The sequence below is a fragment of the Paraburkholderia sp. TE9906 genome (assembly GCF_056279605.1).
The window spans coordinates 284,075-399,417 of sequence record NZ_JBWCCT010000003.1; the positions used below are offsets into that span (position 1 = coordinate 284,075).

Genomic DNA, 115,343 nt, shown 5'->3' on the forward strand with positions numbered 1-115,343 from the left:
CGGCATTACGGATCCGGTCGGGATGGGCGTGCCCGTCGAAGCTCGCAGCACGCGCGGCATGGGCGAAGCCATTCGCGCGCTGCTCGACGCCGGCGTGCGGCGCTTTTTCGTCGCGCTCGGCGGGAGCAGCACGAACGACGGCGGCGCCGGCCTGCTAACAGGCCTCGGCCTGAGGCTATTCGATGCGCAAGGCAACGAGCTCGAGGGCACACCCGAACAGTTGGCGCGCGTTGCGCGCCTCGACGTCTCGCAACTCGACGCCCGGCTCGCGGACACGCAGTTCGTGGGCATGTCGGACGTGGATAACCCGCTCACCGGCGAGCACGGCGCGACAGCCGTGTTCGGTCCGCAAAAAGGCGTCAAGCACGACCAGATTGCGCCGATCGACGCCGGCCTCACCCGCTTTGCCGACCTGCTCGAGGCCGCGCTCGGACGCGTGGCGCGCGATCAGCCCGGTGCGGGCGCGGCCGGCGGCCTCGGCTTCGCGCTGCATATGCTCGGCGCGCAGTTCGAGCCGGGCGCGGAAACGGTCGCGCGGCAGATCGGCCTCGATGCGGCGCTCGAAGGCGCGAACTGGCTGATCACCGGCGAAGGCCGTTCGGACGTGCAGACGCTACACGGCAAAGCGCCTTTTATCGCGTGCGGTCATGCGCGCGCGGCCGGCGTGCCCGCCACGCTGCTCTCCGGAGGGGTCGACTCCGCCGCGTTGCCGCGTCTCGCCGAATACTTCAGCGGCTGCTTCTCTCCGGCACCCGGGCCGATTACGCTCGACGTCGCGATTCGCGATGCGGCACGCCTGCTCGCCGACGAGGCCGAACAACTGACGCGCCTCAAATACGGCTCGCGTTGACCGGCGGAACGGTTGCGGCAACAATCACAGCGCCGCGACCGCTCCACTCACCACGGGATCACCATGAAGGACTCCGCCAAAGCCGGGCTCGAACAGTTCCTCACGTATCGTCTCCACGTGCTGAACAAACTCGCGGAGCGTGGCATCAGCGAGCGCTATCAGGCGAAGCTCGGCGTGACCTTGCCGGAAGCGCGGGTGATTGCATCGGTGGGTTCGTTCGGACCATTCTCCATCATGGAGCTGGCGAGGCATGCCAATCTCGACAAAAGCCAGGCGAGCCGCGCGGCCGAAGCGATGATCCGGCAAGGACTCGTGCAGCGCCGGCCGAGCGCCGAAGACGGCCGCGTGGTGCTGGTGTCGCTGACACCGGAGGGCCGCGCGCTGTACAGGAAGGTGATGCCGATCGCGCGCAAATGGAACGACGATATGTTCGATTGTCTCGACGAGCGGGAAAAGGCCGCGTTCGGCGACGCGCTCGACAAGATCATCGAGACGATGATAGAGCGCGTGGCGTAAGCGGTGGAGCGTGAATGGACGGCACGTGCCCTGCGATGATCTGCCTTGCATACGGCTCGCTCTGCGCGGGTTGATTCGCCGCAGCGCTCAACTCTGCTCCATTCGCTTGACTGCGTGGCGGCCACCCTCATCCACCCGCCCAATCACCTTTTCTCCCCGTCCGGCCCTTCGAGATTCGCATTGCGAACGATTCCCGCATCATCCACCGCGGAGCTTGTCACGCCGGGCGCGGCGGGCACATCAGCCGCCACTTTCCGCTCGCGTGACTGCGCGACGCGCGCGAGCCACCACACGATCATTCCGAGCGAACTCACGGCCAGCACTAAAGCCAGCCACGACAGATAGCGGCGCCGCACATCCGGATCGCTGACCACCGACGAGCCCGCACTCGTGCCTTGCGCAACGGGCAGCAGTACATCACCCAGACGCGCCCTCGCCACTGTCGACGACGCGCCCGCCAGCAACTCGTCCCGCCCCACCGCCGCCGATGACGCAGCCGCGCTTCCCACCATGAGCACGAACGGTGCGGCCCCGCGCGCGGCAAAACTCAGTGTCGCCGGCTGCCAGCCTGCAGCAACGGTCAAACTGCCGCCGCCCAGTCCGCCATTGCGCGCATCGACCACCACCCGCCATTGACGATCTGTGTCCGGCTTCAATTCGAGCGATGGATTGTTCTGTTCCACCGCGCCGTTATGCAAGCGGAACAGCATCGCACGGGAGACCTCGCGCCAAGGCGCGTCCAGTCCGGCTCGCGAGTACACGACGGCAGGCGCCACCATATTGGGCTGCGGCAGGATCACGCGCAAACGGTCTACCGGATATGGGCCGCCTGTCGTGAAGAAATACTCGCCGGCTCTCGGACCCGCGTGAGCGACGATGCCTTCGCGCCATTCGCGCTGCGCGTCGCCCCGTCGCGCCGGTCCGGCGATGCCCGTCTGCACTTCCGCGTCCATCGACTCGACATACGGCGCGCCATCGAGCCAGCGCAGTCGCAGGTAACGCGCGTGGGCGCCGTCCAGTTCGATGCGGTCCTGACTCAGCAGGCTGCCGTTGTAGTTGACCTTCAGCAGCTGTTCATCGCCCGCGGGTTGCCAGTGACGCAAATCGTCGCTCGACTCGATGCTCACGCGGCCCTGGTAGTTGTCGTCACGCAGATGCACGCGCAGCGCGACGACTTGCCCAGATCGCGGCGCGCGCCCGGTATCGATCAGATCTACGTCATGCTGGGCGCGCGGCGGTGGCGCCGAGGTCGCGCGCAACGAGCCATCGGCCGCCATCGCTACCCCGACCGGTGCGCCGTTGCCGCCTGCCGCGGCCCGCGGCACGGGAAACCAGCTCACGGCACGCAGAGCCGGCGCAGGGCGCGCGGGTTCGCGCGGCGCGTCGAGCGAGTACGGCACCGCTTCGCCGGCGCCGTTGAATACGCGCACGTCACCGAGGTCGTTGCGCTGGCTGGCCGCATAGACCGCCGCCGGCAGCGTCACGCTGTAGGACGCGGCGCCGTCTTCGAGCTGGAGCGCAAAACGTTGCGCGAAATGGTCGGCCGCGGCTGCGGGCGGCGGCAGCCACGCAGCGGCGATTGCAAAGCACCAGCCGGTCAGTCTCAAAGCATGCGTCATTGTTCAGTTTCCAGGACCACTGCTCGGGAGTGAAACGGGTAGATAACCAGACAGGTCAGACAGCGAAAGGAAGACGACGATTGCCGTCTGAGCGCACCGCCAGCGAGGCAGAACGTCCGGCTCATCCTCCACGTGATCGACGTAATACACAGACCATCGAGAATACCTAAACTGACGCCTGCGTGCGTCGAGGTGACATCCGCCGGCCGCGAACCGGCGCCCCCATGCCGCGATACTGCACAACCCGCGCGGCCATCCCGCCGAATTCGCGACACCCCGGCAACCATGTCAAAATTCGGCACCGGCCACCGAGCCTTCACCCCCCACTTTTCATCCAAGGAAGTTTCAGTGGACATCAACAAACAGGTCGCAGCCCTCACCGCTTCGGAACTCCAGACCGCCGGCGCGAGCCAGGCGACGGCGATCGCGGTCAGCGTACTGCTGCATCATCTTCGCTCGCCCGAATTGGTAAAACTGTTGTCGTCGGCATTCGAAAACCATCAGGCGGTCATGCTGCAGACGCCGTGGCCGGATCAGATGCTGCAGGCTTTCGAATCGACCCGCCGTTTCCTCGAAGGCGCAGCGCAGGCGGAACTGCCGGGCGCACCGGCGCAATCAGACACGCCGGGCGCCTGAAGCGATGTCGGGCAGACTCTGTCCGAGCTGCGCGCCAGAGCCGGACCAGAAACAAAAAACCCCGTCAGTCCAACGACTTAACGGGGTTTTTCGCTACAGATAAATGGTGCGAGGGAGGGGACTCGAACCCCTACACCCTTGCGGGCGTCAGGACCTAAACCTGGTGCGTCTACCAATTTCGCCACCCTCGCAGCCGGGCACGCCGCCAAGCGCCCTGCCCGATGTCCTGCCTGCTTTCGGCCGCGCCAGAAACACGCGCCCGAAAGCGTAAGCGCGAGATTCTAACCGATTGATTCGCGCTTGTCTGCATCTGTCCGGTGTCTGTAGAAGCGGCGCCGATGCTAGAATTTCCGGCTTGACGCAGGCACGCCGTGCCCTTCTTCGCCTGCCCTTGCCCACATTTCCAATCCAGTGAATTTCGACGAATATTGCCAGCAGAAAGCGGCGCCGCCCGGATCGAGCACTTACTATGCGCTTCGGCAGGCGCCCACAGCAAGTCAGCCATTGTTGACGGCGCTGTTCGCATTGCGCCGCGAGTTCGAGGAAACGGTCAAGGAAACCAGCGACCCGACCATCGGCCGCACGAAGCTCGCATGGTGGCAAAACGAGATCGCCGCGCTGTCTTCGGGTTCGCCCTCGCATCCGGTTTCCAAGGCGCTGGCCGCCTATCTGCCCGACGTGAAGGTGGCATATCCGGCGCTGCAGGCATTGCTCGCCGGTTTCGAAATCGATCTCGACCAGGCGCGTTACCTCGACTATCCGAATCTGCGGCGTTATATGCAAAGCGTGGGGGGCACCTTTGCGTCGCTGGTGGCACGCACGACGGCGAAGGACGCCACGCAGGCACCGGCCTGGTCGGCGCCGCTAGGCGAGGCGCTGACGCTCGCGCAGTTCGTCGCCGAAACCGGCAACGACGCGCGGCACGGCCGCATCTATATTCCGATCGACGAAATGCAGCGCTTCAACGTCACCGCAGCCGATCTGATCAACCGGAAATACAGTGACGCGTTCACCGAGCTGATGCGCTTCGAAACCGGCCGCGCGCGCGCCGCGCTGCAAACCGCGCTCGCCGCGGTGCCCGCGCACGAGCGCCGCGCGCAGCGCACGCTGCTTGCATTGGCGGCGCTCGCGTTGGCCCTGCTGGATGAAATCGAACGCGACGGTTATCACGTTCTGCATCAACGCATCGCATTGACGCCGATCCGCAAACTCTGGATTGCGTGGCGCGCGAAATAGAAGCGACCGGCCGACGCGGCACGGTACGCCGCCCGGTACTGTTTGGCTCCACTTCGCGCAGCTGGACGCTCAGGCGATCAATCGTCGAAAGCATCGCCATCGCGCTCGATTCACCATCAAACGTTCAATAGCGGCAAGGGCTCGAACCGCTGTTGCAATATCGCCGATGCATCGAGCCCCCACCAGGAGCCCAGCACGGTTGCATAGAGTTGCCGAAAATCGACGCCGAGCGGCAAATTGCCGTTGCCGTCGAGCCGTGCGAGGGCGGGCGGCATGCCGTACAAGCCGCCCCGCACACGTCCGCCCATCACGAAATGCGGTGCGACGGTGCCGTGCTCGGTGCCCCTGCTCTCGTTCTCTCGCGGACAACGCCCGAACTCGGCATAAGTCATCACCAGCGTGCTCTCCCAGCGGCCGAGCTCGACGAGCGCCGACTTCATCGCGGACAGCCCTTCCCCGAGTTGCCTGAGCAAGGCGGCCTGCTGAGCCGGCTGGTTCTGGTGCGTATCGAAACCACTCAGCGTCAGGCGGATGACTGCGACACCCTGCCCGCTTTTCGTCGAGTCGCGCGCGGTGTTCGCAAAGGGGAGTTCCTTCGGCGCATCGCGAGTGGCGAACATTTGCATCGCCGTTCTGATCGAACTACCGAATGCGCCGTCGGGAAACTTCGTCTTCAATTGCGCATGACCCTGCGTGGGACGCAGGCGATAGGCGGCTTTCGGGATACTGTTCCCGACGTTGTTGTGAAGACGCGTCTGCGGCGACCCCAGCGTCGCGGGCCACGTCACGTCGACGAACTGTGCCGGATTGGGCAGAGAGAGAACACGTGCACCGTGCGCGAGCGGGCCCTGTTCGGCGCTGCCGATCACCACACCATCTGCGGCAAAGCCGGCGGGCACCGGCATTTGGGCGAACGCGCGTGTCAACCAGCCTTCGCGCAGATACTGGTCGGAGCGCGACGCGGTGTCCCAGATTTCGGTCGATCGGAAATGCGAGACGTTCGGCTGCGCATAGCCGACGCCCTGCACGATTGCCAGCTGCCGGCCGCGCCAAAGCGGGAGCAGCGGCCGCAACGAAGGATGCAGCGCGGTATGCTCATCGAGTTGAATCGCCTGCTCGCGCTTGATGCCGATGTTCCTGCGCAGCGTGTAGTAAGTGGGATCGGCAAACGGAATTACGGTATTCAAACCGTCGTTGCCGCCTTTCAACTCGATGAGGATCAGGAGATTGTCGTACCCACGGCTTTGGGATATGCCAGCCGCCATCGTCTGCGCGCCGAACGAACGCGGCAACCAGAGCGTCGCGCCGGAAGCTGCGCCGATCGACAGAAAGCTGCGTCGTTTCATTATTACCCTCGTTCTATTGGTATGGCGCGGGTCGTGTCTGCGTCGATACGTCCAGCGAGGCGCACGCAGTCGAACGGGTCGTCATCACGACGACTGTCGGGAGCGGCAACACCATGCGCTGCAACGACTGATTAATCTGCGACCCCCAGTTCGCCATCGGCGTAGTGTTGCAAGGCGGGAGTGAGGCTCGCGACATCGAAGCGTACGCCACCTTGGCCGGCTCGCGCTCTGTGCGTTCCAACGACGGCCGCTTCTCCATCCTGGACGATGCGTTGTTCGCCCGCGAACTTCGAGTATCGACAATCCGATGAGCTTGAATGCTACGGGAGAAGTTCTCACGTGAGCTTGCTCTTGCGATGGGCGGAGTCATCGAGCCGCCTCGGCATCCCGGCACAATGGCTTGCGCCGTCATGCAGACTGGCTTTCCCAAACCTCAGCGTGAAACGGCTATTTGAGAGCCGCATCGACGGCGTGTTCGTCGGCTTTCGCACACAGGCCGAGCGTAATGTTTCGTAACGCTGCGCACGCGCAGGCTGCCATTCGACATGCTGCTCATCGGCACCCGCGACGGCCCCACCCCGGCAAGCCCCAGCAATCATCCTGATTGACGGCGCAGGAAAAAAGTCTCCGCACAGGCGCACGCAGATCACTCCTCGCTGCTCAAAAGCAGAGGAGACGCAAATTGCTCAATGGGATGGGAGGGACAACGAGATTTTTTCTTCACGCGGCGAGGCTGCGCGACCTGTGTGCCACGAGCGGGCACGAAAAAAGCTACCGCTTATACAGTTCACGCACAGCATCTTCGATGTGCTGCCGCAGCAGGCGCCGTTCGTCGGGCGTCATATGGCCATCACGACGACGCTGATCAAGATCGGGGGGAACTGCAGTGCGCAACATGATGTCTGACGCGGGGCGATCGGCATTCGGGCTACTGCGGCGATTGGTCCGCGCGTTCCCGGGCCTGGGCGCGTGTTCACTCGCAGCTCTGCCGGCGGAAGGCTGGGCATGGGCGGGCGTTGGGCCCAGTGAGCCTGCAAGCGTACCGGCAACCGCCAGTGCAATGACGCTCAGGCGCACATTCGGCCAAACCCCTCCTTTCATGTTGTTCCCTTCGTGGCGCGGCAACCGGCTACCTCAAATGCGTATACAAACCCCGGTAACGAGCCGGGTGCGAGAGTTGTGGTCGGGTGAAGTATCCACCGAACAGCCGCATTCAGTAAAGGAGTCTACCTGCCCGCGCTTTACGTCGTGCCACAGTGCGGGTAAATTTTGTAACTGACTGTAACCCCGTAAACGATGCAACCGCGCACCACTTTCTAATCGCGCTAAGATGCCGACCATGGAAACCAAAAACCCTTCGAAAATCCTCGTCGTCGATGACGATCCACGTCTGCGCGATCTGCTGCGCCGCTATCTCGGCGAACAGGGCTTCAACGTCTACGTCGCCGAGAACGCGCCGTCGATGAACAAGCTCTGGGTACGTGAGCGCTTCGATCTGCTGGTGCTCGATCTGATGCTGCCCGGCGAGGACGGCCTGTCGATCTGCCGCCGCCTGCGCGGCAGCAACGACCGTACGCCGATCATCATGCTGACGGCCAAGGGTGAAGACGTCGATCGTATCGTCGGCCTCGAAATGGGCGCTGACGACTATCTGCCCAAGCCGTTCAATCCGCGCGAGCTGGTCGCGCGCATTCACGCGGTGCTGCGCCGCCAGTCGCCCTCGGAATTGCCGGGCGCGCCGTCCGAAACGACCGAAGTGTTCGAGTTCGGCGAGTTCGCGCTGAATCTCGCCACCCGCACGCTCACCAAGGCCGGCCAGGAAATTCCGCTGACCACGGGTGAGTTCTCGGTGCTCAAGGTGTTCGCGCGTCATCCGCGCCAGCCGCTGTCGCGTGAAAAGCTGATGGAACTCGCGCGCGGCCGTGAATACGAAGTCTTCGACCGCAGTCTCGACGTGCAGATCTCGCGTCTGCGCAAGCTGATCGAACCCGATCCGGGCAGCCCACGTTTCATTCAGACCGTGTGGGGTCTGGGCTACGTCTTCATCCCCGACGGTGCGGCCTGAGTTTGTTTCAGTTTCCTGTCTCTGATTTCAGATAAGAAGGGCCCATGCGGATCGACCGGCGCCTCCTGACGCTCGCGTTCGGCGGCCTTTTCTGGCGGACCTTCCTGTTGATCGCGCTGTTGATCGCAGTCAGTCTCGCCGCGTGGTTCCAGAGCTTCCGCGTGATCGAACGCGAGCCGCGCGCACAGCGCGTGGCGTTGCAGCTCGTCGCGATCGTCAAGCTCACGCGCACCGCACTCCTCTATTCCGATCCCGACCTGCGGCGCGCGCTGCTGCAGGATCTGGAAAGCAATGAAGGGGTGCGCGTGTATCCGCGCGAAGCGACCGACAAATACAAACTCCAGCCCGACGAATCGCTGAACCGCCTGATCGAACACGACATCCGCGGGCGCCTCGGCGACGACACCGTCATCGCGCAAAGCGTGAACGACATCAACGGCGTGTGGATCAGCTTCAAGATCGACGACGACGACTACTGGGTCGCGCTCGACCGTGATCAGCTCGACAACGCGACCGGTCTGCAATGGGCCGGCTGGGGCGTGTTCGCGCTGGCGCTGTCGCTGTTCGGCGCGGCCTTCATCACGAGTCTCGTGAACCGGCCATTCGCCCGGCTCGCGATGGCCGCGCGTAAAGTCGGCTCGGGCCAGTCGCCCGAGCCGCTGCCTGAGCGCGGCATGGGCGTGGCCGCTGAAACCAACCGCAGTTTCAACCAGATGGTGCAGGACCTCGAACAGCTCGAGGCCGACCGCGCGCTGATGCTCGCGGGCATCTCGCACGATCTGCGCACGCCGCTCGCGCGGTTGCGGCTCGAAACCGAAATGAGCCCGTCGGACCAGAACACGAAAGACGCGATGGTCGACGACATCGAGCAGATGGATATGATCATCGGCCGCTTCCTCGATTACGCGCGCCCGGTGCAGCGCGTGCCGGAGCCGGTTGACCTGTCCGTGATCGCCAGCGAACTGGCTGCGCGCATGCAGAGCGAGGACAGCATGCGCCTGATCACGCGGCTCGCGCCGTCGGCGGTGATCGAGGCCGACGAAACCGATATGCGGCGCGTCGTCGGCAATCTGCTGGAGAACGCGCGCAAATACGGCCTGAGCGACGGCGACGGCGTCCCGCACGTCATTCTGGAAACGCGGGTGTCGCATTCGCGGGTCGAACTGTCAGTGGTCGACGAAGGTCCCGGCATTCCTGAAGATCAGTTGGCGCTTGTCACCCGGCCGTTCTACCGGGTGAATTCGGCGCGCACCCAGGCCAACGGCACGGGCCTCGGCATGGCGATCGTTCAGCGCCTCGTGGGCCGCTATCGCGGTGCGCTGCGCTTACGCAATCGCACGCCAGGGCCCGGCCTCGAAGTCACGATCGAGTTTCCGCTCGCCAAAGGCGTCTGAACAAAACGGGCGCCCCCCTTCTCTGCAACGCTGTTGACGCGTTGAATAATAACTATCCAGATCGGTAGAAAAAACTATTAGGCCCATATTTTTATAGAAATATAGTGGGACGGTGTAACGCGCTCGTTGCAACGAGTTGCTAGCCTCAACATGCTGTTTTTTCCAACCCACGAAGGAGCACTCGCATGAAAACCGTTGGCGATAAAGTCGAAGCGTTCACCGTCACCGCTGCCAAGCCGGGCTTCAACCACCATGAAGAAAACGGCGCGTCGGCGTTCGAAGAAATCACGGAGCAGTCGTTCCCGGGCAAGTGGAAAATCATCTATTTCTACCCGAAGGATTTCACGTTCGTGTGTCCGACAGAGATCGTCGAGTTCGGCAAGTTTGCCGGCGATTTCGAAGAGCGCGACGCTGTGTTGATGGGCGGCAGCGTCGACAACGAATTCGTGAAACTGGCCTGGCGCCGCGAACACAAGGACCTGAGCAAGCTGAATCACTATTCGTTCGGCGACGTGAAGGGCGAACTGATCGACCAGCTCGGCGTGCGCGACAAGGAAGCGGGCGTCGCGCTGCGCGCCACCTTCATCGTCGATCCGGACAATACGATCCAGCACGTGTCGGTGAACAACCTGAACGTCGGCCGTAATCCGGAAGAAGTACTGCGTCTTCTCGACGGCCTGCAAACGGATGAACTGTGTCCTTGCAACCGCGCAGTCGGCGGTGCAACGCTTTAAGCCGTGCCGTCAAAAACCCGCCGGGCTTGAACAGGCAACGGGTTTTTTATCGACAGTTCGACAGGAGATGCCATGGAATTCCTGGCTTCGATCAAGGCACGCGTGCCCGACTACGCGAAAGACATCCGGCTGAATCTCGACGGGACGATTGCCCGCTCGTCGCTCGAAGGCAACGATGCGGTCGGCGTTGCGCTGGCGGCGGCGTTTGCCGCCAAAAGCACGCTGATCGTCGACGCGATCCGCCATGCCGGCGTGTTGTCGCCGGAAGAAACCTAGGGCGCGCTGACGGCCGCTGCGCTGATGGGCATGAACAACGTCTGGTACCCGTACGTCGAGATGACGCAGAGCGCGGATATTAAATCGCAACCGGCGCAGTTACGGATGAACGCTTATGCGTCGCACGGCGGCGTGGACAAGCGGCGTTTCGAGATGTATGCGTTGGCGGCTTCGATTATCGGCAAATGCCATTTTTGCGTGAAGTCGCACTTCGATACGCTGGTCGCCGAGGGCATGAGTTCCACGCAATTGCGCGACGTGGGCCGTATTGCGGCGGTGATCAACGCGGCTGCGCAGTGCATTGCCGCCGAGGGCGCAGAGGGCAAATAGCGGGTTGACCGCGCGGTGCGCGGCTAGGGTCGCCACGCGCGCGTCATGTGACCGGATGATGTGGGTAGCCTTCGTTCGCCCGCAAGCGCGCTCGCGCGAAGGCCGTTCACCCGGATCAGTTCTTGACCAGCAGCGCCACGGCTTGCGCTTCAATCCCCTCGCTTCTGCCGAGGTAGCCGAGCTTCTCGTTGGTCTTCGCCTTGACATTGACCCGCTCGACCGGCAGACCGAGATCGGCGGCGATGTTCGCGCGCATGCCTTCGATATGAGGCGCCAGCTTCGGCGCCTGAGCAACCACGCTGCTGTCCACGTTGGCAATCGCAAAACCCGCCGCCTTCACGCGGGCGACGCACTCGCGCAACAGCACGCGGCTGTCCGCGCCGGCGAACTTCGCGTCAGTGTCGGAGAAATGGCGGCCGATATCGCCCAGCGCGGCAGCACCGAACAGCGCGTCGGTAATCGCATGCAGCAGCACGTCCGCGTCCGAATGGCCGAGCAGGCCGCGCTCATAAGGGATCGTCACGCCGCCGATAATCAACGGACGCCCCGGCACCAGCGCATGCACGTCGTACCCTTGCCCAATTCTCAAATCCATATGCGTCAAGTCCTCAAAGTCCGCCAGCAAAAATTGAAATCACTCACGAAGCCGCAGGCCGGCTCAGAATCGCCTCGGCCAGGTCGAAATCTTCCGGATAGGTCACCTTGAAGTTTCGCAAGCTGCCTTGTACCAGCTTCGGCGCATGCCCGAGCCATTCGATCGCGCTCGCTTCGTCGGTGAGATCGTGACCGTCGGCCTGCGCGCGCAGGATCGCTTCACGCAACATACCGATGCGGAACATCTGCGGCGTCTGCGCCTGCCACAAGCCGTCGCGCGGCTCGGTGCGGCCGATGCGGCCATCGGCGGACGCGGTGTCGATCCGCTTCAGCGTATCGGCCACCGGCAACGCCATGATGCCGCCCACCGGGTCGTCCTTCAGCGAGCCGATCAGCGTGCGGATCAGCGCGGGCGTGATGCCCGGGCGCGCCGCATCGTGCACCAGCACCCAGTCGTCGTCGCGCGCGCCGAACTCGGCGAGCGCATGCAGGCCGTTCAGCACCGACGCCTGGCGCGACGCACCGCCCGAGCGGCGCACCGCGAAGCGCAAGCCGCCGAAGCGGCGGGCGTCGAAGTGCTGGTCGTCGGGCGCGATCACGACCAGGGTTTGCGCAAACTCGCTGCACGCGTCGAACGCGGCGAGCGAGTAATGCAACATGTCGCGACCGGCGACAGTGCGATATTGTTTGGGCATCGCGGCGCCGGAACGGCTGCCGGTGCCTGCGCACGGAATCAGGGCAAATAGACGGGAAGTCACGAGTGCGGATGCCGCGAGGTTAAAGTAAAGGACGGATTTTATAATAGGTGCTTCGCATCCACGCCCCGAGGCGCGTAAACTTGGCCGTCCGTGTGAGCCCGAGGCCGCTTTTTCTCTTCTATGCCAGACATCGCCGCATCATTGCAGTCCTCCCCGCCCGTCGCGCTCGTCAAGGCCGGCCAGCGTTTCGTCTTCGACGGCACGCACGGCTCGTCCGACGCGCTGCTGATCGCCCGCTACCATCTCGCCTGGCGCGAGAAGGTGCCACTGCTGGCGGTCGTGTGCGAAAGCGCTGTCGATGCGCAGCGTCTGTCGCAGGAAATCGGCTTTTTCGCGCCCGAGGCGCGGGTGCGTCTGCTGCCCGATTGGGAAACGCTGCCTTACGATACCTTTTCGCCGCACCAGGACCTCGTCTCCGAGCGCCTCGCCACGCTGCACGATCTCGGCGAAGGCCGCTGCGACATCCTGCTGGTGCCCGCCACCACGGCGCTGTACCGGATGCCGCCCGCCTCGTTCCTCGCGGCCTATACGTTCTCCTTCTCGCAAGGCGAGCGTCTCGACGAAGCGAAACTCAAGGCGCAACTGACGCTCGCCGGCTACGAGCACGTGAGCCAGGTCGTGCGGCCCGGCGAGTATTGCGTGCGCGGCTCGCTGCTCGACCTCTATCCGATGGGCTCGCCGCTGCCTTACCGGATCGACCTGTTCGACGATCAGGTCGACTCGATTCGCGCGTTCGATCCGGACACGCAGCGCAGCCTCTATCCGGTGAAGGACGTGCGCTTGCTGCCAGGCCGCGAATTCCCGTTCGACGAAGCCGCGCGCACCGCTTTCCGCAGCCGCTGGCGCGAGACCTTCGAGGGCGATCCGAGCCGCGCGTCGATCTATAAGGACATCGGCAACGGCGTGCCGTCGGCGGGCATCGAATACTATCTGCCGCTCTTCTTCGACGAGACGGCGACACTGTTCCACTACCTGCCGCAAGGCGCGCAACTGGCGTTCGTCGGCGATCTCGACGCCGCCATCCGGCGCTTCACGAACGACACGAAGCAGCGCTACAACTTCCTGTCGCATGACCGCGACCGGCCGATCCTCGAGCCGGAGCGGCTGTTCCTGTCGGACGAAGATTTCTTCGCGTTCGCCAAGCCGTTCGCGCGGCTCGCGCTGCCCGCCAACGCGGGCGGCGGCTGGTCCACCCCGTTGCCGAATCTCGCGATCGACCGTCATGCGGACGATCCGGTGCTGGCCTTACGCGCGTATCTCGACACCACGCCGAATCGCGTGCTGTTCGCGGCGGAGTCGGCGGGCCGGCGCGAAACGCTGCTGCAGTTGCTGGCCGACAACCATCTGAAGCCCGCCTCGAGCGACAGCTTCCAGGACTGGCTGCTCGGCGACGCGCATTTTTCGTTAGGCGTCGCGCCGCTCGCCAACGGCTTCGCCGTGCCGGCCGACGGCATTGCGATCATCACCGAGACCGAGTTGTACGGGCCGCTCGCGCGGCGCTCGGGGCGCCGCCGCCAGGAACAGGCGAGCAACGTCGATTCGATGGTGCGCGATCTGTCCGAGCTGAAAGTGGGCGACCCCGTCGTGCATTCGCAGCACGGTATCGGCCGCTATATGGGTCTCGTCACGATGGACCTCGGCGAAGGCGAGACCGAGTTCCTGCACCTCGAATACTCGGGTGACAGCAAGCTCTACGTGCCGGTCGCGCAATTGCACGTGATCTCGCGCTACAGCGGCGCCGATCCGGAAAGCGCCCCGCTGCACGCGCTCGGCTCGGGCCAGTGGGAAAAGGCCAAACGCAAGGCCGCGCAGCAGATTCGCGACACCGCGGCCGAGCTGCTCAATCTGTACGCGCGCCGCGCCGCGCGTTCGGGCCATGCGTTCCCGCTCGAACCGAAGGACTACGTGAAGTTCGCCGAGAGCTTCGGCTTCGAGGAAACGCCTGACCAGGCCGCCGCGATCGCTGCCGTGATCGGCGACATGACGAGCGGCAAGCCGATGGATCGCCTCGTCTGCGGCGACGTCGGCTTCGGCAAGACCGAAGTGGCCTTGCGCGCGGCGTTCATCGCGGTGATGGGCGGCAAGCAGGTGGCGCTGCTCTCGCCTACCACGCTGCTCGCCGAACAGCATACGCAGACCTTCACCGACCGCTTCTCCGACTGGCCGGTGCGCATCGCGGAGTTGTCGCGCTTCAAGTCGACCAAGGAAGTCAACGCCGCGATCCAGCAGATCAACGAAGGCACGGTCGACATCGTGATCGGCACGCACAAGCTGCTGTCCTCGGACGTGCAGTTCAAGCGGCTCGGGCTCGTGATCATCGACGAGGAACACCGTTTCGGCGTGCGCCAGAAAGAGGCGCTCAAGGCGCTGCGCGCGGAAGTGGACGTGCTCACGCTGACCGCCACGCCGATCCCGCGTACCCTCGGCATGGCGCTCGAAGGGCTGCGCGATTTTTCGGTCATCGCGACCGCGCCGCAAAAGCGTCTCGCGATCAAAACCTTCGTGCGTCGCGAGGAAGACAGCGTGATTCGCGAAGCGATGCTGCGCGAGCTGAAGCGCGGCGGCCAGGTCTACTTCCTGCACAACGAGGTCGAAACCATCGAGAACCGCCGGCACATGCTCGAAGCGCTCGTGCCCGAAGCGCGCATCGCGGTCGCGCACGGTCAGATGCATGAACGCGAACTCGAACGCGTGATGCGCGACTTCGTCGCCCAGCGCGCGAACGTGCTGCTGTGTACGACGATCATCGAAACCGGCATCGACGTGCCGAGCGCCAACACGATCCTGATTCATCGCTCCGACAAGTTCGGCCTCGCGCAGTTGCACCAGTTGCGTGGGCGCGTGGGCCGCTCGCATCACCAGGCGTATTCGTATCTGCTCGTGCATGATCCGCAAGGGCTCACCAAGCAGGCGCAGCGCCGGCTCGAAGCGATCCAGCAGATGGAGGAACTCGGTTCGGGCTTCTATCTGGCGATGCACGACCTCGAAATTCGCGGCACCGGCGAAGTGCTCGGCGACAAGCAGTCGGGCGAGATTCACGAGATCGGTTTCCAGCTCTACACCGACATGTTGAACGACGCGGTGAAGGCGCTCAAGGAAGGCAAGGAGCCCGACCTCACCGCGCCGCTCGCCGCGACCACCGAGATCAATCTGCACGCGCCGGCCATTCTGCCGGCCGACTATTGCGGCGATGTGCAGGAACGTCTATCGCTTTACAAGCGCCTTGCCAACTGCGAACTCAGCGACTCGATCGACGGCATCCAGGAAGAGCTGATCGACCGCTTCGGCAAGTTGCCGCCGCAAGCGCATGCGCTCGTGGAGACGCATCGTCTTCGGCTCGCCGCGAAGCCGCTCGGCATTTCGAAGATCGATGCGGGCGAAGCGGTGATCGGCTTGCAGTTCATCCCGAATCCGCCGATCGACGCGATGCGGATCATCGAGATGGTTCAGAAGCACAAGCACATCAAGCTCGCAGGGCAGGACAAGCTGCGTATCGAAACGCGCAGCCCCGATCTCGCGGTGCGGGTCGCGACGGTCAAGGAGACCCTGCGCGCGCTCGGCGCGCCGAGCCGCGGCACGGCGCCCGCTGCCGCCGCGCGTTGAGTCGGCCACGCGGCTCCCGCACACCTCCCCGTTAGCGTCGCGCGTCAGAAAACGGGGGGGCGTGCTGCGCTTTTATGCTCATGCTGCGGTGCGCCAATGGCCGCCGCAGCATACGGGCGCATTTTTTTTGGGTATGATCGAAAGACTCAAATGCTGGAGTCTTGTCATGTCTCATGTCGCTGAATCGGCGCAGTCCTCGCAATCGCCCACCTCCGCTTCAGATTCCTCTCCCGTTTCGCTGCCCTGGGTCACCCGTCTCGTGTCGATGGACACGGTCAGCCGCAATCCGAATTTCGGCCTGATCGAAACCGTGCGCGACGAACTGCGCGCCGCCGGTATCGAAGCCACGCTCACGCACGACGAACGCGGCGGCAAATGGGCGAACCTGTTCGCCACGATCCCCGCGCATGATGGCGAAACGAATGGCGGCGTGGTGCTATCGGGTCATACCGACGTCGTGCCGGTGGACGGCCAGCAATGGGACAGCGATCCGTTCAAGCCGGAAATTCGCGGCGACAAGCTGTATGGCCGCGGCACTTGCGACATGAAGGGCTTCATCGGCGCGGCGCTCGCGCTCGTACCGGAGATGCAGCGCGCGAAGCTCGCCAAACCGATTCACTTCGCGCTGTCGTTCGACGAGGAAGTGGGCTGCGCAGGCGCCCCGCTCCTGATCGCCGACCTGATGAAGCGCGGCGTGAAGCCGGACGGCTGCATCGTCGGCGAGCCGACCAGCATGCGCCCGATCGTGGCGCACAAGGGCATCAACGCGTACCAGTGCTGCGTGCGCGGCCAGGCGGCGCATTCGTCGCTGACGCCGAAGGGCTTGAACGCGATCGAGTACGCCGCCCGTCTGATCTGCTACATCCGCGACATGGCCGATCAGTTCCGCGAGCAAGGTCCGTTCGACGAACTGTACGACGTGCCCTTCACCACCGCGCAAACCAGCACGATCAGCGGCGGCAACGCGATCAACACGGTGCCGGCCGAATGCAAGTTCCAGTTCGAATTCCGTAATCTGCCCACGCTCGATCCCGAACCGATCTTCGCGCGCATCGATCAATACGCCCGTGAAACGCTGTTGCCGAAGATGCTGCGCGAACATCCGTCGGCGGCCATCGAGATCACGAAGATCGCCGCGGCGCCCGGCCTCGATTCATCTGAACAAGCGGCGATCACGCAGCTCGTGCGCGCGCTGACCGCCGATCAGGACAAGCGCAAAGTCGCTTACGGCACCGAAGCGGGGTTGTTTTCGCTGGCGGGCATTCCGAGCATCGTGTGCGGCCCCGGCGACATCCAGCAGGCGCACAAGGCCAACGAATTCGTCGCGCTGGACCAGCTGGTGGCCTGCGAGCGCTTCCTGCAGAAATTCGTCCGCAGCATGTCGGTCGACGCTCACTGAAACGGCGCGCGGCGGAACGGTTACTGCATCAAACCGGTCTTACTCTCATCGAGGACAACACGCTCCCGCCATGTCAACCGCCACGCCGCAGCACACCGACCACACGATCGACGGCGAGCCGATCCCTACGCTCGACGACATCGCCACACAGCATTTTGCGTTGACGCCGTGGGTCATGCGAACGCCGGTGTTCGACCGGCTCGACTTTTCATCGCTGGAACGCACGGTGGTGAATTTCAAGTTCGAACTGCTGCAGGCGGGTGGCAGCTTCAAGGCGCGCGGCGCGTTCACGAACCTGCTCGCGCTCGACGAAACCCAACGCAGCGCGGGCGTCACGTGCGTGTCGGGCGGCAATCACGCGGTAGCGCTCGCGTATGCGGCCATGCGTCTGGGCATCAGCGCCAAGGTCGTGCTGTTTCGCGCGGCCAATCCGGCGCGTATTGCGTTGTGCCGGCAATATCGCGCCGACATCGTGTTCGCGGAAGATATTGCCGAGGCGTTCGAACTGGTGCGCCGTATCGAAGCCGAAGAGGGCCGCTATTTCGTGCATCCGTTCAACGGTTATCGCACGGTGCTGGGCTCGGCCACGCTCGGCTACGAATGGGCCACGCAAACGCCCGACCTCGAAGCGGTGATCGTGCCGGTCGGCGGCGGCGGTCTTGCCGCCGGCGTCTCCACCGCCATGCGGCTCGCCAATCCCAATGTGCATGTGTACGGTGTCGAACCCGAAGGCTCGGATGTGATGAGCAAGAGTTTTGCCGCCAATCACACGGTCAAGATGGGCCACATGCACAGCATTGCCGATTCGCTGATGTCGCCGCATACCGAGGAATACAGCTACGAGTTGTGCCGCCGTCACATCGACCAGTTGGTGACCGTTTCCGACGACCAGTTGCGCGCGGCCATGCTGATCCTCTTCGAACAACTGAAGCTGGCGGTGGAACCGGCGTGCGCGGCGGCGACCGCAGCGTTGCTCGGGCCGCTGCGCGAGCAGTTGCAGGGCAAACGCGTGGGCGTGCTGCTGTGCGGCACCAATACCGACCCGGTCAGTTTCGCCGCGCATCTCGAACGTGCGCGCCATAGCGAGTCGCAGTTTCCTCAATAGAAACATTCGCCGGCGCAGGCCGGCCCAAAACACTGGCCTATCCTTCTCAGGTTGGTATCATGCGGCTATTGATATCCGGGAGGAACCTCTATGAGCATGATCAAGGAATTCAAGGAATTCGCCCTCAAGGGCAACGTAATGGATCTCGCGGTCGGCGTGATTATCGGCGGCGCTTTTTCCACCATCGTTAATTCAATTGTCAAAGACCTGATCATGCCGATCGTCGGGATTGCCACGGGCGGTCTCGATTTCTCCAATATGTTCATTCGCCTCGGCGAGATTCCGCCCACTTATCACGGCAATCCCACTTCGTATAAAGACCTGCAGACGGCGGGTGTCGCGGTGATCGGTTATGGCTCGTTCATCACCGTGCTCATCAACTTCATCATTCTCGCCTTCATCATTTTCCTGATGGTCAAGTTCATCAACAATCTGCGCAAGCCGGCTGCGGCCGCACCGGCAGAGCCGCCGCCGACGCCGGAAGATGTGCTGCTGCTGCGCGAAATCCGCGATTCGTTGAAGAATTCACCACGTTGAGCCTTAATGATCCGGCGCATTCAGTGCGCCGGATCAAGGCAGAAGAAAGGCCTGTTGCGACAACAGTCGCAACAGGCCTTTCTCTTTTGCATGAGCGAGAAACAACGCGCTCATGCGGCATACGCGTCACGCCTGCTTTTGCGCCTTCAGATTCACCGCGCTGTCGATCATCGTTTCGAGCTGGCCGAAATTGACAGGCTTGGTCAGATGCGACGTGAAGCCCGCGCTCAGACAGCGGCGCACGTCTTCATCGGTGCCGAAGCCGGTCAACGCGACGGCGGGCGCATCCGAGTGCTCGCGAAACGCCTTGATGAAATCGAGACCCGTGCCGTCCGGCAAGCCGACGTCGCTGACGATCAGATCGAAAGCCTGCTGCTGGGTGGCGGCCAGCGCATCGTCGACCCGGCCCACCACGGTCACGTCGTGACCCAGGCCACGGATCAGCTGCGCCATCACCTCGGCGGTATCGACGTGATCCTCGATCAGCAGGATGGTCAGCAATCCGCCCGAATGCACCGCAGCGGGGGCCGCGACCGGTTGCACCTCCGATGGCGGTGCCGCGGTCGGCAGCGTGATCGTGAAGGTCGCGCCGCAGTGCGCACCGGGGCTCTGTGCGGTGACGGTGCCGCCGTGCACGTCGGTCAACGCCTTCGTGATCGCGAGGCCCAGACCCAGCCCGCCGAATTGCCGCGTCATGTTCTGGCTGCCCTGCTCGAACGCGTTGAACAGCTTGCCGATCTGTTCCGGCTCGATGCCGATGCCGGTATCTTCGACGCAGATCTGCACGTGCATGCGTTCGTCGCGTGTGCGCACGTAGATATGGCCGCCGTCCGGCGTGAACTTCGCGGCGTTGCGAATCAGGTTCCACAGCATCTGTTGCAGGCGCGCGCGATCGGCCAGCACGTAATGATGGGTCGCGTGCTTGTCGACGTGCACGTCCTGCTGCTTGATCTGAATCTCGCTGCGAAAGAGTTCGAGCACGCTGTCCATCACTTCATGCACATCGACCGTTTCGAGCGACAGCCGCAGCTTGCCGTTCGCCACGCGCGTCAGATCGAGCAGGTCGTCGATCAGCCGCGCTTCCAGTTCGACGTTGCGGCGGATCATGCGCACGCTGTTGCGCGCCTGGTCGGGCAGATCGGGAATCATCTCCAGCACGCGGGCGCCGGCCAGCACCGGCGTGAGCGGCGTGCGCAATTCATGCGACAGCATCGCCAGGAAGCGGTCTTTCGCGCGGTTTGCTTCTTCGGCGGTCTGACGGGCCGCCTGCTCCGATGCGAGCAGCCGCTCGCGTTCCTCGATCGCCTCGCGCTGCGAATGAATGTCCGTGCAACTGCCGAACCACTTGACGACGTTGCGTTCGGCGTCACGCACCGCCACCACGCGCGTGTCGAACCAGCGGTATTCGCCGTCGTGGCGGCGAATCCGCATCTCGCGCCGATAGTCGCCGGTCGGGCTCGCCACCGCCTTGAGCCAACTGCGGCGGATCGCGTCGCGATCCTCGGGGTGTACCGCGTCCAGCCATGCGAGACCATACGAACTCTGGTCGGAAAGCCCCGTGTAGTCGCACCACTGCTTCGAGAGAAAATCGCAGTCGCCCGCCGCGTTGCAGGTCAGCACGAGGTGCGGCAACGCTTCCGACAACGTGCGGTAATGCTGCTCGCGATCGCGCAGCAGCAAGGCCTCGTCCGACGCTCTTTGCATGCGCACTTGCGACAGCACGCGCTCGACGGCTTCCGGCAGGTAATCGAGGTAATCGCCGGCCTTCGGCACCACGTCGGAGACGCCCGCGCGCAATGCTTCGATCACGCGCGATTCGTCGGTAAAGCCGGTCACGAGGATCGCGGGAATCCGCACGCCTTCCGCGCGCAGGCGGCGAAAGAAGTCGAGTCCGGTTTCCGGTCCGCTCAACTGGTAGTCCAGCACCAGCAGATCGGGGCCGCCGTCGGCGAGCCGCGCGCGGGCGGCATCGGCGCCCGCGCAGATCGCGACGCGGCAGCCGGCGCGTTCGAGCGACTTGCGCGCGAGCCGCAGAATGCCTTCGTCGTCATCGACGACGAGCACATAGGCGGCGTGCGGCGTGGACACTTCTTCGGTCATGCGGACTGTTCTCTGGCTGATCGGCTGGTCTATCGGTGGCTCTATCTTGTCATGAGCGGCTTTTGGGCAGCTTTGGACTGCGCCGGGCACGCCCGCGCGCAAGCCCGCGATCAAGGCGCGCCGAGCCGATGGCCGGGCGGCAGCTTGACCACTTGCAGGAAGAAGCCCAGACGGCGCACCGCTTCGATGAACGCATCGTATTCGACCGGTTTGCAGATGTAGACGTTGCAGCCGAGTTCGTAGCAGCGGGCGATTTCGCGCGGATCGTCGGTCGTGGTCAGCACGATCACCGGCACCGAGGCGGTCCGCGGCGATTCCTTCAGACGCCGCAGCACTTCGAAGCCGTCCACCCGCGGCATTTTCAGATCGAGCAGCACGACGAAATGAGTCAGATCTCCGCACGGCGGATGGACGTCCGCGACGGGGCTCGGCATCGAACCGCCCGCGCCTTCGGGCGGCGCCGGGCCAAAGAAGTAATCGAGAGCCTGCTGCCCGTCACGAAAACGTATGAAACCGTTCGATATGCCGGCGCGGCGCAGATTGCGCTCGACCAGCGTGGCGTGGCCGTCGTCATCCTCAATCAGCACGATGCTGACCGTTTCCCCGTGACTCATATGCGCTCCGTGCTAATCATTCGTCCAGCCATGCGGCCTTTCATGTCCGCCATGTCTGTCACGCCCGTCATGTCCGCACCGCTGCCGTGCGTCCCCCGTGCCGCGTCAGAGGCGTATCGGCTGTTCGGGCAACGCGACGAAGAAGGTCGATCCCGCACCTTCGGCCGACTCGACCCACACCCGCCCGCCATGCCGCTCCACCGTGCGCCGCACCACCGCGAGCCCGATGCCGTCGCCGCGCGCGACCTCGCCATGCAGACGCTGGAACGCGCGGAACACCTTCGACATATACGCTGCCGGTATCCCAAGGCCGTTATCGCGGACGTAATACGTGCGCATGCGCACCGCACGCGGGTCGGTTTCATCGACCGGTTCGGGCTCCAGTGCGCCGACCTCGATACGTCCGTTACGCGCCGGGTCGAGAAAATTCAGCGCGTTGCCGATCAGGTTGCTGAAGATCTGCTCGACCGCGGCGGGGTCGCCCCACGCGGGCGGCAACTCACGCACCGTCACGACCGCCTGGCGCTCGCTGATGGCGCCCCGCAGCGCGTCGACCACCCGGCCCACCACGCGCCCCACACTGACCCGCTGCCATTGATATTCGAGCCGCCCCACGCGCGAAATCCGCAACAGCGCGTCGATGATCGACGCCGCCCGTGTCACCGCGGTGCGCAAATAGTGCAACGACTCGCGCACGTCGCCGTCGAGAATATGCGCCATGCGCCGACGCTCCGCCTCCGGCAATCCGGCCTGCGCCACGATGGTATCCAGTTCGTCGCACGACACCTGCAATTCCTTCGAAAAGCCTTGCAGATTCACCAGCGGCGAGCGCAAATCATGCGACACGCTGTAGATGAACATTTCGTTGTCTTGTGTTTCCTGACGCAGTTCCTCGTTGACGCTCGCAAGCTCCAGCGCGCGCGCTTCGAGCCGCGTCTTGAGCGTGGCCTGCTCCTTGTCCGCTTCGCGCAGACGCGCACCGGTCTGATGCAGCACGGCGTCGAGCGTCGAGATTTCGTCGTTGCCCGACAGCGGTACTGCGAGCGGCCGACCGTTGCCAAGGCGCTCGGCGTTGTCGGTCAACACTTCCAGGCGCCGCCCGATGCTACGCGCGAACACTACCGCCGTGGCCGCCCAGATCAGCATCGAGCCTAGCACCGCTGCGATCAGCGCGTTTTGCTGACGCTCACGGCGCCGTGCGAGCGCGGCCGAACGGTCGGCATCGAGCCGCGTAGCCTCGTTGCCGAACGCGGTGAGTTCGTCGCGAAACAGCACGATCTGCCGCGGCAATGCGCCGGTCTCCCGTGCGATGAACGGCGCGAGGCCGCGCCCCTCGTGCAGCGCCTGCGAAATGGCGAGCGTGTGCGCGCGATAGGCATCGACCACGCGCTGCATGTTGCGCACGCGCTCGACCTGCTGCGGCGTGCCGGCGACCAGCGCGTCGAGTTTCGACAGACGGTCGCCGAGGTCGACCCACACCGTATGACGCTCGAGCAGCGAGGCGTCGCGGGTCGCCATGGCCGTGCGCACGCGCGCGGCCTGACGCAGCAGCGGATCGACGAGGGCCGATGACTGATAGAGGATCTGCTTGCTGTTGTCGACCCACTGCGCGGCCTGCGCTGTCTGCTCCTGGGTATCGAAGACGACGCCAAGAAGCGCCAGCTCGACCACGCTCGGCACTGCAATCAGCAGCAGACCCTTCGTGAATAATTTCATGGTCACCCGAAGGGTCGTTCGAGCCGAGGCGGCTCGCGAGCACCGGTTGCGCGCGCCCCGCTCACGCGCCAGAGGCAAGCGCCTCGCGCGCTGCGCAATGCAGCCGGCCGGGCCATTATCGACGTGAACGCGAGATATTTCAACGCAACCACAAGATGCGCTCGCCCACATAAAAATGACTTTTTTATTGATATCGGATGTTTTTTCGGCGGCTCGTGCGTCTATGATGGAGACAGATGTGATGGGATGCGAAAGCGCGCGGCGAGGCGGTTCGGCATGATTCGTGCGGGAGGCGATGAGGCGGCGAAGTCGTCGATTCATCGTGAATCCGACCTTGTCGTATGCTATAAAAGATCGACGTGCGGCGCGCGAAGCCGGGAGTTGTCGCATGAGGACGCAGCGTTTCTTGCAATTCTTTTTCAGGCGAATTTTTATGTCCTTCCCGAAAAAGCGTAGACGCGCGAAGGTGGACGGCGATGAGTCGTTCCTCGCGGTACTGCGGCATTTCAAGCCGTTCGGTCAGCTCGACACCAAGATTGCGCGTGCTCGTGCACAAGACGAGCCGGTGTTGTATGCCCACGTGTTGCCCGGGCTCGACGTGCTCCTGTGCAGCGTACGCGGCGCGCAACCACCCTATCCGGCGCCCGCAGAGTTGAGGCGGCGCTGCATCGAATCCATCACCAATGCGTTGGAACAGCCGCTCGACGGGCTCGAGAACGGCGGGTACTGGTACGAGGCGGACGGCTTCGGCTTCCTTGTCTTCGCCAGCCGTGCGCGCGGCAAGATTCTCACGGAATTCGGCGCCACGCGCGTGGGTACGCGTCGGGGCGTGCGTCGCCAGGATGCGGCAGGCGATGCCACACCGCGCTCGCTCAGGTAGATATGTCGCGTTAGCTCCGGCAGTTCATTCCTGCACTTGCTTTGCTGCGCCCGGCAGCGCCGCCGGTTTGATCCAGGCGGCGCTGTATCCCTTCTCTTCAGTTGAACTTGCCATGTCCGGCGCTGCATGGGTATGCGCGCGCCCCACAGGCGGCGTGATGCTGTCCGTTACTCCGTGATCGATTCGTCGGCGTGGCCGCCCACGGGCGGCATGCTGATCAGCCACAGGAAGATGAACGACAGGCAGCCGCCGAAGCTCCAGCTCGGCCAGTCCGCGGGCAGCACCGGTAGCACGGAAAACATCAGCTCCCCTTATATTCGGCCGCGCTCGCCGGCGACATGACAGCGGGCTTTCGATTCGCCGCGGCAGGCGACGACGCACCTCCCCCAGACTTGTTGACCGGTGCGCCTTCGAGCGACAGTGGCGCCTTGGGCTTCTGCTTGACGCCTGGCGGCGGCGCCGTCGGCGCCTGACGAACCTGCGACAGCAATTGCGCACACGGCAGCGGCTTGTTGTTGCTAGGCGCGAGCAATGGAATCAGCGCCGCGAACGGATTGATCAGGCCGAGCCCGATTACCGCGCCGCCTCGCAACGCGAGCGCCGCCACGTTCACGCCCACATGCGGGTCCTTGAAGGTGCCCTTCACGTAGAGCGGCGAGCGCAGCGAAAACACGCGGAAGCCCTTGGTATGAGGATGCACGCCAAGATTGAGCGTCTCGTCGCGCAGATTGACGGTGCCGTCGATGTTGATCACCGCATCGTCGGTATCGAGTGCGAATATGCGCGACTCGAGCACGCCGTTGGTCGCGACGAAATCGGCGGCCGCGCAATTGATCTTCACGTCGCGATTGCCGAACAGTTTTTCATACACGACGTTCGCCACGTTCAGCCCCGCCGCTTCCATCAGCAGACGGCTCACGGTGCCGTCCGTCACCAGTGCCTTCAACTCGCCGTTTGAGGTGGCCGCGAGCGCCGCCGGCGAATTGCCGGTCGCGGTCAAGGCGGCATCGCCGTTGATCTCGCCGAGGGCGTTTTGCATCGTCTTGAAGTTTGGGAACAACTGCTTGAGCTTCAGATGACGCGCCGAGGTTGCAAAGCGCCCCTTCAGCGGCACCGCGCTGCCGTCCAGATGAATGTCCGATGCGAGCGAGCCGCCCGCTACGCCAAATTTCAGCGGCTCCAGCGACAAGACCCCATCGGTCATGACGACATGCGTGTACAGGTCCGTGATCGGCAGATCGGTGGTCTTGACGATGCGCCGGCCGGTGAACCTGACGTCGGCGTCGATCGCCTTCCAGCGGTCGGTACGGAATTCCTCGACCGGCAGCACGCGGCCGCTCGGCTGCGCCGTCGCATCGCCGCGTTTGGCCTTGCTCGCGTTCGAGTCCGCGCCGATCACCGGCGCCAGATCCGAGAACTGCAGCAGATGCGACACCAGTTCGCCCTGCAGCAGCGGACGCGGCTCACGCGCCGTATAGGTCAACGACCCGTTCAGATCGCTGCCGCCGACCCGGCCTGTAAAATTTTCATACTTGAAGACATTGCCGCTCGACTTGAACTGACCGATCAGCCGGCCTTCGGTCGCATACGGCGGGGTGTCGGGCAAGGTCACGCCCGTCAGCGAATAGAGACGCGCCAGGCTGTTGCCTTGCAGCCAGAGGCGCAGATCGACCGCAGCAAGATGCGCGGGATCGGTGATCGTGCCGACGAGACCCACGTGCAAGTCGCCCGCCTTCACGTCGGCCTGCACGGGGAACGGCCGGTTCGCGTCCTGGAGCGCCAGCACGCCGCCGACCTTGCCGCTGCCCGCCACCGGTGTCTTGTTATAGGTGCCCTTGATGGTCCAGCCGATCGCATACGGCGGGATCTCCCGCTTCGCCCCAGCCGAGGCGCTCGCCTGCGCCTTCGTTTCGCTCGTGCCCGATGTCGCTGCCGCGCCGCTCGCGCCCTCGCCGGCCGCGCGGGAACCGCCGGCCATCAGCGCGCCCGATGCACCCGACGCCGCGGTTGCGCCTGACGCATCGATATCGGTCGCCGAGGCGCCCGACGCGGCCGCCGCCGATGCCGCCGCAGCCTCCGATGCCGCCTGCGCATTCGCCTGCGCCGTCAGCTTGCTCGCACCCGCCTTGCCGATCGCCTGCGCCGACGCGCTGCGCGAGGCCTCTTCCTGCTGCTTCATCGCCTCGCCGATCGGAATCGGCTGGCCGAGCGTGTCGATGACCATCTGCACGTCGACTTTCTTCTGCTGGTCGGACAGCGCGATATTGCCCTTCGCAAACGCGATGTCGTGCAGATCGAGCTTCCATTCGGATGGCCCGCTCGATGCAGGCAATTTGAAAGTCCAGTTGTTGCGCCCGTCGAGCAGACGTTCGAGATCGACGGACGGATTCACGAGGTTGATCGCCGGAATCACGATGTCGTGCGCAAGCAGCGGCAGCACCTTGACCTGGAAATCGATTTCATCGAGCGTGGCGAAGTTCGGCTGCTTGGTCCAGTCGGGATTGCCCACCGTGATGTTCGCCGCCGAGAAGCGCGGCCAGGGCACCCAGCCGCGCCATCCGGTCTCGCCGACCGGATGCCGCCAGCCCACCTTCAGATCCCCATTGATCGCGAACGGCCGGCCGATGGCTTGCGTGACCTTGTCGTTGACATAAGGCCGGGCACGATTCCAGTCGAAGGTCAGAATAAAAATGGTCAGCGCGATAATCAGAAGGACGATAGCCGCCAGCAGCCATGCGATGATTTTTCCGATCCGCCGTCCGATGGTGCTCGACCCTGCCATTGTGAAGCTCCGTCATTGTTCTACGTTATCGACCGGCCAGCAGATATCGTGCCCGGCGCCTGGCGACGCAGCGCGTTGTCGTTCGCGCTGCCGTTCGTGTTGTCGTTCGCGTTGTCGTTTTATCATGCTGCACGCCTCGACGGCGAATCGGCGGCACAGAGTGCCGCCTCGCACGTCATCCCGGCCATGACACAACCCCCACTGCGATCCAACTCATGACCGATGTTCCTTTCGTCCTCGCCGACGGTATCGTCCGGCGCGATGCGCTGCGCGGCCAGACGCTGTTGCTGCCGACGACCTTCGCGCTGCACGCCGGCGAGCGTGTCGCGATCACCGGCGCGTCCGGCTCGGGCAAGAGCGTGTTGCTGCGCGCGCTCGCCTTGCTCGATCCACTCGATGCTGGACGCATCCTGTGGCACGGTGCGACGGTCGAGCGCGGCGCGATTCCGCGTTACCGGCGCAGCGTCGCCTATATCCGGCAGCGTCCCGCGCTGCTCGACGGCAGTGTCGAAGACAACCTGCGCTATCCGTTCGAATTGCGCGCCTATCGCGACGTGCGCTTCGATCGCACGCGGGCGGCTAGTCTCGCCACTCAGGCGGGACGTGCCGGCGACTTTCTCGACAAACGCGCGAGCGAACTGTCCGGCGGCGAAGCGCAGATCACCGCGCTGATCCGCGTGCTGCAACTCGCGCCCGAGGTGCTGCTGCTCGACGAACCTACCGCATCGCTCGACCCGGAGTCGTCGCTCGCGATCGAGGCGCTGGTGCGCGCGTGGTTCGACGCCGATCCCGGCCATCATGCGTCGATCTGGGTGTCGCACGATCCGGCGCAAGCCGCGCGCATGAGCGAGCGCCATCTGACAATGCGCGCCGGCACGCTCGACGAAATCGCCGCGCCGATGTCCGTGCATCAGGAGCCCGCCCCATGACATTGCAGAACCTGAGTTTGTGGGACGTCGCGATCGCCGCGCTGCTGATCGTCGTGAACGGCGCGGTGTCGGTGGCGCTGAAGCTCGATCTCGAACGCAAGCTCGCGTGGGCCGCGCTACGCACCGTGGTGCAGTTGCTCGCGATCGGCTATGTGCTCGGCTGGGTGTTCAGTTACGACCGCTGGTACGTCGTGCTGCCGCTGATGATCGTGATGACGCTGATCGCCGGCTTCGCGGGCGCGGGGCGCGGCACCCGCACCTATGCCGGGCAGCGCGCCGACAGCGTGCTGTCGATCTGGGTCAGTTCGTGGCTGGTGGCCGCGGTCGGCCTGTTCGTCGTAATCCGCATTCATCCCTGGTACGAGCCGCAGTATGCGATTCCGATCCTCGGGATGATCCTCGGCAATACGCTAACCGGCGTGTCGCTCGGCATCGAACGGATGACCGAGGAATTGACGGCGCGGCGCGACCGCGTCGACATGGCGCTCGCGCTCGGCGCGACACGCTGGGAAGCGGCGCAGGCGCCGGCGCGGCAAGCCGTGCGTGCGGGCATGATGCCGACATTGAACCAGATGGCGGTGGTCGGCGTGGTGAGCCTGCCCGGCATGATGACCGGCCAGGTGCTGGCCGGGCAGTCGCCATTGCAGGCAGTGCGCTATCAGATCGTCATTATGTTTCTGATCGCGGCGTCATCGACGCTGGGGACCGTGGGTGCGGTGCTGCTGACGTACCGGCGGCTGTTCTCGGCGGAGCACCGCTTCTTGTCGGCGCGGCTGATGGAGCGGGCGGTGAAGCGTCGCTGAGGGGTGTGCAGGCGGGCCGTGCCTGGAGACTGAGGCAGATGTCGCGGCAAGCCTCGCTCGCAAACACAACACGGTGACAAGACATGCTCAGTCAGTGCTAAAGACATCGTGACAAACGTCGCGCGAAGACGCAGCGGCAGACATGCTCAGGCTTGCTCGATGCGCCGCCGCATACCCTGCTCGACGACGCAGCGGCGTGCCAGGTTCACGGGCCGCGGAAGGCATCGCGCCAAGGCCTGTGCTCACCTGTCCAGCGGCAGGCCGCGCCCAGCAGCACGCATGCGGCGCGCCGCCGACGCCCCCTCTTCAACCGGCTTCAGCGCTTGGCGCTGACCGCCACTTCAGTGCCGTCGCTGAGCGTGAGCGTTTTCGTGCTGCCGTTGACCGGCATCGTAAAGCGCAGAATCTGACTCACGCGCACATCGTTCGGACACTTGATCGTTTTTCCGCCGCTCGTCACGGTCTTCACCCCATGCGGCGCCTGCGCCTGGAAGCTCATCTGCACGCTCGCCGTGCCGTCGCTGCCGACGACCGGTGCAAAGCGGATCTGTGTCTGCCGGATCATCGCGCCGTTGGTATCGACCGGCAGCGACGCATAGTTCGGACACGCATCCGTGCCGGTCACCGGGCCGCCCGGCGGCACGGTCTTCCATGTGAAGTCGTCGGTCTCGCCCGAGCGGATCGTGCGGGTTTCCTGTGAGTTGCCGAACTGCTTCGACGTGACGCGAACCGTGTAGCGGATCGGACCGTCGAGCGCGGACTGGGTCGTCACCGTGATCGGCGTGGCTGCGTGAGCCGCCGGCACGAGCATGACGGGCGCGAGCGCGCAAGCGAGAGAAGCGACAACTGAAACGGCGGAGAGTTTGAAGCTGGAGCTCATACTGTCACCTCGTTGTTGTGCCGCTGCGCGCCCCGCTTCAACGCTACTGTCTATGATGCACCGCCCGAGCCGGGCGGTTGGCCCGGCGAACCGGTGCGCGAGACACGCAACTGTTTTCGCATGATGCACCGCCAGTCTAACGCCAAGCGCGGCACCGCGCGTGCCGCCTGGGCTCGGGTGTTAACCCGCTTGCGGGGACGCGTTTTCTGCGTGTGCAATCGCCAAAACGCTGCGATTGCGGGAGGCTCTGGCCGCCGCTTCGATCGCCCCACCTCGCGGCACACCGCATTGCGTTGTCTCGGATGGTGCGCGGCAACTGAACATGGCCGGCGCGTATGACTGCGGCACCAGCCATATCGAATCATGCATCCGCGCACGGTGCGGCTTAGAAGCCCGTCAAGACCAGCTTGCCGATCGCGCGCCCTTCTTCGAGCAGCCGATGCGCACGGCGCAGATTCGCCGCGTTGATCGTCCCGAGTTCTTCTCCGACGGTCGTGCGCAGCGTGCCCGCGTCGAAGAGGCGCGCCACTTCGGTCAGCAGCTTGTGCTGTTCGATCATGTCGGGCGTGCCGAACATCGAGCGGGTGAACATGAACTCCCAATGCAACGCGGCGCTTTTCGCCTTCAGCAGTTCGACCGGCACAGGCTCGCTGTTCTCGACGATCGTGCAAATGCCGCCTTGCGGCTTGATGATTTGCGCGGCCACCGGAAAATTCTTGTCGGTGTCGTTGAACATCAGCACGTAATCGACCTGCTCGATGCCGAGCTTTTTCAACTGCGCGGGAATGTCGCCGAAGTGATCGACGGTATGGTCCGCGCCCAGTTCGGTCGCCCATTTCGCCGATTCGGGACGCGACGCGGTCGCGATCACTTTCAGCTTCGCCAACTGCTTCGCCAGTTGAATGCCGATCGAGCCGACGCCGCCCGCGCCGCCGAAAATCAGCACCGTGCGGCCTGCGTCCGCGCCTTGCGGCGACACGCCGAGGCGGTCGAACAATGCTTCCCACGCGGTGATCGCGGTCAGCGGCAGCGCGGCCGCGTGCGTGAAATCGAGCGACGCCGGCTTGCGCCCGACGATCCGCTCGTCGACCAGATGGAACTCGCTGTTCGCGCCCGGCCGCGTGATGCTGCCCGCATAGAACACCGGATCGCCGACCTTGAACAGCGTGACGTCCGGGCCGACAGCGGCCACCGTGCCGGCGGCATCCCAGCCCAGCACGCGCGGCGTCTTTTCGACGGTGTCTTTCGGCGCGCGCACCTTGGTGTCGACCGGATTGACGGAGATCGCCTCGACCTTCACCAGCAGGTCGCGCCCCGTGGCTTCGGGTTTCGGAATGTCGACGTCGACCAGCGCTTCGGTTTGATCGATCGGCAAGTAGCGGTAGAGACCGACGGCTTTCATGGAGGCTCCTGTTCTGTCCGTTTCAATGAGATGAAGGGTCGGCGAGCCTTGCCGCCGATCCATGCGTGTGATCCTACGGCGATTCTTACTCTTATAAAACCGGCATAATGACTGAAACATCTTTTTGTATTTCAGAATAATGAATCTTCCCGATCCCACCGCGCGATCCTCGTCCAGCGAACGGGAGCGGCTCGATCTGCTCGACGTCGCCCTGTTCGTGCGCGCCGCGCTGCTCGCGAACGTGTCGGCGGCCGGGCGCGAGTTCGGCTTGTCGGCGGCGGTCGCGAGCTCGCGCATCGCGCAACTGGAACGGCTCCTCGGCGCGCGCCTGCTGCACCGGACGACCCGCCGCATCAGTCTCACTCAGGACGGCGAAGTGTTCATGACACGCGCCGAAGCGCTGCTCGACGCGGCAGCCGCCGCGCGCGCGTCGGTGGGCCGCGCGCAAGCCGAGCCGCAGGGTCGCTTGCGGGTGTCGATGCCGTCGTCGTTCGGGCGGCAGCACGTGTCGCCGGTGATCAGCGAATTTCTGCGCCGCCATCCCGGCGTCAGCGTCGATTTGCGGCTGACCGATCAAGTGATCGATCTGGTCGATGCGGGGATCGACGTGGCGATCCGCGTCGGCGTGCTGAAGGATTCGTCGCTGGTCGCGCGGCGCCTCGCGGTGAACCGGCGGGTGCTGTGCGCCGCGCCCGCCTATCTCGCCGCACACGGCCTACCGCATCATCCGTCAGATCTCGCTCGCCACGAATGCATGATTCTGTCGGACCAGCGGGACTGGGCCTTCGTCACGCCCGCCGGGCCGCTCGACGTGCGCGTGAGCGGGCGGCTCGTCACCGACAACGGCGAGGTGATCCGCGATGCGCTGCTCGCGGGCTTCGGCATCGCGCTGAAATCGACGTGGGACGTGGCGCCCTATTTGCGCAGCGGCGCACTGGTCCGCGTGCTCGACGCCTATCCCCTGGCCGAGGAGGTGGCGATCTGGGCGGTGTATCCAAGCCGCGCGTTCGTGCCGCCGAAGACGCTCGCGTTCATCGCGTTTTTGGCGGCGCATTTTGGTGATCCGCCTTATTGGGATGGTGTGGCTGGGTTAGGTTAGGTTTGGATCGGTTTCGAGCGGAGTTTGGGCGGGCTTTGGATTGCTTTGAGCCCGGCTCGCTTTGAGTCGACTTTGAGTCGGCGCTGAATCGGCTTCGGGGAGGTTTCTGGCTGACGTCGAGTCGGCTTGAGCCGAACCGGCGGCAACGCCGCGCCCGACTCAGCCTGCCCCGTCCATCAGCGCTCGAGGCCCCCTCCGTCAGCGCTTGCCCGGCCGCCCCGCATCATCCTGTTTGCCGTCCGAATTTACATCGGTATGCGTATCGTTCTGCGTCTGCTGCTGATACTCGTCGCCGCCACGGCGGTCGGTATCTTTCAACCCGCGTTCGAGATCCCGATGCGCCTGCTTGCCGACATGGCGCGGCTCATCCTCGTGCTGCGATTCGGGATCCTGATCGATTTCATGCGGTAACGGCGCGGCGGCATCCTGCAACGAACGCGGCTGTTTCTGCCCATGCGGATCGGCCTGCTTGTCGCCGTCCGACGATTGCGGTGAGGTCTTCATAATGTGCTCCTTCCCGTATTGAGTGAGATCGACTGGCAAACGCTCATCGCGCTTCGTCCAGGCGTTTTTTCATCGCGGCGGTAATGCGCTGGCGCGTCTTCGCATAGTCCGCCCAAGGATCGCGTGCGAGATCGGCGAGGCGTTCGTGCAGGTTCGCGATGGTCCACTGATCGCCGCCCGTGGTGGCTGCGACTTCGTCCCATGACAGCGGCACCGACACACCCAGCCCCGGCCGCGCGCGTGCCGAGAATGCGGCCACCGTGCTGGAGCCGCGGTTGTTGCGCAGGTAATCGACGAAGATCTTCTGCTTGCGATTCTGTGCGCCCATCTTCGCGCTGAATTGCTTGGGCAGCGTCGTCGCCATATGTTGCGCGACGGCTTGAGAGAAGTCTTTCACCTCGTCCCAGCCGGCCTGCTTCGCGAGCGGCACGACGACATGCAAGCCCTTGCCGCCGCTCGTCTTGCAGAACGACTTGAGGCCGAGTTCGTCGAGCAGCGAACGCGTGAGTTGCGCGGCTTCGATCATGCGCTCCCAACCGAGCGCGGCGTCGGGATCGAGATCGAACACCATGCGATCGGGCTTTTCGATATTGGCGGCAAGCGCATTCCACGTGTGAAATTCGACCGTACCCATTTGCGCGGCGCCGACCAGCGCCTCGATCGTCTCGACGGTGATCAGCGGCGGATGGCCGGGGTCGAGACCGGGATGCTGCGTGACGTTCGGAATCGACAGCTTCTGGCTGTGCTTCTGAAAGAACAACTCGCCGCCGATGTCCTCGGGCGCGCGCACCAGCGACACCGGCCGGTCCTGCAGATGCGGCAGCATCCAGTCGGCGATGGACTCGTAGTACCGCACGAGGTCGATCTTGCGCGTGCCGGTGCTTTTGTCGATGACGCGGTCGGGGTGGGAGATGCGCACGCTTGCGACCTCGCTGGGGGTGGTTGTTCTGGTAGTGGTCTTTGCGGCTGTGGTCTTTGCGGTTGTGGTCTTTGCGGTTGTGGTCTTCGAGGCGGTGGTCTTCGAAGCGGTAGTCTTCGAGGCGGCGGTCTTTGAAGCGGCGGTCTTTGACCCACCCGCCTTCGACACCGCCCGCTTCTTCGGCGCGGCATCGGACCCGTTATCGGTTAGCTGTTGCACGTCGGCTCCTTGGCGGGATGTTTCCTTGACGATCTGACGCGGCGGCTTGTCGTCGCGCAGACTCACGAACGACGCCTGGCGCACGATGCCGTCGCTCGTCCACTCGGCGAAGTTGCATTCGGCGACGAGTACCGGTTCGACCCAGTGCACCGGTGTGCGGCTGCGCTCGCGCGGCGCGGCGGCGAACGGCATGCGCTTCGTCTCGTGCGCGTCGAGTGCTTTCTTGACCGAGCGCAGCAACGCGGCGTCGAAGCCCGTGCCGACCCGCCCGGCGTAGCGCAGCCGCCCGTCGCCGTCGTAGACGCCGAGCAGCAGCGCACCGAACGCCGCGCGGCTGCCGCCCGGTTCCGAATATCCGCCGATCACGAACTCCTGGCGCCGCCGGCACTTCAGTTTGATCCACGTCTGCGAGCGCCCCGACAGATAGCCGCTATCGCGCCGCTTGCCGATGATGCCTTCGAGCGCCATGTCGCACGCACTCCTGAGCAGTTCGTCGGCACTGAAGGCGAAGTCGTTCGAGAAGCGCAGCACGCTGTCGTCGACCTCCTCCAGCAGGGCGTGCAGAATCGCGCGGCGCTGTTCGAGGGGCACGCCGCGCAAGTCGTAGCCGTTCAGAAACGGCACGTCGAACAGATAGATGACGATGTCCTGCGGACGGTTCGAGTCGAACGCGTTTTGCAGCGCCTGAAAACTCGGCACGCCCTGTTCGTCGAGCACGACCGCTTCGCCATCGAGCCATGCGCTTTCGAGGCCGAGTCGGTCGAGCGCCTGAACCTGCTTGCCGAACTTCGCGGTCCAGTCGTTGCCCGCGCGCGTGAACACCTTGACTGCACTCCCTTTGGCGGACCGCTCGATGCGCGCCAGTACGCGATAGCCGTCGAATTTGATTTCGTAGGTCCAGTCGTCGCCGGGTGGAGCGGCGTCGACGAGTGTCGCCAGTTGCGGCTTGAACGTGGCGGGCAAGCGAGCCTTGAGCGCCCCTTCGATCGACGGCGACGCGGCGAGCTCGCGCAGAGATTCCCCGGTACGGGTGGAAACGATGTCGGGCCGCTTCGGGTCCGCACGGCTCGATGGCGCGGATTTTGTGTTGCGTCGGGCGGTGGCTTGTACAGCGGCCGGGAAAGTCCTGTTGGGAGGCGAATTCGTTGTCGAAGCCGTGGCAGGCTCTCTTGCGATGCTGCTTGCGCCCTTCCGTGTTTTGCCTTCGCCAGGGGTCTCGTTTGCAATTTCGTCTTCGCTGCCGGGTGCAGTTTTACCCGCACGCCCGCTTGCGGCTTTCCCTTTCCCTTTGCTCGCAGTTTTGCCGGCGGCACCTTTCGAGTTCGCCCCACTCCCCGCTGCCGACCCGCCACCGAGCACACTCCCGGGACGCTTCTGCAGAACGTCATACTCGCTCTCGTCGCGCGCTTCATCGTCGCGCTCCTTGATCAACAGCCACTGTTCCTTGTCGCCGCTGCCGCGCATGTGACTGCGCACCAGTGTCCAGCCGCCGCGCAGCTTCTCGCCGTGAAGCTGGAATTTGAGCTTGCCGGCCGCATAGGCGCGCGCCGCCTCCGCCGCGCCGCCGACCGGTTCCCACGAACCGCGATCCCACACGAGCACGCTGCCCGCCCCGTAGTTGCCGGCGGGGATCTCTCCCTCGAACGAGCCGTATTCGACCGGGTGATCTTCGACGTGCACCGCCAGCCGCTTCACCGACGGATCGAGACTCGGCCCCTTCGGCACCGCCCATGACAACAACGTGCCATTGAGTTCGAGCCGGAAGTCGTAATGCAGCCGCCGTGCGTCATGCTCCTGAATCACGTACGCGAGCGTCGGGTCCTTCGAGCGGGACGCCGTTTTGCGGCCGGTGGAACGCTTCGATCCTGTCCGGGCGCCGGCGGGCTCCGGCGTTTCGTCGAAGCGACGCTTGCGGTGGTAGAGGTCGAGTCTGTCGTTCATGGCGATGACGTCGTCCAAAGTGATTGGGGTGTGGCTTACCCGTTAGCGCAACGCTCAGGTGGCCGGGGCGTTCATGCGGCCGCGCGGCGCTTACGGGCCGCTGGCGCCGCGGCGGTTTTGCCCGCCGTCGCGCGGCCGCCGGCAGTACCGCCGCCGCTACTGCGACCGCGCGACGTGCTCGCCGCACGCGTCGTACGAGGCTTCTTGCGGGCCGGTTCCGAGGCCTTGCCGTCAGCATCGGCGTCGTCCTGATCGTCGTCATCGTCTGCCGCGCGCTTGCGAGCGCCTGCCGCCGGTTTGCCTTTGCCTCGGCCCAGGCTCCGTTTGAGCAGATCGGACAGATCGAGAATATCGGCCGATTGACGCGACTCGTGCGGCGCCTCGACCTCGGTGATTTCCTCGGTCTTGCCCGCGCGAATCTTGCGATCGACCAGCGCCATGATGTCGTCGCGGAACGTGTCGTGATACTGCGAGGGATCCCACGCATCGCTCATGTCGTCGATCAGTTTCTTCGCCATGTCGAGTTCCCGCGCCGACACGCCCGCGGCCTTCATCCCTTCGGGCGGCAGCTTGAATTCGTCGAAGCCGCGCACCTCGGCGGCCCAGCGCAGCGTGTTCAGCGCCAGCACCGGGCCGACCGGAATCAGCGCTGCCAGATGCTGCTTGTTGTGCAGCACGACGCTCGCGACGCCGACCTTGCCCGACGCCTTCATCGCTTCGCGCAGCAATGCGTACACCTTCTCACCCTTGCGGTCGGGCGTCAGGAAATACGGCGTGTCGAGGTAGAGGAACGAGATATCGGGTGCGTCGACGAAGGCGAGGATGTCGACCGTCTGCGTCGACTCGGGATTCGCCGCGCGGATCTCGTCGTCCGACAGGACGACGTACTTATCCTTTTCGTACTCGAAGCCGCGCACGATGTTTTCGCGGCTCACGTCCTTGCCTGTGCGCTTGTTGATCTGCTTGTAGCCGACCGGATCGATCGTGCGCTTATCGAGCAGATTGAAGCCGACCTTTTCCGACTGCGTCGCCGGATACAACTGCACCGGCACGTGGACGAGCCCGAAACTGATTGCGCCTTTCCAGATCATGTGTGCCATCGTGCGCTCCCGTATGCCGAAGACTAGAAACGAAGCAGCAAGCGTGCCACGGTTTGGCGGCCGGAGCCGGGCGCGGCGCGGGCGTGGCGCCCGGCTCCGGCGAGCGCAGCGGGCCCTGCTACACAGGCGGTAAGTCTTGCGTCAGGACGGCAAAAGCTACGGTGCGCGGCGCTATGCGGGCCCAGCCTCGGGCGCGACATCGACCGGCACGGCCGCGAAGCCGCGAAAGCGTACGCGTCCGCCACGCGTCGGCTCGCCAGCGAGGCGATACGTCGGAAAACGCTGCACGAAACGTCCGATTGCGATGCGCGCCTCAAGTCGCGCCAACGATAGCCCGGCGCATTGATGGATGCCGAAGCCGAACGCGAGATGCCGGTTCGGATCGCGGCGAATGTCGAAGCGGTCCGGCTCCGCAAACTGTTCCGGATCGCGATTGGCCGCGCCGATGCACAGCGTGACCGGCGTGCCGCGCGCGACCGCGGCGCCGCCGATCTCGGTGTCGACGGTCGCCATCCGGTTGCCGAGCTGGTTCGAACTCTCGTACCGCAGGCATTCCTCGACCGCCGTCTCGATCAGCGACGGCTCGCGCAGCAGCGCGGCGAGCTGGTCGGGCCATTCGGTGAGCGTGACGAGACCGTTGCCGATCAGGTTGGTGGTGGTCTCGTGCCCGGCATTCAGAATGAAAATGCAGTTCTGCAGCAACTCCGCTTCCGACAATTGCTCGCCACCGGCTTCGCCCTGGATGAGCCGTGTCAGCACGTCGTGCTGCGGGTCGCCCGGTTCGCGCCGGCGCCGCGCGACCAGTTCGCGCAGATAGTCGACGAACTCGCTCACCGCGCGATTGCCGCGTTCGAGCTGCGCGTCGCTAAGCGACGGTTCGAGCGCGCCGAGAATCGCGAGCGACCAGTCGCGCAGGGGCTCGCGCTCCTCGTGCGGAACGTCCAGCAGATTACCGATGATCTCGACCGGAATCGCTGATGCGAACTCGCCGATCAGATCGATGCGGCCACGCCGGGCCGCCGCATCGAGCAAGCCATCGACGAGGCGGATCAGGCCCGGCTCCATCGCCGCGATCGCGCGCGCCGTGAGCGCACCGGCGATCAGCTTGCGCACACGCGTGTGACGCGGCGGGTCGTTGAAGACGAGGCTGGTGGTGTGATGCGTATAGAGCGGCGAGTCGCCGTATTTCGGCTTGAACTCGACGGTCTTGTCGGAGCTGAAGGTTTTCGGGTCGCGGTAGACCGCTTGCACGTCGCGAAAGCGCGTCAGAAACAGCGAACCGTCCGGCATGCGCCGGATCGGCTCGTGGCTGCGCAGCGCGTGGTAGACCGGATAGGGATTGGCGTAGAACGCGGGACTCAGGTGGCGAAGATCGAAGTCGCGTGCAAGGGAGGATGCGTCGCTGGCGGTCGCCGGGGTCATGCGGTTGTCTCCGTAGGGGTGCGCCTTGTTGCTTGTGCCAGTGCGTTGGTTCTGACCTGCGCTGGCGGTGTCGGGCGCGCGAGGTCGGGACAGGCACGGGCTGGTGGGCGTCGTTGGAAGCGACAGTATGAACCGGGCGTGGAGGGATTGCACGATAGAAGCGCAACGGGATTCGCATGCGGACTGGCCCGGGTTGATTGGGCCTCGTCGTGGTAGTGCGACGCGTATGTCTCTCTCGGCGCGTTTGCACGCTCCGCACGCGCGGCACGGTGGCGCTGCTGAGAAACGGCGGCAGGTCCCGTCGCGTTTAGCGGTGACGTTTGACAGACGAGCCTGATGGACGCGTCCAACGGCGCAACGCATTCAACCGCCCCGCCTTTCGTTCCTGTTCTCGCAACCCGTCCCCGTGCCGCCTCCTGGGCGCTCACGATGGCACGTCCCACGGAACCGATACAATAGAGGGATTTTCCGCGCGCGCCGCGCGCCCTCTTTCCTGCGTCACTGCGTCGTCCATGAACCTCGTCATTCAAAGCCCCGCGCCTCTTTCGGCCGACCACCACACCACGCTCATCGCGCTCGCACGCGGCTCGCACGCCACCGTCATCGACGCGAACGCGCTTCGCATCGCCGACGCGAGCGTCGCGCAGCGCGGCGATGTCGAGGTCTATTGCGCGACCCATCAACTGGACTACGCGTTTGTCGAGGCTGGCCGCCAGTTGCGCGATTTCGGGCTGGTCGCGATGGACATGGATTCGACGCTGATCACGATCGAATGCATCGACGAGATCGCCGACTTCTGCGGGCTGAAAGCCGAAGTGGCGGCGATTACCGAGGCTTCGATGCGCGGCGAGATCAAGGACTTCAACGAAAGCCTGACGCGCCGCGTCGCGCTGCTCAAGGGTCTCGACGCGAGCGCGCTCGAACGCGTTTATGAAGAGCGCCTGCAACTGTCACCAGGCGCGGAGCGGATGCTGGCCGGTGCGAAAGAAGCGGGATTGAAAACACTGCTGGTGTCGGGCGGATTCACGTTCTTCACCGAGAAACTGAAAGCACGCCTGGGTCTCGATTTCACGCACGCAAACACGCTCGAAATCATGGACGGCAAGCTGACCGGCAAGGTGATCGGCGAGATCGTGAACGCCGATGTGAAGGCACGCACGCTGTGCGAAACATGCGCCACGCTCGGCATCGAACCGACCCGCGCGATTGCGATGGGCGACGGTTCGAACGATCTGAAAATGATGGCCGCCGCGGGTCTGTCTGTCGCTTTCCGCGCGAAGCCGGTGGTACGTGAAGCGGCCAGCGTGGCGTTCAACCAGGTTGGACTGGACGGCTTACTGCGGTTGTTCTGACGCATTGAGGGAAACACCGCGCGGTGCAGCGCAGCGAGCGCTGCACCGTGTCGGTCTATCCGGACCGACACGCTTTCGCATCACAATGGCTGGCAGGAGCAGCGCCATATCACTGACGAAAGCGATGATCTTGACGATAGTCGCCCCGTCAAAATGCGCGCATGATTTTTTCCGATCCCAGCCAAATGAGTAGCTTCTTCATGCGTTCCTCCACGAGCGAACCGGTATAAGTGCAGCATTGTCTAAAAATTAGAATTCAGGCATACGTGTAGGATTGCCAACATAATCGCCACCGCAACGGCAAGAAGGATCGACAGCCCTAACGCATTTTCAGACAAATGCTTAGGCTTACTAGCTACTGGGGCAAAAAAAAGCCCACCGGGAAGGTGTCCCGATGGGCTTACATATGGCATCACCGTGGGGGTATCCCCGCAGCGAACGCACTCAGCCGTCTAGTTCAGCGCAGCGAGGCACTGCTCGATGTCCGCGCGCAAATCGGCCTCTTCTTCGAGGCCGATGTAGAACCGCACCAAGGTCCCGCGATGCGGCCACTGCCCGGCGGTGCGCATCGACGCGACGTCGTACGGCATGGCGAGGCTGTGCGCACCGCCCCAGCTCCAGCCGAGCGAGAAGAGTTCGAGCGACTCGCAGAACGTATCGATTTGCGCCGCGCTGTAACGCTCGTCGAATACGACCGAAAACAGCCCGCCCGCGCCCGTGAAATCGCGCTTGTAAAACTCGTGGCCAGGACAGTCGGCGATGGCCGGATGCAACACCGCGGAAATTTCCGGGCGGCTCTTCAGCCATGTCGCAAGACCGAGCGCCGCGCGGTCATGCTGCGCGAAGCGCAACTGCATGGACGGCAGACTGCGCAGTATCAGCGAGCAGTCGTCCGAGGAGACGCCGATCCCCATGCGCATGCGCGCCGCCTTCAGCTTCAGATGCAATTCGCGGTCGACCGTGATCGTCGCGCCCATCAGCACGTCGCCGCCGCCCGACTGATACTTGGTCAGCGCCTGCACCGAGATGTCGACGCCGTGCTCGAACGGCCGGAACGCGAGCCCTGCGGACCACGTGTTGTCGATGGCCGTGACGACGTTGCGCGCGCGCGCCGCCGCCGTGATCGCGGGCACGTCGGCCACTTCCATCGTCACCGAGCCCGGCGCTTCGATCCAGATGAGGCGAGTATTCGGCTGGATCAGATCAGCGATGCCCGCGCCGATCAGCGGATCGTAATAACGCACGCTGACGCCGAAATCGCGCGCCAGCCAGTCGCCATGATCGCGATTCGGCGAGTAGACGTTATCGGGAATCAGCACGTCGTCGCCGGCTTTCACGAGGCCGAAGTACACATTCGAAATCGACGACAGCCCCGACGGCTGCAGCAGCGCATGCTTGCCGCCTTCGATCGCGGCGAGGCGCTGCGCGAGTGCGAGGGAAGTCGGCGTCGCATGCAGGCCGTAGCGCCATTGCGCGTCGTTTTTCCAGTCGAGCGCACGCATGGTCGCGAGATCGGGGAACACGACCGTCGACGCTCGCGTGACCGGTATCGAGAACGACTCGAAGCCCGGCGTCAACTGGTCCTCGGCGCGCACGGTGCGGGTTTGCAGACCGCGTTTGAGTTTGGATTGGGTCATGGCGAAGTTCGATGAAAGCTGAGAGAAACGGATAAAAGCGGACAGAAGCGAGACGGAAGTGGCGAGCGCGTGGTTTCGGCACACGCGCCGCCTATGCAAGCGTAGACGAGCCAGCGAAATTGCGTCGGATCGACCGACGGCGCGCGTGGCAGCGGTTTCACTCGCCGGTTTGCAGATTGCTGACGCCGCCCACCGGCTGGCCGCCGGTCCTGGCGGCTGGAGCGGGTGCCGCAGCGGACCCGGCGGCGCGGCCGCTGGCCGAAGGTTGCTGCGCCGCTCCCGCTGCGGGCGTGACCCTGCCCGCCGCAGCGGGCACCGCCTGCCCCGCCGCGAGCGGCTTCAGATTGAACGGCTGCGGATCGGAATCGTCGACGTTCATCCGATCGCCCTCCACCGAGCCGTCCGCGGCGAACGTGCCGACCCAGTTACCGGTGATATGGGTGCCGTCGTTCGATTCCTCGACTTCGAGCGTATCCCCATTACGGTCGCCGGCGATCAGGATCACCTCGCCGGTATCGGTGTACTGATACTCGCCGTGCACGCCGGACGGATCGTCGGTTTTCGCACCGAGCCGCAGCACGATCTGACGCGAGCCCAGCGTGCCGGCGTAACGCGGGAATTTTGCGAACTCGGGGCTCGGCTTGAGCGGCAACTGGATCGCCGGAGGCGCCGCCAGTTGCTTGACCGCATCGCTTTCCGCCCAGGCCTGCGCGGGTGTCAACGCCACCGTGCCGGCGCACAGCAACGCGGCCGCGCTCATGATCGCCCAACCGCGCCGCGCCGTCGCGCCCTTCAGCGCATCCCTCATCGCGCCCTTCATCGCGCCCTTCATCGCTTTCGATTCCCGCATCCGTTCCTTCCTCATTACCTTGATACCTGCTTGCTACCGGTTCACCACGCGCGTCAAATCCGCTCGAAGATCGCCGCAATACCCTGCCCGCCGCCGATGCACATCGTGACCAGCGCATAGCGCCCGCCGATCCGCTGCAATTCGTACAGCGCCTTGACGGCGATCAGCGCGCCGGTCGCGCCGATCGGATGGCCCAGCGAAATGCCCGAGCCGTTCGGATTCACCTTCGCCGGATCGAAGCCGAGTTCCTTGCTGACCGCGCAGGCCTGCGCGGCGAACGCTTCGTTCGCCTCGATCACGTCGAGATCGGCGACCGTCAGGCCGGCGCGTTCGAGCGCCTTGCGGGAGGCCGGCACCGGACCGATGCCCATGTACGCCGGATCGACACCGGCGTGCGCATACGACACCAGCCGCGCGAGCGGCTTCACGCCGCGCTGTTCGGCGACACCGCGCTCCATCAGCACGAGCGCCGCGGCGGCGTCGTTGATGCCCGACGCGTTACCGGCCGTCACCGTGCCGTTTTCCTTCGCGAACACCGGCTTCAGCTTCGAGAAGTCTTCCGCCGACGCGTTCATGCGCGTGTGTTCGTCCGTGTCGAACACGGTGTCGCCTTTCTTCGACGCCAGCGTGATTGGCAGGATCTGTTCCTTGAAGTAGCCGCTCGTGATCGCGTGAGCCGCGCGGCGGTGCGATTCGAGCGCGAGCGCATCCTGGGCTTCGCGCGAAATGTCGTATTTGCGCGCGACGTTTTCGGCGGTCACGCCCATGTGGATCGACTGGAACGGGTCATTCAGCGCGCCCACCATCATGTCGACGAGGCGCGCGTCGCCCATGCGCTGACCGAAGCGCGCGGCGGGCATCGAATAAGGCGCGCGGCTCATGTTTTCCGCGCCGCCGCCGATCGCGATGTCGGCGTCGCCGAGCAGGATGCTCTGTGCGGCCGAGACGATCGCCTGCAGGCCCGAGCCGCACAGGCGGTTCACGGTCAACGCGGGCGTGTGCTGCGCGACGCCGCCGTTGATCGCGGCGACGCGCGCCAGATACATGTCTTTCGGTTCGGTGTGCACGACGTTGCCGAACACCACGTGGCCGACTTCGTCGCCCGATACGCCGGCGCGCGTCAGCACTTCACGCACCACCCGCGCGCCGAGATCGGTCGGCGAAAAATCCTTCAGACTGCCGCCAAAGCCGCCAATTGCCGTACGCACACCGCTTACCACCACCACGTCCCGTTGCATCGCTCGCTCCTCTCTAGTCTATGAAAGTCTCATATAGATGATCTTGACTTGGCGGGCCGCGCGTCGCGGCGCATGGTTTTGCGTTCAGCCCGCCAGAATTCGTTCGACGCTGGCACGCGAAGGAATCGGCGCCACCGCGCCGTAGCCTTGCGTGGACAGCGCCGCGGCGACGTTCGCGTAGCGCGCCGCCGCAAAAGGATCGTCGCCCTCGACAATGCGCGCGATGAACGCGCCGCCGAAACAGTCGCCCGCGCCGGTCGCATCGACCGCGTTGACGACGTGGCCCGGCACGACGCGCCGCTCGTCGGGCGTCGCGATATACGAGCCTTCCTTGCCGAGCTTCAGCGCAACCACACGCGGACCCTGTGCGAGCAGGAAATCGACGATCTCGTCACGCCCCGTCAAACCGGTGAGGTCGGTGACGTCGTCCCAGCTCGGCAGACAGATGTCGGTCTGGCGGATCGCTTCGAGCATCACCGCGCGGGCCCGCGCGAGCGGCCACAGCTTCAGGCGCAGGTTGGTGTCGAAGCTCACGCGCACACCGCTGGCGCGCGCATGCGCGATCGCTTCCAGCGCGGCATCGCAGGCGCTCAGGCTGATCGCGAGGCTGATGCCGGACAGATGCACGACCTTGGCCGCGGCGATCGCGTCGCGCGGCAAATCGTGCGGCGCGTAGCGGCTCGCCGCCGAACCGGCGCGCAGGTAATCGAACGCGTGGCCGTTCGGGCCATGCGACACGAAATAGACGCCGGTGGGCGCGTGCGGATCGACGCGCACGAGCGACGTATCCACCTGCTCGCGCTCCCACAGATCGACCAGCAGACGCCCGAAATGATCCGCGCCGACCGCCGACACGAAACCGGTGCGCGCGCCCTGGCGCGCCGCCGCGATGCAGAAGTTCGACGTGTCGCCGCCGAAGCCCTGCAAATAGTTCGGCTGGTCTTTCGCCGACTGGTTGAATTCGATCATCGCCTCGCCGAGGGCGAGGATCGCTGCGGGTTGGCTTTCCGGCGTTGCGGCAATGCTGACGGTCATCGCTTAGACCTCGCCCCACAGGTCGTGGCCGTCGGCGCCGGTGATCTTCACCGACACGAAATCGCCAACCTTATAGCGTTTGGACGCCTTGGTAGCCGGCGCGATATACACGACGCCGTCGATCTCCGGCGCATCCGCCGCGGTGCGGCCAATGCCGCCGTCGGCGTTGATCTCGTCGACCAGCACCTTCAGCGTCTTGCCAACCTTCTTCGCGATCCGTTTCGCCGACACTTCCTCCGCCACTTCCATGAAACGCGCGCGACGTTCTTCTCGCACTTCGTCGGGCAACGCGCCGTCGAGTTCATTGGCGCTCGCGCCCTCGACCGGCGAATACGCAAAGCAGCCGACGCGGTCCAGTTCCGCCTCACGGATGAAGTCGAGCAGCGTCTCGAACTGCTCCTCGGTCTCGCCCGGGAAGCCGGCGATGAAGGTACTGCGAATCGTCAGATCCGGGCACATCTCACGCCATGCCTTGACGCGCTCCATCACCTTCTCGGCGTTGGCCGGGCGCTTCATGCGCTTGAGCACTTCGGGATGCGCGTGCTGGAACGGCACGTCGAGATACGGCAGCACGTGGCCCTTGTACGGGCCTTCGGCCATCATCGGAATCACTTCGTCGACGCTCGGGTACGGATACACGTAATGCAGACGCACCCACGCACCGTATTGCGCGGCGAGTTCGCCGAGCGCGCCGACCAGATCGGTCATGCGCGTCTTGATCGGCTTGCCGTTCCAGAAACCGGTGCGATATTTGACGTCGACGCCGTAGGCGCTCGTGTCCTGCGAAATCACCAGCAATTCCTTCACGCCGGATTTGAACAGGTTTTCCGCTTCGAGCATCACTTCGGCGACGGGGCGCGACACGAGGTCGCCGCGCATCGACGGGATGATGCAGAACGTGCAGCGGTGGTTGCAGCCTTCGGAAATCTTCAGATACGCGTAGTGACGCGGCGTGAGCTTGATGCCCGCCGCGGGCACCAGGTCGACGAACGGGTCGTGCGGCTTCGGCAGATGCGTGTGCACGTGCTGCATCACTTCGCCGACCGCGTGCGGGCCGGTCACGGCCAGCACCTTCGGATGCACCTCTTCGATCAGCCCCGAGCCGCTGCCGCTCTTCTTCGCGCCGAGGCAGCCGGTGACGATCACCTTGCCGTTCTCGTTGAGCGCTTCACCAATTGCGTCGAGGCTTTCCTGCACCGCTTCGTCGATGAAGCCGCAGGTGTTGACGACCACGAGGTCCGCGCCGTCGTACGTACCGGAAATTTCGTAACCTTCGGCGCGCAGCTGGGTGATGATCTGCTCGGAGTCGACTAGCGCTTTCGGGCAGCCGAGCGAGACAAAACCGACTTTAGGTGCGGCCGCGGGCGCGGCGGTCGAGGCAATCGTGGGGGTGGCAGACATGGGGGACCGCATGAAGACGTTAAACCTTGAATTGTAGCGGTTCGGCACGGTCACCGCTCGTAAGTCTTTGAATTTTAGCGCTCAACCGGCCACGGCCTCGGCCGGATCGAACTGCTCGGCGTATTCGGGTCGAGCTGCGCGGAGCGCCGCACCGGAAGCCAGCGCCTGCTCGATCACGCCGAGAATTTCGTGCGAATCCTGCACCCGCCGGATCGCCGCGTGCAGTTCGGCCGCCTGCGGCCAGGTCCGCTGCAGGTAGCTGAGCCACTTCTTGACGCGGCCATGCTCGTGGCTGTGCGTCGCGCGGGCCTGCAACTTCTTCAGATATCCGGCGATATCGCGAAGCACACGCCGCCATTCCACATCGGACGGGAACGGATCCATCTGTCCGCGGATTCGCAGCGCGAGGAACGGGTCCGACACGGCGCCACGACCGAGCATCACGTCCGCGCAGCCGCTAACGGCCCGGCACCGCTCCCAGTCCGCCACGCTCCAGACTTCGCCGTTCGCGATGACCGGTACGCGGACGGCCGCGTCGATGCGCGCGATCCATTCCCAGTGGGCCGGCGGCCGGTAGGCCTGATCGCGCGTGCGCGCATGGACGACGAGCGAGGCCGCGCCGCCCTCCGCAAGCGCGACTGCGCAATCGATCGCCCGCGCAGTGTCGGACACACCGAGGCGCATTTTCGCCGTCACGGCGACGCTGGCCGGCACCGCCGCGCGAACGGCCGAGACGATCCGGTGCAATTGCTCGGGGTCGGCCAGCAGCATGGCGCCGCCGCCGTGCTGATTAACCAGCTTGGCGGGACAGCCGAAGTTCAGGTCGACGCCGTACGGCGACAAGGTGGCCGCTTGCGCCGCGTTGCGGGCCATCCACCCGGGATCGCTGCCGAGCAGCTGAATCACCATCGGCGTGCCGCTCGCGGTGCGGCTTCCGTGGAGGACTTCGGGCGCCTCTCTCTCGTAGACGCGGGGGGGCAGCAACGACCCCGTCACGCGAACGAACTCCGACACGCAGCCGTCGAAGCCGCCCGTGCCGGTCAGCACGTCGCGCAATACGTAGTCCGCGAGCCCCTCCATCGGGGCGAGAAACAGCCGGCTCATGCGGGGGCCTGCGTAAGCGGTCCGCCGGTCAAACGAGGCTGACCGGTCCGGCCTTCAGAGTCGAAGGGCTCGGTGCGGTGGGGAAAGTGATCTGCGACGTAAAGCAAAGCGGGCCCGGCTGGAGCGGTGACGATGGCGATGACGAGAATGGGGGAGCGGTGAAGCAAGGGGTCAAGGGTTATGAAAACCCCATCCTATGGAAGAGCACCTACACGCTCAACCCGTAATTGTACCGCGCCGGCGGCTATGCGCCTGTGCGATGCATGGGCACAAGCGCGGAGGCAGTGCAGGCGGCGCCGCAAACAGCGGCATGCCAAATGTCGCCGCTGCCCCCTTGAAGGCGTCACGTCAGAAAGACGCGCACACCCTACGCCGTTACTTCTTCTCCGGCTCCGGATCGGTTTGCGGCGTACCCGGTGCGTTGCCGACATTGCCGGCATTGACCGCGCCGCCAGGCGTAAACGGGAAGGTGGCGAACATCGACTTCGCCTGGTTCTGCATCTGCTCCTGCATCTGCACGAACATGTTCTTCGACTGCTCGATATAGCTGGTCATCATGCCCTGCATCATCGGGGCCTGCATGTTCATGAACTGCGACCAGACTTCCGGATTCATCGCCTTGCCTTCATACAGATTCTTCGACTGGTCGGCGAGCTTCGCCTGAATGTCGATGAAGGCCTGGATGTTCTTTTCCAGATACGTGCCCATCATGCCCTGCATCGCATGACCGTAAAAACGGATGATCTGCGACAGCATCGACGACGAGAACATCGGCAAGCCGCCGCTCTCCTCCTCGAGGATGATCTGCAACAGGATGGCGCGCGTCAGGTCCTCGTTGCTCTTCGCATCGATGACCTTGAAATCTTCCTGATCGAGCACGAGCTGCTTGACATCCGTGAGCGTGATGTACGTGCTTGTCTCGGTATCGTAGAGCCGACGATTCGGATATTTCTTGATCAGTCGATCGGCTGTTTTCTTTGTAGTAGTGGTCATGTAACGCCTTTGAGCGCGAGTTGAGCGCGGAAACGGCGTCAGCCGGCTGCGCAATCGGGCATTGCGCAGCCGGGACGCCGCCGGAACCATCTGAGCCGGAGCGTGCCGCCTTGTGAGCGGCACGCCGGTGACTCAGCCCATATGCAAACCGCCGTTCAGCGAAAAATCAGCGCCCGTGGAGAAGCCCGACTCATCCGACGCGAGCCACGCCACGATCGAGCCGATTTCGTCCGGCTGACCCAGGCGGCGCACCGGAATCGTCGCCACGATCTTTTCCAGCACGTCCGGACGGATCGACTTGACCATGTCGGTGCCGATGTAGCCCGGCGACACGGTGTTGACCGTCACGCCTTTGGTGGCCACTTCCTGCGCGAGCGACATCGTGAAGCCGTGAATACCGGCCTTCGCGGTCGAGTAGTTGGTCTGTCCGAACTGGCCTTTCTGGCCGTTCACCGACGAGATGTTGATGACACGGCCCCAGCCACGCTCGACCATGCCGTCGATCACCTGCTTCGTGACGTTGAAGAGGCTGGTCAGGTTGGTGTCGATCACCGCCGTCCAGTCTTCGTGCGTCATTTTACGGAACACGACGTCGCGCGTAATGCCGGCGTTGTTCACCAGCACGTCGATCTCGCCGACTTCGGCCTTGACCTTCTCGAACGCGGCCTTGGTCGACTCCCAGTCGCCGACGTTGCCTTCCGACGCCACGAAATCGAACCCCAGCGCCTTCTGCTCTTCGAGCCACTTCACGCGGCGCGGCGAATTCGGGCCGCAGCCCGCGATCACCTTGAAGCCCTCTTTGTGCAGTCGCTGGCAAATGCTCGTGCCGATACCGCCCATCCCGCCCGTTACGTACGCAATTCGCTGTGTCATAAACTACACTCCGTTATCGTTTTTTCGAGGCGCCGACCGGCAACCTCTCCCCTCGTCTGGTGCTTCATCTCCAATGCCGCCGGGCGACCGGCCGACGAGGCCACTGCTGACACCACGCGCCATCTGCTTCGCCGTGACGCGCGGCAACCTTGCCTGATGCCTTGCCGGCCGGCGCTTCGCTGCGCCGGTCAGCGCGGCGTACTCAGGCGCGCTCGAGCGCCAGCGCCACACCCATGCCGCCGCCGATACACAGCGACGCCAAACCCTTCTTCGCATCGCGCTTCTGCATTTCGTGCAGCAGCGTGACGAGAATCCGGCAGCCCGACGCGCCGATCGGGTGGCCGATCGCGATCGCGCCGCCGTTCACGTTGATCTTCGACGTGTCCCAGCCCATCTGCTGATTCACGGCGCACGCCTGGGCGGCGAACGCTTCGTTGATTTCCATCAGGTCCAGGTCGGCCGGCGTCCAGCCAGCGCGTTCCAGACAGCGGCGCGAAGCCGGCACCGGGCCCATGCCCATCACCTTCGGATCCAGACCGGAGGTCGCGTAAGCCTTGATGCGCGCAAGCGGCGTGAGGCCGAGCGCCTCGGCCTTCTTCGCCGACATCACCAGCACCGCCGCCGCACCGTCGTTCAGACCGGACGCGTTGGCCGCCGTGACCGAGCCTTCTTTCGAGAACGCCGGCTTCAGGCCCGCCAGCGATTCCGCCGTCACGCCGTGACGCACGAATTCATCGGTAGCGAAACGCAGCGGCTCGCCCTTGCGTTGCGGGATCTCGACCGGCACGATTTCGTCGTCGAAACGGCCCGACTTCTGCGCGGCTTCCGCCTTGTTCTGCGAGAGCGCCGCGAACGCGTCCTGCTGTTCGCGCGTGATACCGTATTCCTTCGCGACGTTTTCCGCCGTCACGCCCATGTGGTACTGGTTGTAGACGTCCCACAGACCGTCGACGATCATCGAGTCGATCAGCTTCGCGTCGCCCATGCGGAAACCGTCGCGCGAACCCGGCAGCACGTGCGGCGCCGCGCTCATGTTTTCCTGACCGCCCGCGACGACGATGTCCGCGTCACCCGCGATGATGGCATTAGCCGCGAGCATGACCGACTTCAGACCCGAGCCGCATACCACGTTGATCGTCATGGCCGGCACTGCCGCGGGCAGGCCCGCCTTGATCAGCGACTGACGCGCCGGGTTCTGGCCGGAGCCGGCCGTCAGCACCTGCCCCAGGATCACTTCGCTCACCTGCTCGGGCTTCATACCGGCCCGTTCGAGCACGGCGCGGATCACCACCGCGCCGAGATCGGGCGCAGCGATCTTCGCCAGCGATCCACCGAATTTGCCTACTGCCGTACGGGCGGCCGATACGATCACAACATCAGTCATTTCCATATCCTCCGGGCACGCCGGCCAACTGCGCCGCAGCCCGTCAAGTTAAAAATTCGTTGCTCTTACGCCCTTGCTCAATCAGACGCTCATTCACACCGCCAAACACCGCACCGTGAAGCGCGTTTAACTTTACTCCCGTTGCCGCACGTAGCGTCCGGGCGCAGGCTCGATCACCGGAAATTCGGCCGAACCGGCCGTGGCGCGCGGCTTGACCTTCTTGCCGCCGTACTGATCGAGCCACGTGGTCCATTCCGGCCACCAGCTGCCCGGCACTTCCGACGCGGCGTCGAGCCATTCGTCGGCGCTCTGCGGCAATGTTTTGGCGTCGCCTTCGAGGGTCCAGTAGTTGCGCTTTTTCTTCGCGGGCGGATTGATCACGCCGGCGATGTGCCCCGACGCGCCGAGGACGAATTTCAGCGGCCCGGCGAGCAGCGGCACCGACGCGTAGGCGGATTGCCACGGCACGATATGGTCTTCGCGTGACCCATAGATGAAGGTGGGCACGTCGATCTTCGACAGGTCGATCGGCTCACCGCAGGTGGTCAGCGCGCCCGGCTCGCGCAGCCGGTTTTCCAGGTACGTGTTGCGCAGATACCAGACGTACATCGGACCCGGCAGGCTGGTCGAGTCGCTATTCCAGTACAGCAGATCGAACGGCACCGGCGTGCGTCCCTTCAGGTAATTGTCGACGACGTAGTTCCACACCAGGTCGTTCGGCCGCAGGAACGAGAACGTGTTGGCGAACTCGATGCCGCGCATCAATCCCGGCGCGCCGTTCTTGCCGCCGATGGTCTGCTCGCGCATCTGCACGTGCGCCTCGTCGACGAACACGTCGAGCACGCCCGTGTCGGAGAAGTCGAGCATCGCGGTGAGCAACGTCATCGACGCGGCCGGGTGTTCGCCGCGCGCCGCGGCGACCGCCAGCGCGGTGGCGAGCATCGTGCCGCCGACACAGAAGCCGAGTGTGTTGATCTGCTCGCGCCCGCTGATCTGGCTGACCGTCTTGATGGCGGTGAGCACGCCCTCGTCGATGTAATCGTCCCAGCTTTTATGCGCGATGGATTGATCGGCGTTGCGCCATGAAATCAGGAACACCTGGTGTCCCGAATCGAGACCGTGCGCGACCAGCGAGTTCTCCGGCTGCAGATCGAGAATGTAGAACTTGTTGATGCACGGCGGCACGATCAGCAGCGGCCGCTCGCGCACGGTAGCCGTGCGCGGCTTGTACTGGATCAATTGCAGCAGGTCGTTCTCGAACACCACCGAGCCTTCGGTGTTCGCAAGATTCTCGCCGACCACGAAACGCGATTCGTCGGTCTGCGAAATCTTGCCGCGCTGCATGTCGCCGAGCAGGTTCATCACGCCCTGGCGCAGGCTCTCACCCTTGCTTTCCAGCAAGGTCTTTTGCGCTTCGGGATTCAACGCGAAGAAGTTGCTCGGTGAGGCCGCCGCGGTCCACTGCTGGACCGCGAAACGGATGCGCTCGCGCACCTTCGGCTCGATGTCGAGCGCGTCGACCATTTCCTGCAGATAGCGCGCGTTCAGCAGATACCAGGCGGCGGTGAATGCATAAGCGGGGGTCGCACTCCATGCTTCGGCACTGAAGCGGCGGTCCTTGAGTTCGGGCGCTTTGGCCGCCGACGAAGCGGCCTGCTGGATCAACTCCATCGCCTCGCGCGAATAGTCGGCTTGCAGTTTCTGCAGACGTTCAGACGGAATCGCCGCGCTCGGGATATTCAGCCCGGCGAACGACGGCATGGACGGCATCGCGCCCGCGGCCAACTTGCTGAAATCGGGCATGCCGGGAAACGACGGAATCTGGGGAAAGCCCATTTGCGCGACGCTGGGCACCTGCGGCATCTGGGGTATGGAGAACGGTACGCCGCCCGCGCCAGGTGGCGTACCGAGCGAGCGCCACGCGTTCATCCACGTGTCGAATAACTGTTGCATGCCGGCGGCGGGCGTTGCGCCGCTCGTACCGGCCTGCTGCGTCTGCTCCTTCGAGGAGTCCGTGCTAGGGGAAGCTGAGGAATGAGAAGCTGCCATACCTGCTTTTGACCGGTAAGTCCTTACGGACGGGTTGAGAGGCAGGTTCGTGCGCACGTGAGCCATTGCTCGCGACCTCGTCACGCCCTGTCCCATGTACGAGGAGCTCGTGAGGAACATTCTTGCTCCCCATCGCAAGGCATGTCAATGCTTGTTCCCGATTTTGACGCAGTGCGATAGTTTTTTAATTATCGTTTTCCCTGTGTAGCAGATCGCGCTTTTTGAAGTCTGGTGATTGGAGCGGGCCGTGAACGAAAAAAGCTCCCGTAACGCTTGGGTTTATGTGTGTTTATCCGTTCGCGCGCAGACACTTTATGCGGCAGATCTACGCCAGCCCCGCGAATTCCGGCAACGCAGCAAAAATGCACCGCGCCGCTCGGCACAAACCCGCATACGCGAGTCCGCGAAACGCGTGGCTCAGGCCATCCGCGCCCGCCAATGCAGCACGCCCGCATGATGACGGATCAGTGTACGAAGCGTCGTCATGCGGGCGTGGTTTTGTCTGAATCGGGAGCGGCGCAGGCCGCGTTAGTCCGCGAGGGTCTGCGCCTGATCGTCCAGCCAGATCAGCGCGGCCATGCGGCCGGTCTCCCGATCGCGGCGATATGAATAGAAACGCTCACGTTCGGTCACCGTGCAGAGATCGCCGCCGACGACGCGCGTCACGCCCAGCGTCTGCAGACGCAAGCGCGCCAGCGCCGGGAGATCCGCGAGATATTTGCCGGGATTGCGCGGATGCTCGACGAATGCGTTCGCCGTGGCCTCCCGTTGTGCGCCGTCGACACCGTTCATGAAGGCGTCACGCACGTCGGGGCCGACTTCGAACGCGGCGGGACCGATCGACGGCCCGAGATAAGCATGCAGTGCGCGCGTCTCGACACCGGCGAGCTGCGCGACACGCTGCGCGGTCTGCTCGACGATGCCCGCCGCCAGCCCGCGCCAACCCGCATGCGCCGCACCGACCGCGCGGCCCGCTTCGTCGCACAGCAGCACCGGCATGCAGTCGGCCACCATCACCACGCACACGGTGCCGGGGCGATCGGTGACGCTCGCGTCGGCGCGCGTCGGCGTGCCGTCCGCGCGCGCCTGCGCGAGCACATCTTCAGCTCGCACGATGCTCGCGCCGTGAATCTGTTCGAGCCACGCGGCCTCGCTCACGCCCGCGAGATCGAGCAGCCGCTTGCGGTTCAGCGCGACCGCGGCCGGATCGTCACCGGCTTTCATGCCGAGATTGAGGCCGCCGGGCTGGTCCGCGTCATTGCGCCAGCGGCCGAACGGCGGCTGACTCACGCCGCCGTCGCGCGTCGTGACGAGCGCGCGCACGCGCGGCGACACGTTCCATGCGGGTTGCACGACATCGGCAAAGCTCAACTCCGACAGATTCGGGCTCATGCGTGATCGTCCTTGTCGTGATCGTCTGCGTCTTCGGCATCGTCGTCGTGATCGAGCGCGCCGTCTTCGTCATCATCGAGCGACGCGTCGTAGTCGTCCTCCTCATAGTACGTCTCGTCGAACTCGCCCGCGTCGTCGCGCCCCAGACCGAGCGCCGCCGACAGCACCTCCATGTCTTCCGGCACGTCGGCGCGCCATTGCATCGTGCGACCGGTTTGCGGATGAATCAGCCCGAGCCGCCACGCATGCAGCGCCTGGCGCGCGAAGCCGTCGGGTAGCGGCGTGACCGAGCGCTTGCCGCGCGCGCGCCCATACACCGGGTCGCCGAGCAGCGGATGGCCGATGTGCGCGCAATGCACGCGAATCTGATGGGTCCGGCCGGTTTCGAGATCGCAGTGAATCGCGGTGACCGGCTGACGCTGCCAGATCGCCGAATCGACCCGGCGGAAATGCGTGCGCGCGGGCTTGCCCGACGCGCTCGTCACCACCGCCATGCGCGTGCGTTCGCGCGGATCGCGGCCGATCGGCGCGTCGATCGTGCCCTCTTCCGGCATGTTGCCCCACACCAGCGCGAGATAGCGGCGCTTCACCGTGCGCGCCTGCAACTGGCGCACGAGGTCGGTCTGCGCTTCGAGCGTGCGCGCCACCACCATCAGCCCGGAGGTCTCCTTGTCGAGGCGGTGCACGATGCCCGCGCGCGGCAGGCCCGCCGCGGCGTCGCCGTAGCGGTACAGCAGACCGTTCAGCACCGTGCCGCTCCAGTTGCCCGCCGCCGGATGTACGACCATGCCGGCCGGCTTGTTGATCACCACCAGCGTGTCGTCTTCGTAGACGATGTCGAGCGGCACCGGCTCGGGCGTGAAGGCAAGCTGCTCGGGCAGCAGATCGGGCACGAGCTCGATGGTCGCGCCGAGCGGCACCGGCTGGCGGATTTTCGCCGGCTTGCCGTCGATGCGCACCCGCTCCGCTTCGATCCAGCTTTGCAGCCGGTTGCGGGAGAATTCGGGAAACACCCGCGCAAGCACCTTGTCGAGGCGCTCGCCGGCCAGTTCGTCGGGCACGACGACGCTGCGCGGGCTTTCGTCGGCGACGCGGCTCGCCACGGTCGGCACCACGGCCGGCGCGCCCGCGGCGGCGAGCGCGTCGCTGCCGAGATCGTCGTCGAGGGAATCGACGCCCAACACGTCGGAGGGGTCAGCGCTTACGCTATAATCTTTGTTGCTATTCCCGGCGCCGGTTGCGGCACCTGGAGTATTTGAGCGGGTCATTGAGTCTGGGTCACCTGGACGTAAAGCTAGACTGGAAAATGCGAGCCTTGAACACCATCACTGAAGCGGCGATCAATTTAGCGGCCATCAAGAAGGCGGCCCGGAAAGTGGCCGGATACATTGCGTGTGCCGCAGCCGTCGTCGCCGTTGCGGCTTGCCACGGCCTGCCGGAAAAGACCGACGAAACGGCAACGTGGAACAACAACAAATTATATACGGAGGCGAACGACGCCTTGTCCGGTGGTGATTTCGGCAAGTGCGCGAAATACTTCGAAATGCTCGAAGGCCGTGACCCGTTCGGCCATTTCGCCCAGCAGGCGCAGATCAACGTCGCGTACTGCAACTGGAAAGACAACGAAAACGCCGCCGCCGACACGGCGATCGACCGCTTCATCCAGCTTCACCCGGATCACCCGGACATCGCTTACGCGTACTACCTGAAGGGCATGATCCACTTCAACGACGACCTCGGTCTGTTCGGCCGCTTCTCCGGCCAGGACATGAGCGAGCGCGATCCGAAGTCGCTGCGCGAGTCGTATGACGCGTTCAAGGTGGTGGTCGACCGGTTCCCGAACAGCAAGTATGCGCCGGATGCCGCGCAACGCATGCGCTACATCGTGAACGCGCTGGCCTCGCACGAGGTCCACGCGGCGGATTACTACTATCGCCGCGGCGCGTATGTCGCGGCGATCAACCGCGCGCAACTGGCGCTGCGGGAGTACAAGAACGCACCGGCTATCGAAGACGCGCTGCACATCATGATGCTGTCGTACCAGAAACTGAACCAGCCGCAACTTGCCGACGATACCAAGCGTGTGCTGGCCGGCACCTTCCCCGACAGCCCATACATCACGGGCCACGCACGGCCGGGTACGCAGAAGTCGTGGTGGCAGTTCTAACGCGCGCCACGCACTGAAACCCAGCTGGAAATAAAAACGCCACGACTTCCGGTCGTGGCGTTTTTATTTGTGCGAACCGCCTGCATCGTTCCGCTACAGGCGGCCAATAAGGCCGTCAGCGGCGCTCAGTCCCGCTCGAACAACGCGATCGATTCCACGTGCGACGTGTGCGGGAACATGTTCACCACGCCCGCGCCGACCAGCCGGTAACCGGCCTCATGCACGAGCAGGCCCGCATCGCGTGCGAGCGTCGCCGGCGCGCACGACACGTAGACGATGCGCTTCGGCAGCGGCCCGTTGCCGCTCTGCGCGATCTCCGCCAGCGCCTTCGCGACGGCCAGCGCGCCTTCGCGCGGCGGGTCGATGAGGAACTTGTCGAAATGGCCAAGCGTGCGCAGGTCGTCGGCGGTGACTTCGAACAGATTGCGGCATGCGAACGACGTATGCCCCGCCACGCCATTCAGTTCGGCATTGGCGAGCGCCCGCGTGGTCAAGACTTCGCTGCCTTCGATGCCCACCACTTCCTTCGCGATCCGCGCGAGCGGCAGCGTGAAGTTGCCGATCCCGCAGAACAGGTCGAGCACACGATCGGTGCGCGCCGGCGCCAGCAGGCGCAACGCCCGGCTGACCAGCACGCGGTTGATCGCGTGATTTACCTGGGTGAAGTCGGTCGGCTTGAACGGCATGCGAATGTCGTATTCCGGCAGCGTGTAGTCGAGCTGCACGTCGAGCGGATAGAGCGGCGCGACCGTGTCCGGGCCGCCGGGCTGAAGCCAGAACTGCACCTTGTGCTCGTCGGCGAAATCGCGCAGCACCTGTTCGTCGGCGGCGGTGATCGGTTCGAGGTTGCGCACTACCAGCGCCGTGACCGACGAGCCGACCGCCAGTTCAAGCTGCGGCATGCAGTCGTAGATCGACAGCTTGCGAACCATGAAACGCAGCGGCATCAGCATCGCCGAGACATGCGGCGGCAGCACTTCGCAGGTCTTCATGTCGGCGATGTAGCTGCTCTTCTTCTCGTGAAAGCCGATGCGCATGCCGCCCTTCTCCGGCAGAAAGCGCACCGCGAGGCGCGCGCGATAGCGATACCCCCAGGCCGGCCCGTGAATCGGCCGGAACACCGTTTCGGGGCGCAGCTTCGCCAGATGCTGCAGGTTGTCTTCGAGCACGCGCTGCTTGACGGCGACCTGCGCGCGGATATCGACGTGCTGCATCGAACAGCCGCCGCAGATATCGAAGTAGGTGCACTTCGGCTTGGTGCGGATCACGCTCTCGCGGAACACCTGAACGACTTCGGCTTGCTCGAACTTCGGCTTGCTGCGATGCGTCGAGTAGCTGACGCGCTCTCCGGGCAATGCGCCTTCGACGAAAATCACCTTGCCGGGCGTGCCGTCTTCGCTCTCGGTGCGGCCGACGCCGCGCGCTTCCATATCGAGCGAATCGATTTCGATGACCGGTTCATTGCCGGTGATGACGGGCGCGGGCGCCGGCGCCTTCTGGTATTTCGCGGGGCGCTTCGGCGAGCGACGATGGGGGGCAGTTCGGGACACCTGCGACTTCCTGACAGACTTGGGGGAAAGGCGAGATTGTAGACGAAGCGCTGCGGTAGCCGGCCGCGCGTGCGATTCGCTGTTGTGTCGTCAACCGCCGCGGCGGCCGGCGATCCGGCGCGGCGCCTCGTCAGCCGGCTCTGGCGCCGGCCAGCGCAACACTACTGCTCGAACGCCGCCAGATACTCGGCCCATTGCGGCGCGACTTCCAGCGCCAGCGCATTCTTGACCAGGTTGATCTCATCAGCATACTCCGCCGCCGAAAAGGCGCCGCGAATCAGCTGAAACCGGCAATACAGCAGATACGTATTGACGACGTCGGTCTCGCAGTAATTACGGATTTCCTCGATGCGGCCTTCCTGATAGGCATGCCACACCTGGCTGCCGTCCATGCCCATCTTGCCGGGAAAGCCGCACATCTTGGCGAGCGCGTCGAGCGGCGCGTTGGCGCGCGCCTGATACATCGCGAGCACGTCCATCAGATCCGTATGGCGCGCGTGATAGCGGCTGATGTAGTTGTTCCACTTGAACTCGCGGTCGTCCTCGCCGAGATCCCAGAAGCGGCTGGCGGGAATACCGTGGACCAATGCCCGATAGTTCAGCACCGGCAGGTCGAATCCGCCACCGTTCCACGACACGAGCTGTGGCGTGTACTTTTCGATCACGCGATAGAACGACTGGATCAGCGCGGCCTCGCCGTCTTCCAGCGTGCCGAGCGAGCGCACGCGGAAACCGTTGTTGTCGCGGAACACGCAGGAGATCGCGGCGATCCGTTGCAGATGATGCGGCAGAAAATCGCTACCGGTCTTTTCACGGCGAGCGGCGAACGCGTGCTCGGCGACTTCGGCGTCGCTCAGCGTGGCAGGCAAATCTTCGAGGCGGCGAACGCCGGCGACATCGGGAATCGTCTCGATGTCGAAAACAAGAATCGGAGTCATCAGGTTATAGAACGGCGTCCTTCCGAACACCGTTGGAGGCGAAGAAGCGCTTCAGACGCACAAGCGCTTCCTGTTGGATCTGGCGCACACGCTCGCGCGTGAGGCCCATTTCGTCGGCCAGTTCTTCGAGCGTGGCGGGTTCGATGTGATTGAGCCCGAAGCGGCGCTCGATCACATGACGATGCTTGTCCGACAGGCGCGCGAGCCACGCCCGCGTGAGCGTTTCCAGCTCGCGATGCTGCACTTCGGCATCCGGCGACTGGCTCTGGTCGTCGGACAGCAGATCGAGCAGGCTGCTCGCCGGATCGAGGTCGAGCGGCGCATCCAGCGAGGCCGTGTGCTCGTTGAGCGCGAGAATGTCGGTGACTTCGTCGGTGGTCTTGCCGGTCAGATAGGCGATGTCGTCGATGCTGGCGTCGCGGCGCTCGGCGGCCTCACCGGAATTCATCGAGTTCTTTTCCAGATGGCGCTTCGCGCGCAACACCTGGTTGAGCTCACGAATCACGTGCACCGGCAAGCGCACGGTGCGCGCCTGGTTCATGATCGCGCGCTCGATGCTTTGACGAATCCACCAGGTCGCATAAGTCGAAAAGCGGAAGCCGCGCGTCGGATCGAATTTTTCGATCGCGTGCATCAGACCGAGGTTGCCCTCTTCGATCAGATCGAGCAAGGGCACGCCGCGATTCAGATAACCCTTCGCGATACTGACGACCAGCCGCAGATTGCGCTCGATCATCACCTGCCGCGCATCGAACTCGCCCGCTTTGGCAAGACGCGAATATTTCTGCTCCTCCTCGACGGTGAGAAGCGGCTTTACGCTAATGCGATTCAGATAATGCTGGATGGTGTCGGCCGTCAGCTCGGCTTGCAGCAGCGCGCGGAAATCGTCGGCATCCGGCGCGGCTTCGCTCGCACCTTCACGGGCGTCGCCGGCTTCGTCGGTGCCGCTCTGACGCTCGTCGAGATCGCGCTCTTCTGCGATCTCTTCTTCCACTTCCGAAGCGCCGCTTTCATCCACCGCAGCGGACGTGGCTTGGCTGATCGTTTCAGTCTCGGCTTGCGGCGGGCGGCGCTTCGATTTCGGCATGGTCGTATCGCTTATTGCGGCGGCAAATACTTCAGTGGGTCGACAGGTTTACCCTGACGGCGAACTTCGAAATGCAACATCACACGGTCGGAATCGCTATTGCCCATCTCAGCGATCTTCTGGCCTTTCGTCACCGCGTCTCCCTCTTTTACCATCAAAGCGCGGTTGTGTGCATACGCGGTGAGATAAGTTGCGTCATGCTTGATGATAATGAGATTGCCGTAACCACGCAGCCCATTTCCGGCATAGACCACGCGGCCATCCGCGGAAGCCTTCACCGCATCGCCTGCGGCACCACCGATATTGACACCTTTGTTGGTCGAATCGTTGAACGTGCCGAGCAGAGGACCGCGCACCGGCCACGCAAACGCGACGTTGCCGGATGCGCCATTGGCCGAGTCGCTGGCGGCGTTCGGATTGGCCGGCGGCGTCACGGCCTGGTTGTTCGCAGTCGCGCCGTACAGCGGCGGCACGGCGACGCCGGCTGCGGCGCCCGTCGACGCACCGCCGAGCGGCGCACTCTGCACCGCGCCAGTGCCGCCGATCGGCGCGGTCGAGACACCCGGCGTCAGCCCGGCCGTATTCGCACCCGGCGGCACGACACGCAACAGCTGGTCGACCTCGATCTGATTCGGGTTGGTCAGGTTGTTCCACGTCGAAATATCGCGGTAGTTCTGGCCGTTCTCCAACGCAATCCGGTACAGCGTGTCGCCCGGCTTCACGCGGTAGTAGCCGGGCGGCGGCGGGCCGAGCGGCACGGCCGGCTGCGCGGCCTGGGTGCCGAGTACACCGCCGCCGGAGCGGTCGACGACAGGCGCCTGGTCGAGCCGGGAAGCACAAGCCGTCATCAACAGGGACAAGGCGAGCACGCACACGCTACGCTGGGTTACGGTCATGGGGACATTCAGGCTGGTTCTTTGCATCGCGCGCAACATACTCATCGGTGTCAAATCACTCCGGATTTTAAGGGTACAAAGAAAACGCGATCAAGCCGCGACTCGCGCCATTGCGCAGGCCCGAGGCGCTCGACCAGCGTCAGCACCTGGTTCTGGCCGTCCTGCGAGCCGACCGGCGCAACCAGACGGCCGCCGATCGCGAGTTGTTCAAGCAAGGCCTGCGGCACGTCGAGTCCGGCCGCGGCGATCACGATCGCATCGAACGGCGCCGCCGACGGCAAACCGAGCCGCCCGTCGCCGTAATGCAACCGTATGTTCGGAATACGCAACGGACGCAGATTCGTCTTCGCGCGCTCGGACAGCGGCTTGATGCGTTCGATCGAATACACCTCGCGCGCGACCTGGCTCAGCACCGCCGCCTGATACCCGCAGCCGGTGCCGATTTCGAGCACGTTGGTCAGCGCGCGGCCGGCCGCGGCCAGTTCGATCATTCGCGCGACCACCGAGGGCTTGGAGATCGTCTGGTGATGACCGATCGGCAACGCCGCATCTTCGTACGCCTGGGCCGCGAGGCCCGGGTCGACGAACATGTGGCGCGGCACCACCGACATCGCGTTCAGCACGCGCTGATCGGTCACGCCGTTCGCACGCAGGCGTTCGACCATCCGTTCGCGGACCCGTTCCGAAGTCAGCGCCAATGCGCCGCTCAACGCGACGTTCGGCGCCGTCATGCGCTCGTTGGCGCGGCCGGCGGGTTTGGCGGACGGTGTGGACTGCGCTGCGGTGCGTGCAGTCGGGCTCGGCGTCTGCGCGGCCTTGCCATGTGCGGTCAGTATCGCGGGCCTGGCCGGCGGTTTGATCGATGACGACAGTAATGTCGACGGCGCGGCCTGCGGCTTCGGCTGCGTAATGACTGCCGATTGGACTGCCGATTGGGCTGCGGATTGGCCCGGCGGTCTCGCTTGCGGCACGGCTTGAGCCTTGGGCTGAAGCGCGCTCTGCGCTTTGCCCGGCGTTCTCGCTTGCGGCTTCGCTGGCTGTTGACGCGCATTCAGCGCCGCGCTCGCGGCAAGCGCCGCCGCGCGCACTTCGCCCGGGCGCCCCTCGGGCCGGCGCGGTTCGCGCACCAGGTCCTCGAGGCCGAGCGGAAAACGCTTGGCGCGCTCGCTCGTCATGAAGCGCCGCTGCCGGCGCGCGCCCAGTCGCGCGCCGCGGGCAGCATTTGCGTGTGGGTCAGATCGAGCTGCAGCGGCGTGATCGACACCCGGCCGTTGACGACCGCGTGGAAATCGGTGCCTTCGCTCGCGTCGCGCGCGCTGCCCGACGGACCGATCCAGTAGATCGGCTCGCCGCGCGGGTTGGTCTGGCGGATCACCGGCTGCGATGGATGTCGTTTGCCGAGACGCGTGATATGCCAGCCGTCGAGCTGGTCGTAAGGCAGGTTCGGAATATTGACGTTCAGCAATGGATGCCCGGGCAGCGGCTGCTCGAGATAATGCTTAACGATGTCGGCGGCGACACGGGCCGCGTCTTCGAGATGCACCCAGTCTTTGTCGACGAGCGAGAACGCGATGGCCGGCACGCCGAACATGATGCCTTCGGTGGCGGCGGCGACCGTGCCCGAATAGAGCGTGTCTTCGCCCATGTTCTGGCCGTTGTTGATGCCCGAGACCACCAGATCCGGCGTATGGTCGAGCATGCCCGTCAACGCGATGTGCACCGAGTCGGTCGGCGTGCCGTTCACGTAGTAGAAGCCATTGGCCGAGCGCAGGACCGAGAGCGGCCGCGACAGCGTCAACGAATTCGACGCGCCGCTGCAATTCTGTTCGGGGGCCATCACGGTGACGTCCGCAATCGGCTTGAGCGCTTCGTAAAGCGCAGCAAGGCCCGGCGCCAGGTAACCGTCGTCATTGCTGAGTAGGATTCGCATGCGGCGATTGTAACCGAGGAAAGATGGCACGCGAACGACACGGCAGCCATGCGCGCGCCGTATCCGACGCGCGCGTGCAACGTTTGCGGTGAACGATCTCGGGCCACCCGTCGCCGATGCGCCGCACGCATACCGGTCGCCTGCTGCACGATAAAAACGCACGGTCGTGCTGTTTGTTTTACACTCGGACTGCTTGCGAATGTTTGCGAATGTTTGCGAACCTTGATCGATATGGAGACACGATGCGCGCGATTCGCTGTAATCAATACGGGCCGCCGGAGAGCCTGGTCGTCGACAACCTGCCGGACCTCGTGCCGCCGCCCGGCCACGTCGTGATCGACGTCAAAGCCGCAGCCGTCAACTTCCCCGATGTGCTGATCATCGAAAACAAATACCAGTTCAAACCACCCCTGCCCTTCACGCCCGGCTCGGAAGTCGCGGGCGTCGTGCGTGCGGTCGGCGACGGCGTCACGCAGTTCAAGCCTGGCGCGCGCGTGGTCGCGTACACCGGTTCGGGCGGCTTTGCGCAACAGGCGCTGGCACCGGCCGCGGGCTGCGTGCCGCTCGCGGAAGGCGTCGAGTTCGACGTGGCCGCGGCATTCACGCTCGCGTACGGCACCTCGCATCACGCGGTGGTCGATCGCGGCGCGTTGCAGGCCGACGAAACGATGCTGGTGCTGGGCGCGGCGGGCGGCGTCGGGCTGGCGGCCGTCGAGATCGGCAAGGCGCTCGGCGCGCGCGTGATCGCGGCGGCGTCGAGCGACGAGAAGCTCGCCGCCTGTGTCAAACACGGCGCGGACGCGATCATCAACTACAGCACCGAGGATCTGCGCGAGCGCATCAAGGCGCTCACCGACGGCAAAGGCCCGGACGTGATCTACGATCCGGTCGGCGGCGTGTATGCGGAACCGGCGTTTCGCAGCATCGGCTGGCGTGGGCGCTATCTGGTAGTCGGTTTCGCGAACGGCGAGATTCCGAAGTTGCCGCTCAATCTGACGCTGCTCAAAGGTGCGAGCGTGGTCGGCGTCTTCTGGGGTGACTTCGCGAAGCGCGAGCCGCAGCGCAATCACGCCGCGTTCGAGCAGATGACCGGCTGGATCCGCGAAGGCAAGCTCAAACCGTACGTGTCAGCCCGCTATTCGCTCGACGACACCGGCCGCGCCTTGCGCGATATGGCCGAGCGTCGCGTGATCGGGAAGGTGGTGATTACGCCTTGAGCCGGCGTGCGTTTGATCGATGGTGAAGCGATGCACGATCGAGCGAGCGGCACAAACGAAGACGGCGTGCGGTAGAAACCCGCACGCCGTTTTTTATCGAGCGCCCGCGCCAGCGCGACTACAGTTTCTCGGTGTCGCCAGTCTTCGGCTGCCACTTCATCAAGCGCCGCTCGCCAATCCCGACGATCGCATCGAGCACCAGTGCGAACGCGGTCAATACCAGAATGCCCGCGAACACCGTATTGATATCGAAGGTGCCTTCGGCTTGCAGAATCAGATAGCCGACCCCGCGCGCCGAGCCGAGATACTCGCCCACCACCGAGCCGACGAACGCGAGGCCGACCGACGTATGCAAGCTGGAAAACACCCAGCTCATCGCGCTCGGCAAATAGACGAAGCGCAGCAACTGCTTGCGGTTCGCACCGAGCATGCGTGCGTTCGCGAGCACGACCGGGCTGACTTCCTTCACGCCCTGGTAGACGTTGAAGAAGACGATAAAAAACACCAGCGTCACGCCCAACGCCACCTTCGACCAGATGCCCAAACCGAACCACACGCCGAAGATCGGCGCGAGAATCACGCGCGGCATCGAGTTGGCGGCCTTCACATACGGATCGAACAACGCGCTCGCAAGCGGCGCGAGCGCGAGCCACAGACCGACGCCGAGTCCGAGCGCGGTACCGAGCACGAACGCGAGCACGGTCTCGACCAGCGTGATCCATAGATGCAGATAGATCTCGCCGCCCGTGAACCACTCCCAGATCCGCTGCAACACCTTCTGCGGCTCGCCGAAGAAGAATGCGGCCTTGTTGGGATCGTCGAAATAGAACGCCGGCAGCAGCGTCGGGCTGGTCAGCACGTACCAGAGCACGAAGCACAGCACGAGCAGCAGCCATTGCCAGATCACCAGATTCGCCCGCCTCGGGCGTAACGTCTTCCACATGACTCGGTTTGCCTTGGACGATTGGAACAACGCGCTGAGCCAGGCGCGCATACACGCGTGCGGCACGGCACAGCGCCAGACGACACGCGCGATTAGACCGCGCTCAGTTGCTGCTGATACCCCTTGAGCACTTCATCACGCAGCACGCTCCAGATCTGCGCATGCAGCTCGACGAAACGCGGATGCGCACGAATTTCGGCGACGTCACGCGGACGCGGCAAATCGATCGTGAATTCGCCGATCGGATGCGTGCCCGGCCCCGCCGACAACACCACCACGCGATCGGACATCGCAATCGCCTCGTCGAGATCGTGCGTGATGAACAACACCGCCTTGCGCTTGGCGGCCCACAGGTCGAGCAGTTCGTTTTCCATCAATTGGCGCGTCTGGATATCGAGCGCGGAAAACGGCTCGTCCATCAGGATGATGTCCGGATCCAGAATCAGCGTCTGCGCCATCGCGACGCGCTTGCGCATGCCGCCCGAGAGTTGATGCGGATAGCGATCGCCGAAGCCGCCGAGACCGACGCGCTTTAACCACTCGTCGGCTTTGGCGCGCGCTTGCGGCGCCGGCACGCCTTGAAACGAGAGGCCGGCCATCACGTTGTCGATTGCCGAGCGCCACGGCATCAGCGCGTCGGCCTGGAACATGTAGCCGGCGCGCCGGTTGATGCCGTCGAGCGGCTCGCCGAACACGCTGACCGAACCCGAGGACGGCGTCAGCAAGCCCGCGCCGACGTTCAGCAGCGTGGATTTACCGCAGCCGGTCGGACCGACCACCGAGACGAACTCGCCCGGCGCGATGCGCAACGTGGTGTCCTTGACCGCCGTGTAGCGCTGCGCGCGGTTGTCGCGCGCAGCGAACGTGCAGGTGATGTTGTCGAGCGCCAGGGCGGCTACGGTCATCGTTCAGCTCGCTTGTTCGAAGATCGGTTTGGGTAAGGGGTGGTGTCGTAGCGGCGTCATGGCGGCGCCTTGCGCTCAGAGCGGCGCGGGCGCGGCGAACCCAGCGAACGCCGCGTCTGCGCTGCCTCGCGTGCGCCTGCCCGAGCGCGCTTTACACCTTGACCGTGGTCAGCGCTTTCTTCACGAAGTCGTTGGTCCACGCCTTCGACAGATCGATCGGCTTGCCCTGCACGTTCGGATCGAACGCCTGCAAGGTCTTCAGCGACGTCGCCGGACCATCGGCGGGCATCAGGCCGTCGGGCGACATCGCTTCCTTCACATGCTGCCACGCGTCCAGATACACCGCGCGGTCGCCGAGCAGATAGCCTTCCGGCACCGTGTTGATCAGCTCGCTGCCGGTCGACGCCTGCAGCCACTTGAGCGCGCGCACCATCGCGTTGGTGAGCGCCTGCGTGGTGTTCGGATTCTTCGTGATGAAGCTCTGCGACGCATACAGGCAGCCCGCCGGCATGTTGCCGCCGAACACGCTGCGCGTATCGGCGAGCGTGCGCGTGTCGGACACGACGCGGATCTCGCCCGTACGCTCGAGCTTGGTCATGACCGGGTCGAGATTGGCGATCGCATCGATCTGCCCCGACTGCAGCGCGGCGATCGCCCCGGCGCCCGCGCCCACGCCGATGAACGCGACATCTTTCGCGCTCAGCCCGGCCTTCGCGAGTACGAAGCTCGCCATGATCGAGGTCGAGGAACCCGGCGCCGTCACGCCGATCTTCTTGCCCTTGAGATCGGCAATGGATTTGTAGTTCGGCATCGTCTTCTTCGATACCGCCAGCACGATCTGCGGCGCGCGTCCTTGCAGCACGAATTCGCGGAACATCTGCTTCTGCGCCTGCAACAGCAGCGTGTGTTCGAATGCACCGGAGACCACGTCCGCGCTGCCGCCGACCGCAGCCTTCAATGCCTGCGAGCCGCCGGCGAAATCGGAAATCTCGACGTCGAGGCCTTCGTCCTTGAAGTAATTGCGACGCTCTGCAATCGTCAGCGGCAGATAGTAGAACAGGTTCTTGCCGCCGACCGCGATCGCCACTTTGGTGGTTTCCGGTTTGCCCTGCGCGAAAGCGAGCGGCGAAGCCGCCAGCGTCGCGCCCGCGAGCGCGGCACTACCGGCGAGGAAGGTTCTGCGTTGCATGGTCTGTCGTCTCCGAACTTTTGTTGTGCGGCTTTTTTGAAGCTTTTTTTCGCGGCTGCTCGCGGTTGCGCATGATTGTGCGCGGTTGCCATTCACCTGCTTTTGCAGCCGCTTTTTATCGCTGCTGGGTCTTCTTGTGCGGCGCTCGTGGGCGCCGCGATCGTCTTCCGCGCCGCGCGACTGCTTGCGCCGCGCCAGGCCTCACACTATCTGTTGCGCATGCAGCCTTGCGATGTCGTCAGCATCATAACCTAGCGATTGCAGGACTTCATCGGTATGTTCACCCAGTTCGGGACCGAGCCAGCGCGTCTCGCCCGGCGTCGCCGAAAGCTTCGGCGTGACCGACGGCAGCGTGATTTCCTTGCCGTCCTGCCACTTGAAGCGCTGGATCATCTGGCGCGCCATGAACTGCGGATCGGTGAACATATCCGCCACGCTGTAGATGCGGCCAACCGGCACATCGGCCGCGTTCAGCACCGCGAGCGCTTCGTCGATGGTGCGCGTGGCGAGCCACGCGGCAATCGCGCCGTCGATCTCCTGTGTGCGCGGCACGCGCCCGTCGTTATGCGCGAGCCCCGGATCGTTCGCGAGGTCCTCGCGCTCGATCGCCACCATCAGCCGCTTGAAGATCGGATCGCTGTTGCCGCCGATCACGATGCTGCCGTCGCGGCACGGATACGTGTTCGACGGCACGATGCCCGGCAGCGATGCGCCGGTGCGCTCGCGCACCATGCCGTACACGCCGTATTCGGGCACCACGCTTTCCATCATGTTGAAGACGGCCTCATACAGCGCGACGTCGACGACCTGCCCCTTGCCGCCATTGACCTGCTTGTGATGCAGCGCCATCAACGCGCCGATCACGCCGTGCAGCGCGGCGATCGAATCGCCGATCGAAATGCCGATGCGCGGCGGCGGCAAGTCAGGATAGCCGGTGATATGCCGCAAGCCGCCCATCGATTCGGCGATCGCGCCGAAGCCGGGCCGGTCGCGATACGGGCCGCTCTGGCCGTAGCCGGACAGACGCACCATCACGAGGCCGGGGTTATCCGCGGACAGCACGTCATAACCGAGTCCGAGTTTCTCCAGCAGACCCGGCCGGAAATTCTCGACGACGATGTCCGCTTCTTTCGCGAGACGCCGCACGATCTCCTTGCCCTCTTCGGCCTTCAGATTGATCGTGACGGACTTCTTGTTGCGCGCCTGCACGGCCCACCACAGCGAGGTGCCGCCGACTTCCGGATAGAGCTTGCGCCATTTGCGCAGCGGATCGCCGCCTTTGGGGTCTTCGATCTTGATGACGTCGGCGCCGAACTCACCGAGAAAACGCGCGGCGAACGGGCCCGCGATCAGCGTGCCGAGTTCCAGCACCTTGACACCGGCGAGCGGGCCGCGCGGTGCCTGATTCTGGCCATCATGCGCGGCGCTCGCGTCAGATTCGGGGGTAGCGCTCATGTGTCTCCTTTCTTCTGTTTCTGACCTGCGCGGTTTCAACCTGTGCGGTCATAACGGTTCAGGCTGCGGCCGCGACGCGTGCCCGATGCCGCAGCCGCGCCCGTTGCTTGCGCGGCATGGCGTGCAGGTCGCCGTGGTATTACATCGAACGCCGGTCGAGCATCGCGCGCGCGATCGTGCCGGCGTCGACATACTCGAGCTCGCCACCCACCGGCACGCCGCGCGCGAGACGCGTGACGGCGAGACCGCGCGCCTTGAGCGTCTGCCCGAGGTAGTGCGCGGTCGCTTCGCCTTCGTTGGTGAAATTGGTCGCGAGCACGACTTCCTTGACGACCCCGTCTGAGGCGCGCCTGACCAGCCGGTCGAAATGAATCTCCTTCGGGCCGATGCCGTCGAGCGGACTCAGCCGCCCCATCAGCACGAAATACAGGCCGCGATAGGTCATGGTCTGCTCGAGCATGATCTGGTCGGCAGGCGTTTCGACGACGCACAGCAGCGTCGGATCGCGCTCCTCATCGAGGCAGACTTCGCAGATCTGCGCTTCGGTAAAGGTGTTGCACTTCTCGCAGTGCTTCAGATGCTCAGTCGCGAACAGCAACGAGCGGCCGAGCTTCCCGGCGCCCTCCCGATCGTGCTGCATCAGGTGATACGCCATGCGTTGCGCGGACTTCGGCCCGACTCCGGGCAGCGCGCGCAGCGCTTCGACGAGCGCCGACAAGGCGGAAGGTTGTTTCATGCGGATCGGCGTCGAAGTGAATGATGCCCGTGATGGATGCGGGTCGCGATGCAGTGAATTCGGTCAGGCATTGTCTGCCGGCGCGGTCGTGGCCGGGAGGCCTGCGTCCTCGCGTCTGATGGACGGTTCGAGCGACCGGGCGCGCACCGATGCGAATGGACTGCGCATACAAGTCGCGCGCTGCGCTCAGGCCGCCCGGTTCGCACGTTGCCTTCGCGCGTGCCGCTCGGCGGCGCCGGTTTGTACGCTCCGTTCACGCCGCGGCGGCAGCAGCCGCGGCGCTCACGCGCGTGGCGACGGCGTCGTTCAGAACGGCAGCTTGAAGCCCGGCGGCAGCGGCAGACCCGAAGTCATGCCGCCCATCTTTTCCTGGGCGGTGGCTTCGGCCTTGCGCACGGCGTCGTTGAACGCCGCCGCGACGAGGTCTTCCAGCATGTCCTTGTCGTCGGCGAGCAGGCTCGGGTCGATCGACACGCGGCGCACGTCGTTCTTGCAGGTCATCGTCACCTTCACGAGACCGGCGCCCGACTGCCCCTCGACTTCGATCAGCGCGAGTTGCTCCTGCATCTTCTTCATGTTTTCCTGCATCTGCTGGGCTTGCTTCATCAGCCCGGCGAGTTGGCCTTTCATCATGGACATGCTCCTTCTTGATAGCGTGAAATCTGGAAATCGGGCGCGCTACAGCGGATAGCGCGGCGAATCAGTGGGCCGGCGACGCGCCGTTCGCTGCGGCGTCCGGTGTAATCGGGCGGATCGAGCCGGGCACGATGCTCGCGCCGAACTCGCGGATCAGCGACTGCACGAACGGATCGGCGCCGATCTCGCGCTCCGCTTCCTGCTGACGCTGCGCGCGCATCGCGGCGTCGTGCGCGGCGGCGGTGCGGCGCGCCGCACCGACTTCGACCAGCACCTCGATCTGCCGGCCGAGCCTTTCCGCAAGCGCGGCCTTCAGTTTAGCGACCTGCGACGCTTCCGCGTACTGCGGCACCGGTACATTCAGCTTGAGCGTGTTGCCGTCGAGCGCCATCAGTTCGCTGTTGAACGCGAGCTGATACGAAATGCCCTTGAGCGGCAGATCGACGGCGAGCGCGGGCCAGTCGCCGTTGAAACCCAGCGGGTCGAGCGGCACGGCGGGCGGCAGCGGCCGCGCGTCGACCACCGGCGCGGGCGCGGCCGCTGCCGGGGCGCTTACGCGGACGTCGTCGGGACCGCGGTCGAACACGGGCATGTAGTCGTCGTCGGGCGGGCCGAAATAGCCATCGTCCGATGCCGAGATCGGCACGTAATCGTCGGGCGGCATGTCATCCCACGGCGGCATCGACGCGCCGTTCTGCTCTGCGCCACCGCGCTGAGCCGGCGACGACGGCGCACGGGCGGCCGGCGCGGCATCCTGCTGCTGCGCGCGGCGCGGCGCGCCAGGCGTCGGCACCGGGACGACCACGCGCGGCGCGGCCGGCTTCGGCGCGGCCGGCGCTGCGGGCTTCGCAGCCGCTGCCGAAGTGGCGCGGCCACGGTCCGACGATACTTTCAGACCGGCGCTGCGCAAGACGTCGAGTGCGGCACTCGCACCGCCGGCGCGGCGCGGCGCGGATTCGGCTACGGCCGCTGTTCGTTCGGAGGGCTCTTGTCGTTCGGAGGGCTCTTGTCGTGCGGTTGCGGCTTGCTCCGTGCGGGCGAGCGCGGCAGTTGCCGGTGCTGTGAGCGCGGAGGCTGGCGTCGGGTCGTTGAGAGCGGGCGCGACGGACGCTTCGTTTGAACTCGCGTGGTTGAGGGTGACACTTGCCGCGGCGGCTTCGTTTGCGTTTGCGTTTGCGTTTGCGTCGTCGAAGCGAGCGTTCGTGGCGGGTGGATTGCCCGCTGCGTCGGCGAGGCTCGCATTGGCGGAACCCTCGTTAGAAGCCGCATCGGCAGGCGCGTCGTCCCACGGAGCTAACGCGGGTGGCGCGCTCGCAACAGTGGTGGCGGGTGTAACGCTCGGCGCCGCAACCGCTTCTCCGTGAACCTTGATCGGCTCGGCAACGACTGCCGCCTCGGCGTGAGGTAATTGCAGCGTCGCGGTGTCTTGCGCAGTATTTTCCGACACCGACCGCGCGCTGATTGCATGCGTGGTCTGCTCCCCTGGAGCCGCGGCGGATTCGGCCGCGGCACGCGACATCGCGCCGTTGTCCGCCATCGCGCCACCGGCCTGCGAACCACGAACCGCCAGATTGGCGCCTGCCGCTTCATGCGCGTTCGCTGGCGCACTCATCGGCATCGTCGCAGCCGCCACCGGCGAACCCGACAAGGCTCGCAAAGCCGCCACCGTCGATGCCCCCGCGCGCTTCGCACCGCTAGAATTCGCCGGACCAGCCGCACTCGCCCCACCCGCCGCGCCACCGCCACCGGTAGGCGCGGGCTCGAACGCCAGCATCCGCAGCAGTGTCATCGTGAAGCCGGCGTATTCGTCCGGCGCGAGGCCCAGCTCGTTCCGGCCGATCGTCGCGATCTGATAGAACAATTGCACCTGCTCGGCGCTCAACGCGTCGGCAAAGCGGCGCAGATCGCCGGCCTCGGGCCATTCGTCCAGCACCGACGACGGTGCGAACTGCGCCCACGCGATCCGATGCAGCAAGCTCGCCAGATCCTGCAAGGCTGTCGAAAACGACAGGCTGCGCAATGCCATCTCGTCGGCGACTGCTAGCACCGCTGCGCCGTCGCCGTCCGCGAGCGCGTCGAGCAAGCGGATCAGATAGCTCTGATCGAGCGCGCCGAGCATGCCGCGCACCGCCTCTTCATTCACCTGATTGGCCGAGTAGGCGATGGCCTGATCGGTCAGCGACAACGCATCGCGCATCGAACCGTCGGCGGCGCGCGCGAGCAGGCGCAGCGCCTGGGCGTCGTACGGTACTTTCTCCTCGCCGAGAATGTGCTCGAGATGCGAGACGATATGACCCGCGGGCATCTGCTTCAAATTGAACTGCAGACAGCGCGACAGCACCGTGACCGGAATCTTCTGCGGGTCGGTGGTGGCGAGAATGAACTTGACGTGTGACGGCGGCTCTTCCAGCGTCTTCAGCATCGCGTTGAAGGCGTGGTTGGTGAGCATGTGCACTTCGTCGATCATGTAGACCTTGAAGCGCGCGTCGACCGGCGCATACACCGCGCGCTCCAGCAGCGCCGCCATTTCGTCGACACCGCGATTGCTCGCCGCGTCCATCTCGACATAATCGACAAAGCGCCCCTCGTCGATCTCACGGCATGCACGGCACACGCCGCACGGCGTGGAAGTCACGCCGGTTTCGCAATTCAGCGCCTTGGCGAAGATACGCGACAGCGTAGTCTTGCCGACGCCGCGCGTGCCGGTGAACAGATAGGCATGGTGCAGACGGCCGCCGTCGAGCGCATGCGTGAGCGCGCGCACCACGTGCTCCTGTCCGACGAGCGACGCGAAATCCTTCGGCCGCCATTTGCGTGCGAGAACTTGATAGGTCATCCGGAAATTGTATCAGTAACGATGCCGCTCAAAACCAGCACATGAAGGCGCCTCGCCGCTTCATCGAAACCGGCTAACGGACTGATAGAAAAAAATAGATGGGGCGCGCGAAATACAACCGCGACATGACCGCATGCACCTGAAATGGCGACGCTAAGGGTAAATCACGAGTTCGAAGAGGGTGCGGAGAAACCCGCGGAGACACAAACAGAAGAAACAGACAATGCAAGGAAAAGGAAGGTGACGAGCCCGACCCTCGGCACTGGTGGAAAACGGCTGTGGCTGCTTCGTTCCCGACCTGACCAGATTGACCATCCCTCCATGCGAGGAGGCCCGTCACGAAACATTCTATCACCGCCTGGCCCATCGTGCGACTGTTAATACGAGCAAATCGACCTCGATGCGCGAATCAGGCTCTTTGCTCCTTATAGCAGTCGCCCGGCGCGGGCGTCTGCGCGGGCACTTGAGTTCGCCGCGCCAGCCACCAGATACAGTGCATCGCAGTGATTGGAACGTCGTGGCACTTCACCGGCAGCCGTTGGCCCCACTGCCCCTGATGAGTACTATCGCCCCCGGCAACGCATAGCGAATTAAGCTAAACTGCCGTACGGATGACCCGCATGCGCGTGCCTTGCGCACATTCCAGGAGAAGGCATCATGTTTTCCTGGCGTGTCGACAAGGCTCCGGGTGCGGCAAAGCGAACAGAAGTTTCCTTAGGTTTTGACGTATCGTGGCGAGCAATTCAGGCGGGCCTCGAACCGATAGAGGTATTCATACAATGAGCGAACAAATCAAGCATATTAGCGACGCATCGTTCGAACAGGACGTCGTGAAATCCGACAAACCCGTGCTGCTCGATTTCTGGGCCGAATGGTGCGGTCCGTGCAAGATGATCGCGCCGATCCTCGACGAAGTCGCGAAGGATTACGCTGATCGCCTGCAAATCGCCAAGATCAATGTCGACGAGCATCAATCGACGCCGGTCAAGTTTGGCGTGCGCGGTATCCCCACGCTGATCCTGTTCAAGAACGGCGCGGTCGCCGCGCAGAAGGTCGGCGCATTGTCGAAGTCGCAACTGACCGCGTTCCTCGACGGCAACCTGTAAAGCAAGCGGCGCATAGCGGCGCGCCCGCAGTCCGCGAGACTTGCGAGCGCGTCGAGATGAGCATGTTGTCAGCCGGCAACACGCTCGACAAGAAAGATGCCATGCCGCCACACTGGCGGAAATTGGCCTGTGCTATGCTAGAATCCGCAAAACGTCGAAAAGACGTGTAAGTCCTTGAGCGGTTCCGCTCACTCTCCTCCCAGATTTCATTTCGTCGCACCTTCTCCTGCGGGTTCTCCGTATGCATTTATCCGAGCTTAAGACTCTGCACGTGTCCGAATTGATCGAGATGGCCAATGGCCTCGAGATCGAAAGTGCGAACCGCCTGCGCAAGCAGGAACTGATGTTCGCCATTCTAAAAAAACGAGCCAAAACGGGCGACACGATCTTCGGCGACGGCACGCTTGAAGTGCTGCCGGACGGCTTCGGCTTCCTGCGTTCGCCGGAGACCTCGTACCTCGCCAGCACGGATGATATTTACATCAGCCCGTCGCAAATCCGCCGCTTCAATCTGCATACGGGCGACACGATCGAAGGCGAAGTGCGTACGCCGAAAGACGGCGAACGCTATTTCGCGCTGGTGAAGGTGGACAAGGTCAACGGCCAGCCGCCGGAAGCCTCGAAGCACAAGATCATGTTCGAAAACCTGACGCCGCTGCACCCGAACAAGGTGCTGCTGCTCGAGCGCGAAATGCGCGGCGAGGAAAACGTCACGGGCCGCATCATCGACATGATCGCGCCGATCGGCAAAGGCCAGCGCGGTCTGCTGGTCGCTTCGCCGAAGTCCGGCAAGACCGTGATGCTTCAGCACATCGCCCACGCGATCAAGCAGAACCATCCCGACGTCGTGCTGTTCGTGCTGCTGATCGACGAACGCCCTGAAGAAGTGACCGAAATGCAGCGTTCGGTGGCCGGCGAAGTGATCGCCTCCACGTTCGACGAACCCGCTGCGCGTCACGTGCAGGTCGCAGAAATGGTGATCGAAAAAGCCAAGCGCCTCGTCGAAATGAAGAACGACGTGGTGATTCTGCTCGACTCGATCACGCGTCTCGCGCGCGCCTACAACACCGTCGTGCCGGCCTCGGGCAAGGTGCTCACGGGTGGTGTCGACGCCAACGCGCTGCAACGCCCGAAGCGCTTCTTCGGCGCGGCGCGCAATATCGAGGAAGGCGGTTCGCTCACCATCATCGGTACGGCGCTGATCGAAACCGGCAGCCGCATGGACGACGTGATCTACGAAGAATTCAAGGGCACCGGCAACATGGAAGTGCACCTGGAGCGCCGTCTCGCCGAGAAGCGCGTCTACCCGTCGATCAACCTGAACAAGTCCGGCACGCGCCGTGAAGAACTGCTGATCAAGCCCGAGGTCCTGCAAAAGATCTGGGTGCTGCGCAAATTCATTCACGACATGGACGAAGTCGAGTCGATGGAATTCCTGCTCGACAAGATCCGCCAGACGAAGAGCAACTCCGAGTTCTTCGACATGATGCGTCGCGGTGGCGGCAGCTAAGGCCTTGCGCCGGCATAGCTGCATCGACCGTACTGCATGAAAAAAACCGCTCGTCATCGACGAGCGGTTTTTTTTTCGTCCGCAGAGTTTGCACCCTGAGTCCCGCCTGCGCCCACAACATGAACGTGAACGTACACGTTAGAGTACAATGCGGCCGGTCCGCCCTACCTGTCCATTACTCATGTCGAAGGACTCACCCACCCTGCTGACCGTGCGCGATGCAGCCGAACGCCTCGGGGTCACGCCGCGCACGCTGAAGTACTACGAGGAACGCGGCCTCGTCTCGCCCACCCGCAGTGAAGGCCGCTACCGGCTGTACGACGAAGAGGACCTGAAGCGCTTCGGCCGCATCCTCCGTCTGCGCTCGCTCGGCTTTTCGCTGCAGGGCATCACCGAAATGCTCAAGCGGCCGCTTGAAGCGGTCGACGGTGGCCATCGCTTTTCAACCGAATCGTTGCAGCAGATTCGCGACGCCATCGCACAGCAGGTCGAAGCGCTCGACGCCCATATCGAAACGATGCGCCGCGAACTCAAGGAAGCGCAGAAGCAGCGCGCCGAACTGAGCCCCGATCTCGACTATCTCGAACGACGCCTCGCCGGCGAGAACGCCGACGCGCTGCTCGAGCAACGCCGCCACGCGCTGGCCAAAGCGGCCGGCGCATCGCCTGCCAGGCGCACCAGAAAATCACGCACGTCGGCGCCGGACGAATCGTCATGAACGCCGCCTCATCCCGCGTCGCGCTGTTCAGCGTCGACACGCTGCGCGGCGATTTTTTCCCATGGGTGCTGGCGGTCGTGACCGGCCTCGACTATTTCGACAACGCGATCTTCTCCTTTTTCACCAGCTATATCGCCGGCGGCATCAACGCGTCGCCCGACGAACTGGTGTGGGCCTCGAGCGCCTACGCGGTGGCTGCGGTGCTCGGCATCCTTCAGCAACAGTGGTGGGTCGAGCGCGTCGGCTACCGGCGCTATGTAGCCGGCTGCATGCTGCTCTATTCCGCCGGCGCGGTGGCCGCCGCACTCTGCGAATCGTCGATCGAACTCGCGTTGACGCGCGGCTTTCAAGGCTACTTCATCGGTCCGATGATGGGCACCTGCCGCATCCTGATCCAGATGAGTTTCACGCCGCAGCAGCGGCCGGCGGCCACGCGCGCGTTTCTTTTGCTGATCGTGTTGAGCAGCGCGCTCGCGCCGTTGATCGGCGGCCAGCTGGTCGCGCATTTCGACTGGCGCGCGTTATTCGCGTGCACGGCGCCCGTGGGTGTGCTGTTCGCCGTGCTGGCGCTGCTCGCGTTGCCCGACTCCGGCAACCGTCTGCCCGAAGAGCGCGGGTCGGCGCATTTCTGGCCCTATCTGATTTTCGCGTTCGCCCAGGGCGCGCTGCAGATCGTGATGCAACAGGTACGCTTCCAGCTGTTCAGCGCATCGCCGGGGTTGATCCTGCTGACGCTCGCCGGCCTGGTCGCGCTGGGCTGGTTCATCTATCAGCAGTGGCACCATCCCGCGCCGCTGATGCGCCTGCATGCGCTGCGCGAAAAGGTCTTCCAGGTCGGGCTCGTGCTGTACATGTTCTACTACTACGTCTCAACGGTATTCAGCTACCTGATCTCGCGCTTTCTCGAGAGCGGCCTCGGTTTCCCGGTCGAGAACACCGGGCGGCTGGTCGGCACGACGTCGCTGATTTCCGCGAGCGCGCTGTTCGTCTATCTGCGTTATGCGAAGCTGCTGCCGTGCAAGAAGTGGATCATCGTGCCCGGTTTCGCTGTGGCCGCGTTCGCCGCCGCATGGATGACACGTATGTCGCCGGGCGTCGGCGAAGCGGCGCTGATCGTGCCACTGCTGCTGCGCGGACTGTTGTTGCTGTTCATCGTGTTGCCGGTCGCCAACCTGACCTTCAGAATTTTTGCGATCGAAGAGTTTACGCATGGCTACCGGTTGAAGAACATCGTGCGGCAGTTGACGATCTCGTTCGCCACGGCCTCGGTGATCATCGTCGAACAGCATCGGCAGGCACTGCATCAAACTCGCCTCGCGGAGTTCGTGAATCCGTACAATCCAGTGTTCCAGAACACGCTCACCGCGCTGACGAATAGCCTCGCCGCCGCGGGCCGCACCGCGTCCGACGCGCACTCGCTGGCGATGGTCGAAATCAGCCGGTCGCTCGCGCAGCAGGCAAGCTTTCTGGCCTCGCTGGACGGCTTCTATTTTCTGATTGGCGTAGCGATATGCGGCGGCCTTTTCGCCGCGTGGCAAAAACAGATCGACTAAAGGTTGCATCAGGCCATGCTCTCGAAACTCACTCAATGGTTGGGCACGCGCCGCCGCGACCGCGCGCTGCGCGACTACGCGATCGACGACGCGCTGTGGCAAGCCACGCTCGACGGCCTGCCCTTTCTCGCGCACCTGGACGCCCCGGACCTCGCGCGTCTGCGCGAACTGACCAGCCTGTTCATCGCGCAAAAGGAATTCTCGACCGCGCACGAGTTGGAGCTGACCGACGCGATGACCGTGGCGATCGCCGCTCAGGCGTGTCTGCCGGTGCTGAACCTGAGCCTCGATCTGTATCGGGGCTGGGTCGGCGTGATCGTTTATCCGGGCGAATTCGTGATCCGCAAGACGGTCGAGGACGAAGACGGCGTCGTGCACGAGGTCGAACACGACGCGAGCGGTGAAGCGTGGGAAGGCGGCCCGGTGGTGCTGTCATGGGAAGACGCGCAAATGACCGAAGGCCCGGACGCCTACAACGTCGTGATCCACGAATTCGCGCACAAGATCGACATGCTCAACGGTGAAGCAGACGGCCACCCGCCTCTGATGCGCCGCTGGCACGCACCGCTCGATTCGCAGGCCTGGGCCGACGTGTTCGACCACGCGTACGACCACTTCTGCGCGCAGGTCGACGCGGTGCCGGAGCGCCGCTGGGCGCGTTTCGAGCGCGAATCGTTGATCGATCCATATGCGGCGGACCATCCGTCGGAATTTTTTGCCGTGTGCAGCGAGGCGCTGTTCGTGCAGCCGCACGCGTTCGAGGCGGAGTATCCGGAGTTGTACCGGCTGCTGGCGCGCTATTATCGGCAGGATCCGGCGCGCGTCGGGATGAGCTTCGCGCCGGCCTGACGCGTCGGGCACTTGAGGCCCGGCACCCGCTGGCGAAGGCGTTGCGAGTCGGATTGCCGGCACCGCGCGGCCCCGGAAGTTCCGGCACACGGTGCCCGCGATCGCCCTGGACCGCGGCCACCGCCGGCCAAGGCCACGGCAAACGCGAACGAGCTGCCAGAAAGCTGGCAGAAAAGTCGTCAAGCGACTGATTTTCTGGCATAATCGCCGTTTTTCGACCATAGGCAAGTGGCTCGCGCCTAGATGCGTTTCGCGCTCATTGCGGCTCGCACGCGGGTTGGCTACCGCCAGATTAAAGGAAAGATCATGAAAGAAGGCATTCACCCGAATTACCGCGAAGTCCTGTTCGTCGATATGTCGAACGACTTCAAGTTCGTGACGCGCTCGACCATCCAGACGCGTGAAACTGCCGAATTCAACGGCAACACCTACCCGCTCGCCAAGATCGAAGTGTCATCGGAATCGCATCCGTTCTACACCGGCCAACAAAAGATCATGGACACGGCAGGCCGCGTCGAGAAGTTCAACAAGAAGTTCGGCACGCGCGCTACCGGCAAGGCAGCAGCGAAGTAATACCCGCGTCGTCGCCGGCTTTGGCCGACAGCGAAGCAGCGAAAAAGGGCAGCGTGAGCTGCCCTTTTTTGTCGCCTCGACCGGCACATTGCCTGCGCCCGGTTTGAAGTCCCGCGCGAAGCCGCGTTGATCGCTTCGTGCGTCAGCGCTGGCCTGGGCGGGGATCAACCCTCCGGCGTTCCCCTGCGGGGCCGTGTTACAGCATTCACCACGACGTTGCGGGCCGTTACCGGTCGTGACGCGCATCGCACGGCACGACTACAATGCCGGATGCTTCAGAAGGGCCATGCCGGCCGGACCCGCCGTCCGGTCCTGGCCGCACCGCTTATCCAATTTCCACACACCGCATGAGACCTGTCGTTCGCCTCACTGCCTCTGCGACCAGCGCGCTGCCGCGCTGGCTGCTGCTAGCCATCTGTATCGTCTACGCGTCGTTCGGACTATTCGGCCGCGATCCGTGGAAGAACGAGGACGCAGCCGGCTTCGGTGTCATGTGGACCATGGCGAACGGCGGCGCACACGACTGGCTGCTGCCGAATCTGGTCGGCAAGTACCTGACCGAGGACGGCCCGCTCGGCTACTGGCTCGGCGCCAGTGCGATCCGCGTGCTCGCGCCGTGGGTCGACGCGAGCAACGCGTCGCGCGTGTTCACCGGCCTGCTGTTCTGCGCGGGTTGCGCGTTCGTCTGGTATGCCGCCTACCTGCTCGGCCGGCGCGCTGAAGTGCAGCCGTTCAAGTACGCGTTCGGCGGCGAGCCGGAACCGCGCGACTACGGCCGCACGCTCGCCGACGGCGCCCTGCTGATCCTGCTCGCCTGCTTCGGTCTCGCCGAACGCGGCCACGAGACCACGCCGCAACTCGCGCAGTTCGTCTGTATCGCGATGCTCGTGTACGGCCTGGTGCGCATGATCGACAAGCCGATTCAAGGCGCGGCGATCTGGGGCCTCGCAATCGGCCTCGTCACCTTGGCAAGCAGCCCGGTGCTGGTCGGCGCGCTGCTGCTCGGCACCCTGGCGATGACTCTGATCGTGCGCGAAACGCGCTGCCGCTGGCTGCTGCTGGCCGGTTTGCCGATCGCGCTCGTGGTGGCGGTATCGTGGCCGATCGCGGCGCTCGCCGCCTTCCCCGACGACGCCGTCTGGTATCTGAATCAATGGCTGCACGTCAGCCTGAGTTCGTTCGCCGGGCCGCCCGGCTCGGTCGCCGCGTATGCGCTAAAGAACCTTCCGCTCTTCACATGGCCGGCGTGGCCGCTCGCGGTGTGGTCGTGGTTCAGCTGGAAGGGCTTGCGGCGCGGGCCGCACGTGGCGATCCCACTGTCGGTGATCGGGCCGCTGCTGGTGCTGGTGATCCTGCAGAGCCACCAGTCGAACCGGCTCTACATGCTGTTGCTGCCGCCGCTCGCGGTGTTGGCCACGTTTGCGCTGCCCACGCTCAAACGCGGCGCGATCAACGCGATCGACTGGTTCGCGCTGCTGAGCTTCACGATCCTCGGCAGCTTCGTCTGGCTGGTGTATCTGGCCGGGTTGACCGGTTTCCCGCATCCGCTCGCGCGCAACCTCGCGCGTCTCGCGCCCGGCTTCGCGCCGCAGTTCAAGATCTTGTCGTTCGTGTGCGCGGTCGCGGTGACCCTGTGCTGGTTCATGCTGGTGCGCTGGCGTCTTGCGCGTCATCCGAAGGTCCTGTGGCGCAGCGTGGTGCTCTCGAGCGCCGGCACGACGCTGATGTGGGTGCTGCTGATGACGCTGTGGCTGCCGGTCGTCAACTACAGCCGGACCTACAAGGACGTCGCGCAACAGATCGCCAGCCACCTGCCTGACGACTACACGTGCATCTCGCCAGTGCGCCTGGGGAATGCGCAGATAGCGACCTTCGCCTATTTCGGCGACATGCACTTCTCATTCGACCAGGACTGCGACGTGATCCTGCGTCAGGACTCGCAGGAATACGGCGACCCGAGCGCGCTGCCGGACTACATCTGGAAACTGGTGTGGGAAGGCCGCCGCGTGGCCGACCGCGATGAACGCTTCCGCCTGTACGTGCGGATCGACCGGCCCAAGCCGCCGGTCGTCAAACGCCGCAGCTGGCACAAGAAGCTCGACTGACCATGTTCGCCGACGTACGGAAAATCGCCGCGCTGGCATGGCCCGTATTGATCGGCCAACTGGCGATCATCGCGTTCGGCGTGATCGATACGGCGATGGTCGGCCGTTACTCGGCGATCGATCTGGCCGCGCTCGGCCTCGGTTCGTCGATCTATATCTCCGTCTACATCGGGCTGACCGGCATTCTCACCGCGCTGCAGCCGATCGCCGCGCAACTGTACGGCGCGCGCCACTATACCGAGATCGGCGAGGAAGTGCGTCAATCCTTGTGGCTCGCGCTCGCGCTGACCGTCATCGGCTTTCTGATTCTGTTTTTCCCCGGGCCGGTGCTGCATCTGGCGCGCGTGCCCGACGCGCTGCACGAACGCACGGTCGCCTATTTGCGGATTCTGGCCTTCGGCTTGCCGGCGGGCCTCGCGTTTCGCGTCTACAGTTCGATCACCAATGCGGTCGGCCAACCGCGGCTCGTGATGATCCTGCAGATCGGCGCGCTGCTGCTCAAGTTTCCGCTCAACACCTGGTTCATCTTCGGCGGGCTCGGCGTGCCGGCGCTCGGTGGCCCGGGCTGCGCGCTCGCCAGCACGGCGATCAACTGGGGACTCGCGGTGCTCGGCATGGTGCTGCTCACGCGCGTCGACGTGTTCAGGCCGTTCGCGATCTTCGCCCACTTCTGCTGGCCGGTCTGGCGGCGTCAGACGGCGCAGTTGCGGCTCGGCATTCCGATGGGCCTGTCGTATCTGATCGAAGTCACGTCCTACACGTTCATGGCGCTCTTCATCGCGCGCTTCGGCACGACGACGCTCGCGGGTCATCAGATCGCCGGCAACATCGGCGCGGTGCTGTACATGACGCCGCTGTCGATCGGCATCGCTTCGTCGACGCTGGTCGCGCAGGCGCTCGGCGCGCATCGGCCGGAAGCGGCGCGCACGCTGTCGCGTCACGGCATCATGATGGCGGTCGCGATCGCCTGTTGTTACGGTGCGATCGTGCTGGTGCTGCGGCCGTACATCATCGAAGGCTATACGCCGAATGCGCAGGTCGTGGCGGCAGCGCTGCCGCTGGTGCTGATCGTCGTGTGCTACCACCTGTTCGATGCATTGCAGATCACCACCGCGTTCGTGCTGCGCGCGTACAAGGTGGCAGTCGTGCCGACCGTCATCTATGCGGTTGCGTTGTGGGGCGTGGGGCTGGGTGGCGGATATCTGCTCGGCTTCAACGTAAGCGGCGTCACGCCGGAATGGCTGACCGGCGCGCGCGGCTTCTGGGTCGCGAATACGGCGAGTCTCGCGATTGCCGGTTTTGGTTTGCTGGCGTACTGGCGGGTGGTGAGCAAGCGGTATTTGCGGGCGGAGCTGGTGGGCGTGGTGGATTCGGCGAGCTGAGGGTCTAGCTGGCGGCCGCGCCTCGCTGACCAATACTTCGCGGCTTAGCCGCTCGCGTCCCGTCGACGACACTATCAGAAGCAGACGGTTAGTTGCTTTTTAGCCCACAGAAAAAGCGGCCCCTACAGGCACCACTTGTCCCACCGACGTCACATCGGTTACCCCGCCTCCACTTCCTCAGCCATCTCCCGCAGCCCCGCCTCCCCCGCCCGATCGTGTCGCTCGAAAACCTCACGCGCGGCGAACAACGCGTTCAGCGCCGCCGGGAAACCCGCATAGAGCGCCATCTGCATGAACACCTCGACGATCTCCTCGCGTGTACAACCGACGTTCAACGCCGCCTCGATATGCACTTTGAGTTGCGGCTGCGCACACCCGAGCGTCGCGAGCGACGCAATCGTCGCAATTTCACGCGCCCGCAGATCGAGCTGCGGCCGGCTGTAGATATCGCCGAAACCAAACTCGATCAGTAGCCGCCCGAAATCCGGCGCGATCGGCGCGAGCGCGGCGATCACCTGTTCGCCGGCCGCGCCGTCGATCTCCTTCAGCTTGTCCCAGCCCCGGGTGTAGCGGTCGTTTTGTGCGTAGTCCATGGTGAGTCCTTTTCCGAATGTGAAAGCGATGCGGTCGCACCGCCCTGTCGTGTCGGCTCATCAACCGCGCCGCCGTTGCGCCCGGCCGTCTCGTAGTACGCGATCTTGTCGACGATCGCGCCCAGATTGCTCTGCAATTCGGCGATCCGCGCCAAAACCGCATCCCGGTGCGCCACCAGCTGGTCGCGGCGCGCGCCCATCGTCGGCTGGCCTTGTGCACGCAGCGCCGCGAACGCCTGCATACCGGCGATCGGCATGCCGGTCGCTTTCAGACGCATTACGAAGCGCAGCCAGTCGAGATCGGCCGGCGAATACAGGCGATGCCCCGCCTGCGTGCGCCCGACCTCGCGGATCAGCCCGGCCTGTTCGTAATAGCGCAGCGTATGCGTCGAGACGCCGATCGTTTCGGCCACCTGACCGATGGTGAGTGCGGTTGAGATTTTCGACATGACGGACTCAGGTTAGGACTTCGAGTGCACTCTAAGTCAAGCGCTCACCGCTGTCATGTGTCTGCGGTGTGATTTTTTATAGCGGACGGCATTGAATGGATAAACTCAGAACAGCCTAATGGCTAAGCAAAAGGTTTAAATATTGTGCGGCCTGATTTACTTGTCACGAATCGATCGGTATAAATCGGCGGCGTTCACAAATAAGGGCGCGCGATTTGTTCTATGCTTAGACGCAGCGCCTGCTGACAGGATGCGTCGTCCGTTCCCGGCTTACTTACTTGCCCTCAATGGAGTGCTTGCCATGCTGAAGAAGCTTTTAATGCTTTGCGTTGCTGTGGCTTTGTCGCTGTCGGCCGGATTTGCGGCGGCCGTCGAAGTGAATTCCGCCGATCAGGCGGCGCTCGAATCGGTCAAGGGCATCGGCCCCGTTCACGCCAAGGCGATCATCGACGAACGCACCAAAAACGGCCCGTTCAAGGACGCCGACGATCTCGCCACCCGCGTCAAGGGCATCGGCGCCAAGTCCGTCACCAACCTCGAAGCGGCCGGCCTGACGATCAACGGCTCGGGCGCGCCCCCGACCGGCGCCAAGCCTGCGACGAAGTCGACCAGCAGCACGAAGGCGGCACCGGCAGCAGCGCCCGCGGCGACCACCCCGGCTCCGGCCACGACCGCAGCCCCGGCTCCCGCGGAAGCGTCGGGCGCGAAAGCATCGAAGTCGAAGAAGAAGAGCAAGGCCGCGGCATCCGAAGCAGCAGCGGCTTCCGCACCGGCCGCCGCACCTGCGGCCACCGCGCCGGCCGACGCGTCCGGCACCAAGGCATCGAAGAAGAAGGCAAAGAAGAGCAAGGCCGCCTCGGCCGCGGCGGCCTCTGGCGCGTAACGCAACGATGCGCAAAGTGGTGGCGACGGCATCGCGAGGCCTCCCGGGTGCGCGCATGATCTGCATGATCTCCATGGCATGCGCGCACCGAAACCGTCCCGCTGCCGACCGTCCGCCTTTTCCACCGCGCCGCGCAACCGCGCGGCGTTTTCACCCGCTGACCCGTCACGCACGTGTCGGCATTCAAGAGAGACCGTCATGAGCCTACTCGACACTATCGGTTCCCTGCTTGGCAAATCGCCCGAAGGCGGCGGTGGCCAGCAAGCGCTGATCACAGCCGCACTCGAATTCGTCAATAACCAGCCGGGCGGCCTGAATGGGCTGATCGACCGCTTCAAGGAAAAGGGCCTCGGCGACGTGGTTTCGTCATGGGTCAGCAATGGCGAGAATCAGCCGATCGCACCCGATGCGCTGCATAGCGTACTCGGCCCGGAAACCGTGACTAACCTCGCGGCGAAAGCCGGCGTGGAACCGGACCAGGTCACGGGCCTGCTGTCGCAGATTCTGCCGCATGTCGTCAACGCAGCGACCCCCGAAGGCGAAGTGCCGGCCGAGGGCAAGCTCAATGCCACCACCGTGCTCGGCGCGCTCGGCGGGCTGTCGGCGCTGTTTGGCAACAAGAACGCATAAAAGCACGCCTCAGCAAGCGGGCGGCCTCGCCTGAGCGGCTGGCTAGTCGATCAGACAAAAAAAAGCGGCAACGAAGTCACCTTCGTTGCCGCTTTTGCAGATGGGCGGTGCGAAGCGGCTCGACCACCGCCGCACCCGCGCCTCACTGGTCAATGCACGACGCGTTCGAACACCAGCTTGCCGTCTTCCACTTCGACCGGAATCACATCCTTCGGACCGAACTTGCCGGCCAGAATCAGCTTGGCGACCGGGTTCTCGATCTCCTGCTGGATCGCGCGCTTCAACGGCCGCGCGCCGAACAGCGGATCGTAGCCGACCTTGCCGACGTGTTCGAGCGCCTCGTCGGACACCACGAGTTGCATGTCGAGCTTGGCAAGCCGTTCATGCAGACGCTGGAGCTGGATACGCGCGATCGACTGAATGTTCGAGCGGTCGAGCGCGTGGAACACCACGACGTCGTCGATCCGGTTCAGGAACTCGGGCCGGAAGTGCAGTTTCACCTCTTCCCACACCGCATCCTTGACCGCTTCCTGCGGCTCGCCGACCATCGCCTGGATCACCTGCGAACCAAGGTTCGAAGTCATCACGATCACCGTGTTCTTGAAGTCCACGGTACGGCCCTGACCATCGGTCATGCGGCCGTCGTCGAGCACTTGCAGCAGCACGTTGAACACATCCGGATGCGCCTTCTCGATTTCGTCGAGCAGGATCACGCTATACGGCTTGCGGCGCACGGCTTCGGTCAGATAACCGCCTTCCTCGTAACCGACATAACCGGGCGGCGCACCGATCAAGCGCGCGACGCTGTGCTTCTCCATGAATTCGCTCATGTCGATACGGATCAGATGATCTTCCGAATCGAACAGGAACGAAGCCAGCGCCTTGCACAGTTCGGTCTTGCCCACACCGGTCGGCCCGAGGAACAGGAACGAACCATACGGACGGTTCGGGTCTGACAGACCCGCGCGCGAGCGGCGGATCGCATCGGCCACCGCAGTGATCGCTTCGTCCTGACCGACCACGCGGTCGTGCAGTTTCTCCTCGATCTGCAGCAGCTTTTCGCGCTCGCCCTGCATCATGCGCGAGACCGGAATGCCCGTAGAACGCGACACGACTTCCGCGATTTCTTCCGCCCCGACCTGCGTGCGCAACAGCCGCCGACGCTGCGGGCTGTTCTGCTCTTCCGCCTCGGCCCGCGTCACTTCCTTCAGTTGCGCTTCGAGTCCCGGCAGCTTGCCGTACTGCAACTCGGCGACTTTTTCGAGCTTGCCCTCACGCTGCAGGCGCGTGATTTCCGCACGCGTTTTCTCGATCTCTTCCTTCAATTGCGCACTGCCCTGTACCGCGGCTTTTTCGGCAGTCCAGATTTCGTCGAGATCCGAGTATTCGCGATTCAAACGCTCGATTTCTTCCTCGATCAATTGCAGACGCTTTTGCGACGCTTCGTCCTTCTCCTTCTTCACGGCTTCGCGTTCGATCTTCAACTGGATCAAACGACGGTCGAGCCGGTCCATCTCTTCCGGCTTCGAGTCGATTTCCATCTTGATCTTCGACGCGGCTTCGTCGATCAGATCGATCGCCTTGTCCGGCAGGAAACGATCCGTGATGTAGCGATGCGACAGTTCCGCGGCCGCGACGATCGCCGGGTCGGTGATGTCGACGCCGTGATGCAGTTCGTACTTTTCCTGCAAACCGCGCAGAATCGCGATGGTCGCCTCCACCGACGGCTCGTCGACGAGCACCTTCTGGAAGCGGCGTTCGAGCGCGGCATCCTTCTCGATGTACTTGCGGTATTCATCCAGTGTGGTGGCGCCGACGCAATGCAGTTCGCCGCGCGAAAGCGCCGGCTTGAGCATGTTGCCCGCGTCCATCGCGCCTTCGGCCTTGCCCGCGCCGACCATCGTGTGAATTTCGTCGATGAAGACGATGGTCTGGCCTTCGTCTTTCGCGATGTCGCTGAGCACGGCTTTAAGCCGCTCTTCGAACTCGCCGCGATACTTCGCGCCGGCCAGCAACGCGGCCATGTCGAGCGACAGCACGCGCTTGCCCTTGAGCGTCTCCGGCACTTCGCCGTTGACGATGCGCTGCGCGAGCCCTTCGACGATCGCGGTCTTACCCACGCCCGGTTCGCCGATCAGCACCGGATTGTTCTTGGTGCGACGTTGCAGGATCTGAATCGAGCGACGGATTTCGTCGTCACGGCCGATCACCGGGTCGAGCTTGCCGGCCCGCGCACGCTCGGTCAGGTCGACCGTGTACTTCTTCAGCGCTTCGCGCTGGCTTTCGGCGTCCTGGCTATGCACCTGCGAGCCGCCGCGCACCGCCGCGATCGCGCTTTCCAGCGACTTGCGCGACAAGCCATGCTGACGCGCGAGGCGCCCTGCTTCGCCTTTGTCGTCCGCGACCGCGAGCAGAAACATCTCGCTCGCGATGAACGTGTCGTTGAGCTTTTGCGCTTCCTTGTCCGCCTGATTCAACAAGCCGGTCAGTTCGCGGCCGATCTGCACGTTGCCGTCGGTGCCATGCACCTGCGGCAGCCGCGTCATTGCGTCGCCGAGTGCCGTTTGCAGCGCCTGCACGTGCACGCCGGCACGCGAGAGCAGCGAGCGCGCCGAACCATCCTGCTGGGCGACGAGCGCCGACAACAGATGAACCGGCTCGATGTATTGATTGTCGTGACCGACGGCCAGACTCTGCGCATCCGCGAGCGCTTCCTGGAATTTAGTGGTGAGTTTGTCGACTCTCATCAAGAGACCTCCAATTTCGATTACCACCAAAATGAGGCGTTTTATTCAGGATTCAAGCGCTTTTTTGCGTCCAACGGCAACTATTTAACATTTGAACGAAACAACTGTCTGCGCCCCGTTTCAGGTCGCCGACGCGCCGCCGTCGGCCGGCGCGACCGGCACGACCGGCATGATCGGGATCGCACCGTTCATGCCGAGCAGCGCGGCCAGTGCACCTCGCGGCTGCGTGACCTCGCCGATCGTATGCCGGTCGAGCTCGGCAAGAAAGGCATCGCGCGCCGCCTGGAGCGCCGCGCGCAGACGGCATTGCGGCGAGATCACGCACGGACGGTGTTCGCCACGCTGGTCGGGCAAGCAGGCGACCAGCGCGAAGTCGCTTTCCGTCGCGCGCACCACCTCGCCTACGGTCAATTCGCGGGTGTGCTCGACAAACCGCAGACCGCCGTTGCGCCCGCGTACGGTTTCGACCCAGCCGCGTTCCGCGAGTTGCTGCACAACCTTCATCAGATGGTTCCGGGATATTCCGTAGGCTTGCGAAATGTCCTGAATCGTCGACAACGCGTCCCCTTGGACCGCGAGGTACAGCAGGACGCGTAGTGAGTAATCCGTATAATCCGTCAGTCTCATAGGGCAGGTATCACGATGGACGCAAGCCGCGATCGTGGAGATAACCGCGTCGATGCAAGGGTTGCCGGTGGCCGCCGCTTCACCCTAAGATGCAGACAATAGGCATGTTTGGTAATTTTTCCTCGACAGGCGGCGCTAATGTACCGGTAGCAATGGTAACGTTTCCCGCCTCGGTCATTTGTAAGAAAAGCAGGGTATTCGCCGTCCTCTTCCTTTCTTCGCAAACGGTTTCACTTCGCGCCCGGTCGCCTGTCGCGCCGAGTGACGCGCCGCCATTCGAAGCCGCCTTTTTCTGGAATCAGCATGAACCCGTCTTTCCCCGCCGCGCCGGTGGTCGAGCGCGCCGCCGAGCCGACCGAAGCGAACATCCGCGAACTCGTTTATGGCTTTTACGACCGCGTGCGCGCCGATCCGCTGCTCGGCCCCGTGTTCGACGCCACGCTGGCGGGCCGTTGGGACGATCATCTGCCGAAGATGTGCACGTTCTGGGGCAGTCTCGTGCTGGGTGCGAAGCAGTACCGCGGCAACGTGCAGCAAGCGCATCAGCCGCTCGACGGGGTCGAACCGCAGCACTTCAACCGCTGGCTGTATCTGTTTCTGGACACCGTGGAGTCCCGCTATCAGCCAGCTGCGGCAGTGCGCTTCATGGAGCCGGCGCTGCGTATCGCGCAGAGCCTGCAGTTGAGCCGCTTCGGTTGGGATTACAAGATTCCGGCGGAGCAGCAGGCGCTGCTCGAACGCGTGGCGCCGAAGCGGCGGCCGCATGATGACGACGCCCATGCCGCACGTCCGGCGGGCGAGCCGTTTCCGACGCGGATCATCGGGCAGCCGCGCGACGAGTGAATGACAAGGTTCGGGGCGTCGTGGGTGGTCGGGGCGCCCGGTGCACATTGAGCACCTGCTGGCACCGCCGCCCGTCCAGTCCAGCCGTGCCCCGGCGCGCGACTACGCGACTACTCCCGCGCTTGATTCGCCGAGTCGCTGTCCCACCGCGCGAGCGCGGCGTCGTCGGTGACGCGGGCGTCTACCCAGCGCTCGCCGCTCCCGGTCTTCTCTTTCTTCCAGAACGGCGCCTGGGTCTTCAGATAATCCATCACGAATTCACACGACGCGAACGCGTCGCCGCGATGCGCGGCCGTCGTCGCCACCAGCACGATCTGGTCGAGCGGATAGAGCTTGCCGACCCGGTGCACGATCAGCACCTCGATGCCCGGCCAGCGCTCGCGCGCACTCACGACGATCGCCTCCAGCGACTTCTCCGTCATGCCGGGGTAATGCTCGAGCTCCATGGTCTCGACCGCGCTCCCGTCGTTCAGATCACGTACGGTGCCGACGAAACAGGCAACCGCGCCGATCTTCGGATTGCGCGCGCGCAACGCGGCCACCTCGGTGCTGAGGTCGAAGTCTTCGGTCTGAACGCGAACGGGCATCGGCGGCTCCTGGGGGGGTGTGGGCAGGCGAGCGGCGGCGCGCCTAGCCGCCGGTGACGGGCGGGAAGAACGCGACTTCGCAGCCGTCGGTGACGCGGGTGCCGGCGCCCGTCATCACGTGGTTGCAGGCCATGCGCAGCGCGCGGCCTTCGGCGAGCGTCTCGGCCCAGATGCCGCCGCGCACGCGCAGCCAGGCGCGCACGTCGCCGACGGTCGCGATGCCGTCGGGCAGCTCGACGGTTTCGTCGGCCAGGTTGAGCGCTTCGCGCACGCTCGCAAAATAGCGGAGTTCAATTTTCATCGGAATGTTACCGGTCTGCGATGCATGGCCGGCCTCAGTTCAGCAATTCGGAAAAGGGAATGAAGCGCACGGTCTCGCCGGCGCTGATCGCGTGATTCGGCGGATTGTCGATCAGGCCGTCGCCCCACACCGTCGAAGTCAGCACGGCCGAGCTCTGATTCGGAAACAGATCGAGGCCGCCGGTTTCGTTGACCCGCGCGCGCAGGAATTCGTTGCGGCGGTCGGCCTTGCTCTGCGTGAAGTCCGCGCGCAGCGACAGCGCACGCGGCGCGACGCTCCGGGCACCGGCAAGGCTCAGCACGAACGGACGCACGAACAGCAGGAAGGTCGCGAAGCTGGACACCGGGTTGCCCGGCAGGCCAATGAAGAAGGTTTCGGCCGATGCCGATGCCCCCGCACTCTCGCGCGATGCGGCACGGCGCACCGCGCCGAATGCGAGCGGCTTACCCGGCTTCATCGCGATCTGCCACATCGAAAGACGTCCTTCCGCCTCGACAGCCGGCTTCACGTGATCCTCCTCGCCGACCGACACGCCGCCGCACGTCAGGATCAGATCGTGAGCCTGGGCAGCCTCGCACAGCGTCGCGCGGGTCGCGTCGAGCTTGTCGGCGACGATGCCGTAATCGGTTATCTCGCAGCCGAGCTTTTCCAGCAGACCACGCAGCGTGAAGCGATTCGAGTTGTAGATCGCACCGGGCTCGAGCGGCTCGCCCGGCATGGTCAGCTCATCGCCGGTGAAAAACACGGCGACCTTGACGCGCCGGCGCACCGCCAGCTCCGCGCAGCCGACCGACGCCGCCAGCCCGAGCGCCTGCGGCGAGAGCCGTGTGCCGGCCGGCAGGATGACCGAGCCGCTGCGGATGTCCGCGCCCTGCGCCGTGATCCATTCGCCGGGTTGCGGGGCGTGGAGAATCGTGACTTGATCGCCGGCGGCTTCGGTTTGCTCCTGCATCACGACCGCGTCCGCGCCGGGCGGCACCGTCGCGCCGGTGAAGATGCGCGCCGCGGTGCCGGGCTGCAACGGCGTGGGCGCGTGTCCTGCGGGAATGCGTTGCGACACCGGCAGGCGGCTCGCGCCCTCGCCGGCAAGGTCCGCGATACGGATCGCGTAGCCGTCCATCGCGCTGGTGTTCATCGGCGGGACGTCGAGCGGCGACGTGACGTCGGCCGACAGCACGCGGTTCAGCGCCTCGAGCGTGGGAATGGATTCAGTGCCGTCGATCGGGCGCGCGGCGCCAAGCAGGGTCGCCAACGCTTCGGCAGTGGCGAGCATGGGAGCGCGGGGCGTTGGTGTGGACATTCAGGTGTCGAAGCCGCAGATTAAAAGAACATTGTAGCGGTCGATGCGATCGGCCTGGGCGGCCGGGTGTGAGGTGGGGGTTCGGCCTGGTGTGATGCGGGGCTGTGCGGTGCGGCGTGTGCCGTGAGCTTCGCGGCACGCGGCGCCGCGAACTGCACGGCAAGTACTGTCGTATGACGGGCCAGTCGACGCTTCCCGACGCGCGTCGCCATGAATCCAGCCGCCTTTGGCCCGGCCACACCACCTGTGCCGCGCGAGCCGCATGGACTCACGCAGCACGACAACCACCCAGGTTACTCGCCCGTGTTCGCCACGACGAAGTCCTTCACGCGCTGCGCATCAGCCGGCAGCACTTCGAAGCGCTGCGGCAACGATTCCAGCCCCGAGAACGCAGCCGGCCGCTCCGGTTCGCGTAACAGCGCCTCACGGATCGTTTCGCCGAACTTGATCGGTTGCGCGGTCTCCAGCACGATCATCGGAATGCCCGGTTGCAGATGCTCGCGCGCCACCTTCAGACCATCGGCCGTGTGCGTGTCGATCATCGTGTCGTAACGCTCGAACACGTCACGGATCGTCTCCACGCGAGTATCGTGGCTGCTGCGGCCCGACACGAAACCGAACTCCTTCACGCGCACGAAATCACCGCTCGCCGCGAGGTCGAAACCGCCCTTCTCCTCGACGTCGCGGAACAGTTGCAGCACGCGAGCCGGATCGCGGCCCAGCAGATCGAACACGAAGCGCTCGAAGTTCGACGCCTTCGAAATGTCCATGCTCGGGCTGCTCGTGTGATACGTCTCCGCCGCCTTGCGCACGCGGTAGATACCGGTGCGGAAGAACTCGTCGAGCACGTCGTTTTCGTTGGTCGCGACCACCAGCTTCTCGATCGGCAGCCCCATCATCCGCGCGATGTGACCCGCGCAGACGTTGCCGAAATTGCCCGACGGCACCGTGAACGACACGCGCTCGTCGTTCGACTTCGTCGCCGCGAAGTAGCCCTTGAAGTAATACACGACCTGCGCGACGACACGCGCCCAGTTGATCGAATTGACCGTGCCGATCTTGTACTTCGCCTTGAACTCGTGATCGTTCGACACCGCCTTGACGATGTCCTGCGCGTCGTCGAACACGCCTTCAACGGCGATGTTGAAGATGTTCGGGTCCTGCAGGCTGTACATCTGCGCGGTCTGGAACGCGCTCATCTTCCTGTGCGGCGACAGCATGAACACGCGAATGCCCTTCTTGCCGCGCATCGCGTATTCGGCGGCGCTGCCGGTGTCGCCCGAGGTCGCGCCGAGAATGTTCAGCGTCTCGCCATGTTTGGCCAGCGCGTACTCGAACAGGTTGCCGATCAGCTGCATCGCCATGTCCTTGAACGCGAGCGTCGGACCGTTCGACAGTTCCAGCAGCGACAGCGGCGCGCCGTTCTCGACGCCCAGCGTTTTCAGCGGCGTGATCTGCGCGGCGCTTTCGTCGTCGCGCACGTTGCAGTACGTCGCGGCCGTATAGGTCTTGCGCGTGAGTGCGCGCAGATCTTCGGCGGGAATGTCGTCGCTGAACTTCGACAGGATCTCGAACGCAAGGTCCGCGTAAGGCAGCGTGCGCCAGCGCGTCAGTTCGTCGGCGCTGACGCGCGGATATTCGGCCGGCAGGTACAGGCCGCCGTCTTTCGCGAGACCGCCCAGCAGGATGTCCGAAAAGGTGTGGCGCTCGCCGGCTCCGGCGCCGCGCGTGGAGAGGTAGTTCATAGTGGGCCTAGTTCAGCGCTTCCATGCGCAGCTTCGTGACTTGCGAGACGACGGTCTTCAGCGCTTCGATCGTTTTGATCGCGGCGTTGACGTGCTTTTCGACCGTTTCGTGCGTGATCAGGATGATGTCGGTTTCGCCCTTGCCGTTCGCGTCGACCTGCTCCGATTCCTTCTGCAGCAGCGCATCGATCGAAATGCCGGTGTCGGCCAGAATGCGCGTGATGTCCGCCAGCACGCCGGTCACGTCCGCCACCCGCAGACGCAGGTAGTAGCCGCTCGTCACTTCGTCGATCGGCAGAATCGGCGTGTTCGACAGGCTGTCCGGCTGGAACGCCAGATGCGGCACGCGATGCTCCGGGTCAGCCGTATGCAGGCGCGTCACGTCGACCAGATCGGCCACCACGGCCGAGGCCGTCGGCTCCGCGCCCGCGCCCTTGCCGTAGTACAACGTGGTGCCGACCGCGTCGCCATGCACCACGACCGCGTTCATCGCGCCTTCCACGTTCGCCAGCAGGCGCTTTTCCGGAATCAGCGTGGGGTGCACGCGCAGCTCGATGCCCTTGTCGGTGCGGCGCGCGATGCCGAGCAGCTTGATGCGGTAGCCGAGTTCCTCGGCGTACTTGATGTCGATCGCGGCAAGCTTGCTGATGCCTTCGACGTACGCCTTGTCGAACTGCACCGGCACGCCGAACGCGATCGCGCTCATGATCGTCGCCTTGTGCGCGGCGTCCACGCCTTCGATGTCGAAGGTCGGATCGGCTTCGGCATAGCCCAGTTCCTGCGCGGCCTTCAGTGCGGTCGCGAAGTCGAGCCCGCGGTCGCGCATTTCCGAGAGGATGTAGTTCGTGGTGCCGTTGATGATGCCCGCGATGTACTGGATGCGGTTGGCCGTCAGCCCTTCGCGCAGCGCCTTGATGATCGGAATGCCGCCCGCCACCGCCGCCTCGAACGACACCATCACGCCATTGGCGCGCGCCGCTTCGAAAATCTCGGTGCCGTGCACCGCGAGCAGCGCCTTGTTGGCGGTGACCACGTGCTTGCCATTCTTGATCGCGCGCAGTACGAGCTCGCGCGCCACGTCGGTGCCGCCGATCATTTCGGCCACGATATCGATCGACGGATCGTCGACCACCGCGTTGAAGTCATCGGTCAGCGCCACGGTGCCCGCTTGTGTGCCGAGCGCCGCCGTCGCCTTCGCGGGATTGCGCACGGCGATGCGCGCAATCTCGATGCCGCGGCCCGCGCGGCGTTTGATTTCTTCCTGATTGCGACGCAGTACCGTGAAGGTGCCGCTGCCTACCGTGCCGAAGCCCAGCAGTCCAACTTTGATCGGTTCCATGCAGCGTGTGTTTTCGAGTAGGTGATTAAAAAGAGACGAGTGCCGGTGGCGGGCGCAGCAGTGCTTGCCGCGCCGTGCGCCACATTGTGCGCTAGGCCGTGTGACGTTTGCGGTAGCCGTCGAGGAAACGCGCGATCCGGTTGATCGAATCCGCGAGGTCGTCCACGTTCGGCAGGAACACGACGCGGAAGTGATCCGGCGACTTCCAGTTGAAACCGGTGCCCTGCACGAGCAGCACGCGCTCTTCGAGCAGCAGATCGAGGATGAACTGCTGGTCGTCCTTGATCGGGTACACCTTCGGATCGAGGCGCGGGAACATGTACAGCGCCGCTTCGGGCTTCACGCAGCTCACGCCGGGGATGGCCGTCAGCATGTCATACGCGAGTTCGCGCTGCTTGTACAGGCGCCCGCTCGGCACGATCAGGTCGTTGATGCTCTGATAGCCGCCGAGCGCGGTCTGGATCGCGTACTGGCCGGGCACGTTCGGGCACAGCCGCATCGACGCGAGGATGCCGAGACCTTCGAAATAATCGCGGCCGTTGCGGCGGTTCTCGCCGGTCAGGCCCGAGATGAACATCCAGCCGGCGCGGTAGCCGCACGAGCGGTAGCTCTTCGACAGACTGTTGAACGTGACCGTGAGCACGTCTTCGGAGAGCGCGGCCATCGACGTGTGCGTCTTGCCGTCGTAGACGATCTTGTCGTAGACCTCGTCGGCGAAGATCACGAGGCCGTGCTGGCGCGCGATTTCGATGAGGCCGAGCAGCAGTTCGTCCGAGTACAGCGCGCCGGTCGGGTTGTTCGGGTTGATGACGACGAGCGCGCGCGTGTTCGGCGTGATTTTCGCGCGGATGTCATCGAGGTCGGGCATCCAGCTGTTCGACTCGTCGCAGATGTAGTGCACCGGCGTGCCGCCCGCGAGGCTCACGCCCGCCGTCCACAGCGGGTAGTCGGGCGCGGGCAGCAGCACTTCGTCGCCGTCGTTCAGCAGGCCCTGCAGCGCCATCACGATCAGCTCGGACGCGCCGTTGCCGATGTAGATGTCGTCCAGCTCGACGCCGTGCACGCCCTTTTGCTGCGTGTAATGCATGATCGCCTTGCGCGCGGCGAACACACCCTTGGAGTCCGAGTAGCCGGACGAGCCCGGCAGGTTCAGGATCATGTCCTGAATGATTTCGTCGGGCGCCTCGAAGCCGAACGGCGCGAGATTGCCGATGTTCAGCTTGATGATGCGGTGGCCCTCTTCTTCGAGCCGCTTCGCGTGTTCGAGGACGGGCCCGCGAATGTCATAGCAGACATTCAACAACTTGTTGGATTTGAGAATCGGTTTCACGGCGGGCACTTCATCCTGGTTGATAGCTTGGGCGGACAGACACGGGCTAAAAAACGCCAGGCCGGGCAAGTTCGCCGTACGGGGTTCGGAACGCGCAGGGCCGGCGAAGGCTGCCAAACGCGGATTGGGCCGCTTTGTCGAGCCGCCGCTGCTCACCCCAGCCGGCGCGATTTCCTGAGCACGCCTGCGTGCCGCTTTTCGGCCTTCGACTGCAGTTTCACCCACGCCCGCTGGTCGCGCCTGCGGCAGATTGCGCCAGCAGAGCCACGAAACGGACAAAAATCGGGCAAAACAGCCAAAAAACGGATAAAAATCCGGTGACAGCGGACAAAACCAGGGCAGGTAGCCGGTGGGTCGCGCCGGTGAACTCAGTGCCGCTTATGGCGGCATATGAGCGAGGGGCGCCGCAAAGCGGCTAAAAAGTTATAATTTAGCGGATTTTGGCCGACTTCCGCAATGCACCAACCGCAACGGCAAGCCTTTTCGGCCCCTTCTTCTTTTTGGCCCCTTGTGTCCAATCGCGTCGAACCGCCTTGCTGGCTCCGGCCCACAGGCCGCCAACACGCATGATGTCTCACGACGACTTCGGAAAACCAATTTGAAATTACATCAGGATTCCAGCGGCGCCCTCAACACCGTCACCGGCTACGGCGCCGACTATGTCGAAATCAATGCGGTCCGCCATTCGGGCAGCCTCCTCGTGCTGCCGGAGGCGCCGGTCATCCCCTGGCCCGTCTCGTCTTTCGACCAGCTGAGCGCCGAGCACTTTGCGATGCTGATCGACGCCGCGCCCGAAGTAGTCATATTCGGCAGCGGCGAGCGGCTGCGCTTTCCGCACCCGCGCCTGACGGCCGCGCTCACCGCGAAGCGCATCGGCGTCGAAACGATGGACTTCAAGGCCGCCTGCCGCACCTACAACATTCTGATGGCCGAGGGCCGCAAGGTCGCCGCCGCGTTGCTGATCGAGGCGTAGCGCGCTGCGATCACGCGCCGGTACGGTCGCGGTCTGGCCGCAGTGCCATCCCGTCGGGCTTCGCAAGGGCGGCACGCTGCCCGCTGCCGTCCCGCGAAAGCACGCTCACGGCGCCGCGCCGCCCTCGCGCCCTCGCCGCATCACGGCCGATAACGTACACTGCGCGCCATCGGTGTGGAGCCGGCAAATCGCGCCTGGTCATGCGCAGCGTCGTAGCGCCGCGCACACGGCAGCCGACGCCCGAGCGCCCACCGCCGAAGCCGACTGCGGCCGGCGTGTCGCCGCAGCTCCGCGCGCGCAGTACTCCGCGAATGGCCGCTCCGCGAACGACCGGTCGCCATTTCCAGACAACATCGCTTCGCCGCCCACGCGGCGTCGCCATAAAGGTTGAAACTCATGAACGATACGCCGTCGAGGCTACCGCTCAACCGCACCACGATCCTGCTGCTGGTGCTGGCTCTAGCCGTGATCTGGTTTGTGCCGCTCGGCTGGCGCCATCTGCTGCCTAGCGACGAAGGCCGCTATGCCGAAATGGCGCGCGAGATGTTCGTCACCGGCGACTGGATCACGCCACGCTACAACGCCTACAAGTACTTCGAGAAGCCGCCGCTGCAAACCTGGGCGAACGCGCTCACGTTCGCGTGGTTCGGCATCGGCGAGTGGCAGGCGCGTCTGTACACCGCGCTGACGGGCTTCGCCGGCGTGCTGCTGATCGGCTTCACCGGCGCGCGTGTGTTCAACACGGCAACCGGCGTTTTCGCCGCGATCGTGCTGGCGTGCTCGCCGTACTGGAACCTGATGGGCCACTTCAACACGCTCGACATGGGCCTGTCGTTCTGGATGGCGCTGACGCTCTGTGCGCTGATGCTCGCGCAACGCCCCAACCTGCCGGGCTCGTGCGTGCGCGGCTGGATGTGGGTGTGCTGGGGGTCGATGGCGCTGGCGGTGCTATCCAAGGGGCTCGTCGGCGTGATCCTGCCGGGCGCCGTGCTGGTGCTCTACACGCTGATCGCGCGCGACTGGGCGCTGTGGAAACGCCTGCATCTGATCGGCGGCCTGATCGTGTTCTTCGTGATCGTCACGCCGTGGTTCGTGCTGGTGCAGCAACGCAATCCGGAATTCCTGAACTTCTTCTTCATCGTCCAGCAGTTCAAGCGCTACCTGACGCCCGAGCAGAACCGCCCCGGCGCGTTCTACTACTTCGTGCCGGTGCTGCTGGTGGGATTTCTGCCGTGGCTGTCGGTGACGCTGCAAAGCGTGCGCCACGCGTGGCGCCAGCCGCGCCAGCCGAACGGCTTCGCGCCGGTCACGCTGATGCTCGTGTGGATCGCCTTCATTTTCCTGTTCTTCAGCGCGTCGCATTCGAAGCTGCTCTCCTACACGCTGCCGATCGCCCCGCCGATCGCGCTCCTGATCGGCATGTATCTGCCGCTCGTCACGCGCGATCAATTGCGCCGGCATCTGGCGGGCTATGCGCTGTTTCTCGTCGTCGCCGCGTTTGCCGCGCTGTTCATGACGCGTCTGGGCAGCGCGCGCAACCCGGCCGAGCTGTACGCCGAGTACCGCGGCTGGGTGCTGGGCGCGCTCGGCGTCGCGTTCGCGCTGACGCTCGGCGCGCTGTGGCTGAACCGCCGCAGCCGGGCCGGCAGCCTCGGTGCGATCGCCTGCTTCGGCGCGGCGTGGCTGCTGCTCGGGACGATCGCCGGCACCGGTCACGACGTGTTCGGCCGCCTCAGCTCAGGCGCGCCGCTCGCCCCCGCGATCAAGGCCGAACTCGCGAAGCTGCCTGCGGATACGCCGTTCTACTCGGTCGGCGTGCTCGACCACACGCTGCCGTTCTATATCGACCACACGATGATCATGGTCGAGCATCCCGACGAACTGGCGTTCGGCGTGTCCGTCGAACCGCAGAAGTGGGTGCCGTCCATCGACGCGTGGATCCAACGCTGGAAGGCCGAGCGCTACGCGCTCGCGCTGATCCCGCCGCCGACCTACGCGCGCCTGCTCAAGGAAGGCCTGCCGATGCAGGTGATCGCGCGCGATTCGCGCCGCGTGGTGGTGATGAAGCCGCTCGCGGCCGCCGACGCGCCGGCGGCCGTGGAAAAACCACAACAATGACCCCATCTCAACATCCACTCGTTCGATGAACCCGATTTCCCTCTTTTGCATCCTCGCCGGCGTGACGTTGAACGCCGCCGCGCAGTTGCTGCTCAAAGCCGGCACGAATGCCGTTGGACACTTCGAATTCACCCGTGCGAACATCCTGCCCATCGGCTGGCGGCTCGCAACCCAGCCGCCGCTCATCGCCGGGCTCGCGTGCTATGTCGTGAGCCTGGTAGTCTGGGTGGTGGGGCTGTCACGAGTGGACGTGTCGATCGCCTATCCGATGCTGTCGCTCGGCTATGTCGTCAACGCGTTCGCGGCGTGGTATCTGTTCGGCGAAGTGTTGTCGGTGCAGAAGCTGGTCGGGATCGGCATCATCCTGATCGGCGTAATCATCGTCGCGCGCAGCTAGACGCGAACACCGCGGCTGCGTGCTGGCGGAAACGTTTTTATTACCGTTTATCGTCCGCGCCGGGCCGGCGCGGGCCGGCCGGGAGCAAGATGCCGTAAGCGCAGCCTGTGGACGGACTAAGCATGACCTAAGGTTGATCGCAGTATCCTTTGCGGTTGCGCATTTTTCGCCGCCACCTTGGGTTTGCGCGTAGTTTGTGGTTTACTTCGCGCCCTTCGGGTAGCGCCCTTTTCAATCGAGCGAAGCATTCATGAGCCAGTCAACAGTCCCGTTTTTGCCGTTTGTCAAACCTGAAATCGATGAAGAAACGATTCAGGGCGTCGCCGACGTGCTGCGCTCCGGCTGGATCACCACCGGTCCGCAGAACCAGAAGTTCGAGGCGGCGCTCTCCGAGTTCTGCGGCGGCCGTCCGGTGCGCACGTTCAACTCCGGCACGGCGACGCTGGAGATCGGGCTGCGCATTGCCGGCGTGGGCGCGGGCGACGAAGTCATCACGACGCCCGCCTCGTGGGTCTCGACCAGCAACGTGATCCTCGAAACCGGCGCCACGCCGGTGTTCGTCGACATCGATCCGGTGACGCGCAACATCGACCTCGATCTGCTCGAAAAGGCCATCACGCCGCGCACCAAGGCGCTGCTGCCGGTGTTTCTGTCCGGCCTGCCGGTCGACATGGACCGCCTCTACGCGATCGCCCGCGCGCACAAGCTGCGCGTAATCGAAGACGCCGCGCAGGCCTTCGGCTCGACGTGGAACGGCGAGCGCATCGGCAAGCTCGGCGACATCGTGTCGTTCAGCTTCCACGCGAACAAGAATCTGACCTCGATCGAAGGCGGCGCGCTGGTGCTGAACAACGAGGAAGAAGCCGTGCTGGCCCAGAAATACCGCCTGCAAGGCATCACCCGCACGGGCTTCGACGGCATGGACTGCGACGTGCTCGGCGGCAAATACAATCTGACGGACGTCGCCGCGCGCGTCGGCCTCGGCCAGCTGCCGCATCTCGCGCGCTTTCTCGAACAGCGCAAAAAACTCGTGCGCGCGTATTTCGCGGGCTTCGAAGGCGGCGCGGCGGCGAAACTGGGCGTCGGCCTGCCGTTTGCCGACTTCGAGAACAGCAACTGGCACATGTTCCAGATCACGCTGCCGCTGGAAAAACTCTCGCTGGACCGCGCCGGCTTCATGGCGCAACTGAAGGAACGCGGCATCGGGTCGGGCGTGCATTACCCGGCGATCCATCTGTTCACGCTGTATCGCGCGCTCGGCTTCAAGGAAGGCATGTTCCCGCATGCGGAGCGCTTCGGCGCGAGCACCGTCACGCTGCCGCTCTTCACGTTGATGAACGAAAACGACGTGGAGCGCGTCTGCCGCGCGGTCAATGAAATTTGCGAACAATACGGAAAATAAGCGGAAATGATTTATTCGGAACATCGCGCCGCCGCACCGGAAGTGTCGATCATCATCCCGGTGTACAACGAGGAAGCCGGGCTGGCCGCGCTGTTCGCGCGCCTCTACCCGGCGCTCGACGCGCTCGGCACCGGTTACGAAGTGATCTTCATCAATGACGGCAGCCGCGACAAATCCGCCGCCCTGCTCGCCGAGCAGTTCCGCGCGCGGCCCGACACGACCCGCGTGATCCTGCTGAACGGCAATTACGGCCAGCACATGGCGATTCTCGCGGGCTTCGAGCAATCGCGCGGCGAAATCGTCATCACGCTCGACGCCGACCTACAGAATCCGCCGGAGGAAATCGGCAAGCTGGTGTCGAAGATGCGCGAAGGCTTCGACTACGTCGGCACGATCCGTCTGCAACGCCAGGACAGCCTGTGGCGCCGCAAGGCGTCGCGCGCGATGAACCGGCTGCGCGAGCGCATCACCCGCATCAAGATGACCGACCAGGGCTGCATGCTGCGCGCGTACAGCCGGCACATCATCGACACGATCAATCGCTGCGGCGAAATCAACACGTTCATTCCGGCACTCGCGTACACGTTCGCGCAGAATCCGGTCGAAATCGAAGTCGCTCACGAAGAGCGTTTTGCCGGCGAATCGAAATACTCGCTGTACTCGCTGATCCGCCTGAATTTCGATCTCGTCACCGGCTTCTCGGTGGTGCCGCTGCAATGGCTGTCGTTCATCGGCGTGATCCTGTCGCTCGGGTCCGCCGCGCTGTTCGTGCTGCTGCTGATTCGCCGCTTCATCATCGGCGCGGAAGTGCAAGGTGTGTTCACGCTGTTCGCTATCACCTTCTTCCTGCTCGGCGTGATCATCTTCGCGCTCGGCCTGCTCGGCGAGTACATCGGCCGGATCTATCAGCAGGTGCGCGCGCGGCCGCGCTATCTGGTGCAAACCATCCTTGAGGAGCGCGACGGCGCGGCCGTCGCCGAAGTACCGCGCCAGGCCGTCGTGCAGGCGGTGCAAGCCGCGCCGCTGACCGATCAGGGGCCGACGCCATGAAGCCGCGCGCCGTCGTATTCGCGTATCACAACGTCGGCGTGCGCTGCCTGCAGGTGCTGCTCGCGCGCGGCGTCGACGTGGCGCTGGTCGTCACCCACGAAGACAACCCGAGCGAAAACATCTGGTTCGGCAGCGTGGCCTCGGTCGCGGCCGAGCACGGCATTGCGGTCCTCACGCCGGCCGATCCGAAGAGCGCGGAGTTGCGCGCCGCGGTGAGCGCCGCGCGCCCGGACTTCATCTTTTCGTTCTACTACCGCCACATGTTGCCGGTCGACCTGCTCGCGCTCGCCGCACGGGGCGCTTACAACATGCACGGCTCGCTGCTGCCGAAATACCGCGGCCGCGTGCCGACCAATTGGGCGGTGATCCACGGCGAAACCGAAACCGGCGCGACGCTGCACGAAATGGCGGCCAAGCCCGACGCGGGCGCGATCATCGCGCAGACGCCTGTGCCGATCCTGCCCGACGACACCGCCGCGCAAGTGTTCGACAAGGTCACGGTCGCCGCCGAGCAAACCCTGTGGCGCGTGCTGCCGGCACTGCTGGCAGGCGAAGCGCCGCATCTGCCGAACGATCTCGCGCACGGCAGCTACTACGGCGGACGCAAGCCGGAAGACGGCCGGCTCGACTGGAGCCAGCCCGCGCAGCAGGTCTACAACCTGATTCGCGCGGTCGCGCCGCCCTATCCCGGCGCGTTCACCGATCTGGACGGCCACCGCTTTATCGTCGCCCGCGCACGGCTGGCCGCGCCCGGCGCGCTCCGTCCGGATTTGCCGCCGGGCCTGCACGTAAGCGATAATGCCGTTTTTGCGATCTGCGGCGACGGCCGCTCGATCATCATCCACGAATTGCGGCACCAGCACGACGGCGGCGAAACTGTCGTCAGTCCGGCGGAATTCGCCCAGCTCATCCAAACTCCCCGACCTTCATGAAAAAAGTCCTGATTCTGGGTGTGAACGGCTTCATCGGCCATCACCTGTCCAAACGCATTCTCGAAACGACCGATTGGGAAGTCTTCGGGATGGACATGCAGACCGAACGTCTGGGCGACCTCATCAATCATGAGCGGATGCACTTCTTCGAAGGCGACATCACGATCAACAAGGAGTGGGTCGAGTATCACGTCAAGAAGTGCGATGTGATCCTGCCGCTGGTCGCGATCGCGACGCCCGCCACCTACGTGAAGCAGCCGCTGCGCGTGTTCGAACTGGACTTCGAGGCGAACCTGCCGATCGTGCGTTCGGCCGTCAAGTACGGCAAGCACCTCGTGTTTCCGTCGACCTCCGAGGTCTACGGCATGTGCACGGACGAGCAGTTCGATCCGGAAGAATCGCAACTGTCGTACGGCCCGATCAACAAGCCGCGCTGGATCTATGCGTGCTCGAAGCAGTTGATGGACCGCGTGATCTGGGGCTACGGCATGGAAGGCCTGAACTTCACGCTGTTCCGTCCGTTCAACTGGATCGGCCCGGGCCTCGACTCGATCTACACGCCGAAGGAAGGCAGCTCGCGCGTGGTCACGCAGTTCCTCGGCCACATCGTGCGCGGCGAGAACATCAGCCTCGTCGACGGCGGTGCGCAAAAACGCGCGTTCACCGATATCGACGACGGCATCGGCGCGCTGATGAAGATCATCGAGAACAAGGACGGCGTCGCCACCGGCAAGATCTACAACATCGGCAACCCGACCAACAATTTCTCGGTGCGGGAACTCGCGCACAAGATGCTGACGCTCGCCGCCGAATTCCCCGAATACGCGGACACGGCCAAGCAGGTGCAGCTGATCGAAACGTCGTCGGGCGCGTACTACGGCGCAGGCTATCAGGACGTGCAGAACCGCGTGCCGAAAATCGAGAACACGATGCAGGAACTCGGCTGGGCGCCGAAGTCGACTTTCGACGAAGCGCTGCGCAAGATTTTCGAAGCGTATCGCGGCCATGTCGGCGAAGCCCGCGCGCTCGTCGAACAGCAATAAGGGCGGATCGCCTTGGCTCGTATCGTCCTGAAGATCGACGTCGACACGCTGCGCGGCACCCGCGAAGGCGTGCCGAATCTCGCGCGCATCTTTGATCGTTTCAAGGCGCGCGCCACCTTCCTCTTCAGCCTCGGCCCCGACCACACCGGTTGGGCGATGCGCCGTGTGCTGCGGCCGGGCTTTCTGAAGAAGGTGTCGCGCACCTCGGTGGTCGAGCACTACGGCGTCAAGCAATTGATGTACGGCGTGCTGCTGCCCGGTCCGGACATTGGCGCCAAGGCAGCCGCCGAGATGCGCGCGATCCACGAAGCCGGTTTCGAATGCGGCATCCACACGTGGGATCACGTGTACTGGCAGGACAACGTGCGCTCGAAAGACCGCGCGTGGACCAGCGCGCAGATGCAGAAAAGCCATGACCGTTTCGTCGAGGTGTTCGGCGGCCCGCCGGCCACGCACGGCGCGGCGGGCTGGCAGATGAACGGCCATGCGTTCGAGCAGATCGACGCGTGGGGCATGCAGTACGCGTCCGACGGGCGCGGCCACTCGCCGTATCTGCCGGTGGTCGGCGGCAGGACGCTCAGCCACGTACAGATGCCCACAACGCTGCCCACGCTCGATGAAGTGCTCGGCGTGGACGGGGTCGACGAGCACAACGTCGCGCAATGGATGCTGAAGCACACGGCCAACAATCCGCACGACCAGGTGTTCACGTTGCACGCGGAACTCGAAGGACAAAAGCTGGCGCCGATTTTCGAACAGTTGCTGCAAGGGTGGCGCGCGCAAGGCCATACCTTCGCGACGATGGGTGATTACTACGCCACGCTAGACCGCAGCACGCTGCCATCGTACCCTGTTACGTGGGGCGAAATTCCAGGGCGTTCCGGCGAGCTGATCGTCCAGCCCTGAGCGACCGATCGGCGGCCGACCCTGACCGCCGGCCGCCGCGCGAGACGGAACCACAACCGGAACCACCACCGCGCGCGCAGGCGCCGACCTCCCCATAAGCCTCGATGCCAGGCCGACGCCGCAGCAGCAAAACGGCGCCGGCCATAACAAACCGGAGAACCTCGTGTCCATCGCAGTCGACCAACCCATCCCCGACTTCACCGCCCCCGCTACCGGTGGTGAGATCACGCTGTCCAAGCTGCGGGGCAAGAAGGTGGTGCTGTATTTTTACCCGAAGGACAACACGCCGGGCTGCACGACCGAAGGTCTGCAATTCCGCGATCTGTATCCGAAGTTCAGGAAGGCCGGCGCGGAAATCATCGGCGTGTCGCGCGACAGCCTGCGCTCGCATGACAATTTCAAGGCCAAGCTCGAACTGCCCTTCCCGCTGATCTCCGATCCGGAAGAAAACCTGTGCGCCCTCTTCAATGTCATCAAAATGAAGAAAATGTATGGCAAAGAAGTACGGGGAATCGAGCGCTCCACGTTCCTCATCGACGCCGAAGGGGTGCTGCGCGAGGAGTGGCGCGGCGTGAAAGTGCCCGGCCATGTCGACGATATTCTGGTGGCTGTACAAGCGCTTTGAGGCGCGTTATATTGGGTTGCAATGAGTGCCTGTCCACCCCACATTTTCCTGCGCTGCACCCGACTTGACGGCCCTTCCACCCGGACCGTCGGAGTCGTGAGCCGCAACGCGAGCACCGTAGGCGAGCCGCTTGCCCCGTACGCCGGGGCGGCGGCTTTTTTAATTGCGCGCAACCGTTCGTTCACTCGGCCGCGCGCTTGCATCAAGGAGCCGATCGAAGACCAGGCGAACCGGCATCTCTAGACCGAATGCGCGCCTCCGGGCGCAAACTGCGTGCGCATCCACTGGCACCGGCAGAATGCGACAGGCGGCGCACGATATGTGACCCGATTAATTCGAGGGAAACCATGCCTTTGCCTACTCCCCCCAGCAAGCTCGGCAATCTCCTGCCGCCTGACGAATACAAGGCCAAAGCCGCCACGCCGGCGCGCTCCGCCGCGAAGAAACAGGCTGGCGCCGGGGAAGCCGCAGAGCCGGCCGATTACGGCCGCGCGAACGTCGCCGCACCGATGGCGCAGGCGGCCAACGCCGCAACCACACTGCGGCCTGTGCCCGCAGCATCCGCGTCGCCTGCCACGGCCGAAACCGCCGCGCCGGCACGCAGCCGCAAATCGAAGCAGACCGCCGCGCTGCTGCAGCCGGTGCCGGCCCCCCGTCCGCAAGCCGAACCGGTTACGCCCGCGGCTCATCCGCAGCCGGTGGTCGCGCGCGCGCCGAGCGCGAAACAGCCCGCGGCCGATACGCCGGCCGCCGCGCCCAGCACCCGTGGCACCAGCAAGAAACGCGGCGTGGGCGCCGAACCGCTCGAAGTCCAGAAACTCTTCGTGCTCGACACCAATGTGCTGATGCACGATCCGAGCTGTCTGTTCCGTTTCGAGGAACACGACGTCTATCTGCCGATGATGACGTTGGAAGAACTCGACAATCACAAGAAGGGCATGTCGGAAGTCGCGCGCAACGCCCGCCAGGTGAGCCGCACGCTGGACGCGCTGGTAGCGAACGCCGGCAACATGTCCGACGGCATTTCGCTCGCCCGTCTGGGCAGCCGCGAGGCGTCCGGGCGCCTGTACTTCCAGACCAAGCTCACCGCGATCGAGCCGGTCGAAGGTCTGCCGGAAGGCAAGGCCGACAACCAGATTCTCGGCGTGGTGCGCGCGCTGCAGCGCGATCGCGCGGATCGCCAGGTCGTACTGGTGTCGAAAGACATCAACATGCGCATCAAGGCGCACGCGCTCGGGCTGCCGGCCGAAGACTACTTCAACGACCAGGTGCTCGAAGACAGCGATCTGCTGTACTCGGGCATCCGCGCGCTGCCGCAGGATTTCTGGACGAAGCACGCGAAGGGCATGGAAAGCTGGCAGGACACCAAGACAGGCACCACGTATTACCGGGTGACGGGTCCGCTGTGCGCGTCGATGCTGGTCAACGAGTTCGTCTATCTGGAGCCGCAAAACGGCGAGCCGGCGTTCCATGCGCTGGTGCGCGAGCTGAACGGCAAGACGGCGCTGCTGCAAACGCTGCGTGACTACGGCCACCACAAGAACAACGTGTGGGGCATCACGGCGCGCAATCGCGAGCAGAATTTCGCGTTGAACCTGCTGATGAATCCGGAAATCGACTTCGTCACGCTGCTCGGCCAGGCCGGTACCGGCAAGACGCTGGTCGCGCTCGCGGCCGGCCTCGCGCAGGTGCTCGACGACAAGCGCTACAACGAGATCATCGTGACGCGCGCGACGGTGCCGGTCGGCGAAGACATCGGCTTCCTGCCGGGCACGGAAGAGGAAAAGATGCAGCCGTGGATGGGCGCATTCGACGACAACCTCGAAGTCCTGCAGAAAACCGACGACGCCGCCGGCGAATGGGGCCGCGCCGCGACGCAGGAGCTGATCCGCTCGCGTCTGAAGGTCAAGAGCATGAACTTCATGCGCGGCCGTACGTTCGTGGACAAGTATCTGATCATCGACGAAGCGCAGAACCTGACGCCTAAGCAGATGAAGACGCTGGTCACGCGCGCGGGTCCGGGCACGAAGATCATCTGTCTGGGCAATATCGCGCAGATCGATACGCCTTACCTGACTGAAGGCAGTTCGGGGCTCACGTATGTGGTCGACCGCTTCAAGGGCTGGGCGCACAGCGGGCACGTGACGCTGGCGCGCGGCGAGCGCTCCCGTCTGGCCGATTACGCGTCGGAAATCCTCTAGATTTCAGTCAGTTAGCTTTACCTCGAAGCCGCGTCCGGAACCTTCCTGACGCGGCTTTTTTACTTCCTCGTGCTGAACGGGCAACACTTAGCGCACGATCTTCAAGTAATTTATCAACAATTCTTGCCCGCGCCATGTGCGGCGGGCTACCATCCGGACATCGTCCGTCAGTCAACGAGCGTTTAACGCTCGCCTCGCTTCCCATGCGCCGTCTCGCCTTTTCGCTGCTGACCCTCCTGCTGCTCGCCGCCTGTGCCGGCGCGCCGCAGAAGACATCGCGCGGGTCCGGCGGCTCGGTCGTGGTGACGAACGGCGCGTATCATGCGCCGCCGCCCGGTTTTCCCCATTTCGTCGATCACAGCATCGGCCGCGAAGAAATCTCGATTCAGGCGATGAGTCTGGTGGGCGTGCCCTACCGCTGGGGCGGCAATACGCCGGATAGCGGCTTCGATTGCAGCGGGCTGGTTCGCTATGTGGTCCTGCGCGCCGCGTCGGTGAATCTGCCGCGCACCACGGCGGACATGAGTGGACGTGGCGAATCGATCGAACCCGACGAGATCGCGCCGGGAGATCTGATCTTCTTCAACACGACCGGCCGCGCCCATTCGCATGTCGGCATTTACGTGGGCAAGCTGCGCTTCGTCAATGCGCCATCGACTGGCGGCACGGTGCGGCTCGACTATCTGACCAATCCTTATTGGGCGAAGCGCTTCGACGGCATTCGCCGGGTGGCCGCCCCGGCTGCGACACCCACGCCGTTCGACACGCCGAGTTATCAGGCTGCGGCGCCGCAGCCGGAGAGCGGCGCGCCGGTGACGCAGGTCGCGCCGGCGTATGCGGGCTCGGCTGCGGGCTCGACTGCGGCGCCGGGCGCAGGCGCGGGAGCCGCGGTTGCGCGATCGGGCTATGTTGCCGCGTCGCCGGCGTTGCAATCAGGGGGACAACCGCAGCAAGCGGCCCGCGTTGCGGCCATGCCGCGCGCCCCGTCGGCAGAGGCGGCTCAGCCGGCCGGGACAATCACCACGGCCGGAGCTGCGGCCGCAGCGCAAGCTGACCCGTTCGAGCCACCGCCGCCGGGCATGAGCGCGGCGCAGATTCAGGCGCGCGCGGCGGGCGCCGTGGCGCCGGCAACGATTCCGGCTACCCAGGCAAGCGCGTATGAGGCTCCCGCCGGCTCACCGGTTCAAACGGCGCCGGGCGCGCAGACGATCCCGCAAACCACGGCTACTCGCGCACCGGACGCCATCGACGCCGCCGCCGATGCGTTCGAGCCCCCGCCACCCGCTTCGGTGGCCACGCGCCAGGCCCGGCAGGCACAGCAAGCCGATGCGAATGGCAGCGTGCAGATCATGCGAGCGTCCACATCCTCGCGTGGCGTACCCGCCCCCACCCAGACAAACGACGATCCGATCGCCCGCTTCGCCAACGGCAACTTCTGACTCGTAACCGTCGCTGCACCATCGAAGCCATCCCCCGCGGTATCGCAGCGCCGGGGGGACACAGCAACGCCGCCGATCTGCTATCGTCATCGATATTCTTCCGACAGCGGGTGGTGACGATGGATCTCGGGCTTAAAGACAAGGTGGTGCTGATCACGGGCGGCAGCAAGGGAATCGGCTTCGCCTGCGCCCGAGCCTTCGCTCAGGAGGGCGCCAAAGTCGCGATCGTGTCACGCGACCCCGCCAACCTCGCGCGCGCGTACGAGCAATTGAAGCAGGAAGGCTTGCACGTACATCGGACTCGCGCTGATCTGCACGAACCGCACGGCGCCGCCGATATCGTCGAGGAAGTCAGCTCCGCAGTGGGCCCGATCGACGTGCTGATCAACAGCGCTGGCGCGGCGCGCCGCTATGACCCGGAAACGCTCGATGCCGACGCGTTCAGGGCGACGATGGAAGCCAAGTATTTCCCCTACATCTATCCGCAACAGGAAGTTCTGCGCCGCATGGCGGAGCGCGCGAAAACCGGCGGCGGCGCGGAACCGGGCACGATCGTCAACATCATCGGCATGGGCGGCAAGATCGCGAGCGACATCCATATTGCCGGCGGCGCCGCGAATGCCGCGCTGATGCTCGCCACCGTCGGCCTCGCCCACTACTACGCGCGCTACGGCATCCGCATCAACGCGATCAACCCGGGGGCGACGCTGACCGAGCGCGTCGAGGAAGCGGTCAAACTGGAAGCGGCGCAACAAGGCATCGAGAACGCGGACGCGCTGGCGCGCGGACAGGCCAAGGTGCCGCTCGGACGCTATGCGAAACCGGAGGAGATTGCCGACGTCGCGCTGTTTCTGGCGAGCCGCCGCGCGAGCTATGTAACGGGCGCGATTGTCCCGATGGATGGGGGCAGCGCGCCGCTCATCTGAGCGACGCGCGGCTAAGACTGGCTGCGTGCGTGAAAACGTGTGAGGAGGATTGCCTACTGAGGGCGCGAGCGGCGCTTGTGTCTCACAAGCCGCGGCGAGCGCCCGACGTGCTGTCAGCGCCGCACGCATCACGCCACGCGCAGGCCCGCGCGCCCACAGCCGCTCGAGGAATTACAGAAAATGGTGGCCGAACCACCAGCCCGCCGCGGACAGCACCGCCGAGGCAGGAATCGTCAAAATCCACGCCCAGACGATGTTGCCGGCCACACCCCAACGCACCGCGCTGAGCTTCTGCGTCGCGCCCACGCCGACGATCGCGCCGGTGATCGTATGGGTGGTGGACACCGGAATGCCGAGCCACGACGCAGTAAACAGCGTGATCGCCCCGCCCGATTCCGCGCAAAAACCGCCGACCGGCTTGAGCTTGGTAATTTTCTGGCCCATCGTGCGGACGATCCGCCAGCCGCCGAACAGCGTGCCAAGCCCCATCGACAGATAACACCCGCCGATCACCCACAGCGGTGGCGCGTCCGCGGACGTCGACGCAAAACCGGTCGCGATCAGCAGCATCCAGATAATGCCGATGGTTTTCTGCGCGTCGTTGCCGCCGTGGCCGAGGCTATACAAACCTGCGGACACCAGTTGCAGACGCCGGAAGCGCCGGTCGACCTTGCTTGGCGGCGTGCGGAAATACATCCACGACACCGCCAGCATGAAAAACGAGCCGAGCACGAAGCCCAGCAGCGGCGAAATGAAAATGAAGGCCACCGTCTTCAGCAGGCCGTCCATGTTGAGCGAGCCCCAGCCCGACTTGGCGAGCGCGGCACCCACCAGCCCGCCGATCAGCGCATGCGACGAGCTGGAAGGAATGCCGTAAATCCAGGTGATGACGTTCCAGCCGATCGCGCCAACCAGCGCGCCGAAGATCACGTAGTGGTCGACGATGTTGGGATCGATCGTGCCCCGGCCGACGGTCGCGGCCACTTTCAGGTGAAACACGAAGTACGCGATGACGTTGAACGCTGCCGCGAAGGCCACCGCCTGCTGCGGCTTCAGCACGCCGGTGGAAACGACCGTGGCGATCGAATTCGCCGCGTCGTGAAAGCCGTTCATGAAGTCGAAAATCAGGGCGACAGCGACCAGGCCGGCAACGACCCAGATGGCGAGTTGTATCGATTGCATTATGCGTTTTCCAGCACGATGCCTTCGATGATGTTCGCTACATCCTCACATTTGTCCGTGATCGTTTCGAGCAATTCGTAAATTGCCTTCAGCTTGATCAGGGTCTTGACGTTGTCTTCCTCGCGGAAGAGCTTGGACATTGCCGAGCGCAGCACACGGTCGGCTTCCGATTCCAGACGGTCGATTTCCTCGCACGCTTTCAGGATCTGGCTGGCCTGCTTCATGTCCGACAGCAGGCTGACGGCGAACTGCACGCGCTCCGAAGTTGCCGTGCAGATGTGCGCGAGCTGGCTGGCTTCCGAGGTCACCGCCTGCACGTCGTACAGCGAGATAGCGGTGGCGACGTCCTCCATCAGGTCGAGGATGTCGTCCATCGTGGTGATCAGCTTGTGGATCTCATCGCGGTCGAGCGGCGTGATGAATGTCTTGTGAAGCAGGTCGATGGTTTCGTGCGTGAGCTTGTCAGCGGCCTTCTCGGCTTTTTGCACGTTTTGCTTGTGGGTTTCCGCGTCTTGCAGATTGTCGATCAGCAGCTCGAGTTCGCGGCTCGCCGAGACGATGCACGTTGCGTGTGCATTGAAAATTTCAAAGAACTTGCCCTCGGTGGGCATGAATCGACCGAACATTGGGATCCCGAAAATTGGTCACATAATGGCTGACATAAAACCGCCATATTGTACCGTTGCGGGGCTTATGTCGCACTTTTGAAAGCGCCGTTACAACAGGCGCGTATTTGTGTGTTTACTCGCTGTAGAAATTCTGCGCGCCGGCAAAATTGTCGAACTTCGTAAATTGGCCGTGGAACGTGAGCCGAACAGGTCCGATCGGGCCATTCCGCTGTTTACCGATGATGATTTCGGCGGTGCCCTTGTCCGGGCTGTCCGGGTTATAGACTTCGTCGCGGTAAATGAACAGGATCACGTCCGCATCCTGTTCGATAGCGCCGGATTCACGCAGATCCGACATGATGGGCCGCTTGTTCGGGCGTTGTTCGAGACCCCGGTTGAGCTGCGACAATGCAATCACCGGTACGTCGAGTTCTTTGGCGAGACTCTTGAGCGAACGCGAGATTTCGGAAATTTCGGTCGCGCGGTTTTCGCCGGACGACGACCCGCTCATCAGCTGCAGGTAGTCGATGATGATCAGACCCAGCTTGCCGCACTGGCGCGACAGCCGGCGTGCGCGTGAGCGCAATTCCATCGGGTTCAACCCACCGGTTTCGTCGATGAAGATCTGCGCTTCGCTCATTTTCTGCACCGCGTGCGTGAGCTTTGGCCAATCCTCGTCGGTCAGACGGCCGGTTCGCATACGGTGCTGATCGAGCCGGCCGACCGAGCCGAGCATACGCATCGTGAGCTGCGACCCCGGCATTTCCATCGAGAACACGGCGACCGGCAGACCATACTCGACCGCCACGTATTCGCCGACGTTCATCGAAAACGCCGTTTTACCCATCGACGGACGGCCCGCGACGATGATCAGCTCGCCGCCGTGCATGCCCGACGTCATGCGATCCAGATCGACGAAGCCGGTCGGCGTGCCGGTCACGTCGCTCGGGTTCGCGGTGTGATACAGGGTGTCGATCCGCTCGACCACTTGGGTCAGCAGCGGCCCGATTTCCAGGAAGCCTTGGGTCCCGCGCGCGCCGTCTTCGGCGATCGAGAACACCTTCGATTCGGCTTCGTCCAGCAACTGCCGGACTTCCTTGCCTTGCGGATTGAACGCATCGGCCGAGATTTCATCAGCGACCGACACCAGCCGGCGCAATACCGCGCGATCGCGCACGATTTCCGCGTAGCGCCGAATATTGGCCGCGCTCGGTGTGTTCTGCGCCAGTGCGTTCAGGTAGGCGAGACCGCCGACCTCTTCCGCCTTGCCCGAGGTGCCAAGCGCCTCGTACACGGTGATCACGTCGGCCGGACGCGTTGCCGCGATCAGCTTGCCGATGTGCTCGAAGATGATGCGGTGGTCGTAGCGGTAAAAGTCGCTCTGCGACAGGAAGTCGGCGATGCGGTCCCATGCCGCGTTGTCGAGCAGCAGGCCGCCCAGCACCGATTGCTCGGCCTCGATCGAATGCGGCGGGACTTTCAGCGACTCGAGTTGGGGATCTTTGGACGGTGCGTTCATGGAGTGGAATTATCGGGTAATCGGGCGGCGGGGGCGAGCGCAAAAAACGAAAACGGCCACAAAAAAGGCAGGGGCCGGTTTCCCGGCCCCTGCCTTTCGCCAGCTACATCCTGGCAAATGCTATTTGGTGCTTAGACGCGGTCGGCTTAGACGTGTTCGCCGATCACAGCCACCGTCACATCGACCAGAACGTCGGTGTGCAGCGAAACTTGAACTGCGTGGTCGCCGACCGTCTTCAGCGGGCCTTCCGGCAGACGCACTTGCGCCTTTTCCACTGCGAAGCCTTGCTTGACCAGTGCGTCAGCGATGTCGGCGTTCGTCACCGAGCCGAACAGACGGCCGTCGACGCCAGCCTTCTGGCCGATCTGAACCGTCGAGCCTGCCAGCTTTTCGCCTTGAGCCGAAGCGGCCGCCAGCTTCTCAGCGGCGATCTTTTCGAGTTCTGCACGGCGCACTTCGAATTCAGCCAGGGCTTCCTTCGTTGCACGGCGAGCTTGCTTGTTCGGGATCAGGAAGTTACGTGCGTAACCGTCCTTGACCTTCACGATATCGCCCAGGTTGCCCAGATTGACGACTTTTTCCAGAAGAATGATTTGCATTCGGATGCTCCTTATCGCGTCGTCGGGTTAGGCCTTGTGCTGGTCGGTGTACGGCACCAGCGCGAGGAAACGTGCGCGCTTGATTGCCGTATCCAGCTGGCGTTGATAGTGCGACTTCGTACCCGTGAGACGCGCCGGCGTGATCTTGCCGTTTTCGCCGATGAAGTCCTTCAGCGTTTCGAGGTCCTTGTAGTCGATGTGATCGACGCCAGCGGCCGTGAAACGGCAGAACTTCTTGCGCTTGAAGAGCGGATTTTGTTGCTGACGACGCTTGTCGAATTTCTTACCAGTCGGGCGGGGCATGTTCAGTCCTTTCCAATGTCCTGCAATGCTGTGATGTGAAATACCAGAGTTCTTGCGTTGCGGTGCTTTTTCGCCAGAAAGCCTGTGAAGAGCGTTTCCACGCCCATCGGACAGCTTTCCAGCCTGCCGCTCGCTTCGCCTGCGGCGACTGCCTGCATGGTCAGTTCGACCTGGCGGGCAATGCCCGCTTCGACGACTTCCGTGCGATGCTGCAACGTGCATCCTGCGATCGGAACGCCGGCGGGGGTATACCGCACCGGTTCGCGTTCGACGACGCTGGCCGTGAGTTGCAGCCGGTTCATGAAGCCTTTGGCGAAAGCGACGCTTGGGTCTGGTAGCTTAAATAGTGTGTCTTAAGCCTGCGCTTCGGACGGTTGCGTAGCAGCCGACTTCTTGGCTTCTTCGCGCTGCACTTCCTTCATCATCGGCGACGGGCCGGTTTCGGCCTTCTTCATCTTGACGATCAGGTGACGCAGAACAGCGTCGTTGAACTTGAATGCGTGCTCCAGCTCGTCGAGCGTGGTTTGGTCGCATTCGATGTTCATGCAGACGTAGTGAGCCTTCGCGAGTTTCTCGATCATGTAGGCCAGTTGGCGACGGCCCCAGTCTTCGATACGGTGGATCTGGCCACCGTGCGAGGTGATCGTGGACTTGTAACGCTCGATCATGGCGGGCACTTGCTCGCTCTGATCCGGGTGCACGATAAATACGATTTCGTAATGACGCATATTCACTCCTTGTGGATTAAAGCCACCCGGGCGTCGGAACCGGTGCGGCAAGTGAGAAGCCAAAGAGTGTAACCCGAATGGGGCCGGGTTGCAAGATATCTCATTAGTGCGGCGCACGAATCGGGTGTGTTTTCAAAGGTTTAGGGGCGCACGGGAAGATGGTGCGAGGAAGGCCGGAGTGCCTTTGGACACCTGCAACCTGCCTGGCGGCGTCAGGTTGCTGTCCGCCAGCCCGAGAGGCCCGCGGGCCGGCTTTCTGTGCCCCTGCCCAGCCCGCCCCTCGCAGCCACTGCACCGCCCTCCGACACCGCTCCCCCCACCCTCAACCGCCTTCGGTTCGCCCGCTACCGCCTTGCAAACGCGCCTTGAGCGCCGCTTCGAGACCGCTCAACGCATCCGGCGCGGCGTCGGTGATCGCCCACCAGGTCATGCCTTCCGCGTCCCAGTGGGCGATCGAATAGCCTTCGTGGCCGAGTGCCGCGGGCGCCGCGCCGTCCGCGCCACGGCCTGCCCCCGCGCCGCCCGCGCCCGCCTGCGGGAACACATACACGTCGATCACGTGCTTGCGGTAGCGATACACCAGCACGGCCACCCGCTGATGCGCGATGTAGTCGAGCCGGCCGCCCTCCAGCGCGAAGCCGCTGGCCGCGAGATCCTCGACGGGCGGCGAATAGTCGAGCCGGCCGTTGAACCATGGCTTGACCGTATGCCGGTCCGTCGAAATCACGTCGATGTCGCGTCCCGAGACCTGCGCCCGCACGTGACTTTCCACCAGTTCGTCGGCGAACGGCGTGAAATCGGCTGGGCGCCGCACATTCAGCGTGACGACCGCCGCCACCGCGCACAGCGCGACAGCGAGCGCCGCCAGCCAGCCCGGCGCGAAGAGACGCTGCGCGCCGCCCGTGGCGAGCGGCTGTCCGACGCCGCCGGGCGAGCCGCCCCAGCCATCCCGCTTGCCCTGACCCGGCCCCTGAAACCAGCCCTTCAGCCAGCCGCCAAGCCGCTCCGGCCACGCTGACTGGCGTCGAGGCTTCTCGTCCTTCGCGGTCGTCCCCGGCGTCGCGGCAGCCCCGGCCCCTCCAGACGCCGCAGACGCCACCGCCTCATCCACTTCCGGCAAC

Annotated in this window: 101 protein-coding genes, 1 tRNA gene, 1 other RNA gene and 1 pseudogene (2 of these 104 running past the window's edge); 43 read left to right on the forward strand and 61 right to left on the reverse strand. The window is 64.4% G+C overall.

All coding sequences use genetic code 11. From position 1 onward, the window contains the following. Positions 1–850, forward strand: the 3' portion of a protein-coding gene (locus ACZ9H4_RS09050; protein ID WP_476118839.1) for a glycerate kinase. The gene continues 296 nt to the left of window position 1, outside the view; 850 of the gene's 1,146 nt are visible here — the last part of the coding sequence; the start codon falls outside the window, past its left edge; the stop codon is at positions 848–850. 63 nt (positions 851–913) lie between these two features. Beyond that, entirely contained in the window at positions 914–1,366 is a 453-nt protein-coding gene (locus ACZ9H4_RS09055; protein WP_408142400.1) for a MarR family winged helix-turn-helix transcriptional regulator, read from the forward strand. A 143-nt stretch (positions 1,367–1,509) separates the two neighbouring features. Here ACZ9H4_RS09055 and ACZ9H4_RS09060 read toward each other — a convergent pair whose 3' ends face one another. Further along, positions 1,510–2,985, reverse strand: coding sequence for a DUF3999 domain-containing protein (locus tag ACZ9H4_RS09060; protein WP_476118841.1), 1,476 nt, complete (start codon positions 2,983–2,985; stop codon positions 1,510–1,512). Positions 2,986–3,333: 348 nt separating this feature from the next. On the opposite strand from ACZ9H4_RS09060, the gene ACZ9H4_RS09065 reads away from it, so the two are divergent. After that, complete coding sequence (locus tag ACZ9H4_RS09065) at positions 3,334–3,621, forward strand: hypothetical protein (protein WP_476119031.1); 288 nt, start codon at positions 3,334–3,336, stop codon at positions 3,619–3,621. A gap of 104 nt (positions 3,622–3,725) precedes the next feature. Here ACZ9H4_RS09065 and ACZ9H4_RS09070 read toward each other — a convergent pair. After that, positions 3,726–3,812 (reverse strand) — tRNA-Leu (locus ACZ9H4_RS09070). Positions 3,813–4,032: 220 nt separating this feature from the next. Here ACZ9H4_RS09070 and ACZ9H4_RS09075 point away from each other — a divergent pair. Continuing rightward, on the forward strand, positions 4,033–4,857 hold the full coding sequence (locus tag ACZ9H4_RS09075; RefSeq protein ID WP_476118842.1) for a squalene/phytoene synthase family protein: 825 nt from the start codon (positions 4,033–4,035) through the stop codon (positions 4,855–4,857). 116 nt (positions 4,858–4,973) lie between these two features. Here ACZ9H4_RS09075 and ACZ9H4_RS09080 read toward each other — a convergent pair whose 3' ends face one another. Beyond that, positions 4,974–6,203, reverse strand: a complete 1,230-nt coding sequence (locus tag ACZ9H4_RS09080; RefSeq protein ID WP_408324326.1) for a DUF1501 domain-containing protein — start codon at positions 6,201–6,203, stop codon at positions 4,974–4,976. 771 nt (positions 6,204–6,974) lie between these two features. Further along, on the reverse strand, positions 6,975–7,304 hold the full coding sequence (locus tag ACZ9H4_RS09085) for a hypothetical protein (protein WP_476118843.1): 330 nt from the start codon (positions 7,302–7,304) through the stop codon (positions 6,975–6,977). Positions 7,305–7,533: 229 nt separating this feature from the next. On the opposite strand from ACZ9H4_RS09085, the gene ompR reads away from it, so the two are divergent. From ompR to ACZ9H4_RS09105, 4 genes and pseudogenes are all read left to right on the forward strand, one after another. Then, on the forward strand, positions 7,534–8,268 hold the full coding sequence (gene ompR, locus ACZ9H4_RS09090; RefSeq protein ID WP_006048917.1) for an osmolarity response regulator transcription factor OmpR: 735 nt from the start codon (positions 7,534–7,536) through the stop codon (positions 8,266–8,268). Positions 8,269–8,312: 44 nt separating this feature from the next. Then, positions 8,313–9,662 carry an ATP-binding protein gene (locus tag ACZ9H4_RS09095; RefSeq protein WP_408142411.1) on the forward strand — a complete coding sequence of 450 codons (1,350 nt, stop codon included), beginning with the start codon at positions 8,313–8,315 and terminating at the stop codon, positions 9,660–9,662. Positions 9,663–9,847: 185 nt separating this feature from the next. After that, on the forward strand, positions 9,848–10,396 hold the full coding sequence (locus tag ACZ9H4_RS09100) for a peroxiredoxin (protein WP_408152587.1): 549 nt from the start codon (positions 9,848–9,850) through the stop codon (positions 10,394–10,396). Between the two features lie 72 nt (positions 10,397–10,468). Continuing rightward, positions 10,469–11,002: pseudogene (locus tag ACZ9H4_RS09105) on the forward strand (carboxymuconolactone decarboxylase family protein). Between the two features lie 115 nt (positions 11,003–11,117). Here ACZ9H4_RS09105 and ispF read toward each other — a convergent pair. Next, on the reverse strand, positions 11,118–11,597 hold the full coding sequence (ispF, locus tag ACZ9H4_RS09110; protein WP_408142417.1) for a 2-C-methyl-D-erythritol 2,4-cyclodiphosphate synthase: 480 nt from the start codon (positions 11,595–11,597) through the stop codon (positions 11,118–11,120). 43 nt (positions 11,598–11,640) lie between these two features. After that, positions 11,641–12,354, reverse strand: coding sequence for a 2-C-methyl-D-erythritol 4-phosphate cytidylyltransferase (gene ispD / locus ACZ9H4_RS09115; protein ID WP_476118844.1), 714 nt, complete (start codon positions 12,352–12,354; stop codon positions 11,641–11,643). Positions 12,355–12,474: 120 nt separating this feature from the next. On the opposite strand from ispD, the gene mfd reads away from it, so the two are divergent. From mfd to mscL, 4 genes are all read left to right on the forward strand, one after another. Beyond that, positions 12,475–15,957 carry a transcription-repair coupling factor gene (gene mfd / locus ACZ9H4_RS09120; RefSeq protein ID WP_408324323.1) on the forward strand — a complete coding sequence of 1,161 codons (3,483 nt, stop codon included), beginning with the start codon at positions 12,475–12,477 and terminating at the stop codon, positions 15,955–15,957. Positions 15,958–16,123: 166 nt separating this feature from the next. Further along, entirely contained in the window at positions 16,124–17,356 is a 1,233-nt protein-coding gene (argE, locus tag ACZ9H4_RS09125) for an acetylornithine deacetylase (RefSeq protein ID WP_408142422.1), read from the forward strand. A 70-nt stretch (positions 17,357–17,426) separates the two neighbouring features. Further along, complete coding sequence (locus tag ACZ9H4_RS09130; RefSeq protein ID WP_408142424.1) at positions 17,427–18,461, forward strand: threonine/serine dehydratase; 1,035 nt, start codon at positions 17,427–17,429, stop codon at positions 18,459–18,461. A gap of 90 nt (positions 18,462–18,551) precedes the next feature. After that, complete coding sequence (mscL, locus tag ACZ9H4_RS09135) at positions 18,552–18,998, forward strand: large conductance mechanosensitive channel protein MscL (protein WP_408142426.1); 447 nt, start codon at positions 18,552–18,554, stop codon at positions 18,996–18,998. Between the two features lie 126 nt (positions 18,999–19,124). Here the strand turns inward: mscL and ACZ9H4_RS09140 are convergent, their stop codons facing one another. From ACZ9H4_RS09140 to ACZ9H4_RS09150, 3 genes are all read right to left on the reverse strand, one after another. Continuing rightward, on the reverse strand, positions 19,125–21,098 hold the full coding sequence (locus ACZ9H4_RS09140) for a hybrid sensor histidine kinase/response regulator (protein ID WP_476118845.1): 1,974 nt from the start codon (positions 21,096–21,098) through the stop codon (positions 19,125–19,127). A 110-nt stretch (positions 21,099–21,208) separates the two neighbouring features. Next, complete coding sequence (locus ACZ9H4_RS09145; protein ID WP_408324319.1) at positions 21,209–21,712, reverse strand: response regulator; 504 nt, start codon at positions 21,710–21,712, stop codon at positions 21,209–21,211. Between the two features lie 105 nt (positions 21,713–21,817). Further along, positions 21,818–23,428 (reverse strand): sensor histidine kinase, encoded by a 1,611-nt coding sequence (locus ACZ9H4_RS09150; protein ID WP_476118846.1) that lies wholly within the window; start codon positions 23,426–23,428, stop codon positions 21,818–21,820. A gap of 388 nt (positions 23,429–23,816) precedes the next feature. Between ACZ9H4_RS09150 and ACZ9H4_RS09155 the strand changes: the two genes are divergently transcribed. Then, positions 23,817–24,308 (forward strand): hypothetical protein, encoded by a 492-nt coding sequence (locus tag ACZ9H4_RS09155; RefSeq protein ID WP_408142482.1) that lies wholly within the window; start codon positions 23,817–23,819, stop codon positions 24,306–24,308. A gap of 167 nt (positions 24,309–24,475) precedes the next feature. Here ACZ9H4_RS09155 and ACZ9H4_RS09160 read toward each other — a convergent pair whose 3' ends face one another. Together ACZ9H4_RS09160 and ACZ9H4_RS09165 are read right to left on the reverse strand one after the other, a co-directional pair. After that, positions 24,476–24,610, reverse strand: coding sequence for a hypothetical protein (locus tag ACZ9H4_RS09160; RefSeq protein ID WP_476118847.1), 135 nt, complete (start codon positions 24,608–24,610; stop codon positions 24,476–24,478). Then, on the reverse strand, positions 24,610–27,090 hold the full coding sequence (locus ACZ9H4_RS09165; RefSeq protein WP_476118848.1) for an AsmA family protein: 2,481 nt from the start codon (positions 27,088–27,090) through the stop codon (positions 24,610–24,612). Before ACZ9H4_RS09165 ends, ACZ9H4_RS09160 begins: the two co-directional genes overlap by 1 nt. 15 nt (positions 27,091–27,105) lie before the next feature. On the opposite strand from ACZ9H4_RS09165, the gene ACZ9H4_RS09170 reads away from it, so the two are divergent. The 3 genes from ACZ9H4_RS09170 to ACZ9H4_RS09180 are packed head-to-tail and all read left to right on the forward strand — an operon-like array spanning position 27,106 to position 28,822. Further along, positions 27,106–27,309, forward strand: coding sequence for a hypothetical protein (locus tag ACZ9H4_RS09170; RefSeq protein WP_408142437.1), 204 nt, complete (start codon positions 27,106–27,108; stop codon positions 27,307–27,309). After that, entirely contained in the window at positions 27,306–28,019 is a 714-nt protein-coding gene (locus tag ACZ9H4_RS09175; RefSeq protein ID WP_408142439.1) for an ABC transporter ATP-binding protein, read from the forward strand. The genes ACZ9H4_RS09170 and ACZ9H4_RS09175 overlap by 4 nt, the downstream gene beginning before the upstream one ends. Beyond that, entirely contained in the window at positions 28,016–28,822 is an 807-nt protein-coding gene (locus ACZ9H4_RS09180) for an ABC transporter permease (RefSeq protein ID WP_408142441.1), read from the forward strand. The genes ACZ9H4_RS09175 and ACZ9H4_RS09180 overlap by 4 nt, the downstream gene beginning before the upstream one ends. Before the next feature lie 316 nt (positions 28,823–29,138). Here ACZ9H4_RS09180 and ACZ9H4_RS09185 read toward each other — a convergent pair whose 3' ends face one another. Next, the gene (locus tag ACZ9H4_RS09185; protein WP_408142443.1) at positions 29,139–29,702 is read right to left on the reverse strand and encodes a DUF6013 family protein; all 564 of its coding nucleotides are present in this window, start codon (positions 29,700–29,702) and stop codon (positions 29,139–29,141) included. Positions 29,703–30,087: 385 nt separating this feature from the next. Next, a complete protein-coding gene (locus tag ACZ9H4_RS09190) occupies positions 30,088–31,104 on the reverse strand; it encodes a zinc-binding alcohol dehydrogenase family protein (RefSeq protein ID WP_476118850.1) in 1,017 nt (338 codons plus the stop codon). Between the two features lie 139 nt (positions 31,105–31,243). On the opposite strand from ACZ9H4_RS09190, the gene ACZ9H4_RS09195 reads away from it, so the two are divergent. Further along, on the forward strand, positions 31,244–32,203 hold the full coding sequence (locus tag ACZ9H4_RS09195) for a LysR family transcriptional regulator (RefSeq protein ID WP_476118851.1): 960 nt from the start codon (positions 31,244–31,246) through the stop codon (positions 32,201–32,203). 198 nt (positions 32,204–32,401) lie between these two features. On the opposite strand, the gene ACZ9H4_RS09200 is transcribed toward ACZ9H4_RS09195, so the two are convergent. The 4 genes from ACZ9H4_RS09200 to ACZ9H4_RS09215 form a co-directional block, all read right to left on the reverse strand. Then, positions 32,402–32,707 (reverse strand): hypothetical protein, encoded by a 306-nt coding sequence (locus ACZ9H4_RS09200; RefSeq protein WP_408152576.1) that lies wholly within the window; start codon positions 32,705–32,707, stop codon positions 32,402–32,404. A 43-nt stretch (positions 32,708–32,750) separates the two neighbouring features. Further along, positions 32,751–35,786, reverse strand: a complete 3,036-nt coding sequence (gene ligD, locus ACZ9H4_RS09205; RefSeq protein ID WP_476118852.1) for a DNA ligase D — start codon at positions 35,784–35,786, stop codon at positions 32,751–32,753. A 71-nt stretch (positions 35,787–35,857) separates the two neighbouring features. Continuing rightward, complete coding sequence (gene ku, locus ACZ9H4_RS09210; RefSeq protein ID WP_408152574.1) at positions 35,858–36,886, reverse strand: non-homologous end joining protein Ku; 1,029 nt, start codon at positions 36,884–36,886, stop codon at positions 35,858–35,860. A gap of 171 nt (positions 36,887–37,057) precedes the next feature. Next, on the reverse strand, positions 37,058–38,308 hold the full coding sequence (locus ACZ9H4_RS09215; RefSeq protein WP_408142456.1) for a cytochrome P450: 1,251 nt from the start codon (positions 38,306–38,308) through the stop codon (positions 37,058–37,060). A gap of 512 nt (positions 38,309–38,820) precedes the next feature. Between ACZ9H4_RS09215 and serB the strand changes: the two genes are divergently transcribed. After that, positions 38,821–39,660 carry a phosphoserine phosphatase SerB gene (gene serB, locus ACZ9H4_RS09220; RefSeq protein WP_408142458.1) on the forward strand — a complete coding sequence of 280 codons (840 nt, stop codon included), beginning with the start codon at positions 38,821–38,823 and terminating at the stop codon, positions 39,658–39,660. Positions 39,661–40,112: 452 nt separating this feature from the next. On the opposite strand, the gene ACZ9H4_RS09225 is transcribed toward serB, so the two are convergent. The 12 genes from ACZ9H4_RS09225 to ACZ9H4_RS09280 all read right to left on the reverse strand — a co-directional run bounded on the left by ACZ9H4_RS09225 (position 40,113) and on the right by ACZ9H4_RS09280 (position 54,884). Continuing rightward, positions 40,113–41,297 carry a cystathionine beta-lyase gene (locus ACZ9H4_RS09225; RefSeq protein ID WP_476118853.1) on the reverse strand — a complete coding sequence of 395 codons (1,185 nt, stop codon included), beginning with the start codon at positions 41,295–41,297 and terminating at the stop codon, positions 40,113–40,115. 157 nt (positions 41,298–41,454) lie between these two features. Beyond that, complete coding sequence (locus tag ACZ9H4_RS09230; protein WP_476118855.1) at positions 41,455–42,147, reverse strand: hypothetical protein; 693 nt, start codon at positions 42,145–42,147, stop codon at positions 41,455–41,457. 53 nt (positions 42,148–42,200) lie between these two features. Then, positions 42,201–43,385, reverse strand: coding sequence for a beta-ketothiolase BktB (gene bktB, locus ACZ9H4_RS09235; RefSeq protein ID WP_408142463.1), 1,185 nt, complete (start codon positions 43,383–43,385; stop codon positions 42,201–42,203). 84 nt (positions 43,386–43,469) lie between these two features. After that, complete coding sequence (locus ACZ9H4_RS09240; protein WP_476118856.1) at positions 43,470–44,420, reverse strand: sugar kinase; 951 nt, start codon at positions 44,418–44,420, stop codon at positions 43,470–43,472. 3 nt (positions 44,421–44,423) lie between these two features. Then, positions 44,424–45,821: a 30S ribosomal protein S12 methylthiotransferase RimO gene (gene rimO, locus ACZ9H4_RS09245; RefSeq protein ID WP_408152570.1), complete on the reverse strand. Its 1,398-nt coding sequence runs from the start codon at positions 45,819–45,821 to the stop codon at positions 44,424–44,426. Between the two features lie 81 nt (positions 45,822–45,902). Continuing rightward, positions 45,903–46,925, reverse strand: a complete 1,023-nt coding sequence (locus ACZ9H4_RS09250) for a tRNA dihydrouridine synthase (protein WP_476118858.1) — start codon at positions 46,923–46,925, stop codon at positions 45,903–45,905. Positions 46,926–47,300: 375 nt separating this feature from the next. Further along, the gene (gene phaR / locus ACZ9H4_RS09255; protein WP_408142471.1) at positions 47,301–47,918 is read right to left on the reverse strand and encodes a polyhydroxyalkanoate synthesis repressor PhaR; all 618 of its coding nucleotides are present in this window, start codon (positions 47,916–47,918) and stop codon (positions 47,301–47,303) included. A 132-nt stretch (positions 47,919–48,050) separates the two neighbouring features. Continuing rightward, the gene (locus ACZ9H4_RS09260; RefSeq protein WP_408143228.1) at positions 48,051–48,791 is read right to left on the reverse strand and encodes a 3-ketoacyl-ACP reductase; all 741 of its coding nucleotides are present in this window, start codon (positions 48,789–48,791) and stop codon (positions 48,051–48,053) included. A gap of 202 nt (positions 48,792–48,993) precedes the next feature. Next, complete coding sequence (locus tag ACZ9H4_RS09265; protein ID WP_408152568.1) at positions 48,994–50,175, reverse strand: acetyl-CoA C-acetyltransferase; 1,182 nt, start codon at positions 50,173–50,175, stop codon at positions 48,994–48,996. Between the two features lie 132 nt (positions 50,176–50,307). Beyond that, complete coding sequence (phaC, locus tag ACZ9H4_RS09270; protein WP_408143249.1) at positions 50,308–52,128, reverse strand: class I poly(R)-hydroxyalkanoic acid synthase; 1,821 nt, start codon at positions 52,126–52,128, stop codon at positions 50,308–50,310. Positions 52,129–52,752: 624 nt separating this feature from the next. Then, positions 52,753–53,616, reverse strand: a complete 864-nt coding sequence (pgeF, locus tag ACZ9H4_RS09275) for a peptidoglycan editing factor PgeF (protein ID WP_476118859.1) — start codon at positions 53,614–53,616, stop codon at positions 52,753–52,755. Beyond that, entirely contained in the window at positions 53,613–54,884 is a 1,272-nt protein-coding gene (locus tag ACZ9H4_RS09280; protein ID WP_476118860.1) for an RluA family pseudouridine synthase, read from the reverse strand. The genes pgeF and ACZ9H4_RS09280 overlap by 4 nt, the downstream gene beginning before the upstream one ends. 38 nt (positions 54,885–54,922) lie before the next feature. Here ACZ9H4_RS09280 and ACZ9H4_RS09285 point away from each other — a divergent pair, with 38 nt between their 5' ends. Beyond that, complete coding sequence (locus ACZ9H4_RS09285; protein ID WP_168668490.1) at positions 54,923–55,783, forward strand: outer membrane protein assembly factor BamD; 861 nt, start codon at positions 54,923–54,925, stop codon at positions 55,781–55,783. A gap of 125 nt (positions 55,784–55,908) precedes the next feature. Here ACZ9H4_RS09285 and rlmD read toward each other — a convergent pair whose 3' ends face one another. The 6 genes from rlmD to surE form a co-directional block, all read right to left on the reverse strand. After that, on the reverse strand, positions 55,909–57,333 hold the full coding sequence (rlmD, locus tag ACZ9H4_RS09290; RefSeq protein ID WP_476118861.1) for a 23S rRNA (uracil(1939)-C(5))-methyltransferase RlmD: 1,425 nt from the start codon (positions 57,331–57,333) through the stop codon (positions 55,909–55,911). A 161-nt stretch (positions 57,334–57,494) separates the two neighbouring features. Continuing rightward, the gene (locus tag ACZ9H4_RS09295; protein ID WP_476118862.1) at positions 57,495–58,271 is read right to left on the reverse strand and encodes a 3'-5' exonuclease; all 777 of its coding nucleotides are present in this window, start codon (positions 58,269–58,271) and stop codon (positions 57,495–57,497) included. Positions 58,272–58,275: 4 nt separating this feature from the next. Then, on the reverse strand, positions 58,276–59,358 hold the full coding sequence (gene rpoS / locus ACZ9H4_RS09300; protein WP_408143216.1) for an RNA polymerase sigma factor RpoS: 1,083 nt from the start codon (positions 59,356–59,358) through the stop codon (positions 58,276–58,278). Between the two features lie 11 nt (positions 59,359–59,369). Next, complete coding sequence (locus tag ACZ9H4_RS09305) at positions 59,370–60,299, reverse strand: peptidoglycan DD-metalloendopeptidase family protein (RefSeq protein WP_408143214.1); 930 nt, start codon at positions 60,297–60,299, stop codon at positions 59,370–59,372. A gap of 5 nt (positions 60,300–60,304) precedes the next feature. Then, the gene (locus ACZ9H4_RS09310; RefSeq protein WP_476118864.1) at positions 60,305–61,429 is read right to left on the reverse strand and encodes a protein-L-isoaspartate(D-aspartate) O-methyltransferase; all 1,125 of its coding nucleotides are present in this window, start codon (positions 61,427–61,429) and stop codon (positions 60,305–60,307) included. Further along, on the reverse strand, positions 61,426–62,184 hold the full coding sequence (gene surE, locus ACZ9H4_RS09315) for a 5'/3'-nucleotidase SurE (RefSeq protein ID WP_408143210.1): 759 nt from the start codon (positions 62,182–62,184) through the stop codon (positions 61,426–61,428). The genes ACZ9H4_RS09310 and surE overlap by 4 nt, the downstream gene beginning before the upstream one ends. Positions 62,185–62,426: 242 nt before the next feature. On the opposite strand from surE, the gene ACZ9H4_RS09320 reads away from it, so the two are divergent. After that, on the forward strand, positions 62,427–63,401 hold the full coding sequence (locus ACZ9H4_RS09320) for an NADPH:quinone oxidoreductase family protein (RefSeq protein WP_476118865.1): 975 nt from the start codon (positions 62,427–62,429) through the stop codon (positions 63,399–63,401). A gap of 118 nt (positions 63,402–63,519) precedes the next feature. Here ACZ9H4_RS09320 and ACZ9H4_RS09325 read toward each other — a convergent pair whose 3' ends face one another. From ACZ9H4_RS09325 to ffs, 8 genes are all read right to left on the reverse strand, one after another. Continuing rightward, complete coding sequence (locus tag ACZ9H4_RS09325) at positions 63,520–64,344, reverse strand: ABC transporter permease (RefSeq protein ID WP_042323772.1); 825 nt, start codon at positions 64,342–64,344, stop codon at positions 63,520–63,522. A gap of 92 nt (positions 64,345–64,436) precedes the next feature. Further along, the gene (locus ACZ9H4_RS09330; RefSeq protein WP_121318369.1) at positions 64,437–65,249 is read right to left on the reverse strand and encodes an ABC transporter ATP-binding protein; all 813 of its coding nucleotides are present in this window, start codon (positions 65,247–65,249) and stop codon (positions 64,437–64,439) included. 151 nt (positions 65,250–65,400) lie between these two features. Then, positions 65,401–66,438, reverse strand: a complete 1,038-nt coding sequence (locus tag ACZ9H4_RS09335; RefSeq protein ID WP_168668466.1) for an ABC transporter substrate-binding protein — start codon at positions 66,436–66,438, stop codon at positions 65,401–65,403. 201 nt (positions 66,439–66,639) lie between these two features. Beyond that, complete coding sequence (locus ACZ9H4_RS09340) at positions 66,640–67,893, reverse strand: CaiB/BaiF CoA transferase family protein (protein ID WP_408152563.1); 1,254 nt, start codon at positions 67,891–67,893, stop codon at positions 66,640–66,642. 139 nt (positions 67,894–68,032) lie between these two features. Further along, entirely contained in the window at positions 68,033–68,629 is a 597-nt protein-coding gene (recR, locus tag ACZ9H4_RS09345) for a recombination mediator RecR (protein ID WP_168668462.1), read from the reverse strand. Positions 68,630–68,935: 306 nt separating this feature from the next. Continuing rightward, the gene (locus ACZ9H4_RS09350; RefSeq protein WP_007182071.1) at positions 68,936–69,262 is read right to left on the reverse strand and encodes a YbaB/EbfC family nucleoid-associated protein; all 327 of its coding nucleotides are present in this window, start codon (positions 69,260–69,262) and stop codon (positions 68,936–68,938) included. A gap of 67 nt (positions 69,263–69,329) precedes the next feature. Continuing rightward, entirely contained in the window at positions 69,330–72,101 is a 2,772-nt protein-coding gene (dnaX, locus tag ACZ9H4_RS09355; RefSeq protein WP_476118866.1) for a DNA polymerase III subunit gamma/tau, read from the reverse strand. A gap of 239 nt (positions 72,102–72,340) precedes the next feature. Beyond that, positions 72,341–72,439: signal recognition particle sRNA small type (gene ffs, locus ACZ9H4_RS09360), an RNA gene on the reverse strand. A 441-nt stretch (positions 72,440–72,880) separates the two neighbouring features. On the opposite strand from ffs, the gene trxA reads away from it, so the two are divergent. The 8 genes from trxA to ACZ9H4_RS09400 all read left to right on the forward strand — a co-directional run bounded on the left by trxA (position 72,881) and on the right by ACZ9H4_RS09400 (position 81,897). Beyond that, entirely contained in the window at positions 72,881–73,207 is a 327-nt protein-coding gene (trxA, locus tag ACZ9H4_RS09365; RefSeq protein ID WP_006048864.1) for a thioredoxin TrxA, read from the forward strand. A 241-nt stretch (positions 73,208–73,448) separates the two neighbouring features. After that, entirely contained in the window at positions 73,449–74,717 is a 1,269-nt protein-coding gene (gene rho / locus ACZ9H4_RS09370) for a transcription termination factor Rho (protein WP_006048863.1), read from the forward strand. A gap of 181 nt (positions 74,718–74,898) precedes the next feature. Continuing rightward, positions 74,899–75,435 (forward strand): MerR family transcriptional regulator, encoded by a 537-nt coding sequence (locus ACZ9H4_RS09375; protein WP_476118868.1) that lies wholly within the window; start codon positions 74,899–74,901, stop codon positions 75,433–75,435. After that, positions 75,432–76,988, forward strand: coding sequence for an MFS transporter (locus tag ACZ9H4_RS09380; protein WP_476118869.1), 1,557 nt, complete (start codon positions 75,432–75,434; stop codon positions 76,986–76,988). The genes ACZ9H4_RS09375 and ACZ9H4_RS09380 overlap by 4 nt, the downstream gene beginning before the upstream one ends. A 15-nt stretch (positions 76,989–77,003) precedes the next feature. Beyond that, positions 77,004–77,837, forward strand: a complete 834-nt coding sequence (locus ACZ9H4_RS09385) for a M90 family metallopeptidase (protein WP_408143195.1) — start codon at positions 77,004–77,006, stop codon at positions 77,835–77,837. A gap of 306 nt (positions 77,838–78,143) precedes the next feature. Next, the gene (locus ACZ9H4_RS09390; RefSeq protein WP_168661969.1) at positions 78,144–78,410 is read left to right on the forward strand and encodes a type B 50S ribosomal protein L31; all 267 of its coding nucleotides are present in this window, start codon (positions 78,144–78,146) and stop codon (positions 78,408–78,410) included. A 347-nt stretch (positions 78,411–78,757) separates the two neighbouring features. Beyond that, on the forward strand, positions 78,758–80,515 hold the full coding sequence (locus ACZ9H4_RS09395; protein ID WP_408325942.1) for an ArnT family glycosyltransferase: 1,758 nt from the start codon (positions 78,758–78,760) through the stop codon (positions 80,513–80,515). 2 nt (positions 80,516–80,517) lie between these two features. Next, positions 80,518–81,897, forward strand: coding sequence for an MATE family efflux transporter (locus ACZ9H4_RS09400; protein ID WP_476118870.1), 1,380 nt, complete (start codon positions 80,518–80,520; stop codon positions 81,895–81,897). 158 nt (positions 81,898–82,055) lie between these two features. Here the strand turns inward: ACZ9H4_RS09400 and ACZ9H4_RS09405 are convergent, their stop codons facing one another. Beyond that, positions 82,056–82,490, reverse strand: a complete 435-nt coding sequence (locus ACZ9H4_RS09405; RefSeq protein ID WP_408143190.1) for a carboxymuconolactone decarboxylase family protein — start codon at positions 82,488–82,490, stop codon at positions 82,056–82,058. Further along, positions 82,442–82,939, reverse strand: coding sequence for a MerR family transcriptional regulator (locus ACZ9H4_RS09410; RefSeq protein ID WP_476118871.1), 498 nt, complete (start codon positions 82,937–82,939; stop codon positions 82,442–82,444). Before ACZ9H4_RS09410 ends, ACZ9H4_RS09405 begins: the two co-directional genes overlap by 49 nt. A gap of 301 nt (positions 82,940–83,240) precedes the next feature. Between ACZ9H4_RS09410 and ACZ9H4_RS09415 the strand changes: the two genes are divergently transcribed. Together ACZ9H4_RS09415 and ACZ9H4_RS09420 are read left to right on the forward strand one after the other, a co-directional pair. Then, complete coding sequence (locus ACZ9H4_RS09415; protein WP_476118872.1) at positions 83,241–83,822, forward strand: ComEA family DNA-binding protein; 582 nt, start codon at positions 83,241–83,243, stop codon at positions 83,820–83,822. 78 nt (positions 83,823–83,900) lie between these two features. Next, the gene (locus ACZ9H4_RS09420) at positions 83,901–84,452 is read left to right on the forward strand and encodes a YidB family protein (protein WP_476118873.1); all 552 of its coding nucleotides are present in this window, start codon (positions 83,901–83,903) and stop codon (positions 84,450–84,452) included. Between the two features lie 149 nt (positions 84,453–84,601). Here the strand turns inward: ACZ9H4_RS09420 and clpB are convergent, their stop codons facing one another. Continuing rightward, entirely contained in the window at positions 84,602–87,199 is a 2,598-nt protein-coding gene (clpB, locus tag ACZ9H4_RS09425; RefSeq protein WP_476118874.1) for an ATP-dependent chaperone ClpB, read from the reverse strand. Positions 87,200–87,319: 120 nt separating this feature from the next. Then, a complete protein-coding gene (locus tag ACZ9H4_RS09430; protein ID WP_408143182.1) occupies positions 87,320–87,826 on the reverse strand; it encodes an Rrf2 family transcriptional regulator in 507 nt (168 codons plus the stop codon). A 303-nt stretch (positions 87,827–88,129) separates the two neighbouring features. Between ACZ9H4_RS09430 and ACZ9H4_RS09435 the strand changes: the two genes are divergently transcribed. Next, a complete protein-coding gene (locus ACZ9H4_RS09435; protein ID WP_476118875.1) occupies positions 88,130–88,669 on the forward strand; it encodes a group III truncated hemoglobin in 540 nt (179 codons plus the stop codon). Positions 88,670–88,779: 110 nt separating this feature from the next. Here the strand turns inward: ACZ9H4_RS09435 and moaE are convergent, their stop codons facing one another. The 6 genes from moaE to ACZ9H4_RS09465 form a co-directional block, all read right to left on the reverse strand. Beyond that, on the reverse strand, positions 88,780–89,256 hold the full coding sequence (gene moaE, locus ACZ9H4_RS09440) for a molybdopterin synthase catalytic subunit MoaE (protein WP_476118876.1): 477 nt from the start codon (positions 89,254–89,256) through the stop codon (positions 88,780–88,782). Positions 89,257–89,299: 43 nt separating this feature from the next. After that, complete coding sequence (gene moaD, locus ACZ9H4_RS09445) at positions 89,300–89,557, reverse strand: molybdopterin converting factor subunit 1 (protein WP_408143176.1); 258 nt, start codon at positions 89,555–89,557, stop codon at positions 89,300–89,302. 34 nt (positions 89,558–89,591) lie between these two features. Continuing rightward, positions 89,592–90,830 (reverse strand): molybdopterin molybdotransferase MoeA, encoded by a 1,239-nt coding sequence (locus ACZ9H4_RS09450; protein ID WP_476118878.1) that lies wholly within the window; start codon positions 90,828–90,830, stop codon positions 89,592–89,594. A 320-nt stretch (positions 90,831–91,150) separates the two neighbouring features. After that, a complete protein-coding gene (gene thrC / locus ACZ9H4_RS09455; RefSeq protein WP_408152553.1) occupies positions 91,151–92,602 on the reverse strand; it encodes a threonine synthase in 1,452 nt (483 codons plus the stop codon). 7 nt (positions 92,603–92,609) lie between these two features. Further along, on the reverse strand, positions 92,610–93,941 hold the full coding sequence (locus tag ACZ9H4_RS09460) for a homoserine dehydrogenase (protein ID WP_476118879.1): 1,332 nt from the start codon (positions 93,939–93,941) through the stop codon (positions 92,610–92,612). A gap of 91 nt (positions 93,942–94,032) precedes the next feature. Further along, on the reverse strand, positions 94,033–95,280 hold the full coding sequence (locus tag ACZ9H4_RS09465; RefSeq protein WP_408152551.1) for a pyridoxal phosphate-dependent aminotransferase: 1,248 nt from the start codon (positions 95,278–95,280) through the stop codon (positions 94,033–94,035). 589 nt (positions 95,281–95,869) lie between these two features. On the opposite strand from ACZ9H4_RS09465, the gene ACZ9H4_RS09470 reads away from it, so the two are divergent. From ACZ9H4_RS09470 to ACZ9H4_RS09525, 12 genes are all read left to right on the forward strand, one after another. Next, positions 95,870–96,244 (forward strand): Mth938-like domain-containing protein, encoded by a 375-nt coding sequence (locus ACZ9H4_RS09470; protein ID WP_175158015.1) that lies wholly within the window; start codon positions 95,870–95,872, stop codon positions 96,242–96,244. Positions 96,245–96,640: 396 nt separating this feature from the next. After that, positions 96,641–98,362: a glycosyltransferase family 39 protein gene (locus ACZ9H4_RS09475; RefSeq protein ID WP_476118880.1), complete on the forward strand. Its 1,722-nt coding sequence runs from the start codon at positions 96,641–96,643 to the stop codon at positions 98,360–98,362. A 25-nt stretch (positions 98,363–98,387) separates the two neighbouring features. Then, a complete protein-coding gene (locus ACZ9H4_RS09480) occupies positions 98,388–98,759 on the forward strand; it encodes an SMR family transporter (protein WP_408143166.1) in 372 nt (123 codons plus the stop codon). Between the two features lie 250 nt (positions 98,760–99,009). Next, the gene (locus tag ACZ9H4_RS09485; protein ID WP_408143164.1) at positions 99,010–100,161 is read left to right on the forward strand and encodes a DegT/DnrJ/EryC1/StrS family aminotransferase; all 1,152 of its coding nucleotides are present in this window, start codon (positions 99,010–99,012) and stop codon (positions 100,159–100,161) included. Between the two features lie 6 nt (positions 100,162–100,167). Beyond that, positions 100,168–101,211 carry a glycosyltransferase gene (locus ACZ9H4_RS09490; protein ID WP_408143162.1) on the forward strand — a complete coding sequence of 348 codons (1,044 nt, stop codon included), beginning with the start codon at positions 100,168–100,170 and terminating at the stop codon, positions 101,209–101,211. Further along, a complete protein-coding gene (locus ACZ9H4_RS09495; protein ID WP_408143161.1) occupies positions 101,208–102,143 on the forward strand; it encodes a formyltransferase in 936 nt (311 codons plus the stop codon). The genes ACZ9H4_RS09490 and ACZ9H4_RS09495 overlap by 4 nt, the downstream gene beginning before the upstream one ends. Beyond that, positions 102,140–103,186: a bifunctional UDP-4-keto-pentose/UDP-xylose synthase gene (locus ACZ9H4_RS09500; RefSeq protein ID WP_408143159.1), complete on the forward strand. Its 1,047-nt coding sequence runs from the start codon at positions 102,140–102,142 to the stop codon at positions 103,184–103,186. The genes ACZ9H4_RS09495 and ACZ9H4_RS09500 overlap by 4 nt, the downstream gene beginning before the upstream one ends. 12 nt (positions 103,187–103,198) lie before the next feature. After that, a complete protein-coding gene (locus tag ACZ9H4_RS09505) occupies positions 103,199–104,092 on the forward strand; it encodes a polysaccharide deacetylase family protein (RefSeq protein ID WP_408143156.1) in 894 nt (297 codons plus the stop codon). Between the two features lie 163 nt (positions 104,093–104,255). Then, positions 104,256–104,717, forward strand: coding sequence for a peroxiredoxin (locus ACZ9H4_RS09510; RefSeq protein WP_121318430.1), 462 nt, complete (start codon positions 104,256–104,258; stop codon positions 104,715–104,717). Positions 104,718–105,064: 347 nt separating this feature from the next. Further along, positions 105,065–106,918 (forward strand): PhoH family protein, encoded by a 1,854-nt coding sequence (locus ACZ9H4_RS09515; RefSeq protein ID WP_408325959.1) that lies wholly within the window; start codon positions 105,065–105,067, stop codon positions 106,916–106,918. Between the two features lie 203 nt (positions 106,919–107,121). Then, positions 107,122–108,357, forward strand: a complete 1,236-nt coding sequence (locus tag ACZ9H4_RS09520; RefSeq protein WP_476118883.1) for a C40 family peptidase — start codon at positions 107,122–107,124, stop codon at positions 108,355–108,357. Positions 108,358–108,476: 119 nt separating this feature from the next. After that, complete coding sequence (locus tag ACZ9H4_RS09525) at positions 108,477–109,283, forward strand: SDR family oxidoreductase (RefSeq protein ID WP_408143245.1); 807 nt, start codon at positions 108,477–108,479, stop codon at positions 109,281–109,283. 171 nt (positions 109,284–109,454) lie between these two features. On the opposite strand, the gene ACZ9H4_RS09530 is transcribed toward ACZ9H4_RS09525, so the two are convergent. The 8 genes from ACZ9H4_RS09530 to ACZ9H4_RS09565 all read right to left on the reverse strand — a co-directional run. Beyond that, complete coding sequence (locus tag ACZ9H4_RS09530; RefSeq protein ID WP_408152546.1) at positions 109,455–110,465, reverse strand: inorganic phosphate transporter; 1,011 nt, start codon at positions 110,463–110,465, stop codon at positions 109,455–109,457. Further along, positions 110,465–111,091, reverse strand: coding sequence for a DUF47 domain-containing protein (locus ACZ9H4_RS09535; RefSeq protein WP_007182106.1), 627 nt, complete (start codon positions 111,089–111,091; stop codon positions 110,465–110,467). The genes ACZ9H4_RS09530 and ACZ9H4_RS09535 overlap by 1 nt, the downstream gene beginning before the upstream one ends. 115 nt (positions 111,092–111,206) lie before the next feature. Beyond that, the gene (locus ACZ9H4_RS09540) at positions 111,207–112,592 is read right to left on the reverse strand and encodes a replicative DNA helicase (protein WP_408143149.1); all 1,386 of its coding nucleotides are present in this window, start codon (positions 112,590–112,592) and stop codon (positions 111,207–111,209) included. Positions 112,593–112,738: 146 nt separating this feature from the next. Continuing rightward, positions 112,739–113,191 (reverse strand): 50S ribosomal protein L9, encoded by a 453-nt coding sequence (gene rplI, locus ACZ9H4_RS09545; RefSeq protein WP_168665203.1) that lies wholly within the window; start codon positions 113,189–113,191, stop codon positions 112,739–112,741. A 27-nt stretch (positions 113,192–113,218) separates the two neighbouring features. Then, positions 113,219–113,494, reverse strand: coding sequence for a 30S ribosomal protein S18 (rpsR, locus tag ACZ9H4_RS09550; RefSeq protein WP_007182109.1), 276 nt, complete (start codon positions 113,492–113,494; stop codon positions 113,219–113,221). Positions 113,495–113,496: 2 nt separating this feature from the next. Next, complete coding sequence (gene priB, locus ACZ9H4_RS09555) at positions 113,497–113,796, reverse strand: primosomal replication protein N (protein ID WP_121318445.1); 300 nt, start codon at positions 113,794–113,796, stop codon at positions 113,497–113,499. Positions 113,797–113,847: 51 nt separating this feature from the next. Continuing rightward, positions 113,848–114,222 carry a 30S ribosomal protein S6 gene (rpsF, locus tag ACZ9H4_RS09560; protein ID WP_006048823.1) on the reverse strand — a complete coding sequence of 125 codons (375 nt, stop codon included), beginning with the start codon at positions 114,220–114,222 and terminating at the stop codon, positions 113,848–113,850. A gap of 322 nt (positions 114,223–114,544) precedes the next feature. Beyond that, positions 114,545–115,343, reverse strand: the 3' portion of a protein-coding gene (locus ACZ9H4_RS09565; RefSeq protein ID WP_476118885.1) for an anti-sigma factor family protein. It continues 206 nt past the right edge of the window; 799 of the gene's 1,005 nt are visible here — the last part of the coding sequence; its start codon lies beyond the right edge, outside the window; its stop codon occupies positions 114,545–114,547.

Coding starts and splice junctions, on each gene's coding strand:
- ACZ9H4_RS09055 (WP_408142400.1), top strand. CDS start 914: ATGAAGGACTCCGCCAAAGCCGGGCTCGAACAGTTCCTCACGTATCGT.
- ACZ9H4_RS09060 (WP_476118841.1), bottom strand. CDS start 2,985: ATGACGCATGCTTTGAGACTGACCGGCTGGTGCTTTGCAATCGCCGCT.
- ACZ9H4_RS09080 (WP_408324326.1), bottom strand. CDS start 6,203: ATGAAACGACGCAGCTTTCTGTCGATCGGCGCAGCTTCCGGCGCGACG.
- ACZ9H4_RS09085 (WP_476118843.1), bottom strand. CDS start 7,304: ATGAAAGGAGGGGTTTGGCCGAATGTGCGCCTGAGCGTCATTGCACTG.
- ompR (WP_006048917.1), top strand. CDS start 7,534: ATGCCGACCATGGAAACCAAAAACCCTTCGAAAATCCTCGTCGTCGAT.
- ACZ9H4_RS09095 (WP_408142411.1), top strand. CDS start 8,313: ATGCGGATCGACCGGCGCCTCCTGACGCTCGCGTTCGGCGGCCTTTTC.
- ACZ9H4_RS09100 (WP_408152587.1), top strand. CDS start 9,848: ATGAAAACCGTTGGCGATAAAGTCGAAGCGTTCACCGTCACCGCTGCC.
- ispF (WP_408142417.1), bottom strand. CDS start 11,597: ATGGATTTGAGAATTGGGCAAGGGTACGACGTGCATGCGCTGGTGCCG.
- mfd (WP_408324323.1), top strand. CDS start 12,475: ATGCCAGACATCGCCGCATCATTGCAGTCCTCCCCGCCCGTCGCGCTC.
- argE (WP_408142422.1), top strand. CDS start 16,124: ATGTCTCATGTCGCTGAATCGGCGCAGTCCTCGCAATCGCCCACCTCC.
- ACZ9H4_RS09130 (WP_408142424.1), top strand. CDS start 17,427: ATGTCAACCGCCACGCCGCAGCACACCGACCACACGATCGACGGCGAG.
- mscL (WP_408142426.1), top strand. CDS start 18,552: ATGAGCATGATCAAGGAATTCAAGGAATTCGCCCTCAAGGGCAACGTA.
- ACZ9H4_RS09140 (WP_476118845.1), bottom strand. CDS start 21,098: ATGACCGAAGAAGTGTCCACGCCGCACGCCGCCTATGTGCTCGTCGTC.
- ACZ9H4_RS09145 (WP_408324319.1), bottom strand. CDS start 21,712: ATGAGTCACGGGGAAACGGTCAGCATCGTGCTGATTGAGGATGACGAC.
- ACZ9H4_RS09150 (WP_476118846.1), bottom strand. CDS start 23,428: ATGAAATTATTCACGAAGGGTCTGCTGCTGATTGCAGTGCCGAGCGTG.
- ACZ9H4_RS09155 (WP_408142482.1), top strand. CDS start 23,817: ATGAGGACGCAGCGTTTCTTGCAATTCTTTTTCAGGCGAATTTTTATG.
- ACZ9H4_RS09160 (WP_476118847.1), bottom strand. CDS start 24,610: ATGTTTTCCGTGCTACCGGTGCTGCCCGCGGACTGGCCGAGCTGGAGC.
- ACZ9H4_RS09165 (WP_476118848.1), bottom strand. CDS start 27,090: ATGGCAGGGTCGAGCACCATCGGACGGCGGATCGGAAAAATCATCGCA.
- ACZ9H4_RS09175 (WP_408142439.1), top strand. CDS start 27,306: ATGACCGATGTTCCTTTCGTCCTCGCCGACGGTATCGTCCGGCGCGAT.
- ACZ9H4_RS09180 (WP_408142441.1), top strand. CDS start 28,016: ATGACATTGCAGAACCTGAGTTTGTGGGACGTCGCGATCGCCGCGCTG.
- ACZ9H4_RS09185 (WP_408142443.1), bottom strand. CDS start 29,702: ATGAGCTCCAGCTTCAAACTCTCCGCCGTTTCAGTTGTCGCTTCTCTC.
- ACZ9H4_RS09190 (WP_476118850.1), bottom strand. CDS start 31,104: ATGAAAGCCGTCGGTCTCTACCGCTACTTGCCGATCGATCAAACCGAA.
- ACZ9H4_RS09195 (WP_476118851.1), top strand. CDS start 31,244: ATGAATCTTCCCGATCCCACCGCGCGATCCTCGTCCAGCGAACGGGAG.
- ACZ9H4_RS09200 (WP_408152576.1), bottom strand. CDS start 32,707: ATGAAGACCTCACCGCAATCGTCGGACGGCGACAAGCAGGCCGATCCG.
- ligD (WP_476118852.1), bottom strand. CDS start 35,786: ATGAACGACAGACTCGACCTCTACCACCGCAAGCGTCGCTTCGACGAA.
- ku (WP_408152574.1), bottom strand. CDS start 36,886: ATGGCACACATGATCTGGAAAGGCGCAATCAGTTTCGGGCTCGTCCAC.
- ACZ9H4_RS09215 (WP_408142456.1), bottom strand. CDS start 38,308: ATGACCCCGGCGACCGCCAGCGACGCATCCTCCCTTGCACGCGACTTC.
- serB (WP_408142458.1), top strand. CDS start 38,821: ATGAACCTCGTCATTCAAAGCCCCGCGCCTCTTTCGGCCGACCACCAC.
- ACZ9H4_RS09225 (WP_476118853.1), bottom strand. CDS start 41,297: ATGACCCAATCCAAACTCAAACGCGGTCTGCAAACCCGCACCGTGCGC.
- ACZ9H4_RS09230 (WP_476118855.1), bottom strand. CDS start 42,147: ATGCGGGAATCGAAAGCGATGAAGGGCGCGATGAAGGGCGCGATGAGG.
- bktB (WP_408142463.1), bottom strand. CDS start 43,385: ATGCAACGGGACGTGGTGGTGGTAAGCGGTGTGCGTACGGCAATTGGC.
- ACZ9H4_RS09240 (WP_476118856.1), bottom strand. CDS start 44,420: ATGACCGTCAGCATTGCCGCAACGCCGGAAAGCCAACCCGCAGCGATC.
- rimO (WP_408152570.1), bottom strand. CDS start 45,821: ATGTCTGCCACCCCCACGATTGCCTCGACCGCCGCGCCCGCGGCCGCA.
- ACZ9H4_RS09250 (WP_476118858.1), bottom strand. CDS start 46,925: ATGAGCCGGCTGTTTCTCGCCCCGATGGAGGGGCTCGCGGACTACGTA.
- phaR (WP_408142471.1), bottom strand. CDS start 47,918: ATGACCACTACTACAAAGAAAACAGCCGATCGACTGATCAAGAAATAT.
- ACZ9H4_RS09260 (WP_408143228.1), bottom strand. CDS start 48,791: ATGACACAGCGAATTGCGTACGTAACGGGCGGGATGGGCGGTATCGGC.
- ACZ9H4_RS09265 (WP_408152568.1), bottom strand. CDS start 50,175: ATGACTGATGTTGTGATCGTATCGGCCGCCCGTACGGCAGTAGGCAAA.
- phaC (WP_408143249.1), bottom strand. CDS start 52,128: ATGCAACAGTTATTCGACACGTGGATGAACGCGTGGCGCTCGCTCGGT.
- pgeF (WP_476118859.1), bottom strand. CDS start 53,616: ATGAGCCCGAATCTGTCGGAGTTGAGCTTTGCCGATGTCGTGCAACCC.
- ACZ9H4_RS09280 (WP_476118860.1), bottom strand. CDS start 54,884: ATGACCCGCTCAAATACTCCAGGTGCCGCAACCGGCGCCGGGAATAGC.
- ACZ9H4_RS09285 (WP_168668490.1), top strand. CDS start 54,923: ATGCGAGCCTTGAACACCATCACTGAAGCGGCGATCAATTTAGCGGCC.
- ACZ9H4_RS09295 (WP_476118862.1), bottom strand. CDS start 58,271: ATGACTCCGATTCTTGTTTTCGACATCGAGACGATTCCCGATGTCGCC.
- rpoS (WP_408143216.1), bottom strand. CDS start 59,358: ATGCCGAAATCGAAGCGCCGCCCGCCGCAAGCCGAGACTGAAACGATC.
- ACZ9H4_RS09305 (WP_408143214.1), bottom strand. CDS start 60,299: ATGAGTATGTTGCGCGCGATGCAAAGAACCAGCCTGAATGTCCCCATG.
- ACZ9H4_RS09310 (WP_476118864.1), bottom strand. CDS start 61,429: ATGACGAGCGAGCGCGCCAAGCGTTTTCCGCTCGGCCTCGAGGACCTG.
- surE (WP_408143210.1), bottom strand. CDS start 62,184: ATGCGAATCCTACTCAGCAATGACGACGGTTACCTGGCGCCGGGCCTT.
- ACZ9H4_RS09320 (WP_476118865.1), top strand. CDS start 62,427: ATGCGCGCGATTCGCTGTAATCAATACGGGCCGCCGGAGAGCCTGGTC.
- ACZ9H4_RS09325 (WP_042323772.1), bottom strand. CDS start 64,344: ATGTGGAAGACGTTACGCCCGAGGCGGGCGAATCTGGTGATCTGGCAA.
- ACZ9H4_RS09330 (WP_121318369.1), bottom strand. CDS start 65,249: ATGACCGTAGCCGCCCTGGCGCTCGACAACATCACCTGCACGTTCGCT.
- ACZ9H4_RS09335 (WP_168668466.1), bottom strand. CDS start 66,438: ATGCAACGCAGAACCTTCCTCGCCGGTAGTGCCGCGCTCGCGGGCGCG.
- ACZ9H4_RS09340 (WP_408152563.1), bottom strand. CDS start 67,893: ATGAGCGCTACCCCCGAATCTGACGCGAGCGCCGCGCATGATGGCCAG.
- recR (WP_168668462.1), bottom strand. CDS start 68,629: ATGAAACAACCTTCCGCCTTGTCGGCGCTCGTCGAAGCGCTGCGCGCG.
- ACZ9H4_RS09350 (WP_007182071.1), bottom strand. CDS start 69,262: ATGATGAAAGGCCAACTCGCCGGGCTGATGAAGCAAGCCCAGCAGATG.
- dnaX (WP_476118866.1), bottom strand. CDS start 72,101: ATGACCTATCAAGTTCTCGCACGCAAATGGCGGCCGAAGGATTTCGCG.
- trxA (WP_006048864.1), top strand. CDS start 72,881: ATGAGCGAACAAATCAAGCATATTAGCGACGCATCGTTCGAACAGGAC.
- rho (WP_006048863.1), top strand. CDS start 73,449: ATGCATTTATCCGAGCTTAAGACTCTGCACGTGTCCGAATTGATCGAG.
- ACZ9H4_RS09375 (WP_476118868.1), top strand. CDS start 74,899: ATGTCGAAGGACTCACCCACCCTGCTGACCGTGCGCGATGCAGCCGAA.
- ACZ9H4_RS09380 (WP_476118869.1), top strand. CDS start 75,432: ATGAACGCCGCCTCATCCCGCGTCGCGCTGTTCAGCGTCGACACGCTG.
- ACZ9H4_RS09385 (WP_408143195.1), top strand. CDS start 77,004: ATGCTCTCGAAACTCACTCAATGGTTGGGCACGCGCCGCCGCGACCGC.
- ACZ9H4_RS09390 (WP_168661969.1), top strand. CDS start 78,144: ATGAAAGAAGGCATTCACCCGAATTACCGCGAAGTCCTGTTCGTCGAT.
- ACZ9H4_RS09395 (WP_408325942.1), top strand. CDS start 78,758: ATGAGACCTGTCGTTCGCCTCACTGCCTCTGCGACCAGCGCGCTGCCG.
- ACZ9H4_RS09400 (WP_476118870.1), top strand. CDS start 80,518: ATGTTCGCCGACGTACGGAAAATCGCCGCGCTGGCATGGCCCGTATTG.
- ACZ9H4_RS09405 (WP_408143190.1), bottom strand. CDS start 82,490: ATGGACTACGCACAAAACGACCGCTACACCCGGGGCTGGGACAAGCTG.
- ACZ9H4_RS09410 (WP_476118871.1), bottom strand. CDS start 82,939: ATGTCGAAAATCTCAACCGCACTCACCATCGGTCAGGTGGCCGAAACG.
- ACZ9H4_RS09415 (WP_476118872.1), top strand. CDS start 83,241: ATGCTGAAGAAGCTTTTAATGCTTTGCGTTGCTGTGGCTTTGTCGCTG.
- ACZ9H4_RS09420 (WP_476118873.1), top strand. CDS start 83,901: ATGCGCGCACCGAAACCGTCCCGCTGCCGACCGTCCGCCTTTTCCACC.
- clpB (WP_476118874.1), bottom strand. CDS start 87,199: ATGAGAGTCGACAAACTCACCACTAAATTCCAGGAAGCGCTCGCGGAT.
- ACZ9H4_RS09430 (WP_408143182.1), bottom strand. CDS start 87,826: ATGAGACTGACGGATTATACGGATTACTCACTACGCGTCCTGCTGTAC.
- ACZ9H4_RS09435 (WP_476118875.1), top strand. CDS start 88,130: ATGAACCCGTCTTTCCCCGCCGCGCCGGTGGTCGAGCGCGCCGCCGAG.
- moaE (WP_476118876.1), bottom strand. CDS start 89,256: ATGCCCGTTCGCGTTCAGACCGAAGACTTCGACCTCAGCACCGAGGTG.
- moaD (WP_408143176.1), bottom strand. CDS start 89,557: ATGAAAATTGAACTCCGCTATTTTGCGAGCGTGCGCGAAGCGCTCAAC.
- ACZ9H4_RS09450 (WP_476118878.1), bottom strand. CDS start 90,830: ATGCTCGCCACTGCCGAAGCGTTGGCGACCCTGCTTGGCGCCGCGCGC.
- thrC (WP_408152553.1), bottom strand. CDS start 92,602: ATGAACTACCTCTCCACGCGCGGCGCCGGAGCCGGCGAGCGCCACACC.
- ACZ9H4_RS09460 (WP_476118879.1), bottom strand. CDS start 93,941: ATGGAACCGATCAAAGTTGGACTGCTGGGCTTCGGCACGGTAGGCAGC.
- ACZ9H4_RS09475 (WP_476118880.1), top strand. CDS start 96,641: ATGAACGATACGCCGTCGAGGCTACCGCTCAACCGCACCACGATCCTG.
- ACZ9H4_RS09480 (WP_408143166.1), top strand. CDS start 98,388: ATGAACCCGATTTCCCTCTTTTGCATCCTCGCCGGCGTGACGTTGAAC.
- ACZ9H4_RS09485 (WP_408143164.1), top strand. CDS start 99,010: ATGAGCCAGTCAACAGTCCCGTTTTTGCCGTTTGTCAAACCTGAAATC.
- ACZ9H4_RS09490 (WP_408143162.1), top strand. CDS start 100,168: ATGATTTATTCGGAACATCGCGCCGCCGCACCGGAAGTGTCGATCATC.
- ACZ9H4_RS09495 (WP_408143161.1), top strand. CDS start 101,208: ATGAAGCCGCGCGCCGTCGTATTCGCGTATCACAACGTCGGCGTGCGC.
- ACZ9H4_RS09500 (WP_408143159.1), top strand. CDS start 102,140: ATGAAAAAAGTCCTGATTCTGGGTGTGAACGGCTTCATCGGCCATCAC.
- ACZ9H4_RS09515 (WP_408325959.1), top strand. CDS start 105,065: ATGCCTTTGCCTACTCCCCCCAGCAAGCTCGGCAATCTCCTGCCGCCT.
- ACZ9H4_RS09520 (WP_476118883.1), top strand. CDS start 107,122: ATGCGCCGTCTCGCCTTTTCGCTGCTGACCCTCCTGCTGCTCGCCGCC.
- ACZ9H4_RS09525 (WP_408143245.1), top strand. CDS start 108,477: ATGGATCTCGGGCTTAAAGACAAGGTGGTGCTGATCACGGGCGGCAGC.
- ACZ9H4_RS09530 (WP_408152546.1), bottom strand. CDS start 110,465: ATGCAATCGATACAACTCGCCATCTGGGTCGTTGCCGGCCTGGTCGCT.
- ACZ9H4_RS09535 (WP_007182106.1), bottom strand. CDS start 111,091: ATGTTCGGTCGATTCATGCCCACCGAGGGCAAGTTCTTTGAAATTTTC.
- ACZ9H4_RS09540 (WP_408143149.1), bottom strand. CDS start 112,592: ATGAACGCACCGTCCAAAGATCCCCAACTCGAGTCGCTGAAAGTCCCG.
- rplI (WP_168665203.1), bottom strand. CDS start 113,191: ATGCAAATCATTCTTCTGGAAAAAGTCGTCAATCTGGGCAACCTGGGC.
- rpsR (WP_007182109.1), bottom strand. CDS start 113,494: ATGCCCCGCCCGACTGGTAAGAAATTCGACAAGCGTCGTCAGCAACAA.
- priB (WP_121318445.1), bottom strand. CDS start 113,796: ATGAACCGGCTGCAACTCACGGCCAGCGTCGTCGAACGCGAACCGGTG.
- rpsF (WP_006048823.1), bottom strand. CDS start 114,222: ATGCGTCATTACGAAATCGTATTTATCGTGCACCCGGATCAGAGCGAG.